This window comes from Marinobacter sp. G5_S1_61_S3 (genome assembly GCF_054968585.1).
This window is the reverse complement of sequence record NZ_JBQKUK010000014.1, coordinates 1-115,343: the sequence shown is the minus strand read 5'-3', so window position 1 is coordinate 115,343 and position 115,343 is coordinate 1. Positions and strand designations below refer to the sequence as shown.

106 protein-coding genes, 1 tRNA gene and 1 other RNA gene are annotated in these 115,343 nt (G+C 57.9%); 39 read left to right on the top strand and 69 right to left on the bottom strand.

The features are described 5' to 3' along the window. Nucleotides 1-194: 194 nt before the first annotated feature. A complete protein-coding gene (ylqF, locus tag ACTRWH_RS15045; RefSeq protein WP_041333456.1) occupies nt 195-1,082 on the top strand; it encodes a ribosome biogenesis GTPase YlqF in 888 nt (295 codons plus the stop codon). Here ylqF and ACTRWH_RS15040 read toward each other — a convergent pair. Both ACTRWH_RS15040 and ACTRWH_RS15035 read right to left on the bottom strand, forming a co-directional pair. Then, nucleotides 1,055-1,876 (bottom strand): helix-turn-helix transcriptional regulator, encoded by an 822-nt coding sequence (locus ACTRWH_RS15040; protein WP_227664938.1) that lies wholly within the window; start codon nt 1,874-1,876, stop codon nt 1,055-1,057. The two genes, ylqF and ACTRWH_RS15040, sit on opposite strands and share 28 nt — an antisense overlap. Nucleotides 1,877-1,916: 40 nt before the next feature. Beyond that, nucleotides 1,917-2,441 (bottom strand): Mpo1 family 2-hydroxy fatty acid dioxygenase, encoded by a 525-nt coding sequence (locus ACTRWH_RS15035; protein WP_091644382.1) that lies wholly within the window; start codon nt 2,439-2,441, stop codon nt 1,917-1,919. A 218-nt stretch (nt 2,442-2,659) separates the two neighbouring features. Between ACTRWH_RS15035 and fabB the strand changes: the two genes are divergently transcribed. Continuing rightward, on the top strand, nt 2,660-3,868 hold the full coding sequence (gene fabB, locus ACTRWH_RS15030; RefSeq protein WP_428399207.1) for a beta-ketoacyl-ACP synthase I: 1,209 nt from the start codon (nt 2,660-2,662) through the stop codon (nt 3,866-3,868). Between the two features lie 13 nt (nt 3,869-3,881). On the opposite strand, the gene ACTRWH_RS15025 is transcribed toward fabB, so the two are convergent. Next, on the bottom strand, nt 3,882-4,760 hold the full coding sequence (locus ACTRWH_RS15025; protein ID WP_085681533.1) for a sugar nucleotide-binding protein: 879 nt from the start codon (nt 4,758-4,760) through the stop codon (nt 3,882-3,884). 249 nt (nt 4,761-5,009) lie between these two features. Between ACTRWH_RS15025 and ACTRWH_RS15020 the strand changes: the two genes are divergently transcribed. Continuing rightward, nucleotides 5,010-5,369: a hypothetical protein gene (locus ACTRWH_RS15020; protein WP_075194949.1), complete on the top strand. Its 360-nt coding sequence runs from the start codon at nt 5,010-5,012 to the stop codon at nt 5,367-5,369. 4 nt (nt 5,370-5,373) lie between these two features. Here the strand turns inward: ACTRWH_RS15020 and alr are convergent, their stop codons facing one another. The 8 genes from alr to rnr all read right to left on the bottom strand — a co-directional run bounded on the left by alr (nt 5,374) and on the right by rnr (nt 13,679). Further along, nucleotides 5,374-6,474 carry an alanine racemase gene (alr, locus tag ACTRWH_RS15015; RefSeq protein WP_462826548.1) on the bottom strand — a complete coding sequence of 367 codons (1,101 nt, stop codon included), beginning with the start codon at nt 6,472-6,474 and terminating at the stop codon, nt 5,374-5,376. Further along, nucleotides 6,474-7,871, bottom strand: a complete 1,398-nt coding sequence (dnaB, locus tag ACTRWH_RS15010) for a replicative DNA helicase (RefSeq protein ID WP_036203907.1) — start codon at nt 7,869-7,871, stop codon at nt 6,474-6,476. Before dnaB ends, alr begins: the two co-directional genes overlap by 1 nt. A gap of 183 nt (nt 7,872-8,054) precedes the next feature. Next, nucleotides 8,055-8,501 carry a 50S ribosomal protein L9 gene (gene rplI / locus ACTRWH_RS15005; protein ID WP_036203904.1) on the bottom strand — a complete coding sequence of 149 codons (447 nt, stop codon included), beginning with the start codon at nt 8,499-8,501 and terminating at the stop codon, nt 8,055-8,057. Between the two features lie 20 nt (nt 8,502-8,521). Next, nucleotides 8,522-9,388, bottom strand: a complete 867-nt coding sequence (locus ACTRWH_RS15000) for a YybS family protein (protein WP_126810544.1) — start codon at nt 9,386-9,388, stop codon at nt 8,522-8,524. A gap of 27 nt (nt 9,389-9,415) precedes the next feature. Continuing rightward, nucleotides 9,416-9,646 (bottom strand): 30S ribosomal protein S18, encoded by a 231-nt coding sequence (gene rpsR, locus ACTRWH_RS14995; RefSeq protein ID WP_007154918.1) that lies wholly within the window; start codon nt 9,644-9,646, stop codon nt 9,416-9,418. Nucleotides 9,647-9,675: 29 nt separating this feature from the next. Continuing rightward, nucleotides 9,676-10,092: a 30S ribosomal protein S6 gene (gene rpsF, locus ACTRWH_RS14990; protein ID WP_036203898.1), complete on the bottom strand. Its 417-nt coding sequence runs from the start codon at nt 10,090-10,092 to the stop codon at nt 9,676-9,678. Between the two features lie 233 nt (nt 10,093-10,325). Beyond that, nucleotides 10,326-11,063 (bottom strand): 23S rRNA (guanosine(2251)-2'-O)-methyltransferase RlmB, encoded by a 738-nt coding sequence (gene rlmB, locus ACTRWH_RS14985; RefSeq protein WP_036203896.1) that lies wholly within the window; start codon nt 11,061-11,063, stop codon nt 10,326-10,328. A 3-nt stretch (nt 11,064-11,066) separates the two neighbouring features. Continuing rightward, nucleotides 11,067-13,679 carry a ribonuclease R gene (rnr, locus tag ACTRWH_RS14980; protein WP_462826547.1) on the bottom strand — a complete coding sequence of 871 codons (2,613 nt, stop codon included), beginning with the start codon at nt 13,677-13,679 and terminating at the stop codon, nt 11,067-11,069. Between the two features lie 273 nt (nt 13,680-13,952). Here rnr and ACTRWH_RS14975 point away from each other — a divergent pair. Further along, a tRNA-Leu gene (locus ACTRWH_RS14975) sits at nt 13,953-14,039 on the top strand. Nucleotides 14,040-14,159: 120 nt separating this feature from the next. On the opposite strand, the gene ACTRWH_RS14970 is transcribed toward ACTRWH_RS14975, so the two are convergent. The 4 genes from ACTRWH_RS14970 to mpl form a co-directional block, all read right to left on the bottom strand. Continuing rightward, complete coding sequence (locus ACTRWH_RS14970) at nt 14,160-16,013, bottom strand: hypothetical protein (protein ID WP_228210433.1); 1,854 nt, start codon at nt 16,011-16,013, stop codon at nt 14,160-14,162. 159 nt (nt 16,014-16,172) lie between these two features. After that, a complete protein-coding gene (locus tag ACTRWH_RS14965) occupies nt 16,173-17,318 on the bottom strand; it encodes an acyl-CoA dehydrogenase family protein (protein WP_036203889.1) in 1,146 nt (381 codons plus the stop codon). A 118-nt stretch (nt 17,319-17,436) separates the two neighbouring features. Then, nucleotides 17,437-18,084, bottom strand: a complete 648-nt coding sequence (locus tag ACTRWH_RS14960; RefSeq protein WP_228210432.1) for a flavin prenyltransferase UbiX — start codon at nt 18,082-18,084, stop codon at nt 17,437-17,439. Between the two features lie 42 nt (nt 18,085-18,126). Beyond that, complete coding sequence (mpl, locus tag ACTRWH_RS14955) at nt 18,127-19,521, bottom strand: UDP-N-acetylmuramate:L-alanyl-gamma-D-glutamyl-meso-diaminopimelate ligase (protein WP_228210430.1); 1,395 nt, start codon at nt 19,519-19,521, stop codon at nt 18,127-18,129. A gap of 154 nt (nt 19,522-19,675) precedes the next feature. On the opposite strand from mpl, the gene ACTRWH_RS14950 reads away from it, so the two are divergent. Then, nucleotides 19,676-20,938, top strand: coding sequence for a 6-phosphofructokinase (locus ACTRWH_RS14950; RefSeq protein WP_036203882.1), 1,263 nt, complete (start codon nt 19,676-19,678; stop codon nt 20,936-20,938). Between the two features lie 64 nt (nt 20,939-21,002). Here the strand turns inward: ACTRWH_RS14950 and ACTRWH_RS14945 are convergent, their stop codons facing one another. Both ACTRWH_RS14945 and ACTRWH_RS14940 read right to left on the bottom strand, forming a co-directional pair. Then, on the bottom strand, nt 21,003-21,254 hold the full coding sequence (locus ACTRWH_RS14945) for a GrxA family glutaredoxin (protein WP_036203869.1): 252 nt from the start codon (nt 21,252-21,254) through the stop codon (nt 21,003-21,005). 185 nt (nt 21,255-21,439) lie between these two features. Continuing rightward, on the bottom strand, nt 21,440-23,566 hold the full coding sequence (locus tag ACTRWH_RS14940) for a methyl-accepting chemotaxis protein (protein ID WP_036203866.1): 2,127 nt from the start codon (nt 23,564-23,566) through the stop codon (nt 21,440-21,442). Nucleotides 23,567-23,671: 105 nt separating this feature from the next. On the opposite strand from ACTRWH_RS14940, the gene ACTRWH_RS14935 reads away from it, so the two are divergent. Beyond that, nucleotides 23,672-24,112 carry a YqaA family protein gene (locus ACTRWH_RS14935; RefSeq protein WP_036203863.1) on the top strand — a complete coding sequence of 147 codons (441 nt, stop codon included), beginning with the start codon at nt 23,672-23,674 and terminating at the stop codon, nt 24,110-24,112. Here the strand turns inward: ACTRWH_RS14935 and ACTRWH_RS14930 are convergent. Then, the gene (locus ACTRWH_RS14930; RefSeq protein ID WP_075194944.1) at nt 24,055-25,497 is read right to left on the bottom strand and encodes an ABC1 kinase family protein; all 1,443 of its coding nucleotides are present in this window, start codon (nt 25,495-25,497) and stop codon (nt 24,055-24,057) included. The two genes, ACTRWH_RS14935 and ACTRWH_RS14930, sit on opposite strands and share 58 nt — an antisense overlap. A gap of 259 nt (nt 25,498-25,756) precedes the next feature. Here ACTRWH_RS14930 and ACTRWH_RS14925 point away from each other — a divergent pair, with 259 nt between their 5' ends. Next, nucleotides 25,757-26,845, top strand: coding sequence for a GGDEF domain-containing protein (locus tag ACTRWH_RS14925; protein ID WP_228210429.1), 1,089 nt, complete (start codon nt 25,757-25,759; stop codon nt 26,843-26,845). Nucleotides 26,846-26,881: 36 nt separating this feature from the next. Here the strand turns inward: ACTRWH_RS14925 and lipB are convergent, their stop codons facing one another. From lipB to ACTRWH_RS14870, 11 genes are all read right to left on the bottom strand, one after another. After that, nucleotides 26,882-27,520 carry a lipoyl(octanoyl) transferase LipB gene (lipB, locus tag ACTRWH_RS14920; RefSeq protein WP_036203857.1) on the bottom strand — a complete coding sequence of 213 codons (639 nt, stop codon included), beginning with the start codon at nt 27,518-27,520 and terminating at the stop codon, nt 26,882-26,884. Between the two features lie 4 nt (nt 27,521-27,524). Continuing rightward, nucleotides 27,525-27,794, bottom strand: coding sequence for an HP0495 family protein (locus tag ACTRWH_RS14915; RefSeq protein ID WP_036203854.1), 270 nt, complete (start codon nt 27,792-27,794; stop codon nt 27,525-27,527). A 32-nt stretch (nt 27,795-27,826) separates the two neighbouring features. Next, nucleotides 27,827-28,993, bottom strand: coding sequence for a D-alanyl-D-alanine carboxypeptidase family protein (locus ACTRWH_RS14910; RefSeq protein ID WP_075194943.1), 1,167 nt, complete (start codon nt 28,991-28,993; stop codon nt 27,827-27,829). Between the two features lie 31 nt (nt 28,994-29,024). Continuing rightward, nucleotides 29,025-29,894, bottom strand: a complete 870-nt coding sequence (locus tag ACTRWH_RS14905; protein ID WP_036203849.1) for a septal ring lytic transglycosylase RlpA family protein — start codon at nt 29,892-29,894, stop codon at nt 29,025-29,027. Further along, complete coding sequence (mltB, locus tag ACTRWH_RS14900) at nt 29,894-30,919, bottom strand: lytic murein transglycosylase B (protein ID WP_169052536.1); 1,026 nt, start codon at nt 30,917-30,919, stop codon at nt 29,894-29,896. Before mltB ends, ACTRWH_RS14905 begins: the two co-directional genes overlap by 1 nt. 138 nt (nt 30,920-31,057) lie before the next feature. Continuing rightward, nucleotides 31,058-32,200, bottom strand: a complete 1,143-nt coding sequence (gene rodA / locus ACTRWH_RS14895; RefSeq protein WP_136633907.1) for a rod shape-determining protein RodA — start codon at nt 32,198-32,200, stop codon at nt 31,058-31,060. Then, on the bottom strand, nt 32,200-34,092 hold the full coding sequence (gene mrdA, locus ACTRWH_RS14890; protein WP_075194939.1) for a penicillin-binding protein 2: 1,893 nt from the start codon (nt 34,090-34,092) through the stop codon (nt 32,200-32,202). Before mrdA ends, rodA begins: the two co-directional genes overlap by 1 nt. 14 nt (nt 34,093-34,106) lie before the next feature. Then, the gene (gene rlmH / locus ACTRWH_RS14885; protein ID WP_075194938.1) at nt 34,107-34,577 is read right to left on the bottom strand and encodes a 23S rRNA (pseudouridine(1915)-N(3))-methyltransferase RlmH; all 471 of its coding nucleotides are present in this window, start codon (nt 34,575-34,577) and stop codon (nt 34,107-34,109) included. Between the two features lie 2 nt (nt 34,578-34,579). Beyond that, a complete protein-coding gene (rsfS, locus tag ACTRWH_RS14880) occupies nt 34,580-34,930 on the bottom strand; it encodes a ribosome silencing factor (RefSeq protein WP_036203834.1) in 351 nt (116 codons plus the stop codon). Between the two features lie 88 nt (nt 34,931-35,018). Continuing rightward, complete coding sequence (gene nadD, locus ACTRWH_RS14875; RefSeq protein ID WP_036203830.1) at nt 35,019-35,651, bottom strand: nicotinate-nucleotide adenylyltransferase; 633 nt, start codon at nt 35,649-35,651, stop codon at nt 35,019-35,021. A 6-nt stretch (nt 35,652-35,657) separates the two neighbouring features. Next, nucleotides 35,658-36,914: a glutamate-5-semialdehyde dehydrogenase gene (locus tag ACTRWH_RS14870; protein WP_036203825.1), complete on the bottom strand. Its 1,257-nt coding sequence runs from the start codon at nt 36,912-36,914 to the stop codon at nt 35,658-35,660. Nucleotides 36,915-37,093: 179 nt separating this feature from the next. Between ACTRWH_RS14870 and ACTRWH_RS14865 the strand changes: the two genes are divergently transcribed. Genes ACTRWH_RS14865 through ACTRWH_RS14855 form a run of 3 tightly spaced genes read left to right on the top strand, consistent with a single transcriptional unit; the run spans nt 37,094 to nt 40,550 of the window. Beyond that, nucleotides 37,094-38,104: a GGDEF domain-containing protein gene (locus tag ACTRWH_RS14865; RefSeq protein ID WP_036203822.1), complete on the top strand. Its 1,011-nt coding sequence runs from the start codon at nt 37,094-37,096 to the stop codon at nt 38,102-38,104. Continuing rightward, nucleotides 38,101-39,099, top strand: coding sequence for a GGDEF domain-containing protein (locus ACTRWH_RS14860; RefSeq protein ID WP_075194936.1), 999 nt, complete (start codon nt 38,101-38,103; stop codon nt 39,097-39,099). The genes ACTRWH_RS14865 and ACTRWH_RS14860 overlap by 4 nt, the downstream gene beginning before the upstream one ends. Further along, complete coding sequence (locus tag ACTRWH_RS14855; RefSeq protein WP_036203815.1) at nt 39,096-40,550, top strand: bifunctional DedA family/phosphatase PAP2 family protein; 1,455 nt, start codon at nt 39,096-39,098, stop codon at nt 40,548-40,550. Before ACTRWH_RS14860 ends, ACTRWH_RS14855 begins: the two co-directional genes overlap by 4 nt. Before the next feature lie 10 nt (nt 40,551-40,560). Here the strand turns inward: ACTRWH_RS14855 and ACTRWH_RS14850 are convergent, their stop codons facing one another. Further along, the gene (locus ACTRWH_RS14850) at nt 40,561-41,139 is read right to left on the bottom strand and encodes an LON peptidase substrate-binding domain-containing protein (protein WP_075194935.1); all 579 of its coding nucleotides are present in this window, start codon (nt 41,137-41,139) and stop codon (nt 40,561-40,563) included. A 56-nt stretch (nt 41,140-41,195) separates the two neighbouring features. Continuing rightward, nucleotides 41,196-42,452 carry an HDOD domain-containing protein gene (locus ACTRWH_RS14845; protein WP_462826545.1) on the bottom strand — a complete coding sequence of 419 codons (1,257 nt, stop codon included), beginning with the start codon at nt 42,450-42,452 and terminating at the stop codon, nt 41,196-41,198. Between the two features lie 145 nt (nt 42,453-42,597). Between ACTRWH_RS14845 and ilvD the strand changes: the two genes are divergently transcribed. Next, nucleotides 42,598-44,433, top strand: coding sequence for a dihydroxy-acid dehydratase (gene ilvD, locus ACTRWH_RS14840; RefSeq protein ID WP_126810551.1), 1,836 nt, complete (start codon nt 42,598-42,600; stop codon nt 44,431-44,433). Between the two features lie 68 nt (nt 44,434-44,501). Here the strand turns inward: ilvD and ACTRWH_RS14835 are convergent, their stop codons facing one another. Next, a complete protein-coding gene (locus ACTRWH_RS14835) occupies nt 44,502-44,927 on the bottom strand; it encodes a peptidoglycan-binding domain-containing protein (protein ID WP_036203807.1) in 426 nt (141 codons plus the stop codon). A gap of 81 nt (nt 44,928-45,008) precedes the next feature. Beyond that, nucleotides 45,009-46,124 (bottom strand): AI-2E family transporter, encoded by a 1,116-nt coding sequence (locus ACTRWH_RS14830; RefSeq protein WP_036203804.1) that lies wholly within the window; start codon nt 46,122-46,124, stop codon nt 45,009-45,011. 150 nt (nt 46,125-46,274) lie between these two features. Here ACTRWH_RS14830 and ACTRWH_RS14825 point away from each other — a divergent pair, with 150 nt between their 5' ends. The 3 genes from ACTRWH_RS14825 to ACTRWH_RS14815 all read left to right on the top strand — a co-directional run bounded on the left by ACTRWH_RS14825 (nt 46,275) and on the right by ACTRWH_RS14815 (nt 48,027). Further along, nucleotides 46,275-46,619, top strand: a complete 345-nt coding sequence (locus ACTRWH_RS14825) for a hypothetical protein (protein WP_036203801.1) — start codon at nt 46,275-46,277, stop codon at nt 46,617-46,619. Nucleotides 46,620-46,756: 137 nt separating this feature from the next. Then, nucleotides 46,757-47,005 carry a hypothetical protein gene (locus ACTRWH_RS14820; RefSeq protein WP_075194933.1) on the top strand — a complete coding sequence of 83 codons (249 nt, stop codon included), beginning with the start codon at nt 46,757-46,759 and terminating at the stop codon, nt 47,003-47,005. A gap of 122 nt (nt 47,006-47,127) precedes the next feature. Beyond that, nucleotides 47,128-48,027, top strand: a complete 900-nt coding sequence (locus ACTRWH_RS14815; protein WP_075194932.1) for a haloalkane dehalogenase — start codon at nt 47,128-47,130, stop codon at nt 48,025-48,027. A gap of 9 nt (nt 48,028-48,036) precedes the next feature. Here ACTRWH_RS14815 and ACTRWH_RS14810 read toward each other — a convergent pair whose 3' ends face one another. Further along, nucleotides 48,037-48,630, bottom strand: a complete 594-nt coding sequence (locus tag ACTRWH_RS14810; protein ID WP_075194931.1) for a phenylacetic acid degradation protein PaaY — start codon at nt 48,628-48,630, stop codon at nt 48,037-48,039. A 361-nt stretch (nt 48,631-48,991) separates the two neighbouring features. Between ACTRWH_RS14810 and paaF the strand changes: the two genes are divergently transcribed. The 12 genes from paaF to paaZ all read left to right on the top strand — a co-directional run bounded on the left by paaF (nt 48,992) and on the right by paaZ (nt 61,340). Continuing rightward, nucleotides 48,992-49,765 carry a 2,3-dehydroadipyl-CoA hydratase PaaF gene (paaF, locus tag ACTRWH_RS14805; protein WP_462826544.1) on the top strand — a complete coding sequence of 258 codons (774 nt, stop codon included), beginning with the start codon at nt 48,992-48,994 and terminating at the stop codon, nt 49,763-49,765. A gap of 44 nt (nt 49,766-49,809) precedes the next feature. Next, nucleotides 49,810-50,601, top strand: a complete 792-nt coding sequence (paaG, locus tag ACTRWH_RS14800; protein ID WP_462826543.1) for a 2-(1,2-epoxy-1,2-dihydrophenyl)acetyl-CoA isomerase PaaG — start codon at nt 49,810-49,812, stop codon at nt 50,599-50,601. A gap of 3 nt (nt 50,602-50,604) precedes the next feature. Further along, nucleotides 50,605-52,125, top strand: coding sequence for a 3-hydroxyacyl-CoA dehydrogenase PaaH (gene paaH / locus ACTRWH_RS14795; protein ID WP_075194928.1), 1,521 nt, complete (start codon nt 50,605-50,607; stop codon nt 52,123-52,125). Continuing rightward, complete coding sequence (gene paaI, locus ACTRWH_RS14790) at nt 52,122-52,568, top strand: hydroxyphenylacetyl-CoA thioesterase PaaI (protein ID WP_462826542.1); 447 nt, start codon at nt 52,122-52,124, stop codon at nt 52,566-52,568. Before paaH ends, paaI begins: the two co-directional genes overlap by 4 nt. Continuing rightward, a complete protein-coding gene (gene pcaF, locus ACTRWH_RS14785; RefSeq protein WP_075194926.1) occupies nt 52,565-53,812 on the top strand; it encodes a 3-oxoadipyl-CoA thiolase in 1,248 nt (415 codons plus the stop codon). Before paaI ends, pcaF begins: the two co-directional genes overlap by 4 nt. Before the next feature lie 61 nt (nt 53,813-53,873). Then, nucleotides 53,874-55,184 carry a phenylacetate--CoA ligase PaaK gene (paaK, locus tag ACTRWH_RS14780; protein ID WP_075194925.1) on the top strand — a complete coding sequence of 437 codons (1,311 nt, stop codon included), beginning with the start codon at nt 53,874-53,876 and terminating at the stop codon, nt 55,182-55,184. A 305-nt stretch (nt 55,185-55,489) separates the two neighbouring features. Then, a complete protein-coding gene (gene paaA / locus ACTRWH_RS14775) occupies nt 55,490-56,482 on the top strand; it encodes a 1,2-phenylacetyl-CoA epoxidase subunit PaaA (RefSeq protein WP_007155011.1) in 993 nt (330 codons plus the stop codon). Nucleotides 56,483-56,498: 16 nt separating this feature from the next. After that, on the top strand, nt 56,499-56,780 hold the full coding sequence (paaB, locus tag ACTRWH_RS14770) for a 1,2-phenylacetyl-CoA epoxidase subunit PaaB (protein WP_085681551.1): 282 nt from the start codon (nt 56,499-56,501) through the stop codon (nt 56,778-56,780). A 12-nt stretch (nt 56,781-56,792) separates the two neighbouring features. Beyond that, a complete protein-coding gene (gene paaC / locus ACTRWH_RS14765; RefSeq protein WP_075194923.1) occupies nt 56,793-57,557 on the top strand; it encodes a 1,2-phenylacetyl-CoA epoxidase subunit PaaC in 765 nt (254 codons plus the stop codon). Further along, entirely contained in the window at nt 57,541-58,110 is a 570-nt protein-coding gene (paaD, locus tag ACTRWH_RS14760) for a 1,2-phenylacetyl-CoA epoxidase subunit PaaD (protein ID WP_075194922.1), read from the top strand. Before paaC ends, paaD begins: the two co-directional genes overlap by 17 nt. A gap of 13 nt (nt 58,111-58,123) precedes the next feature. After that, nucleotides 58,124-59,203 (top strand): 1,2-phenylacetyl-CoA epoxidase subunit PaaE, encoded by a 1,080-nt coding sequence (gene paaE / locus ACTRWH_RS14755; RefSeq protein ID WP_075194921.1) that lies wholly within the window; start codon nt 58,124-58,126, stop codon nt 59,201-59,203. A 91-nt stretch (nt 59,204-59,294) separates the two neighbouring features. Next, complete coding sequence (gene paaZ, locus ACTRWH_RS14750) at nt 59,295-61,340, top strand: phenylacetic acid degradation bifunctional protein PaaZ (RefSeq protein WP_462826541.1); 2,046 nt, start codon at nt 59,295-59,297, stop codon at nt 61,338-61,340. A 63-nt stretch (nt 61,341-61,403) separates the two neighbouring features. On the opposite strand, the gene ACTRWH_RS14745 is transcribed toward paaZ, so the two are convergent. Further along, nucleotides 61,404-61,883, bottom strand: a complete 480-nt coding sequence (locus ACTRWH_RS14745) for an Lrp/AsnC family transcriptional regulator (RefSeq protein WP_075194919.1) — start codon at nt 61,881-61,883, stop codon at nt 61,404-61,406. A gap of 157 nt (nt 61,884-62,040) precedes the next feature. Between ACTRWH_RS14745 and ACTRWH_RS14740 the strand changes: the two genes are divergently transcribed. The 3 genes from ACTRWH_RS14740 to ACTRWH_RS14730 all read left to right on the top strand — a co-directional run bounded on the left by ACTRWH_RS14740 (nt 62,041) and on the right by ACTRWH_RS14730 (nt 68,183). Then, on the top strand, nt 62,041-65,559 hold the full coding sequence (locus ACTRWH_RS14740) for an indolepyruvate ferredoxin oxidoreductase family protein (RefSeq protein WP_462826540.1): 3,519 nt from the start codon (nt 62,041-62,043) through the stop codon (nt 65,557-65,559). Beyond that, the gene (locus ACTRWH_RS14735) at nt 65,552-66,736 is read left to right on the top strand and encodes an aromatic amino acid transaminase (protein ID WP_462826539.1); all 1,185 of its coding nucleotides are present in this window, start codon (nt 65,552-65,554) and stop codon (nt 66,734-66,736) included. Before ACTRWH_RS14740 ends, ACTRWH_RS14735 begins: the two co-directional genes overlap by 8 nt. A 64-nt stretch (nt 66,737-66,800) precedes the next feature. Further along, complete coding sequence (locus ACTRWH_RS14730) at nt 66,801-68,183, top strand: sodium-dependent transporter (RefSeq protein ID WP_462826538.1); 1,383 nt, start codon at nt 66,801-66,803, stop codon at nt 68,181-68,183. A gap of 92 nt (nt 68,184-68,275) precedes the next feature. On the opposite strand, the gene ACTRWH_RS14725 is transcribed toward ACTRWH_RS14730, so the two are convergent. The 5 genes from ACTRWH_RS14725 to ACTRWH_RS14705 form a co-directional block, all read right to left on the bottom strand. Further along, the gene (locus ACTRWH_RS14725) at nt 68,276-68,980 is read right to left on the bottom strand and encodes an ATP-binding cassette domain-containing protein (RefSeq protein ID WP_462826555.1); all 705 of its coding nucleotides are present in this window, start codon (nt 68,978-68,980) and stop codon (nt 68,276-68,278) included. 80 nt (nt 68,981-69,060) lie between these two features. Beyond that, a complete protein-coding gene (locus tag ACTRWH_RS14720; protein WP_075194915.1) occupies nt 69,061-69,819 on the bottom strand; it encodes an ABC transporter ATP-binding protein in 759 nt (252 codons plus the stop codon). Then, a complete protein-coding gene (locus ACTRWH_RS14715; RefSeq protein ID WP_462826537.1) occupies nt 69,816-70,823 on the bottom strand; it encodes an ABC transporter permease subunit in 1,008 nt (335 codons plus the stop codon). The genes ACTRWH_RS14720 and ACTRWH_RS14715 overlap by 4 nt, the downstream gene beginning before the upstream one ends. Then, entirely contained in the window at nt 70,823-71,698 is an 876-nt protein-coding gene (locus ACTRWH_RS14710) for a branched-chain amino acid ABC transporter permease (protein ID WP_007155025.1), read from the bottom strand. Before ACTRWH_RS14710 ends, ACTRWH_RS14715 begins: the two co-directional genes overlap by 1 nt. A gap of 79 nt (nt 71,699-71,777) precedes the next feature. Then, nucleotides 71,778-72,932, bottom strand: a complete 1,155-nt coding sequence (locus tag ACTRWH_RS14705; RefSeq protein WP_462826536.1) for an ABC transporter substrate-binding protein — start codon at nt 72,930-72,932, stop codon at nt 71,778-71,780. 277 nt (nt 72,933-73,209) lie between these two features. On the opposite strand from ACTRWH_RS14705, the gene paaX reads away from it, so the two are divergent. Next, nucleotides 73,210-74,178, top strand: coding sequence for a phenylacetic acid degradation operon negative regulatory protein PaaX (gene paaX, locus ACTRWH_RS14700; RefSeq protein WP_075194912.1), 969 nt, complete (start codon nt 73,210-73,212; stop codon nt 74,176-74,178). 168 nt (nt 74,179-74,346) lie between these two features. Here paaX and ACTRWH_RS14695 read toward each other — a convergent pair whose 3' ends face one another. After that, nucleotides 74,347-75,135 (bottom strand): acyl-CoA thioesterase domain-containing protein, encoded by a 789-nt coding sequence (locus ACTRWH_RS14695; protein ID WP_462826535.1) that lies wholly within the window; start codon nt 75,133-75,135, stop codon nt 74,347-74,349. Between the two features lie 198 nt (nt 75,136-75,333). On the opposite strand from ACTRWH_RS14695, the gene ACTRWH_RS14690 reads away from it, so the two are divergent. Next, nucleotides 75,334-76,848, top strand: coding sequence for a DEAD/DEAH box helicase (locus tag ACTRWH_RS14690; protein WP_036205678.1), 1,515 nt, complete (start codon nt 75,334-75,336; stop codon nt 76,846-76,848). 17 nt (nt 76,849-76,865) lie between these two features. On the opposite strand, the gene ACTRWH_RS14685 is transcribed toward ACTRWH_RS14690, so the two are convergent. The 4 genes from ACTRWH_RS14685 to ACTRWH_RS14670 form a co-directional block, all read right to left on the bottom strand. After that, on the bottom strand, nt 76,866-77,381 hold the full coding sequence (locus ACTRWH_RS14685; protein ID WP_036203793.1) for a dihydrofolate reductase: 516 nt from the start codon (nt 77,379-77,381) through the stop codon (nt 76,866-76,868). A 441-nt stretch (nt 77,382-77,822) separates the two neighbouring features. Next, on the bottom strand, nt 77,823-78,662 hold the full coding sequence (locus ACTRWH_RS14680; RefSeq protein WP_286810058.1) for a thymidylate synthase: 840 nt from the start codon (nt 78,660-78,662) through the stop codon (nt 77,823-77,825). Beyond that, the gene (gene lgt, locus ACTRWH_RS14675; RefSeq protein ID WP_036203787.1) at nt 78,659-79,447 is read right to left on the bottom strand and encodes a prolipoprotein diacylglyceryl transferase; all 789 of its coding nucleotides are present in this window, start codon (nt 79,445-79,447) and stop codon (nt 78,659-78,661) included. Before lgt ends, ACTRWH_RS14680 begins: the two co-directional genes overlap by 4 nt. Nucleotides 79,448-79,462: 15 nt before the next feature. Continuing rightward, the gene (locus ACTRWH_RS14670) at nt 79,463-80,257 is read right to left on the bottom strand and encodes a sulfite exporter TauE/SafE family protein (RefSeq protein WP_286810056.1); all 795 of its coding nucleotides are present in this window, start codon (nt 80,255-80,257) and stop codon (nt 79,463-79,465) included. 86 nt (nt 80,258-80,343) lie between these two features. Here ACTRWH_RS14670 and ACTRWH_RS14665 point away from each other — a divergent pair, with 86 nt between their 5' ends. The 4 genes from ACTRWH_RS14665 (at nt 80,344) to dxs (ending at nt 84,403) form a co-directional block, all read left to right on the top strand. After that, nucleotides 80,344-81,129, top strand: a complete 786-nt coding sequence (locus ACTRWH_RS14665) for an NRDE family protein (protein ID WP_075194908.1) — start codon at nt 80,344-80,346, stop codon at nt 81,127-81,129. Nucleotides 81,130-81,177: 48 nt separating this feature from the next. After that, nucleotides 81,178-81,432 carry an exodeoxyribonuclease VII small subunit gene (locus ACTRWH_RS14660; protein WP_036203780.1) on the top strand — a complete coding sequence of 85 codons (255 nt, stop codon included), beginning with the start codon at nt 81,178-81,180 and terminating at the stop codon, nt 81,430-81,432. Next, nucleotides 81,432-82,331, top strand: coding sequence for a polyprenyl synthetase family protein (locus ACTRWH_RS14655; protein ID WP_036203776.1), 900 nt, complete (start codon nt 81,432-81,434; stop codon nt 82,329-82,331). The genes ACTRWH_RS14660 and ACTRWH_RS14655 overlap by 1 nt, the downstream gene beginning before the upstream one ends. Before the next feature lie 137 nt (nt 82,332-82,468). Continuing rightward, nucleotides 82,469-84,403 (top strand): 1-deoxy-D-xylulose-5-phosphate synthase, encoded by a 1,935-nt coding sequence (gene dxs / locus ACTRWH_RS14650; protein ID WP_462826534.1) that lies wholly within the window; start codon nt 82,469-82,471, stop codon nt 84,401-84,403. An 18-nt stretch (nt 84,404-84,421) separates the two neighbouring features. Here the strand turns inward: dxs and ribA are convergent, their stop codons facing one another. From ribA to ACTRWH_RS14620, 6 genes are all read right to left on the bottom strand, one after another. Then, nucleotides 84,422-85,036 carry a GTP cyclohydrolase II gene (gene ribA, locus ACTRWH_RS14645; RefSeq protein WP_007154564.1) on the bottom strand — a complete coding sequence of 205 codons (615 nt, stop codon included), beginning with the start codon at nt 85,034-85,036 and terminating at the stop codon, nt 84,422-84,424. A gap of 83 nt (nt 85,037-85,119) precedes the next feature. Then, nucleotides 85,120-85,608 (bottom strand): cyclic pyranopterin monophosphate synthase MoaC, encoded by a 489-nt coding sequence (gene moaC / locus ACTRWH_RS14640; protein ID WP_007154565.1) that lies wholly within the window; start codon nt 85,606-85,608, stop codon nt 85,120-85,122. Nucleotides 85,609-85,684: 76 nt separating this feature from the next. Then, a complete protein-coding gene (locus ACTRWH_RS14635) occupies nt 85,685-86,650 on the bottom strand; it encodes a Nudix family hydrolase (RefSeq protein ID WP_462826533.1) in 966 nt (321 codons plus the stop codon). Between the two features lie 2 nt (nt 86,651-86,652). After that, complete coding sequence (argJ, locus tag ACTRWH_RS14630; protein ID WP_126810557.1) at nt 86,653-87,870, bottom strand: bifunctional glutamate N-acetyltransferase/amino-acid acetyltransferase ArgJ; 1,218 nt, start codon at nt 87,868-87,870, stop codon at nt 86,653-86,655. A 127-nt stretch (nt 87,871-87,997) separates the two neighbouring features. Continuing rightward, the gene (secA, locus tag ACTRWH_RS14625) at nt 87,998-90,748 is read right to left on the bottom strand and encodes a preprotein translocase subunit SecA (protein WP_041333407.1); all 2,751 of its coding nucleotides are present in this window, start codon (nt 90,746-90,748) and stop codon (nt 87,998-88,000) included. A gap of 175 nt (nt 90,749-90,923) precedes the next feature. After that, on the bottom strand, nt 90,924-91,877 hold the full coding sequence (locus ACTRWH_RS14620) for a M23 family metallopeptidase (RefSeq protein WP_075194901.1): 954 nt from the start codon (nt 91,875-91,877) through the stop codon (nt 90,924-90,926). Nucleotides 91,878-92,170: 293 nt separating this feature from the next. Here ACTRWH_RS14620 and ACTRWH_RS14615 point away from each other — a divergent pair, with 293 nt between their 5' ends. Further along, nucleotides 92,171-92,617, top strand: coding sequence for a DUF721 domain-containing protein (locus tag ACTRWH_RS14615; protein WP_036203758.1), 447 nt, complete (start codon nt 92,171-92,173; stop codon nt 92,615-92,617). A gap of 11 nt (nt 92,618-92,628) precedes the next feature. Here ACTRWH_RS14615 and lpxC read toward each other — a convergent pair whose 3' ends face one another. The 18 genes from lpxC to rsmI form a co-directional block, all read right to left on the bottom strand. After that, nucleotides 92,629-93,543, bottom strand: coding sequence for a UDP-3-O-acyl-N-acetylglucosamine deacetylase (gene lpxC / locus ACTRWH_RS14610; RefSeq protein ID WP_007154571.1), 915 nt, complete (start codon nt 93,541-93,543; stop codon nt 92,629-92,631). A gap of 196 nt (nt 93,544-93,739) precedes the next feature. After that, nucleotides 93,740-94,897 (bottom strand): cell division protein FtsZ, encoded by a 1,158-nt coding sequence (gene ftsZ / locus ACTRWH_RS14605; RefSeq protein ID WP_007154572.1) that lies wholly within the window; start codon nt 94,895-94,897, stop codon nt 93,740-93,742. Between the two features lie 101 nt (nt 94,898-94,998). Continuing rightward, nucleotides 94,999-96,234 carry a cell division protein FtsA gene (gene ftsA / locus ACTRWH_RS14600; protein ID WP_007154574.1) on the bottom strand — a complete coding sequence of 412 codons (1,236 nt, stop codon included), beginning with the start codon at nt 96,232-96,234 and terminating at the stop codon, nt 94,999-95,001. A 36-nt stretch (nt 96,235-96,270) separates the two neighbouring features. After that, complete coding sequence (locus ACTRWH_RS14595) at nt 96,271-97,110, bottom strand: cell division protein FtsQ/DivIB (protein WP_036203755.1); 840 nt, start codon at nt 97,108-97,110, stop codon at nt 96,271-96,273. Next, nucleotides 97,103-98,080, bottom strand: a complete 978-nt coding sequence (locus tag ACTRWH_RS14590) for a D-alanine--D-alanine ligase (RefSeq protein WP_075194899.1) — start codon at nt 98,078-98,080, stop codon at nt 97,103-97,105. Before ACTRWH_RS14590 ends, ACTRWH_RS14595 begins: the two co-directional genes overlap by 8 nt. Continuing rightward, nucleotides 98,073-99,518 carry a UDP-N-acetylmuramate--L-alanine ligase gene (gene murC / locus ACTRWH_RS14585; RefSeq protein WP_075194898.1) on the bottom strand — a complete coding sequence of 482 codons (1,446 nt, stop codon included), beginning with the start codon at nt 99,516-99,518 and terminating at the stop codon, nt 98,073-98,075. The genes ACTRWH_RS14590 and murC overlap by 8 nt, the downstream gene beginning before the upstream one ends. Then, nucleotides 99,511-100,596 carry an undecaprenyldiphospho-muramoylpentapeptide beta-N-acetylglucosaminyltransferase gene (gene murG / locus ACTRWH_RS14580; RefSeq protein ID WP_075194897.1) on the bottom strand — a complete coding sequence of 362 codons (1,086 nt, stop codon included), beginning with the start codon at nt 100,594-100,596 and terminating at the stop codon, nt 99,511-99,513. The genes murC and murG overlap by 8 nt, the downstream gene beginning before the upstream one ends. Continuing rightward, the gene (gene ftsW / locus ACTRWH_RS14575; RefSeq protein ID WP_036203744.1) at nt 100,589-101,791 is read right to left on the bottom strand and encodes a putative lipid II flippase FtsW; all 1,203 of its coding nucleotides are present in this window, start codon (nt 101,789-101,791) and stop codon (nt 100,589-100,591) included. Before ftsW ends, murG begins: the two co-directional genes overlap by 8 nt. Further along, a complete protein-coding gene (gene murD / locus ACTRWH_RS14570; RefSeq protein WP_075194896.1) occupies nt 101,791-103,131 on the bottom strand; it encodes a UDP-N-acetylmuramoyl-L-alanine--D-glutamate ligase in 1,341 nt (446 codons plus the stop codon). Before murD ends, ftsW begins: the two co-directional genes overlap by 1 nt. Nucleotides 103,132-103,145: 14 nt before the next feature. Then, entirely contained in the window at nt 103,146-104,231 is a 1,086-nt protein-coding gene (gene mraY / locus ACTRWH_RS14565; protein WP_007154581.1) for a phospho-N-acetylmuramoyl-pentapeptide-transferase, read from the bottom strand. After that, entirely contained in the window at nt 104,216-105,607 is a 1,392-nt protein-coding gene (locus ACTRWH_RS14560) for a UDP-N-acetylmuramoyl-tripeptide--D-alanyl-D-alanine ligase (protein WP_075194895.1), read from the bottom strand. The genes mraY and ACTRWH_RS14560 overlap by 16 nt, the downstream gene beginning before the upstream one ends. Next, the gene (locus ACTRWH_RS14555; protein ID WP_075194894.1) at nt 105,604-107,088 is read right to left on the bottom strand and encodes a UDP-N-acetylmuramoyl-L-alanyl-D-glutamate--2,6-diaminopimelate ligase; all 1,485 of its coding nucleotides are present in this window, start codon (nt 107,086-107,088) and stop codon (nt 105,604-105,606) included. The genes ACTRWH_RS14560 and ACTRWH_RS14555 overlap by 4 nt, the downstream gene beginning before the upstream one ends. Before the next feature lie 4 nt (nt 107,089-107,092). Continuing rightward, complete coding sequence (locus ACTRWH_RS14550) at nt 107,093-108,832, bottom strand: peptidoglycan D,D-transpeptidase FtsI family protein (RefSeq protein ID WP_075194893.1); 1,740 nt, start codon at nt 108,830-108,832, stop codon at nt 107,093-107,095. A 30-nt stretch (nt 108,833-108,862) separates the two neighbouring features. Then, on the bottom strand, nt 108,863-109,270 hold the full coding sequence (gene ftsL / locus ACTRWH_RS14545) for a cell division protein FtsL (RefSeq protein ID WP_007154585.1): 408 nt from the start codon (nt 109,268-109,270) through the stop codon (nt 108,863-108,865). A 2-nt stretch (nt 109,271-109,272) separates the two neighbouring features. Next, nucleotides 109,273-110,253, bottom strand: coding sequence for a 16S rRNA (cytosine(1402)-N(4))-methyltransferase RsmH (rsmH, locus tag ACTRWH_RS14540; RefSeq protein ID WP_462826532.1), 981 nt, complete (start codon nt 110,251-110,253; stop codon nt 109,273-109,275). After that, a complete protein-coding gene (mraZ, locus tag ACTRWH_RS14535) occupies nt 110,250-110,702 on the bottom strand; it encodes a division/cell wall cluster transcriptional repressor MraZ (RefSeq protein WP_007154587.1) in 453 nt (150 codons plus the stop codon). The genes rsmH and mraZ overlap by 4 nt, the downstream gene beginning before the upstream one ends. Before the next feature lie 306 nt (nt 110,703-111,008). Continuing rightward, an RNA gene (gene rnpB / locus ACTRWH_RS14530) (RNase P RNA component class A) lies at nt 111,009-111,370 on the bottom strand. Between the two features lie 65 nt (nt 111,371-111,435). Next, nucleotides 111,436-112,326 carry a 16S rRNA (cytidine(1402)-2'-O)-methyltransferase gene (gene rsmI, locus ACTRWH_RS14525; protein ID WP_462826554.1) on the bottom strand — a complete coding sequence of 297 codons (891 nt, stop codon included), beginning with the start codon at nt 112,324-112,326 and terminating at the stop codon, nt 111,436-111,438. 99 nt (nt 112,327-112,425) lie between these two features. Here rsmI and ACTRWH_RS14520 point away from each other — a divergent pair, with 99 nt between their 5' ends. The 3 genes from ACTRWH_RS14520 to ACTRWH_RS14510 form a co-directional block, all read left to right on the top strand. Further along, entirely contained in the window at nt 112,426-114,357 is a 1,932-nt protein-coding gene (locus ACTRWH_RS14520) for a penicillin-binding protein activator (protein ID WP_286810545.1), read from the top strand. A gap of 20 nt (nt 114,358-114,377) precedes the next feature. Then, complete coding sequence (locus ACTRWH_RS14515) at nt 114,378-114,752, top strand: YraN family protein (protein WP_273623195.1); 375 nt, start codon at nt 114,378-114,380, stop codon at nt 114,750-114,752. Nucleotides 114,753-114,754: 2 nt separating this feature from the next. Then, nucleotides 114,755-115,343, top strand: a 589-nt coding sequence (locus ACTRWH_RS14510; RefSeq protein WP_036203719.1) for an SIS domain-containing protein, incomplete at its 3' end; no start/stop codon positions are given.

Here is a 115,343-nt window from a genome sequence, read left to right as displayed (position 1 = left end):
AGTCGCTTTGGGTTTTCGAGCCCTACACCCTAAATCAAAACAACCGGGTATTTCACCCCGAACCCCCTTCTTTTTGTACATACTTCACACCCTCACATGCCTCAGCTCCCACCATGGGCGGGTTGAGAGAAATGTGAAAATTTAGTCATTCCCGTCCATAATGGCGCCGTTCAGCCACTTCAGGAGTATCAACCATGGCCATTAACTGGTTTCCAGGGCACATGCACAAGGCCCGCAAGGAAATCAAAAAGGTAATGCCCCAGATGGATCTCATTATCGAGGTCGTGGACGCGCGCCTGCCGTTCAGCAGCGAAAATCCGCTGGTCCCTGCCCTGCGCGGCGATACGCCCGTCATCAAGGTGCTTAACAAGCGAGACCTGGCTGACCCGGCCATTACCGAACAATGGCTCGGCTGGCTGGAAAAGGAACGTGGCGTTCGGGCCATCACCATGACCCACAACCAGCGCGCGGAAGCCCTCGACATCCTGCGACTGGCCGGTGAAATGACGCCGGATCATGATCGCCAGAAACGGGCGCTGCGGGTGATGATCCTGGGCATCCCCAATGTCGGGAAGTCCACGCTGATCAATACCATGGCGGGCCGGCCGGCGGCCAAGACTGGAAATGAGCCCGCAGTGACCCGGGCGCAGCAGGCCATCAAACTGCCAGACAACGTTCTGCTCTATGACACACCGGGGTTTCTCTGGCCCAAGCTGTCTCCGGAAGCCTGCGGATACCGCCTGGCTATTAGTGGCGCCATTCGCAGTGCGGTGATTGAGTTTGAGGACGTGGCGTTATTCGAGGCGGATTACCTGCTGGACGCGTATCCCGAACTGGCAATGGCGCGCTACGGGTTTGAAGAAAGGCCCCGGGACGGCCTGGCACTGATGGACGGCATCGCGGAAAAACGACGGTTCCTGGGGAGAGGTGGGGTTCCGGACCTGCACAAGGTGTCGGAAATACTGCTTAACGAATTCCGCTCCGGGAAGCTCGGGCGAATTTCGCTGGAGACGCCCGCCATGGTCGAGCAGGAAGCCCGGGAAGAGGCTGAACGTCAACGCGAGAAATCCGACAAAGCCTGATCATCGAGACCACAACGGCATACGTTGAACCATCCCGCCGCCACATAGGCGGACGGCAGTGCGTCGAACATATCACGTGCCGTGCGAACCAGATGGGGCTGGTCGTAGAACCCGGCCTCTGTCGCCAACCGGGAGACGGATATACCCGGTTTCCAGAACGCCAATGCCCGGTTGATCTTCAGGTGCAGGAGAAAGCGGCGCAGCGGCACGCCCGTTTCCTGGCGAAACAGATGCGTCAGCCGTGACGAGGACAGCCCGACACTTTGAGCCAGAGAGTTCAGTTCCAGGCGTTCCGGCAGTTCTGCCCTCAGCTTCCCGCAAATGCCCGCTATACGGTCGTCCAGCGCAACGGGCGCGTGCCCGCTCTGAGAGATCACGCTTGCCAGCGCGCAAGCCATGGCCTCGCAGTCTGTCTCCCCGGGATCAGGCAGACCCACACCGGTCAACGAAAGATCCGTGGAGGCCATGCCTGCCGTAACGGGTTTCAGGGACCGCCAGTAAACGCTGTCGGGGTCGAGCTGGACGCTCCAGATTCTGGCCTCCCCAGGCTCCAGTGCCTGGGGAACGTCAGGGGCTACGATGGCGGCGCGGGTTTCCCGCCATTCACCGTCCACAGCCAGCCGAAAGGGACTGTCGAGCCCGACCAGCAAGGAAGCGCTTATGTGGCGGTGTGAGCGGTTGGGCATCAACTGTCCGAGTACCTGCCAGTGATCCTGCCACAAAAACAAGGTGCCCTTGTGGCCCTGACCGCTCGTTGGCGTTTTGAAGGGCGGTGCCTGCATGGTGTCACTCAACTCTGCATTTCCCTGCAAGCATACCTCAAGCAGCCTTGGTTCAGTGACTCTGAGGCTGGCGCCCACCGTCATGGCCACCCTGGGCATAAGGTACCGGTATGCCCAGCTTCGCCGCAAACTCGATGCTAACGAAGATCGGCCCGATCAGCAGGAACACAAGGTCTTCCACGAACGACGGCTTCTTGCCTTCAATTTTATGGCCGACCACCTGGACCGCCCAGGCAACGATCCAGACCACAAGACTGGTCCAGAACAGGGACAGACCACTGGCCAGCACACTCTGTATGGCCCACAAAGACAGTACAAACCAGCCCGCCATCAATACGAACACCCAAAGCGACAAACGCAGATAGACGATACCCGACAAGCCCGCGAGAATCGTGGCGCCGTTGACCCAATAGGCCCCAGAGCCAGAAAGGCCAAGCCAACTGCCTACCGGTATCAGCCAGAACAATCCCAGTGTTGATATCAGGATTGCCGGAACGCAGGCAATATGGACCCACTGGTTGACGGTGTTCTGATGGCTGTCGCCGTAGTCATGCAGAAATTGAGACAGTGAACGCACGGTGAATCTCCCTCGGGTTATTGTTGATAAACGCCATCTTACCAACGTCCATGATCGCCGCCTTGTACGTAACGGCTATGCCAGCTCGCCTGGCCTCTTCTTGCACCTTACCAAGGTCAAATATCGCCGCAGCGCCAAAGCGCCTAGACTGATGGTTATAGTCAGAGACAGAGGGGACCGGCCCGGTTCGCGGTGCAGGCCCTGCTAAGGAGGAAAGTATGAGACGGGTTGTAGTTACCGGAATGGGCATTGTTTCCTGCCTCGGCAACTCCACGGATGCGGTGCTGGAAAGCCTCAAGGCCGGCAAATCGGGCATCCGGTTCAATGAAACCTATCGTGACATGGGCTTCCGCAGCCAGGTGGCAGGTTCTGTTGATGTGGATACGTCGGTCATCGACCGTAAAACCCGACGCTTCATGGGCCAGTCGGCGATGTACAGCTACCTCGCCATGGAGCAGGCCATTGCGTCCTCACGATTGACAGACGATCTGGTCTCCAATGACCGTACCGGCCTGATTGCCGGCTCCGGCGGCGCGTCCAGCGCCAGCCAGGTCGAGGCCGTCGACATCATGCGTGAAAAAGGTGTCAAACGCATCGGGCCCTACATGGTGCCACGGATCATGACCAGTACCGTCTCGGCCTGCCTGGCCACTGCCTTCAAAATTCGCGGCGTGAATTACTCCATGTCGTCCGCCTGCGCCACCAGCGCCCACTGTATTGGCCACGCCGCGGAGCAGATCCAGTCTGGCAAGCAGGACATTGTATTCGCTGGCGGTGGCGAGGAAGAGGACTGGAGCCTGACCATGCTGTTCGACGCCATGGGCGCCTTGTCCACCAAGTATAACGATGCCCCGGAAACCGCATCCAGACCCTTCGACGCCGGTCGTGATGGATTCGTTATCGCAGGGGGTGGCGGCATGGTGGTAATGGAAGAGCTTGAGCATGCCCTCAAGCGCGGTGCCCCCATTATTGCCGAGCTGACCGGTTATGGCGCCACGTCCGACGGACACGACATGGTCGCCCCCTCTGGCGAAGGCGCCATGCGTTGCATGCAACAGGCGCTGTCCACGGTTGAGACACCGGTGGATTACATCAATGCACACGGCACCAGCACGCCGGTGGGCGATGTGGCGGAGATGAAGGCGGTACGGAACGTCTTCGGTGATAAAGTGCCGCAGATTTCGTCCACAAAGTCGCTATCCGGCCACTCTTTGGGCGCATCGGGTGTTCATGAAGCGATCTATTCCCTGATCATGCTGCAGAACGGATTTATTGCGGGCACTAAAAACCTGACAAACCTGGATGACACCATTGCCGGAATGCCGGTTGTGGGGCCTGATTCCAAAGCGGCGCCACTGAATACAGTGATGTCCAACAGCTTCGGGTTCGGCGGCACCAATGCCTCGCTGGTATTCGGAAAAGTCTGACTTCCTGACGAGCCTAGCTTGTGGGCTCGTCCGTGAGTTCCTTGCCGCCGTTCAGGGACAGTAGCTCCAGCTCCTCGGCCAACCCCGAACGCCACGGGAGCTGCTTGACGCCAAAGGTGTTGCGGATCTTGGTGCAGATCATGGTGGCGTTCGCGGGCTCCAGGGTTGCCCATGCGGGCGTTTCATCCACCACCCGGATACCATCGGGAATGCCGCTCAAACCGGTGATTGCAAGCCCCAACTCATAGAGCGAGATATCTTCCGCACCGGCGTACTGATAGGTGCCCCACACCTCCGCACCACAGTCTATCTGCTGGACAATCGCGGTAATCACCCTGGCAAGATCACTGACGGTCACGGGTTGGCCACGGCATTTACCGGGTAACTTGATGGTGTCGGACCCTGCGGCAACGGACTGCACCTTGCGGACAAAGCGCCCCAGGCTCCAGCCCGTCCTCAGAATGATATGCCGCGGCAACAACGTTCTCAGCGCCTGTTCGCATTCCCACTGCCAGTTACCCAGCTCGTTACAGGGCTGACCGGGATTGGAGGCAATATAGGCACTCTGCTTTCGGCCGTCGAACACGTAGGAAGACGACAACTGCAACAACGCGATATTGTGCTCACAGGCGTGCTCAGCCAGTGCCACAGGCAACGAAAACGACGCCTTGTGGGCCAACTCGGGGTTCTTTTCCGCACTTTCAGGGTCCGCAAGCCAAAGCGCGTTCACGATCAAGTCAGTGTCGTCGGGAACCCAGCCTTCCAGCGCCGAAAGATCCGCGGTTTCAAGCTCGCTGATCAGCAACGGGCTGACATGGAGCGAGGTATTCCTTAAACGCTCCAGCAATACCCGCCCCAATGGGCCATAATCATGAACAACAAGAACGTGCACGAGCGCTCATCGCCTCCGGTTTCTATCTTCGCAACGGGTAACAATACCGTTGCCACTTTATCGGTATGCTGCTGTAAGTCTTTACCACACTGTAATCGTTCCCATAGCTTGTTGGAACGCGTGCACGGGATATCACTGATATGACGGGCACCCGATACCGTTCGAGCCAATGGCACGCGGTGTACACCCCATAGAATACGTGTCGGAGTACTGAGCAGACCTGACGAGCATACAACAACAGGATCCTACATGCTGAAACAACAAAGCCATATCGTTGCCCCCATCCCGGATGAGCTCCGCACCCGCGCACTTTATACCGTCAATGAGCTCCGGGAGCGGGGAAAGGCGGACAAGATAGCCATCGACAAACTGTTCGAACTGATTGTCGAGATGACCGACAACGGTCTGGATTTCTTTTTCCTGGAACCCCTGCGCCGGCTGAATGCCAGCAGCATGCTGATGGGTATGGCCAGAATGGGCATCGGCAGCATGCTCAAAGGCAGCAAGATGGTCGTCCACAAAGTCCTGAAGAAACTGGACGACCGCAGCCTGGCCGCGATTCTCGACTTCATCGAGGAAATCATCCACGAGCCGGAACCCGCTTCCTGATCACCTACCCTGCTGCGGTGTTGCCCGAATCCTCGTACAGCCTGGGCACCCGGGCTGTAATACCCGTTAGCAGCTCGTAGCCAATGGTACCGGCGTGTTGCGCCACTTCATCCACACTGACATGCCGCCCCCAGAGCTCCACAGAGTCGCCAGGACAGGCGTCAGGGGCGCCCGTCAGGTCCACGGCCAGCATGTCCATGGACACCCTGCCAATCAGGCGTATGCGGTTACCGCCGACCCACGCCGGAGTGCCCGTGCCGGCATGGCGAGGATAGCCATCACCATAGCCAATGGCCACAATCCCCATTCGTGTTTCCCGGGTCGCGGTCCAGCTGTAGCCATAGCCCACGGACTCTCCCGGCTTTAGCGTTCGCACGGCGGTTAAAGGGGCTTCCAGTGTCATTACCGCTTCCAGTCCCAGCTCCGGGCCAGTCTTGCCCAAGGTCGGGGAGGCGCCATAAAGCATGATGCCGGGACGGGTCCAGTCGAACGACGGCTGGGCAGGAAGAAAATGGGCGGCGGAATTGGACGCGCTTTTCTCAAGTTTTGGCCAGTCCACCACGGCTTCACTGAATATCCGCGTCTGCTGGTCCGTGTCATCGCTGGAGATATCATCCGCACAGGCAAAGTGCGTTACGAAACCCGCCACCTTCTCCGCCGCGGCAATGGTACCCAGTCGTGCCATAACATCGGCCAGTGCGCTCGGCGCGAAACCAAGCCGATTCATGCCGGTATTCACTTTTACCCAGACCGTCGGCGTCCCACCAGCCTGCTCCAGCCAGTCCAACTGATAATGACTGTGGACCACCACTTCAAAACCTTCGCGAACACACATCCCGACGTCCTCGGCACTGTGCATGCCCTGCAACAACACCACAGGATGGTCAACACCTGCCTCACGGATCGCCAGGGCTTCTTCCAGACAGGCAACGGCAAATTTGGGTGCATCGCTCGCCAGGGCCCGTGCGACTTCACGGATGCCATGGCCATAGCCATCGGCCTTGATAACGGCCATCGCCCGGGCCGGGCTGGCCAGCCGGCAGGCGAGGCGATAGTTGTGGCGGAGTGCACGGATATCAATACGGGCAAGGGTCTTCCGTGGCATTAATAATCCCCGCCGTAATCGCCGTGGGCCAGATCCTCGAACTTGGTGTACTTGCCGATGAAGGCCAGTCGCACAGTGCCAATGGGGCCGTTACGTTGCTTACCGATGATGATTTCGGCAATGCCCTTGTCGGAGGTGTCTTCGTTGTAGACCTCATCCCGATAGACAAACATGATGACGTCCGCGTCCTGCTCGATCGCACCGGATTCCCGCAGGTCCGAGTTGACCGGGCGCTTGTTCGGCCGCTGCTCCAGACTCCGGTTCAGCTGCGAAAGCGCCACGACCGGGCAGCTGAGCTCCTTGGCGATCCCTTTCAGGGACCGGGAGATCTCGGAAATCTCGGCGGTCCGGCCCTCGGTGTTGCCGGGCACCCGCATCAACTGGAGGTAATCGACCATGATCAGGCCAAGCTTGCCTTCGTTCTCCCGGGCAATACGACGAGCCCGGGAACGCATTTCGGTTGGGCTCAGACCAGGCGTGTCGTCGATATAAAGCGGCTTGTCTTTCAGCAGACTCACCGCGGATGTCAGCCTGGGCCAGTCGTCCTCTTCAAGCTTACCGCTACGAATCCGGCTCTGATCAATACGCCCTAGTGACGACAACATACGCATGACCAGCGCATCCGCCGGCATTTCCATACTGAACACCAGAATCGGCGCGCCGGTGCTTATCAAGGCGTTCTCGACGATATTCATGGCAAAGGTGGTTTTACCCATGGACGGTCGCCCCGCCACGATCAACAGATCCGAGGGCTGCATCCCCGACGTCCACTCGTCCAGGTCCTTGAAGCCCGTGGTCAGACCCGTTGTAGTCTCGCCGGACTCGAACAGCTCCTCAATGCGACTGAGGGCCTTGGTGAGAATCGGGTTGATGGCCTGGGGGCCGGAGCCTTCCTTGACCCGCGATTCGGCGATCTGGAAGACGTTACGCTCGGCTTCATCCAGGATCTCGTTGCTGTTCCGGCCCTGGGGGTTAAACGCCGAATCGGATATCTCGCCGGATACCTGCACCAGTTGTCGCAGAATAGAGCGCTCCCGCACAATCTCGGCATAGGCGCGGATATTGGCGGCACCGGGTGTCTTCTCGGCCAGCTCTGCCAGGTAGGAAAGCCCACCCGCGTCTTCGATATCACCAGCACGCTCCAGGAATTCGGTCAGCGTGACAACATCAAGCGGTTCGCTCTCGCCCGCCAGTCGCTCGGCAGCACCAAAAATGAGGCGGTGATCCTGGCGGTAAAAGTCGCCAGCGGAAATGATCTCCGAGATTTCATCAAATCGGCGGTTGTCCAGCATCAGGCCACCAAGCACCGCCTGTTCGGCCTCCACGGAATGAGGTGGAACCTTGATTCGGCTGGTCTCAGGGTCGCTGTTTACCGGTTTGAAATTCGGGTTGGCCATGGAAACGTCTTCGTCTGGGCATCACATCCGTGACAGTTTACGGGGATTGTCGATGCGATGGGAGAGCTACGGAAAACACAAATCATACACCAGAAAGCAACAGGCCCGGAATCCACCTGAGTGGATTCCGGGCCTGTATGGCTGCACCGGGTAGTAACCCGATGTTCAGACTAAACCGTCAATTTACTCGGCCACAACAGCCAGGTTAATGTGAACGGTTACGTCAGAGTGCAGCTGAAGCTCGATTTCGTACTCGCCAACCACGCGGAGCGGGCCTTCGGGCAGACGAACTTCACTTTTCTCAACGTCGGTACCGGTGGCGGTAATCGCATCTGCGATGTCACGCACACCGATGGAGCCGAACAGCTTGCCTTCTTCACCAGCCTTGGAGGTAATGGTGACTGAGGCGCCTTCCAGCGCTTCGCCACGAGCCTGGGCCGCAGCCAGCTTCTCAGCTGCCGCTTTCTCCAGCTCTGCACGGCGCTCTTCGAACGCTTTCAGGTTGTCAGCGGTTGCCGCAACAGCTTTGCCATAAGGCAGAAGAAAATTACGACCGTAACCGGCCTTTACCTTGACCTTGTCACCCAGTGAACCAAGGTTTGCTACTTTTTCGAGCAGAATAACATCCATCTCGTTAACCTCTTCGTGCTTTATTCAGCCGGGCCGGAGGACTTCATTCGCCTCCGGATGTCCAGCCAGCTATCCACAAAAGCCAGAACTACCAACAGAATCATCAGGCTTGGACCAAGCAGTACCAGTGCCAGGTAGAACAGCACCAACCACTGACCACTCAGGTTTTTACGACCGACAACACCATGAACCAGGGCCAGGCCCGCAACAAACAGCGGCAAACCTCCAACCCAGCCCAGCAGCATGGAATTCAACCCGAGAACGGGCCCTGCCACCATGGTAATCACACAGATAACCGCGATTGCCGGTGACAGCCGGAGCGAGTGAAACTCGGTCCGGAATCCGCCGGGGTTGTACAACCCGGCCTGCCAGGATCTTGCCAGCATGGTCATGCACACCCCGATTACCAGGTAGGTGCCCGCCATGCTCGCATTCATGGTTTGCCGAATGACTGTTTCCAGCTCACTGCCAAGACTACTGGCAATTTCGGCGTTGTACTCTTCGTAAAATCTCACCCCGGCCTGCACCAGATCGTTCAACAGATCCGGGTACACCAGGGGCAACATCAAGCCTGTCACAATCCCCAGGAAACTGCCTGCGAGCAGCGCTTTCTCCCACGACAGGGTTATTCTCAGGATGGACGCCATCAACATTGCCTGAAGCAACACCACCAGGGCCGTCGGGTCCTGCCCGAACCAGCTCCAGCCGAGTGCCGGAAGCAATGCCCAGAGGCCGATACTGAGCCCCTGGCTGATACCCAGTCTGAGAATGACCAGGCCAATAACCGCCGCACCTATCCAGAACAACAAGGGTATTGCAGTGGTAACTGCTGCCACCCCGCCTGCCTGCAGAGGACCGCGCATTACAAACTGTGCCAGTGCACGCATGGTCCCGGGTCCTGTTTATTCTGTTACTTAGTTGTCGTGGCTGTCCGAATACGGCAGCAGTGCCAGGTAGCGGGCACGCTTGATAGCGGTAGCCAGCTGACGCTGATAGCGTGCCTTGGTGCCGGTAATACGGCTGGGCACGATCTTGCCGGTTTCAGTGATGTAACCTTTCAGGGTGTCCAGATCCTTGTAATCGATCTCTTTAACACCTTCTGCCGTGAAGCGGCAGAATTTACGACGTCTGAAAAAACGAGCCATAACTTAACTCCTCAACTCCGGTGATGGTTTTACTCTTCTTCGTCCTGGGTTTCAGCCTGCTGACGTGGCTCGTCAGATTCGGCTGAACGACGCGGACGATCATCGCCGCCACGACGGTCTTCACGGGACTCGGAAGCTTTCATCGGGGACAGTTCGATGTCGGCACCATCGCGGCGCAGGATCATGTCGCGGATGATGGCATCGTTGAAACGGAAGTTGTGAGTCAGCTCGTCCATCGCTGCCTGTGAACATTCAATGTTCATCAGAACGTAGTGAGCCTTGTGAATCTTGTTGATCGGGTAAGCCAGGTGACGACGGCCCCAATCTTCCAGGCGATGTACCTTGCCGCCATCTTCATTGATGACGCCGGTATAGCGCTCGATCATCGCGGGCACCTGCTCGCTCTGATCCGGGTGTACCATAAATACGATTTCGTAGTGACGCATGAGTTCTCCCTACGGTTTAAACAGCCTCCAGCACAGGCACCGGTTTCAACAAACAGGGCAAATGCAGAAAGCAAGGAGGTGGCAGGCAAAGCTGCCGGCTTCTTTTTGCTTTTATCAACAAGACATTACGTATAAAGCCTGCTCAAAAAGCCGATATTGATCACCAGGATTTCAGGCAATACAACACCGCCCCCTTGAAAAGGGGGTCACGTATTCTAGGCGTGTGGCTGATACTATGCAAGCCGTTGACGCAAGGCTTCGTAAAGGCAGACACCGGTAGCCACCGACACATTGAGACTGTCCACGTGACCAAGCATGGGGATATTGATCAACAGATCACAGTGTTCCCGGGTCAGGCGCCGCATACCTTTGCCCTCGGCACCCATTACCAGAGCGACCGGGCCGGTAAAATCTGCTTGATACAGGGTATTGTCCGCCTCGCCGGCGGTGCCAATGAGCCAGACGCCATCATCCCTGATCGTACGCATAAACCGCGCAAGATTGGTGACACGTACCAGAGGTACGGTTTCAGCCGCGCCACAGGCCACTTTCCTGACGGTCGGCGACAACGACGCAGACTTATCCTTGGGCACGACCACAGCCTGGACACCCACGGCATCAGCGGTTCGCAGACAGGCGCCCAGGTTATGGGGATCGGTAACCCCATCCAGGATCAACAGAAACGGCGGCTTGTCAGACCCTGACAGCATGGCCAGGAGATCGTCCTCACTCCATTCACGGCTTTCGGAAACCGCGGCCACAACACCCTGATGCACGCCGGCTACGCGCTGATCCAGTTCCTTGCGATGAACCACCTGCCAACGGACTCCAAGCTCATTCAGAGTTTCCGTTACCGTTTTGACACGGCGATCTTCGCGGCCAGTCTGGATCCACACCTGCTGCAAACGTTCCGGCTCACGTTTGAGGACGGCCTCAACCGCATGCCAGCCAAAAATGTACTCTTCAGACACGGCCTATTTTCCTGACTTGCGGGGCTTTCGTTTCTTGTCAGCGCCGGCGGTTTTAGCCGGTGCCTTCTTGCTCTTGCCCTTACCCAGTGCAAGCTTGGCCGCTTCCGCCACCAGCTTGTCACGGGCCGACATTTCGCCATCATCATCGAACGTTGGCGTGACCGCGTCGGACGCCCCCGATTTGCCAGAGGGCCTTGAACCAGTCGCTTTCCTGCGGCGAGGTTTGGCGGCCGCATCACCAGCCGTGTCCCGGTCAGCCCTTGGAGCACGGCCAGCAGTGGATTTGCCACCCTTACCTCGCCCCTTACCTTTGCCCTTGCCCTTATCCCGCGGCTCTCGCTTGGTGACCTCCAGTGCATCCCGGTCGGCTTGGCGATGCTGTGGCTCGCTTACCAGTTCCAGGTCCACCTTGCGGTCTTCCATGCCCACACGCATCACCTTCACGCGGACCTCATCGCCCAACCGGAAGCTCATAGCGGTACGCTCGCCGATCAGGCGATGTTTGGCAGCATCGTGATGGAAGTAGTCACCACTGAGGGTAGACACATGCACCAGGCCCTCAATGTAAACCCCGGAAAGTTCCACAAAGAAACCGAAAGGCACAACGGCTGCAATCACGCCGTCGTACTCCTCGCCCACGTGATCCTTGAGGTATTCGCATTTGAGCCAGGCCATGACGTCCCGCGTTGCGTCGTCGGCGCGGCGCTCCGTCATCGAGCAGTGCTCACCCAGTTGATGCATTCTGGGAAGGTCATAAGGGTAATCCGCCAGTTCCGGGTCACGCTTGGGCGGCACCGATACGTCTTTGCTACCGTCCTCGCCGTGAATCACGGACTTGATACCGCGATGCACGATCAGATCCGGATAACGGCGAATCGGCGAGGTGAAGTGGGCATAACTGGCAAACCCCAGACCGAAATGGCCACCCTCATCCGGGCTGTAGACGGCTTGGCTGAGAGAGCGCAGCATCACCGTCTGAATGACATTCGCGTCGGAACGGTCTGCAATACTGGACAACAGCGCCTGATAATCAGCGGAGGTTGGCTTGTCTCCACCCCCCAGTTGCAGCCCCAGCTCGCCCAGGAAAAGCCGCACCGCATTGAGACGCTCCTCGGATGGGCCATCGTGCACCCGGTACAGTGATGGCACCTTGTGCTTCTTGAGGAATCGCGCCGTCGCCACGTTGGCGGCGAGCATACATTCCTCGACGATCTTGTGGGCGTCGTTGCGCTTGACCGGAACGATTTCCTCGATTTTGCGACTGGCGTCGAATATGACCCGGGTTTCCGTGGTTTCAAAATCGATGGCACCACGCTCAGTCCGGGCTTTGCGCAGCAATTTGTAGAGGTTGTAGAGGTTGTGCAGGTGCGGCAGCACATGCGCGTACTGCTCCGACAGCCTGTAACCCGGCTCGGAATCCGGCCGCTCAAGCATGTCACTGACCTTGTTGTAGGTCAGTCGCGCGTGACTGTGCATCACCGCCTGATAGAAGGTATAGCCACTGACGCTGCCGTTGGCACTGATGGTCATGTCCGCCACCATGCACAGCCGATCCACACCCGGGTTCAGTGAACACAGGCCGTTGGACAGCTTTTCCGGCAGCATCGGCACCACGTGATCCGGAAAGTAGACGGAGTTGCCACGGTTAATCGCTTCTTCATCCAGCGGTGAGCCGGGACGCACGTAATGGGACACATCTGCGATCGCTACCAGCAGACGGTAGCCACCACGCGGGCGCGGCTCACAATAGATCGCGTCGTCAAAGTCCCGGGCGGTTTCGTCGTCGATGGTCACCAGGCGCAGGTTGCGGATATCCACCCGATTCTGCTTGTCCTTTTCGGTCACCTCATCGGCAATGCCGGCAATCTGCTCACCGACGGCCGGCGGCCAACTGTGAGGGATATCGTAGGAACGGATGGCCACATCGATTTCCATACCCGGTGCCATGTGCTCGCCAAGTACTTCCACCACCTTGCCCGTTGGCTGGGTACGCACCGTAGGCTGGCGCAGGATGTCGACCACGACGTATTGGCCGTGCCGTGCATCATTAATGTGCTCTGCCGGAATCAATACTTCGTGGTTGATGCGAGCGTTCTCCGGAACCACAAAGGAGATGCCGCTTTCCTGAAACAGACGACCAACGGTTTGATGGGTACGATACTCCAGCACCTCTACAATCACCCCTTCGCGACGACCACGATCGTCCACCCGGTCCACCCGGGCGGCAACGCGGTCACCGTGGAAAACCTGGCGCATCTGGCGGGCTGTAAGGAACAGATCCGACCCTCCATCATCCGGGATCAGAAAACCGAACCCGTCTTTGTGCCCCGTGACACGGCCTGTAACAAGATCCGCTTCTTCAATGGGCAGGTAGGCTCCCCGGCGATTACAGATCAGTTGTCCGTCCCGGCACATGGCAATCAGCCGGCGCCGAAGGGCTTCGATGCCCTCCTCGGACTGCTGCCCCAACTCGCTACACAGAGTCTCGTGAGTGGCCGGCGCTCCCCGCTCCTTCAGATGGTCGAGAATGAACTCCCGACTCTGAATCGGGTTGTCGTATTTGCTGGCTTCACGCTGCGCGTGTGGGTCTTTGTCGGTCTTCTTTCTGGAAACCATTCGTATCCTTAGTCTGACTTCCCTGCTGGAAATCAATCGTTATATTGCGTTTGCAAAAGAGTATAACGCCGCCAGCACCCGCCTGCCTAACCGACCGCCTAAAATAGACGTAAAAACCGGCCCCGGCGGGACAAAAAATATTTGACAGGCTTTTTCCGAATGATTAAAGTACGCGCCATCGGTTGACGGCAATGCCCGCAGCTGCGGCAGAAAGCCCGGAAATTCAACGAAGTAAAACGTTTGAATGCCCACCGGGAAGACTGCAAATCACCTGCCGAGGTGGTGAAATTGGTAGACACGCTAGCTTCAGGTGCTAGTGGGGGCAACCCCGTGGAGGTTCAAGTCCTCTCCTCGGCACCACTTCCTCCCTCAGGAAGTGTTAAGAATCCAACACCTTTATAAGCACATGTCGCAACAGATCTGCGCTCGAAAACGCATGACTCTCCGCACGTTCGCGAAGAGCCTGACCGCAGCCCTGGCTTACTCCACCAGCCCCGACAAATACTCCGAGAGCCGTTGATAGGTGTAATTCACCCGGGCATAGGCCGCAGAAGGCGCTCTTTCGAACTCGCGCCCACAGGCCCGGCTGCCGCCATGACGATTCAGGTAGGCGATGTTGATCAGGTTGGGCTGGTCTGCCACGAACTCGCTGGAATTATCGAACGGGTAGTAGAACGCCCAGTCAAACCCTTCTGTATTGCTGACCCCAGGCGTGGAACTCATTTCTTCATCCAGGAAGCCAAACCTTAGCGGCCTGAAACGGTCATTGCGAGTATCGAACTCCAGCGCCGGCGAGGTGAACTCGTCCGGTAGCGTGATACTGCCGGTGACCGTGAAAGGCTGCTGAGCAGACACCACCTGCGCCGCATCAACGTCCTCCGGATCAATATCCCCTTCGCAGGATTGGACGCTACTCGTGAGCGCCACAATCTCCTCGTTCACGCCATCGACGGAACGCGTGAAACCGAAAAAGGCATCGTTGGCGAACTGATAGTCGGGGCGCAAAATTTCCGTCTTGCTATCGGAAGTTGCTGTCAGGGACTCGACCCGGGCATCCGACATGGTCCACTCGTAACGGATCGCCGGCGGGCCACCCAATGCCGAGGACGACGCCAGTCCAGGATGGCAGGTGGTGGTGGTTTCGAACGTCGCGGTACGGTCCTGCCAGTTGAATGTCAGCCGCTCATCGGCCCCTTCAACCTCATGGTAGCTGGCACTCTCCTGGGACAATGATATCGAAGGCATCCACTGCACATCGGTATCGGCGATTCTGCCACGGGCATTGATCAAGCGGGCCATCTCTCTCATTGACGGCATCATGCACCCGTTTGCCGTCACGGCCGTTAACCGGCCATCTTCCGAGTAGTCGAACTCCAGTTCAGCGGACACGCTGAGGTTAGACATTGTGGCCGGCAACTCGCTCCCCTCCCCCCGGGCGAGAACTGTCTGGCGCTCAAGGATAACCGGATCGTCCAGCTCAACCGGCACTTCCGGCAATTCCAGTTCATCAATGTTAATGTTCTCGTAATTGCCTTGGGAGGCAGCGGCATCAACCACCTGAACCACCTCGAGGGCATTGCGGGCAAAGGATATACCCAGAAGATAAACCGCCTCTTCACTCAGGTAGCGTTCACGTCCGTCACCATTGCGCAGGAGATTGGCGTACTCCGGCGGGAACTGGCTGGCCATGAAGCGTGCGAAGGCGCGGGCGTATGCGTGAGCACGGTGATCACCGGACCGGATATAGTTACTGACCAGGTTCACGTTGCCGAGAGCATCAGACAGATCGGTACTGATGACCGAAAGATCCTGCAACCCAATCAGGCGGCGCTGCCGCACCAGGTGGCTCAATGGCGTGACATTGCGCACGCCAGGTGGCGCACTAAGCAGGTAGGCGTCTTCCAGCACCACTTCCCCGATGCGGGTCTGCTCCATGGTCTGGCCAGGCAGCACCACGGCAAACAGCGGAAAGTCCCTGGGATCGATATCCGGGGATATGGACGGGTCCTGCACCAGTTCCGCAGTATCCAGCGAGAAGACGCCACCTTCTCCCGTTAACGCGGTAGGCTCTCCGTCCCGCAGGGTTATTTCCGTGCCGGCGCTGTTTTCAAAGGTCATCGGGCCCGGCGTGTATTGGCTGTCACCGTCCATGTCCAGCCACACCCTGGCATTGCGCAGGTAGCCGTCAATCACCCGGCCTGTATAGGGCTCGGGCTCGCTGTAATCCTCGGCGTCAAAGTCACGGCCATCGACCGGTGACTTGTCGGATTCCTCGCCGCAACCGGCAAGGGCCAGCGTGAACAGGGCAACTGTAAAGGAGAGCAGACGTTTCATCGCGGCAACCATTGTCCTTGTTAGAGGTTGTGCCGCTACTGTAGGGGATGTTGCCGGGGGGAACCTTGATAGGTTTGGCAATTTGTAAACTTAGGTAACGAAAACGCGCCGCGGGAGCTGTCCCTGCGGCGCGCTAACGGGCACAAGCGCCTACTAGAACTAGAACGAGCGCGCAACAATCTCTTTCATGATCTCATTGGTGCCGGCGTAGATACGCTGTACCCGCGAGTCCGCCCAGGCGCGGGCGATGGGATACTCCCACATGTAGCCGTAGCCGCCGTGAAGCTGCACACACTCGTCCATGACTTTGCACTGCAGGTCGGTGGTATGCTGTTTCAGCATGGCTGCCGTTGGAATATCCAGCTTCTTTTCCAGGTGCAGTTCCAGACAACGGTCACAGAAGACGCGGGCAGCGGTGATTTCCGCCTTCATCTCCGCCATTTTGAAGCGGGTATTCTGGAACGCTATCACCGGTTTGCCGAACGCCTTGCGCTCCTTCACGTAATCCAGCGTCCACTCCCACGCGGCTTCCGCAGCAGCGACGGCGGTCAGGCCCACCTGCAGGCGCTCCGCCGGCAACTCCGCCATCAGTTGGAAGAAGCCCTGGCCTTCCATTGATCCCAAAAGCTTATCCGCAGGCACCTGAACGTCCTGGAAGAACAGCTCGGAGGTGTCCTGCGCTTTCATCCCCACCTTATTCAGGTTCTGCCCTTTCTCGAACCCTTCCCAGGCGGTTTCCACCAACAACAGGCTGGTGCCCTTGGCGCCTTCTTTCGGATCGGTTTTGGCCACCACGATCACCAGGTCCGCCAGCTGGCCGTTGGTAATAAAGGTCTTGGAGCCATTGAGTACGTAATGGTCGCCAGAAGCGTTTTTCACCGCCGTGGTTTTCACCCCCTGCAAGTCGGAACCTGCGCCCGGCTCGGTCATGGCGATGGCACCGATCATTTCGCCGGTTGCCAGTTTCGGCAGGTAATACTGTTTCTGTTCTTCGGAGCCGTAATTGAGGATATAGGGGGCAACGATGTCGGAATGCAATGTCCAGCCGATGCCGGACAGGCCCGCCCTGGACACCTCCTCCATGATGACAGCGCTGTAGCGGAAGTCCGCGCCTACGCCGCCGTATTCTTCCGGCATGGTCGGGCAGAGGAAACCAAGTTCGCCGGCCTTCTTCCAGAGCTCCCGGCTGACCTGGCCATCTTTCTCCCACTGTTCATGGTAGGGCGCCGCTTCCTGTTGCAGAAACTTGCGGACGGAATCCCGGAAGCCGTCAAGGTCGGCGTCAAAGACTGTGCGTGGAATCATGGTGTACCTCGGTGAATGACTGTGTTGTGGTTGTCGTTCACCAAGTCTCGGGGGCGCGGCGTTTTCGCTCAATGATGAAAAGCATCAATCGGGCTGACCAAAACCATCGCCCATCGGTTCAGTCGGGCTGTTTCGCCTTCGCCCTCTCCTCGCCCCAGCGCGGCATCAGATCCTGGGGCAGGCCCAGGTGATCCAGAAGTCGGGCAACGATGAAATCCACTAACTCACTCACGGAATTCGGCCGGTGATAAAACCCCGGACTGGCCGGCATGATGACCGCCCCCATGCGGGTCAGGCGCAGCATGTTTTCCAGGTGCACTTCCGAAAAGGGCGCTTCCCGGGGCACCAGGATCAATTGCCGCCGCTCTTTAAGGGCGACATCTCCGGCGCGCTCGATCAGGTTGTTACTGGCGCCGGTGGCCAGGGCAGACAGGGTGCCGGTACTGCAGGGACAAATCACCAACGGAGCTTTTTCACCCGAACCAGAAGCCGGCGGGGCGAACCAGTCTTCCCGGCCGAACACCAACACTTGCCCCGGACGGGCGCTGGCATAGCTGGCAAGCGCCTCCTGCATGGCGGCGGTGTTGCCCGGTAATTTCAGATCGGTTTCCGTGGCAATCACTACCTGTGCCGCCTTGCTGACCATCACATGCACCCGGCAGTTCGCCGCCACCAGGCACTGCAACAGACGCAGGCCATACTGGGCGCCAGAGGCACCGGTAAAGGCCAGATTGATCACCCGCTGTTTTTCAGACGCTGCCGTCATAACTGAAGTTTCCTGATTGGATAGCGGAGGCAGGATGCCCCGTCAGCCGGATTCGCGTTCCAGTTCGGCAATCAGCTTCTGGTGAATACCGCCAAAACCGCCGTTACTCATGATGACAATATGGCAGGGACCGGATACCTGATCCAGAACCTGGCCGATCAGTTCCTCAACGCTGGCCCCGACACGATGGCGATCCGGTGTTGCCGTCTCGGGACTACGGCCCTCAACTAATGCTGGCAACCAGTCCATGCCATTGAGGTTGGCCCAGAATACCTGATTCGCCGCTGCAGCACTGGGCAGCAGGCTCTCCTGGTGAAAACCTTGCTGCATGGTGTTGGAGCGTGGCTCGATCAGCGCAAGGATGGTCTCATCGCCCACCTTGTGGCGTAGGCCCTCCAGCGTGGTAGCGATGGCCGTCGGATGATGGGCAAAGTCGTCGTAGACACAGACACCACCAACATCCGCAAGCAGCTCCATCCTGCGTTTGACGCCCGAAAAGCGGCACAGCGCCGCCACGGCATGGTCCGGGGTAACACCCACATGGCGGGCTGCTGCGATGGCCGCGAGGGCGTTGCGCACGTTGTGCAGGCCGGTTTGAGACCAACTGACTGAAGCCACCGGCTGTTCGTGGTGCACCACCATGAATCGACTGCCATCCTCAGCCAACAGCTCCGCCCGCCAGTCGGCCATATAGGGCACTTCGCTGCCCACAGAGGTAGCCTGCACGCTGCTCCAGCAGCCAAGTTCCAACGCCCGATCAAGATGAGCATCCAGGGCCGGGCGCACAATCAACCCACGGGACGGCACCGTTCTGACCAGATGATGGAACTGACGCTCGATGGCTTCAACGTTGTCAAAAATATCCGCGTGATCAAACTCGAGATTGTTGAGGATTAGGGTATGGGGACGATAGTGGACAAACTTGGAGCGCTTATCGAAGAAGGCGCTGTCGTATTCATCGGCCTCAATAACGAAAAAGTCGCTACTCCCCAACCGTGCCGAAACCGGGAAATCATTGGGGACCCCACCTATCAGATAGCCCGGTTCCAACCCGGCCTGCTCCAGGATCCACAACAACATGGCGGTTGTGGTGGTTTTGCCGTGGGTCCCGGCAACCGCCAGCACCCAGCGGTGACGCAGAACCTCTCGCGCCAGCCATTCCGGGCCGGACATGTAATCAATATTCTGGTTAAGAACCGCTTCCACCTCCGGGTTGCCCCGGGACATGGCGTTACCAACCAGAACCAGGTCCGGCTGAGGCTTGAGGTTGTCAGGATCGTAACCTTCCATTAACCCGATTCCCTGGGCCTCCAACTGGGTACTCATGGGCGGGTAAACCCCCTGATCGGAGCCCGTCACGGTGTGCCCGAGCTCCCTCGCCAGTACGGCCAGACTGCCCATGAAGGTGCCACAGATTCCCAGGATATGGATGTGCATTCGGTTATCGACCTCTTAAATGAAACCTGCAAAGCGTCCCGTATAGAATGCGGGTCGTCAAGCGTTCCTTATGACGTTTGATGTCATGAAAAAAAAAAGCGATTGGCGTATCATCTGCCGCACTTGATGAAACTGCAGGAGGCACCAGCCGGAAATGGCCACCAGAAACGCATTCTATGCCCAATCAGGCGGTGTGACCGCCGTCATTAACGCCAGTGCCTGCGGGGTTATCCAGACCGCCCGCAAGCACCCCGATCAGATCGGTAAGTTGTACGCCGGGCGTAACGGAATCATCGGCGCGCTCAAAGAGGAACTGATTGATACCAGCCTCGAAAGCGATGAGGATATCCAGGCGCTGATCCACACTCCGGGCGGTGCGTTCGGGTCATGCCGCCATAAACTGAAGAACTTTTCCGAGAATAAACGCGAGTACGAGCGCCTGATCGAGGTGTTCCGCGCTCACGACATTGGCTATTTCTTCTACAACGGTGGCGGCGATTCCCAGGATACCGCGTACAAGGTGTCCCAACTTGCTGAAAAAATGGGCTACCCGATTACCTGCATCGGCGTACCCAAAACCGTGGATAACGACCTGCCCTTCACCGACTGCTGCCCCGGTTTCGGCTCAGTGGCCAAGTACATTGCCACCTCTACCCTGGAAGCCAGCCTGGACATTCGCTCCATGTGCGACACCTCCACCAAGGTGTTCATCCTGGAAGTGATGGGGCGCCACGCTGGCTGGATCGCGGCGTCTGGTGGCCTTGCCGGGAAAGGCGAAGGCGAGCCGCCTCACGTTATCCTGTTCCCGGAAGTGCCCTTCGAGCGTGAGCGCTTCCTTGAACGTGTGGATTTCTGCGTCAAGGAGTACGGCTACTGCGTGGTCGTCGCCTCGGAAGGCGCCCAGTATGAAGACGGCCGCTTCCTGGCCGACGCTGGCGCCAAGGATGCCTTCGGTCATACCCAGCTCGGCGGCGTCGCGCCAGCGCTGGCCAATATGGTGCGCCAGGCCCTGGGCCACAAGTACCATTGGGCCGTAGCCGATTACCTGCAGCGCAGCGCCCGCCACATTGCGTCCGCTACGGACGTGGAGCAGGCCTACTCCGTAGGCAAGGTGGCCGTGGAAATGGCGCTGGCAGGTAAACAGGCGCTGATGCCAACGATTGTGCGCGAACAGTCACGCCCCTATCGCTGGCACATTGGTGAGGCGCCGTTGAGCGAGGTCGCCAACCAGGAGAAGAAAATGCCGATCCATTACATCACGGATGACGGCTACGGCATCACGCAAGATTGCCGCGACTACCTGGAGCCACTGATTCACGGCGAGAGCTTCCCGCCGTTCGATGATGGTCTTCCGAGGGTCGCAAAGCTTAAGAATCAGCTGGTCGAGAAAAAACTGAAAGCCGACTTCCAGTTCTAAGCCGCTGACCTACAAAAAAGGCGCCACCGAATCATCGGCTGGCGCCTTTTTTTTGCAGAACCGTTTATCCACCGGCAGCTTCAAACCGCTGCACGTACTGCGAGAAATGGTCGAACCCGCCAACGTGTTCTTCGCCCACAAAGATCTGGGGCACCGTATGTACGGGCTTACCAATGGTTTTTTCCAGATCCGCCTTGCTGATGCCTTCCTCGATCATGTCCACGTAGCGGTAGGGAATATCCCTGATCTCGCAAAGTTGCCGGGCGCGCATACAAAAACCGCAGGATGCACGACCGTAGATGGTGACATGATCCATAAACTCACTCCTGTTCGAAACAATGGGCGACCCTGCGTATCGTGTTGCAGTCGTCGACAAGCTGTACCGTATGGTGGCACGCCCAATGAAAAAATAAAATTAATGAACTGAATGGCGCCGATAGCCTGGACTGATGTATCCAGCGCTACCGGTGTTTCTCGGTGCAGCCTTACCTAACCGTGTGTTCAGGTTTTCAGGCGGCTCAACTCCGTCTCCAGCACTTTCACTTGCTCATCCAGTGTCTGCCCGCTGCCACTGACCCGTTGCGCCAATGCCCGAAGATCGTTGGCGGCGTCACCGATACGGGTGAGGTTGCGGTTGATCTCTTCACTGACAGAACTTTGCTCTTCCGCTGCCGTGGCCACATGGGTGACGTGTTCCACAATGGTTGCTATGCGCTCAACTACTGAGGCCAGAGAATGGTCCGCTTCACGGGTTCCCTCCACCGCTCTGGTGGCGCGATCAACGCCACCCTTGATCACGGTAACGGCTCCGCCCACGTCGCTTTGAAGGCCATCAATCATCTGACTGATCTCATCGGTGGACTCACGGGTACGGGACGCCAGTGTTCTGACCTCGTCTGCCACAACCGCAAAGCCACGCCCCTGCTCCCCCGCTCGCGCCGCTTCAATGGCGGCGTTCAGCGCCAGCAGGTTGGTCTGTTCCGCGATTCCCCGGATCACTTCGATAATACGGTTAATGTCCTCACTGCGAGTGGCAACCTGCCCTATCGCAGTGCTGGCCTCATCCATATCGCCCGCCAATGCACCCACGCCGTCCAGGGCAGACGTCAGCGTATCCTGGGTAAAACGGATGCCATCCTGGGCCATCTGCGCGTTTTCAGCTGCCTCACCCGCGAAACCTGCCACTTCACTGGCAGCGGCGGACATTTCGTTCATGGCGGTAACCACGCTTTCGATGTCCTGATGCTGGCTTTCGGTTTGCTCATCCGTTTCCTTGGCGATCACATCCACGTCTGCCGCCTGCTGGCTGACCTTGGCGTTGACATCTTTCAGGTCGTTGATCATTTCACGTAACCGGCCCAGGAACTGGTTGAACCCGCCGGCCAGCTCGATCAGCTCCGAGTGGGTATCAATGTTCAACTCACTGGTCAGATCCCCTTCAGCACTGGCCAGGTTCTTCATCCGGTCACGGATTTCGTTCAAGGGTTTGGTTACCGAGCGAACCAGCACCACCAGAATCAGGATCGCCACTACCGACACCAGTACACCCACCATGGTCTGACGCCCGGCGGTGGTATCCACCTCGCTGGACAGCAGGCCGGTGATTTCGGCGACATCCGCCAGCGCGGTCTGACGTGGTAATTCGATCAACAGTGACCACTGGGCATCCGGCAGGTCAATCTCGATGGGGTAAGACACGGCCAGCGTGTCGCCATCGTCGTAGGTACCGCCGTCATTGTGCAGGGAAGCGTATGTTTCAGCCTGCTCAGGCAATGCTTCTGACAACGGCCGGCCTAGATGTTCACTGTAGTGGCTGGATGCAGCAATCAGCCCCTTACTGCTCAGCAGGGTCACCCTTGATGCGCCGTCATAGAGGTTATCGCTGACATTCTGGATCGCTTTCTGGAGCGTTGACAGGTTGAGGTCAACGCCGGCCACGCCCGCAAACTCGCTCCCGTTCATAATGGGCACGACCAGGCTGGTCATCAGTTCGGTATAGCCCTCTTCAATTTCGTATTCGTAAGGCTCCATGATGCAAGGGGACAGGGTATCCTTGGAACACAAGTACCATTCCGCCTCGCGAATACCGAACTCATTCCGGTTATCCAGATACTTGGTAGCCGGATCCTCAGTGCGACTGAAGACCACATCGCCGTCGGGAGAGCGGTAATAATAGATTTCCAGGGTGCCTTCATCGCTGCTGTGCTCTTCAACGCCACCGGTGAAGTAGCGGTCCTGGCCGTCGTAGGCATCCGGTTCGAACTGGGCATAGATCGAGCTCAGCCCATCCTGCTCTTCCAGTACCGCACCCACCGTTTCCTGAAGGGCAACGCGGCTGATGCGGCCGGAGCTGTCCGTCTGTATATTCCGGCTGATGACGTTGCGGACGACTTCCGGTGTCCGATACGCTGTGGCAAACATGCCGCTGACAACCTCACCGTATTTCCCGGCGGTTGCGCTCAACCGGTCGACGGCAAGGCTGCGCACCGTGTCACGGGTTTCGGAGGTGATTCGCTGCTCCATCTGTCCCAGGGAAAGCTGGGCGGTCACCACAATACTGATTCCCATAACCAGCAGCAGCGTAATAACCAGGGCATAGAGTTTGAAACGCAGTGACAGTTTTTTCATTGGTACAGCAACCTGTCTCAGATAGGGATTCATTATCAGCTTAGTGCCCTGAAGGCACGGCTGCCATTAGAGCCTGATCGGCATTCATCTCACCAGGAGCGTCCATTGGCCTATCTCACTTTGTTCATGACCGCACTGGCCGCAGCAACAATACTGCCGGCCTATTCGGAAATTCTCCTTGGCGGCATGGTGACTCAAGGCTATTCGCTCTGGTGGATATGGTTCTGGGCAACGGCGGGCAACACCGCAGGTTCGGTTATTAATGGGGTTATCGGCCGGCAGGTGGATCGCTTTAAGCACAAACGCTGGTTTCCGATCTCCGAATCCCAGCTCGAAAAGGCCCGCACCCGCTTCAACCGTTACGGGCAATGGTCACTGCTTCTGGGCTGGCTGCCACTGGGAGGCGACGCACTGACCCTGGTTGGCGGGATCATGCGCGTGCCATGGCTCAACTTTGTGATCCTGGTGGCCATTGGCAAGGGATTGCGCTACGGCTTGGTCATCTGGTTGGTGCTGGAAGCATCGGGGGTGCCGGGATCACCGTAGAGGTATTCCCGGAGCAGATCCTCACCGTTGAATTCCGCATTCAGCACCGCGATGAACGTATAGACACCAATCAACTTTCGGTTCAGGAATACAAATTCTTTCGGCGGCACCTTGAAATAGCGGCTGATGGCTGATCGCGCGGCCTGGCGCGCCACCCGCGACGGCAAGTCACTCTGCTTCCAGCGGTACTGGCCGCGGTCGTTCACTGCCTCATCGGGCCAGTTGCTGCGATCCCTGGAGAGAGGTTCCAATACCGACATGCAAACCTTGCCGAACGTGTCCAGAACGTCCTCGGGCCAATCCTGGCTCATGAAACGTAACCGGATACCGCCATCAACCACCCCCGGCAGGTCGCCTTCGTAGGAGGAGCGGATCATCTGGATGACCGGATCCAGGAAGCTCGCGGAGTAGGCCTGTACCGCCCCGAAATCCAGTAGCACTATCTGGTCAGTTTCGCTGTTCGCGCCTTCCTCGCCAGCGATGCGGATCCGATAATTGCCGAAATTGGGATCGGTCTGGATTTCACCCCAGATGAACAGCTCACGGAAGAACAATTCCAGTGCGGCGCGGCCCAACTCGCTGCGACGATCAAGAGCAAGCTCCCTTACCGCCACTGAACTCACTGAGTGGCCCGGCTCGTAGGTGGAGGCGATGACATGGGCCGTGCAGTACTCGTCCAGAACACGGGGCACCACAAAACGAGGATCGTCCAGCAGCATCTGGCGGAACTTTTCGGTGGTACGGGCTTCAAGGCGGTAATCCACCTCCCGGTGCATCATGTCCCGCACTTCTTCCAGCCAGTCGTTGAACTCGGGGCCGAAGGAGACCAGGCGGGCTATCTTGAGCAGATGTGCAACTGCGTTAAGGTCACTGTCGACTGCTTCGTCAACGCCGGGGTACTGGACCTTGAGCACCAGTTCCAACCCGTCGCTACGCCGGCGCGCTCGATGAACCTGCCCCAGCGAAGCCGCACCAATCGGGTCGGGATCCACGTCCAGTTCCGCCAAACGGTCAGCACCCAGTTCAGCCTTAAGCACACGCTCGATCGACGGCCATTCCAGCCAGGTGGTCTGGTCTTCCAGGGTGTGCAGTGCTTCGGTTACTTCCTCAGGCAGGAAGTGCTCGCCATAGAGAGCCATCACCTGCCCGATCTTGACGACACTGCCCTTGAGCTTGCCCAACTCGTCCACCAGGAATTCCGCCTGGCTGGATAGCATAGCCCGGTGCCGGGCCTCCCGCTTGTCCTTGCTGCTGAACCAGTTGGTGGCCATATGGGAGGCCATCCGGGTGCCTGCGAAAAGCCCCGCCCTGGTGAGGGTAAGCCGACGCTCAAAGCTGCCGGTCTTGATACGTGCAACAGATGTGCTTTTGGGTCTGGATGCCATCAAAAACCTGCTCGGTTCTGTAAGTGTTGGCGCTATCAGCCTTTATAACCATTATACGGATACCCGGGCCCGCAAACCTAACCGGCGTGCCGTCGATTCCTTGCCCTTGGGGCCAATGCAAACCGCCTCTTCTGTGTTTACTTCTGTGGTTGGCGAAAGGTTTTACGTTTTTACACAGACCCCACGTCCAAAGCGGTTTAGTATAAAAATGTGGTCGATGACCTGGCCACTGATGCCCAAAAACAACAAGACAGCAACAATGACTCAGATCACCAGCAGACCCTCCGACACCAAACTGTCACAGTTCCGGGTGAAGGGTGAAATTCCGGTTCCGATGTTGATCGGCTGGCTTACTCTGGCAGCGGTCCCCATCCTGCTGTTTTTCGCATGGCGATCCCTGGATCGCGGAATTCCCGGCTCCGCCACAGCCCTGATCGTCTTTGCCGTGCTGCTCAGTGTCAATGGTATTGTTTATCTGCTCAGTCGCAACAGTACTCTGCAACGCCGCGGCTTTATTACCGCGATCACGATCCTCTTCACCTATCTGGCAGTCAATGCGGTGGAGGACGGCTCTGCCATTATCTGGCTGTTTGCCTATCCACCCATCATCTTCTACATCAGCGAAGCGAAAGTGGGCGTGCTTGCCTGTTCCGGCGGACTTGCGGGGGTTGCCTTGCTATTCAGCCCACTCGGGGACCTGGTATTCGATTCGCCGTACAGCACCAGCTTCCGACTCACCATGCTTGCGGTACTGGGGTTTGAGATGTCCACCTGCTACGTCCTGGACCAGAGCCGGCGGCGCAGCAAACTGGGGCTGCTGAAACTGGCTGCGGAGTTTGAATATGCGGCTAAACACGATGCGTTAACGGGGCTCGCCAATCGACGTGAAGCCCACGAGCAACTGGAAGCTGAGTATCAGCGTTACTTACGCAATTCGCGCGGTTTCTCGGTGTTGTTGATGGACATTGATCTGTTCAAGTCTGTCAACGACAACCATGGTCATCAGGTGGGGGATGAAACCATTGTGATGGTAGCCAGGACCTTGCGGGAACACAGCCGGAAGGTCGATACGCTGGCGCGCTGGGGAGGAGAAGAATACCTGGTATTGCTGCCTGAGACCGACACCGTTGAGGCCGTCCAGACGGCCAATCGCATACGCCAGACCATTGCATCAACGCCTATAGAGACCCAGGGCGGGAGCATCAACACCACTATCAGTGTCGGAGTCGCCACTATCCACGGCGCAGAGTCTGTGGACCGACTGCTACAGCGCGCCGACGAAGCACTTTATCGAGCCAAGACCCTGGGGCGTAACAAGGTGTGTGATTTCGAGGGTATACACGGCTAGCAAGGCAACCGCCTCAATCGGTACTTGGGCTTCGCATTACCAGCCCGTTACCCGTCGAACAGCGCCACCCGCCAGGCCATTAACCAACTCATCCGACAGAGCAGGAGCAAGACCGGCAACGGTTGCCCCGGGGACGAAGTCGCTGACCTGACACATCGCCATGCCAGCATAGCCACAGGGGTTGATCCGGCGAAACGGCTCCATGTCCATGGCCACGTTCAGGGCCAGGCCGTGGAACGAACATCCTCGCCTTACACGCAGCCCCAGCGACGCAATCTTCGCTTGTTCCACATAGACACCCGGCGCATCCGGACGCGGCGCTGCCGCCACACCCATCCCCGCAAGGGTCCGGACAATGGCCTGCTCAATGACATCAACCAGGGAGCGAATTCCCAGGCGGTGGCGAGTCAGGTCTATCATCAGGTAAACCACAAGCTGGCCAGGGCCGTGATACGTCACCTGGCCACCGCGATCCACCAGTATCACCGGGATATCACCGGGGGCCAGTATGTGCTCGGCTTTGCCGGCCTGCCCCTGGGTGTAGACCCTTGGGTGTTCCAGCAGCCAGAGTTCATCGGGCGTGGAGGCGTCTCGCGAGGCCGTGAACGATTTCATCGCCTCCCAGGTTTCCAGGTAGGGCTGTTCACCCAGGTCACGAACGATCAGCTCGGCCATCAGGTTACAGCACCATATGAACCCGGCCGCTGGCCTTGAGTTCCTCGAACAGAGCTTTCAACTGCGGCTCGCCCGTGGCAACGATCTTGAGGTTTACCGAGGCAAACCGACCGCCGCGACTGTCTTTCACCGTAACGTCATCGTTCGAAATGCCAGGTGCATGCTGCTCCACGACGCCCACCACAAACTCCACAAAGTCTGGCGCGGCGTCCCCGATAACCTTGATCACGTAGTCACAGGGAAACTCGATTTTGGGTGCCTTTGGTTCGCTCATCCCGGTTTATCTCCTACAGGCCACTCGCGCCCTTACTCAAAGAGCTGAACAAAGAATAGTTTGATGGCGTCCCAGATCCGCTTGAAGAAACCACCTTCCGGGATATCGCTGAGTGCCAGCACCGGCTGATCCACGACCACATCATCGCCGAGCTTGACGGTCACCCGGCCCAATTCGTCGCCCATGGAAATGGGCGCCTTGATCACTGAGTCGAGTTCAACGGTGGATTCCAGGGAATCCCTTGAGCCTCGGGGAATGGTGACGTAAACATCTTCTGTCAGTCCTACGGACAGGCTATCGCTTGCCCCGCCCCATACGCGCGCTTCCAACAGTTCCTGGCCAGTGCGGAACAGGCGCTCGCTCTGGTAATAGCGGAAGCCGTAGTTCAGCATTTTCTGGACTTCCTGGGCGCGGGACGAGGTGCTGTCTGTTCCCATCACCACAGCAATCAGGCGGGTGTCGTTGCGCTTGGCTGACGCCACCAGGCAGTAACCGGCTTCCTCGGTATGGCCGGTCTTCAGCCCATCAACACTGTCGTCACGCCACAAAAGGCTGTTCCGGTTTGGCTGACGGATATTGTTGTAAGTGAAGTGTTTCTGGGCATACAGCGGGTAGTTTTCCGGATAGTCGTTGATAATCGCCTTTGCCAAAAGGGCCAGATCGTAGGCAGTGGAGAAATGATCCGGGGCAGGCAAGCCGGTAGCATTGGCAAAACTGGACTCGTTCATCCCCAGTATCTGCGCCTGCTGGTTCATGATGTCGACGAACGCCCCTTCACTGCCGGCAATATACTCGGCCAGCGCCACTGAGGCATCGTTCCCAGACTGAATGATGACGCCCTTTAGCAGGTTCTCGACCGACACTTCCGTCCCTTCTTTAACGAAGGTCCGTGAACCCTCGGTTCGCCAGGCGTTCACGCTGATGGGCACCATGTCGGACAGGGAAATCCGCCCCTCGTCCAGCTCCCGTTCCACGATATAGGCCGTCATCATTTTGGTCAGGCTGGCCGGGGGCAGACGCTCATGGCTGTTCTCTTCCATGATAATCCGTCCGGAAAGCGGGTCCATCAGGATATAGGAACTCGCCGCGATCTGCGGTGATGACGGAATCAGAACAGCCTGGGCCGCAACCGGCATAGCCGGAAGCAGAATCAGGAGCAGAACAGCAGAGAAGGCTCGGAACGCTTTATTTAGTGCCATGGGTCCATTCAGTTTCAAGTAAGTGACTGGTTCAATGAGTGTCGGTCAGAAGTATTGACTGACCAAATCCGTGATTTTCAAGCAGGCTCTGGGCTCTCAGGGCTTCATCCTCGTCCCTGAACGGCCCGACCTGAACGCGGTGAAAGCGGCCGGAAGCCGTTTCCACTTCCCTCACCCGCATTGGGTTTGCGACTGCACGCCGCGCCCTATCCAGAAGGGCCTCGGCCGGGTTACGCTGGCTGAACGACCCCAGTTGCACAAACAGGGCCTCGCTGCCCGGCCCGGGATCCTTCAGGCGTTCGGCATCCACCGGAGCTCCAGATTCCGGGAACGGCTTGCCGGCAAGCGTCATCGAGCCGTCACGATTCACCGTGATGGCAGCCACCTCAACCCTCGCCGTACCCCTGCCCTGATAACCCAGCTTTTTGGCCGCGGCATAGGAGAGGTCAATCAGGCGATCCCCGTGGAAGGGGCCACGGTCGTTGACCCTAACCACCACCGAGCGACCGTTATCGAGGTTGGTCACCCGGGCGTATCCCGGGATTCTCAGACTTTTGTGCGCCGCCGACATCTCGTACATGTCAAAAACCTCTCCATTCGAGGTTTTGTGTCCATGGAACTTCTCACCATACCAGCTCGCGGTGCCGCGCTGAACATAACCATCGTTATTGCCCAGAACGTGATACTCCTTGCCCCAGACCTGATAAGGGGATTTGTTTCCAGCGCGGCGCGGCTCCTCAAATCGAGGCGTGGCATCGGCAAGCCCCGATGCATCAAAGTTGCCTGAAGGCGCACGGTCCTGGCTCAGGGTGTAGCGGGAGGAATGGTCAGGTTCGGGCGATGATGCGCACCCGACCAGCACCAGCACCCCGAAAACCAGCAGTAAAACATGGCGTTTCATCACGAGTTGTTACTATCCCCATTGTTTTCATTTGCCAGCGGCCGCATCCGCTCTTCGAGCGCACCTGCCAACTGGTGCACCGCCATGGCGTATAGATGACTGTGATTGTAGCGGGTTATCACGTAAAAGTTATGGTAGGTCAGCCATAGTTCAGAGCCCTCGCCCCCGACGAGACGGATCACTCTGGCTTTGGCGTCGCCGGGCACATCCATTTTCGGGACGATACCCGCCTGCCGATAGTCATTGACCGTCAACGTCGGCCGCAGTTCCCTGGTCAGCAATGGTGAGCTCTTTGGCAGACTGTCACTCACCCGTTCTGCCACAGGCTCACCCGTTTGCCAACGATGGGCGTGGAAATAATTGGCGACACTGCCGATGGCATCCACGGGATTGGTCAGGATGTCTGCAACGTCATCACCGTCAAAATCAAGCGCGTAATGCCGGTAGCTGCTGGAGATAAACTGACCGTACCCCATCGCCCCCGCATAGGAACCCGTCAACGCCATAGGGTCGAAGCCCTGTTCACGGGTCATCAGCAAATACTGGGCAAGCTCGCTGCGAAAAAAACGACTCCGGGGCGGATAGTCGAATGCCAGAGTGGCAAGGGCATCGAGCACCCGATACTTTCCTTTGTAGGTGCCATACCAGGTTTCGACGCCGATAATCGCCGCAACGATTGACGCCGGTACACCGTACTCACGTTCGGCGCGCTCAAAGGCTTCCTGATGTTTCCTGAGGAAACTGACGCCCTGCTCTATGCGTTCATCACGCATAAAGATCCGACGGTATTCGTGCCACTCAAGGGTTTTCTCAGCCGGTCGGCTGATGGCTTCCAATATCGAATCACGGCGCTGCGCGTTGGCCAGTATTGCAGACACACGTTCGGCCTCAAATCCGTAGCGTTCCGACATCTCACGAACAAATTCACGGCTTTCAGGTGTTTCATTGTAGGGACCGGCCTGTAAAGGGGAGGCAAAGCACACCATCACCCATCCGACACCTAACCAATACCTGACAGCTTTCATGAATCCCCTTGACTGGCTTCGACTCGAGAACCTTATCAATACAACGTCACCACAGCTGCGGCCCGTTATCGCGGCCAAGATTACCATGGCTGCGGACCCGGCAACCATTACTCCCTGTCCATGGTCGGTGCCCGGTCATCACGCACTGATCATCCGTCTATGGGTATGAACCGACATCAACACCCCAAACGCCGCCATCAGCGTTACCCCTGACGTTCCACCATAGCTGACCAACGGTAGCGGCACGCCCACCACCGGCAGAAGGCCACTGACCATACCCACATTGACGAAGACGTAGATAAAAAACGTCATCGTCAGCGCGCCCGCCAACAGCCGGCTGAAGGAATCCTGTGCCGTCGACGCAATGTACAGGCACCGCAGAACAATCAGGAGGTAGAGCACCAGAAGAACCAGCATGCCCACAAAGCCAAATTCCTCCGCCAGCACCGCAACGATGAAGTCGGTATGGCTCTCAGGAAGAAACTCAAGATGGGACTGTGTGCCCTGGAGCCACCCCTTGCCATCCATGCCCCCCGAGCCAATAGCGGTCTTGGACTGGATAATGTTCCAGCCGGCGCCAAGCGGATCGCTCTGAGGATCCAGCAAAGTCAGTACGCGCTGCTTCTGATACTCGCGCATAACGAAGAACCACATCAGTGGCGCCGCCACTGACACCATGGCAAGAAAGGCGCCAATCAGGCGCCAGCCCATACCGGCAAAAAACACCACGAATATCCCTGCGGCGCCGACCAGTAACGAGGTTCCCAGGTCCGGCTGCAGGATGATCATTGCCATGGGCGCCAACACAATGAGCAACGCCACCGCAACATGGCGGAGTCTGGGAGGCAGGTAATGGCGCGAAAGGTACCAGGCGGCCATCATCGGCACCACCAGCTTCATCAGCTCCGAAGGCTGGAAACGGGGCAGCCCGGGAATGGCCAGCCAACGCTGCGCGCCCTTGGCACCAACGCCAACCAGCAATACCGCTGCCAGTCCTATCAGGCCGGCAGCAAACAACCAGGGCGACCAACGCCGGAACACAGCCGGGTCAAGCTGGGCGAACACGAACATCACCACAAGGGCCACGCCCATCCGGATGCCCTGTGCTTTCACAACCTCCAGGTTGCGGTCGGCCCCGCTGTACAAAACAAATAACCCGCCTGCAATAAGGGTCAGCAACAGGAACAGTAGAATCGGGTCAATATGCAACGCCGACCAGATCCCCCTCGGGCTAGACAGGGGGTGACGCGCAGATTGGTTAAACAGGCTTCCCGCTGACATCAGTTACCCCTCTCCCCGGATGAACCCACAACGAGTTCATCGCCTTCTGCGGGGAAATCCAACAACCAGGCGTCAAACATCGCCCGAGCGACAGGCGCAGCCGTTCCACTACCACCTCCACCGTTTTCTACAATGACAGCAACGGCAATCTGGGGATTCTCTACCGGTGCAAAGCCAACAAACAAAGCATGATCCCGTAATCGCTCACGGATCTCCTCTTCGTCGTACTCTTCATCTTCCGCCAGGCTAAATACCTGGGAGGTACCAGTTTTTCCGGCCATTCGATACGTCGCGCCGCGGGCCGCCCCTCGGGCCGTCCCGCGGCTACCATGCATGACTTCAGCCATGGTCTCTACAACAAACTCCCAGTCGTCCGGGTTCTCAAGCTCAATCGATTGATGGGTGCCGGTGGGCAACACTTCCTCAACCGAATGGTCACCCTTTACATCTCTCAATAGCCTTGGCTCGGCCCAGTTCCCACGGTTCGCGATCACCGACGTGGCCGTTGCCAATTGCAGTGGCGTCGCCAGCATAAACCCCTGACCGATACCGAGGTTTACCGAGTCTCCCGGATACCAGGGCTCATTATGTATAGCGCGTTTCCAATCGCTGGACGGCAGCAAACCGCTCAGGGCCCCGGCAACGTCCAGGGTAGCATCCTCACCAAAGCCGAAATCGGACAAGTAGCGGTGCATGGTATCCACCCCCATATCGACTGCGACTTCGTAGAAGTAAATATCACAGGATTGAGCCACTGCTGACTTCAGGTCGACCCACCCATGACCACCCCGTTTCCAGTCCCGCCAGCGGCGCCCGCCGGGTTTCAACTGGTAATAACCCGGGTCCCATATCGTCCTGTCACGGGTGGTGGCATTGCTGTCGAGTGCTGCGATTGCCAGCATAGGTTTAAGCGTCGACGCCGGAGAGTACTGCCCACGCAAAGCCCGGTTGAACAGGGGCTTATCGGGACTCTGACTGAGTGATCGATAGGCCTCCACGCCGATGCCGGTCACAAATAGATTGGCGTCAAAGCCCGGAACGCTCGCCAGCGCCAGAATGCCTCCAGTGGAGGGCTCAATAGCAATAATGGCACCACGTCGGCCATCCAGCAGCTCATGGGCCAGCCGCTGGAGCCGCAGATCTAAATGTAGCTGTATATCCTCACCTGCTACCGGGTTTTCTCGCTCAAGCACACGCAGAGTTCGGCCCCGAGCATTGGTTTCTACATGCTGGTAGCCGACTTGCCCGTGCAGGAGCTCTTCGTAGAAACGCTCCACTCCGGATTTGCCAATATAGTTGGTGCCTGCGTAGTTCACCGGGTCAATTCGCTGAAGTTCCTGACGGTTGATACGCCCGACGTACCCCAAGGCATGGGCCGTCAGCTCACTATGGGGGTAGTACCGAACCAGTTCCGCGGATACCTCAACCCCCGGCAATTCGTGGCGGTGAACCGCCAGGCGCGCGATTTCCTGTTCATCCAGATCGTAACGCAGGGGCAATTCCTGGAACGGACGGCGAGGCTCAAGCAGCCGACGCTGGAAGCGCTCCATATCCTCCTCGGAAATGCTCAGCATGCCCTGGAGTTTTGCGAGGGTTTGTTCCATGTCGCCGACACGCTCCGGTACCAGCGTCACACTGAAAACCGGGCGGTTCTCGGCCAGCAAGACATCGTTGCGGTCATAGACCAACCCGCGGGGAGGCGCCACGGACTGTACCTGAACACGGTTTTTGTCGGAAAGCGTGGTGTAGATGTCGTGTTCTACAACCTGCAGTTGATACATCCGGGCAATCAACACGCCCAGCAATACAAAGACCAGTAACAGCATGACGAATGCACGACGCTGGAACAGGCGCCGTTCGGCTGCGATGTCTTTGAACTCTCCCCAGGGCATATTGGCTTGGCTTCCTAGGCCCGGTGATAAGGATGGTTGCGAGTGACGGACCAGGCGCGGTAGAGCTGCTCGGCTAGAAGGATCCGCACCAATGGATGCGGCAGGGTCAAGGCAGACAGCGACCACAGCTGATCAGCCCTGTCCCGGCAGATGTCGGCGAGACCATCCGGCCCGCCGACAAGAAAGCTGACGTCGCGACCATCCAACTGCCAGTTCTCAAGCTGACCGGCCAATTTTTCAGTGGACCAGTTGCGGCCGCCAACTTCCAGGGCAATCACCCGGTCACGAGGGCCCAATGCCGACAGGATTGCGTCCCCCTCACGCTGCATCAGCCTGGGAATATCCGGATTCTTGCCACGATGGGCCAGGGGAATTTCCACCAGATCAAGGGACAACTCCGGCGGCATCCGGCGGGCATACTCATTATACCCCTGGCTGACCCACTCGGGCATTTTCTGCCCTACACAGACCAGGCGTAACCGCATGATTATTCGCTACCCGCAACACCCAGATCGGGAGCATCACGCCAGAGGCGTTCGAGGTCATAGAACTCTCGGGTTGCCGGCATCATGACGTGAACCACCACGTCGCCGAGATCAACCAGAATCCAGTCACTCGCATTGGCGCCTTCCACATTGCTGGCACGAACCCCCTGCTCCTTCGCTTCGGACAACACCGAATCCGCCAGGGATTTCACATGCCGATTGGAGGTGCCACACGCAAGGACCATGTAGTCCGTTACGCTGGTTCTCCCCCTGACATCAATGATGCTTACGTCCTGCGCTTTGACGTCCTCAAGCGCACCCACGACCAGTTCTTTCAGTTGCTCTGCCTGCATAATCACCCTGTTGGACGGGCAGCGGCGAAGGCAGCCACCCGAAAAGTCATATTCAGACGGGATTGTAGCACTAAAAGTTCCCGTCCGGTCATGCGCCGTATAGTCTCTGGCGTTGAATTTCCCGCCACACCGGGTCGGGCAGCAGGTAACGGGGAGAATGGCCGGAAAGAATCCGATCGCGAATACCGGTCGCAGAGATATCAAGCAACGGTGGGTCGAGTTGCAAAATATGGCCACAAGGCGCGCGAAACAAGGCCTCTACCCGCTCGACTGACCGCTGGCTCAATAATTTCGCCGGCACACCGTCCGGTGCCAGACCTGGCCCCGGACGTTGCACGACGACAATGTGAGCCAGTTCGGGAATCCGCTCCCACTCCTGCCAGCGGTCGAAACCGGCGAAGGAATCCGTACCCAAAACCATGGCGAGCGGTTTGTCGGGGCCGATCTCCGCCCTCAGTTGCGTCAACGTCTCCGCGGTGTAAGACGCGCCTTCCCGCCCCAACTCGCGATCATCCAGAGTCAGCCCGGGCTCGCCGGCAATGGCCAGCTCCAGCAAAGCCAGACGCTGCGCACTCGTGGCACCCGGCACGTCACGGTGAGGAGGCACGTGGCAAGGCATCAAAGCCACTTCCGACACCCCCAACCGCTCCCTTAGTTCGACCGCGAGCCGCAGGTGGCCATGATGTATCGGGTCGAAGGTGCCGCCATAGATCACATGCATGCGCAATCAGGTCCGGATGTGGCCGTCGCCAAACACCACGTATTTCTGTGATGTCAGACCTTCAAGGCCAACCGGCCCACGGGCGTGAATCTTGTCTGTGGAGATGCCGATTTCCGCACCGAGACCATACTCAAAACCATCCGCAAAACGGGTCGACGCATTGACCATGACGGAGCTGGAATCCACTTCCGTCAGGAATCGACGGGCCCGGGTATAGTTTTCCGTGACGATGCTGTCTGTGTGCTGAGAGCTATAACGATTGATATGCTCAATGGCGCCATCAAGCCCGTCGATCACTTTTACCGCAAGCACCGGGGCCAGGTATTCCGTACCCCAGTCGTCCTCGGTGGCACGAACAACATCGGGGAGAATATCCATTGTCTGCGGGCAGCCCCTGAGCTCCACGCCTTTGTCCCGGAAGGCGTCCGCCAGCAAGGGCAGAATATCGGCCGCAATTTCCTGGTCCACCAGCAGTGTTTCCATGGTATTGCAGGTGCCGTACCGCTGGGTCTTGGAGTTCACCGCGATGTTTAGGGCTTTTTCGGGATCAGCATGACTGTCGATGTACACGTGACAGATACCATCAAGATGCTTGATTACAGGTACGCGCGCATCACGACTGATCCGCTCAATCAGTCCCTTACCACCTCTGGGGACTATCACATCCACAAACCGGGGCATGGTAATCAGTTCGCCGACAGCCGCCCTGTCGGTGGTTTTCACGACCTGTACGGCACTTTCTGGCAGTCCTGATTCCTTCAACCCCTTGGCCAGGCAGGCTGCGATGGCCTGATTGGAATGAATGGCCTCGGAGCCCCCGCGCAAAATGGTGGCGTTGCCGGACTTCAGGCACAGACTGGCAGCCTCTACAGTCACGTTGGGCCGGGATTCGTAGATAATACCGATAACACCCAACGGCACACGCATGCGACCAACCTGTATTCCGGAGGGTCGATACGTCATATCGGTAATTTCACCAATCGGATCCGGCAACGAGGCCACCTGGCGCAGCCCTTCAATCATTGCATCGATGCGCGCCGGGGTCAGCTCCAGCCGATCCAGCATCGCTGCTTCAAGACCATTGGCACGGCCACCCTCCAGATCCCTGGCATTGGCTGTGGCAAGCTCATCGCGCGCAGCGTCCAGAGCCTCGGCTGTTGCCAGCAACGCCTGGTTGCGAACAGCCGTTGTGGAGCGGGCCACAGCCCTCGCGGCCTGCCGTGCCTGCTGTCCTACCTCCGCCATATAAGCTGCAATATCCATCCGATTACCTTTCAATGTTAATACCGATTGTGCGAATCAGGGCCTAACTTTACCTTTCCCGTTTCAAGTACGCATCCCAAGCGATTATTATACCGGCCTGAGACACTTTATTCCGCGGGTCATTGAACAAAACCTGCTGTATGCTTTAAACCACGGACGCCCGGGAGAGGACGGATACCATGGCCCAGATGGCCGAAAAATTCCTGTTAAGCCGCCTGTCGAGAACTGGATTCCTGATCCTGATCGCCATTGCCGCATTTTCAGTGATCCAACGGGAGACACTGACAGCAATCACCGCTATTGTCGCCGCAGCACTGGTCTTCAGCGGCAACACCTTCCACCCCGGACGCTCTCGACAACCCTGGCCGGCGATTCACCGACTCCTGTTTGTGGCGCTGTTGTCGCTTTTGGCCACCAGCCTATGGACAGGGCCCTGGAGCCTGACCCACTGGCTCTACGTCGCACCACTGGTCGGCTTTGCACTGCTGCCCGTCACCTGGGCAGCGGCGATTACCGCACTCTGCGCCGTTCTTGCGATGTCTGCCACCCATTGGTCTGCCGGCCTGCCCGAACGCCACCAGATGCTTAGCGCACTGCTGCTGACCGTTATGCTCTCAGGCCTGCTGGTTTTCCTGCGTGAGTACAAGTCGCGACAACTTGCGCCCCTGCGCCGGACCGACGAACTGACCCAGGCCGCAAGCCGCGAATACCTGACGGCTGATCTGCACAAGGAGATCCAGCGCAGTGAACGGGAAGGCACCGATATGTCGGTGATCATGATCGGCCTGGACACCCACCTGAGCGACAGCGACCCGGATGCCGACATACGCTCCATACTGCCACGGATCGGCCGTTATCTGCACTCCCAGCTACGGGATTTCGACACCTACTATCGGGTAGCAGATCTGCAATTCCTGGTCATCCTGCCAGGCATCCCCACGGCAGAAGCGGCATCACAGGCCGAGACGATCCGAAAGGGATTACGCACCCTGCTTGCCTCACACCAACTGCATCTGACGGTCAGTGCGGGAATCGCCGGCCTGAATATCGGCGATGACGCAGACAGTTTGCAGCAATCCGCTGCCAATGCGTTGCGGCGCGCCCAGCAACAAGGGGGCGACCGCGCCCAGTCCTACAGTACCTGGACACACACATCGCCCCCACCCAGAACGGAGGGGCCGGCGTTATGACTGAAACCCGCTTGAGAAGTTTTACCCATCTGGCCGGTTATGCGTTTGCCAGTCTTTTCATTGCAAGCCTGGCGTTCCAGAACCTTCGCTACGGATTCTATGACCTGTTCTTCCTGGCTGCCGGAATGGCGTTGCTGACGGTCGCAGGCGCTGGCTATACCTTCATATGTCGCCGCCGCCAGTTGTCGGCGCCGGGGCATCTCCTTATTCTTACAGCGCTGAACAGTGGGTTGGTGGCGGCCATGTTTGCCCTTGACCCTCCCGGCATCAGTCATTGGGTTATGCCCCTGGTTGTACTGAATCTGCTGATCCTTCCGCTACGACAGGGGCTGATCCTTTCCCTGTTATTGCTGGTCGCACTGGCACTCTTTCTACTCCTGTCATCGCCCCTGATGTACGCCATAACCATCAGTGCCGGGGTGTTTGCTCTGGTCGCGGTGGCCGCGCTGTATATCTGGCACTACGACCACATGGCACAATCGGCAGAGGATCTGGCCATTACCGACCCGGTGACCGGCGCCCACAATGCACGCTTCCTGGACGAAACCCTGCAAAAGGAAATTTCCCGGGCCATTGTCATGTCACACTCCCTGTCGGTGATTTCCCTGGCCATTGATTACGCCGAGGAAGCCGAAGATCTGCACGGCCAGGCCGGCATGCAGCGACTGCTCAGGGACCTCACCCAGCACCTGTTTGACGTTATCCGCGCTGGCGACACCCTTTACACGCTTGAAGACGGCGAGTTTTTCCTGATCCTGCCCTTCACACCGGAAGAAGGCGTACGCGTCATCGCCGAACGAATTCGGCGGACCATCGCGGAACAGAACTGGCCTCTGGCCGGAAAAGTGACTGTCAGCCTTGGCTGCACCACTCGCGCCAGTACCGACATCCGCACGGCGGACCTGCGAAAACGGGTTAGGCATGCATTGGAGGAAGCCCGTAAACGTGGTGCCGATTCGGTCTGGTACAGCCAGGGAGATGTTCGCCCATCATGATGCCGGAGTGGCTACAGTCACTGACCGACTGGCTGGCAACCAACCCGGGCTGGCTGTCAGCGGCGCTGTTCCTCACAGCATTCCTCGAGTCCCTAGCCTTTGCGGGCATCCTGATCCCCGGGGTTGCCATCCTGTTCGCCGTGGCGGTGCTGGCTGGCCAGGTGGCCATACCGGTGGCCGAAGTCCTGCTGTGGGCCGGCGCCGGAGCCGTTGCTGGCGACGGCATCAGCTTCGCCCTCGGCAGACTGTTTCAGGGACGCCTGGACAGGCTTTGGCCACTGAATCGTTTCCCGGGATTTATCGGCAAAGGCGAGGCTTTCTTCCATCGTCACGGCGGTAAAAGCGTCGTTATCGGACGCTTTGTGGGCCCGATTCGACCAATCATTCCGCTCATCGCCGGCGCATTTCTGATGCCGTGGCGACGGTTCCTGGCCTTCAACCTGTCATCGGCAGTGGCCTGGGCACCAGTCTATGTATTGCCGGGGTATCTGGTTGGTAGCGCCCTGGCCAGCGAATTCGAACCACCCGCTCACTTTTACCCTGTGATCGCAATCAGTGCCGCAATACTGCTGGTGATTTACCTGTTGCTTTTCCGCTTCCAGTTAGGTCTTGGGCATGGCAGCCAGCTCTACCTGTGGTTGTCGCGCCTCACGGCCCGCTACGATTCGACCCACCGCTTCTGGCGCCTGTATACCAGCCAGCGACCCGCGCAGGCCGGCGAGTTCCCGCTACCCTCATTGTCGTTGGCACTGGGAGCCGGGGCTCTGTTTATGATTTGGGGCCAACTGGCCATCGCCACCCAACTGCTGGCGCCGTTTGATGAGCTGACCCTTCAGTGGTTTTCTCAGTTGCGGACCCCGCTTCTGGACCCGGTAATGATCCTGCTGACGCTTCTCGGGGACCCACCGGTACTGCTGGCAGCAGCGGCGTTGAGCGCTCTGGCCCTTTACTTTCGTGGTTACTACGCCGCCGCCATCCATGTGGCGGGAGCAGCACTGCTCACGACTGTGTTGGTCTGGGGCTTCAAATACCTGACCGCCATACCTCGGCCGGACGTTGTCTTCGGACCTCCGGATTCGGGCGCTTTCCCCAGCGGCCACGCCACCGGCGTCACCGTTCTTTCTACCCTGGCAGCAAGCTTTATCGCCAGGGAAAGCCGGAATATCAGACGCTGGCGCTACTACCTGCTTTTCAGTATTCCCATTATCCTTGGGGCGCTAAGCAGACTTTATCTGGGCGTTCACTGGTTTACCGATGTGGTGGCGGGGGTGTTTCTCGGGCTCTCGATCTGCGGGTTCGTAAGGGCCAGCTATAGCCGCTACGACAACGTCCCACTGGCAAGGGATGGAACACTATTGATTGCGGGGTGGGGATGGCTCGCCTTCGTGGCCTGGTATGTAACGACACAATGGTCAAACGCGGTTGTGCTCTACAGTGTCACCGCTCCGTAGCAACCATTATTCAGCTTTCTTCCAGTGCTTCCAGCAACCCCAGCAGACGCTCCAGGCGCTCCAGGGGCGCCTGGAGCTCCACCAGCCGCTGCTTTTCCTGCTTGTCCAGCGGCAGTAATTCGGTCAACCGCCACCCCACATCCCTGGCGTCGTCGTAGTCTACGTCCATATCCAGTTCCCGGACGACAGGATGGCGAAACAACGCTTTCAACACCGAGGGGAGTTCCGCGAAACGCTCAGGAACAGGCGTTTGCTCCTCCGCCAGCAGGCATTCCACATCCCCGACATTCAGTCCGTCCGGCTGCTGCCAGGAACGTACCACCGTTACCTTATCCTTGCCTTCAACGGTAATACCCAGCAAACCGTTATCCATCTGCTGGAAATCAATAATGCGAACATAGGTGCCGATATCGTAGAAAGCCACCGACTTGCCCGTTTCCAGACCTTCCCGAAGCAGCACGACTACAAATCCCCGATCCTCCTTGAGGCAACGGGTGAGCATATCGATGTATCTGGGCTCGAACAGCTGCAGGGGAATCCGTCCACCGGGCAGCACTACAGAGTTCAGCGGGAAAAGAGGTACATTCATTGTTGGTATTGTCACCAGTAAACTAGCTCCGGAGGAATGACGCCCCTGTCATATCCTCAATGAATTGAAAGCAGGCGATGGACTTCGTCCACCCTTGCACGGGCTTCCGTCAGTAGCTGCAGGCTTCGGGACGCGTTCAGCTCAAGCTCACCAAGACGGCGATAGGCAGGCACCTCGTCAAACGGTGGCAGAGACCCGTTCTGACTGGACCCAATCATCGCATGCAACTGGGCGACAATCACGATGTCCACCAGCTGGGGTGAGGATTCCCGGCACTCATACCCCCAGTCCTCCGCATGCCTTGTCGCCTCCAGAAAGCCATTAGGGAACGACCAGCTTTCCAGGATTGCGGTTCCCACATCGGCCCTGAGCTCGCCAATGGCATGCTCAAGATTGGCCTGATCGGCAAACAGATTGACGTGATGCTCCGCCTGCACCAGCACCGGCACGACTCCGATATCGTGCAACAGCCCTGCGAGCAACGCCTCTTCCGGGTTGATGGAGGTAGCACTATCCGCAAGCACCCAACACAGGGCGGCCATCTCACGGGAATGGCGCCAGAGTTTGTCCATTTCCTTTTGCAGCGATGCCTGTTTGGTTTTGAACACCTCGCGCATCGAAAACACCGTAACCAATTGGCGCGTGGTACGCATGCCCAACCGGATAACCGCCTCGCGAACGTTGCGAACATCACTGAATCCACGGTACAGGGGACTGTTGCAGGCTCGAACCAGTTTCGCAGCCATCGACGGGTCCGCCGAGATTGCACTGGCAACCTGATCCGCCGAGGAATCTTCCCGGTCTACGGTCCTGCGCACTTTCCAGGCCACATCCGGCACGCTTGGCAGGGTCAGTTGATTGGAGCGCAGCTCGGCATAAAACTCCATCAGCAGATGGTGTTCTTCGCTACCCTCGTCGCCAGCCCCGTCACCGGAATCCATTTCCACCTGGGGCACGGGTGCGGCCCGCAATAGCTGGTTGAGGATGTCCTGCTGAATAACCAGGAACTCGCTCGCCTTGATGGCGGTCACGTTGTACATCCGGGGTTGCAGCCGGGCAATGGGGTTAATGGCCTTGTCGGTATCGGCCTCGATGGTGGACTTGCGACCGTCAATCGACTCCAACTCTACACTGCCGTGGATCAGGAATATGTCCAGGCCATCCCGCACGCCGCGCTCTACCACTCGCTGGCCCGGGCCGTGGGTTCTTCTTTCCGCCCGACTTGCGAGCAAAACCAACTGGTCATCCGTCAACCGGTTCAAGGGTTGAAACTGCTTGAGACGACGCAGAGGCAGGCTTTCCTGGCCAGCCATAGGACTACTCCTCGATCAGTTATTCGTTCGTTCTGTTACACATTGTAAGCGCGGAATCCCAAAACAACCATGCGATCAAGGGGTAATCTGGTATCCTCTTGCGTTCCATTTTCCGACCCAGTTAAAGAAGAGAGACCAGACAACCATGCCCCAGTATCGTTCGCGGACATCTACCGCAGGCCGCAATATGGCTGGCGCACGTGCTCTTTGGCGCGCCACCGGCATGAAGAATGAAGACTTTGGCAAACCCATCATCGCCGTTGCCAATTCCTTTACTCAGTTCGTTCCCGGCCATGTACACCTCAAGGATCTGGGGCAGTTGGTCTGCCGGGAAATCGAGCAAGCCGGCGGCGTTGCCAAGGAATTCAACACCATTGCCGTGGACGACGGCATTGCGATGGGGCATGACGGGATGCTGTACTCCCTACCTTCCCGCGAGATCATCGCTGACTCCGTGGAATACATGGTCAACGCCCACTGCGCTGATGCCCTGGTCTGCATCTCCAACTGCGACAAGATCACCCCGGGCATGCTGATGGCCGCCATGCGCCTGAACATTCCCGCCATTTTCGTCTCCGGTGGCCCCATGGAAGCCGGCAAGACCAAACTCTCGGAGCACAAACTCGACCTGGTGGATGCCATGGTCATCGCTGCCGACCCGAATGCGGATGACGAAACCGTCGCAGAGTACGAACGCAGCGCCTGCCCCACCTGCGGCTCTTGTTCCGGCATGTTTACAGCCAACTCCATGAACTGCCTCACCGAAGCCATTGGCCTGGCTTTGCCCGGGAACGGCTCAATGCTCGCTACCCACTCGGACCGCGAAGCCCTGTTCCTGAAAGCCGGAAGACAGATTGTGGAGAATGCCCGCCGCTATTACGAGGATGACGACGCCAGTGTGTTGCCTCTGAGCATTGCCTCCATGGAAGCGTTCGAGAACGCCATGGTGATGGACATCGCCATGGGCGGCTCCACCAACACCATCCTGCATTTGCTGGCTGCGGCCCAGGAGGGCGGCGTGCCGTTCACCCTCAACGAAATTGACCAGTTGTCCCGCCGGGTACCCCAACTTTGCAAGGTGGCGCCGAATTCCCCCAAGTATCATATGGAGGACGTTCATCGCGCTGGCGGCATCATGGGCATCCTTGGCGAACTGGAACGGGGCGGACTGATCAACACCGACCTGCCAACCGTACACAGCAGAACCATGCGCGAGGCCCTGAAAACCTGGGACATCATGCAGGAGCCCACCCCTGAAGTGGTCGAATTCTACAAGGCCGGTCCTGCCGGCATTCCCACTCAGACCGCCTTCAGCCAAAGCACCCGCTGGCCCTCCCTTGATGGCGACCGCGAGGCAGGCTGTATTCGTTCCGTTGAAAATGCCTACTCATCTGAAGGCGGCCTGGCGGTTCTCTTCGGCAATATTGCCCTGGACGGCTGCGTGGTCAAGACAGCCGGCGTGGACGAAAGCATCTACGTCTTCGAAGGCAAGGCACGAGTATTCGAAAGCCAGGATACCGCGGTCGAAGGCATCCTCAACGACGAGGTCCAGCCTGGAGAGGTGGTCATTATCCGCTACGAAGGCCCTCAGGGCGGCCCCGGTATGCAGGAAATGCTCTATCCCACCAGTTACCTGAAGTCCAAGGGGCTGGGTAAAGAGTGCGCCCTGCTGACTGACGGCCGATTCTCCGGCGGCACCTCAGGCCTTTCCATTGGCCATGCCTCCCCTGAAGCGGCTGCAGGTGGCGCCATTGGGTTGATCGAGAACGGTGACCTGATCCGTATCGACATTCCCAACCGGTCCATCAACGTGGAGATAGACCAGAACGAACTCGATCGTCGACGTGAGGAGCGGGATGAGAAAGGCTGGAAGCCCGAATTGTCGCGGCCGCGCAAAGTCTCGGCAGCGCTGAAGGCTTATGCGTTGCTGGCAACCAGCGCCGACAAGGGCGCAGTCAGAAACCTGGAAAAATTAGGCTAAACGCACGCGGGCCCGGGGTAGCGACTACCCCGGGCCCGAATTCAGGCAGGAAAAACGGTTATCAGGGCCTAGAAGAAGGACCAGCCACCGTCGTCATCTTCCTCTATATCATCTTCTTGCGCCTGCTCTGCCGACTCGTCAGCTTCCGGCTCCGCGGCCGCACTGGAAGTGCCTGCATCCTGTGACGCTCCGGCGTTGCCGGACGACCCAGCAGCCGCGACCTGAACGTGAACCATACCCAGCGCTTTCTTGGTGGCGTCATCAAGCACACCAGAGGCGTTCAACCCTTGATCCTTTTGAAACGCGGTCAACGCCGAGCGAGTGGTGTCATCCATTTGCGGACTGACATTGTTGATGTCATAACCCGCCGCATAAAGGGCATTCTTAAGCGCCACGGTATCGTTTGCTGACGCAACGGGCGCCGCCGCCAGGGCCATTGCCCCCGCGAGGATAGCAGCCAATATACGGGTGTGAGTGAATATCTGCCTAGCCATGATCTACTCCAGTTACCTGTCGCTTTTTATTGTGTTGCCAGTCCCTACAGGATGGACATTACGACGAAAGACTAACATATTTTAAGCACTGCCGGACCGATCCGATTGTTGTGATTCTGTAGCGGGGGCAGACACATTTACTGACGGGGCTTCATTCGATTCCCCAAACTCGCGTATGAAAATACCCCAGAACGCCATGAACAGAGCCGCGACCAATGGGCCCATCACAAATCCATTAATGCCGAACATCACTATCCCACCCAAGGTGGAGAGCAAAACGATGTAGTCTGGCAGTTTGGTATCCCGGCCAACGAAAACAGGCCGGAGCAGATTGTCCGCGAGCCCGATCACGACCACCCCGAACGCCGTTAGCACAATTGCCGACACCATCTCCCCTGTCGCGGCCAGGTAGAGAGCCGCAGGAACCCAGACCAACGCCGCGCCAACGGCGGGAAGCAGGGACACAATCGCCATCACCACCCCCCAGAGCAGCGCACCCTGAATACCCAGAAGCCAGAAAATACCGCCCCCAAGCGCGCCCTGGATAACCGCGATCAACAAGTTGCCCTTGACCGTGGCCCGCGTGACCTCTGCGAACTTGGCAAACAACAGACGCTCACGCTCGTCTCCCAGCGGCAGCGCACGAATCAACAGATCCACCAGTTTGCTGCCATCACGGAGAAGGAAAAACGCCAGGTAGATCATCAGCGCCAGCCCCAGAAAGAACTGAAAGGTATTCTGCCCAAAACCGAGCGCCTGTTTCGCCAGAAACTGACTGCCCCCCACGAAGCCGCTGACCACGCGATCCCTCACCTCTGCGAAGTCCAAACCAAACTGGGCGAAAAACGACTCAATGGCCGGAAACGACTGGATAACCCTGTCGATGTAGTCGCCGGGGCGTAGTTGCCCTTCCTGGATTCGCTGATAGAGGGACAACCCCTCTGCCACCAGCGACGTCACCAACGCCAGCACCGGTATGACCACGATCACCATGCAGATCAGTAGCGTTAGCAGGGCAATGGTATTGGGACGGTCGCCCAACCGCCGGGCCAGGTACTCTCGAACCGGATGAAAGATCAGCGCAATGGCCACGGCCCAGAAAATAGGGCCAAAAAAAGGCTTCATCAGCAGAATGAACGCCAGGGAAACCCCAACCAGCATGGCCAGAAAGGTCCGTGTCTCGAGTTTTCCGTACATAGTGAAATTCCCTGAACCTGGGTGTCGTCGTCTCACAGTAGGTGGGCTGCGGATCTGAATGGGCCTAGACTACCACGCCATCGTGGCCAGTCTAGCGACTTTCAGGTTATAGTGGACGGTTATTGGTCATTCGTTAAACAGGTCGCGACGTTGGATAACGAAGAGTTTGATGTTGAAACGGCGCTGGATGCGGTCGCTGCTCTCAATCGTGTGCTGGCAGCCAGAACGCACCGCCGCAAAGTGATGGGCCAGGAAGTACTGATACCGGGCCAGTTGGGCGAAGCCCTGCAGTTGCCGCAGATCCTGCGGCGTTTGCAGAGTAAACAGGCACGCCAACGGGAGCAGGGACTGGAAGACTTTCAGGAGCTGTGGCCAACGCTGTCGCCTGCCACACGGGAAAAGGTCCTCGACAGAATCGGCTGGTACGACCCGAAATCCCTGGACTGGGAGGACAAACGCTCGAACCGTCGCCCGGTTGCCGACCCGGATCATTGAAACCGTCCTGATAATGAAGTCGTCCTGACAAATGAGCCCTTTCGGGCATTCTTTCGTAGTTCTTGTCCTATTTCTCGTTGAACTGACTTTGAATTGTCACAGTTCGCCCTTACGTTGGAGCTAATGGAGGTTTATTTATGCAACAAACAGAACATTACAACGCCATCGCTTCAGAGAGCAGTGCCGTACCCACTTTACTGTGCGGGCATTGTCGCTCCACCCTGTCCCGTAGCCGAATTTTCCGCAACGAAGAAATGCGGCCCCATAACGACCACTGTCAGACACTTGCCTTATGCTCGGCAGACGACTGTGGTGCTCTGAATTGCTGCGACGCAGCGTTGGCGCGGCTTGACGACCCAGACGAACTCTTCAGCAAAGCATCCTGATTCAAACAGTCAACGCACTGTTACGTAAACCAAACACACAAAATTCCCATCTGATTTATCCTGATTCCTGAAGGCTGCGGTAACACCAGCCACGCAACCACTCAGTCAGGACAGTCGATGGCATGCGTATTCTGAGAACCGATGAAGCCCGCTTCGCAGGTCTTCCGGATTACCCTTTTTCCCCTCATTATCTGGACGTAGAGCCAGGCCTGAGAATGCACTATGTAGACGAAGGCCCGAGGGACGCATCGCCCGTGCTGATGCTGCACGGCGAGCCATCGTGGTCGTACCTTTATCGTCACATGATCCCACTGGTGGCAGAAGCGGGGCATCGGGTACTGGCTCCCGACCTGATCGGGTTCGGTAAATCCGATAAGCCAGCCGATGTAAGCGACTACAGTTACGAACGCCACATGGCGTGGCTGTCCGAGTGGCTTAAGGCCCAGGGCCTGAAGAACATCACTCTGGTCTGCCAGAACTGGGGTTCACTCCTGGGCCTGCGACTGGCGGCCGAACACCCTCAACTCTTCCGCCGGATCATTGTTGGCAACGGCATGCTGCCGACCGGGGATACCCCGGCGCCCGCCGTATTCACGCTGTGGAAAACCTTTGCCACCCACAGCCCGTGGTTTCCTGTCGGACGGATTGTTCAGCTCGGAACGGAAAGGGCCTTGAGCAAGGCCGAAATCGCAGCCTATGAAGCACCTTTCCCATCTGCAGAATTCAAGGCAGGTGCCCGCGCATTCCCGAAACTGGTCCCCGTTTCCGCCGAAGACCCCTCAAGCGATGCCAACAAGGCGGCCTGGCGCATTCTGGAAACCTGGAAAAAACCCTTCATTACCTGCTTTAGCAACGGCGACCCCATTACCCGGGGTGGAGACCGATACATGCAACGCCGCATCCCCGGGGCCCATGGCCAACCGCACATCACCTTACGCGGAGGGCATTTCCTGCAAGAAGACTCTCCTGACGATTTTGCACGCATTATTATTGATGCGTGCAAGTCTGAAATGGCGGCTTAAGTAACGACATCAAGATTGATGCTTGGGTTGGAAATCGCCAGCATCAACCCTGGGTCGATCACTGTCCGCGTCTGCCAATGGCCGACACTCCTGGAGGCTTGCATGACATCGCATCGTAAGCCGTCTGTATTCCTCCGTGCCCTTGGCTTTCCACGCCACCTCACCGTCACTTAACGTCCGAATGACCCTTGCTGGCGCCCCAACAACCAAAGAGGCCGGCTCACACTGAAAACCCGCCTTAACCAAAGCACAGGCGCCAACAATGGAGCGGGGAGCAATCACTGCTTCATCCATGACCACGGCATTCATCCCCACCATTGCGTCCTCCCCAACAGTACAACCGTGGAGTATCGCGCCGTGTCCCACATGGCCACTTTTCTCAATCACGGTATCCATGCCAGGGAATGCATGCATGACGCAATTGTCCTGGATATTCGAACCCTCCTTGAGCACAACCCGGCCAAAATCACCTCGCAGCGAAGCGGCCGGCCCCACATAGCAATCGGGCCCGACCCACACATCTCCGATCAAGATCGCGGTTGGATGTACGTAAGCAGATGGATGAACGACAGGTTGAACGCCTTCAATACTGTAACTCGGCATGCATCTCTCCTTTCTCCGACTCTCAAAGTTGGCCAAAATTCTGATTCACTTTCTTAAATTCATAAACCATTTTCCGACATTATACCGAAGAAATATAGACAAAAATTCGGCAAAACACCCTCCTAACCTCACAAAACAAAGCATTAAAGAATCACTTTTATCTTTATTATCAACACTTTATTTAACAACAGACCTCATCGCTTAATATGATACAAGATTGCCATTTACAAAATCTTGACCGGTATCAATTAATAGATATACTGATTTAGAAACTGGTCACCGCACCAGCGGAGCGTCACGTTATCGGGATACTGGCCTGCTCGTTTCGTCCAGACAAAAACAAAGCCACATCGGATTATTTATGCCACACAACCTGCTCGTTGACGGGCCCGAACAAGGCGTCCAGATCTTTACTCTCAACCGCCCTGATGTTCGAAATGCCCTGAATACAGAACTGCTCAACAACCTATGCAAAGCCCTGGATAACGCTGAAGCCGACCCTGAGGTCCACGCTGTAGTCATCACCGGGAACCAAAAAGCATTTGCAGCCGGTGCTGACATCAATGAAATGGCCGCCCGTGACCTGGTGGGCATACTTGAGGACCCTCGAGTCGCTCACTGGGAGCGAATAGCTCGCTTCACCAAACCTATTATTGCCGCTGTTAACGGCTTTGCACTCGGCGGTGGCTGTGAATTGGCAATGCACGCCGACATTCTGATTGCCGGCGAGAACGCTCGCTTCGGTCAGCCGGAGATTAACCTGGGAATCATGCCCGGCTCCGGTGGCACCCAGCGACTGACGCGGAAGGTTGGCGAAGCCCTTGCCATGCACATGACGCTCACCGGTGAGCAAATAGACGCCACGCGGGCTCTTCAGGCAGGCCTTATCAGCGAGATTTGCCAACCTGAACTGACCGTTGAAAGGGCCATCGAGATTGGCAAAACCATTGCCCGGAAGGCGCCCATTGCCATTCGCCTGACCAAGGAATCGGTACGCAAAGCCAACGACATAAGCCTTAGTGACGGCCTTCGGTTTGAACGACACGCCTTCGCCTTACTCGCTGGCACAGAAGACCGACAGGAAGGCCTCGATGCGTTTCGAGAGAAACGCGCGCCCCGTTTCAAGGGCAAATAATCGGTATTGATAACCACCCATCACTCCACCTATAGGACACCGCCATGACTCAGCCGAGCATTCTTCTGGAAATCGATCAGGGTGTGGCCCAGCTTACCCTTAACCGTCCAGACAACCTGAACAGCTTCAATGTTGATATGCACGAGCGGATGCGAGATGCCATCAGCCAGGTCCGCAAAGACAGCTCTGTGCGTGTCCTGGTTATTACCGGCGCCGGCCGGGGCTTCTGCGCCGGCCAGGACCTTTCTGACCGTAGTGTTGCGCCAGACCAGGACGCCCCTGACCTGGGCGAATCCCTGGAAAAGTACTACAACCCCATGATGCGAAGCCTGAGAGACCTGCCGATGCCGGTCCTCTGTGCCGTGAACGGTGTTGCCGCCGGCGCTGGCGCCAACATTGCGCTGGCCTGCGACATCACCCTGGCCGCGCGTTCAGCGAGCTTTGTCCAAGCCTTCTGCAAACTGGGACTGGTGCCCGATTCCGGTGGTACCTGGACCCTGCCTCGGGTTGCCGGGATGGCTCGCGCCAAAGGCATGGCTTTGCTTGGCGACAAAATCAGTGCTGAGCAGGCAGAAAACTGGGGCATGATCTGGCGCTGCGTTGATAACGAAACGCTGATGGAAGAGACCATGAAACTGGCGCGGCACTTTGCCACTCAGCCCACCAAAGGCCTTGCCCTCATCAAACGGGCCTTGCACGCCAGCTCCAGCAACACCTTTGAAGAGCAGCTCAATCTCGAGCGGGACCTCCAGCGCATGGCGGGCGGTTCCGAGGATTACCGTGAAGGTGTTGCCGCTTTTATGGAAAAACGCACGCCGGCCTTCAAGGGGAAGTAATCCATGCAGGCACTTGATACCCAGACCACGATTGCCGTCATCGGCGCCGGCGCCATGGGTTCCGGCATCGCCCAGGTGGCCGCCCAGGCAGGTCACAAGGTCTATCTTCACGACCAACGCGATGGCGCCGCCAGCGCAGGCCGGGATGGCGTCGCAAAACAACTTCAGCGTCGGGTGGACAAAGGCAAGATGGAACAACAAGCCGTCGATGCCATTGTCGGTCGCATTCATCCCGTCAGTGCCCTTTCGGAAGTCGCCGACAGCAGAATGGTCATTGAGGCTATTATTGAAGATCTCGAGATCAAGCACTCGCTGCTGGCAGACCTCGAAGAACTGTGCGGCAAGGACACCATTCTCGCCACCAACACCTCGTCGATCTCAGTGACGGCACTTGGCGCCAAACTGCGCCATCCCGAGCGACTGGTCGGTATGCACTTCTTTAACCCGGCCCCTTTGATGGCGCTGGTGGAAGTCGTCAAAGGCCTGGCTACGGATCATTCAGTAGCGGAGATTGTCCACGCTACCGCGACCAACTGGGGCAAGAAACCCGTATTCGCCACCTCGACACCCGGATTCATTGTTAACCGCGTAGCACGACCGTTTTATGCCGAAAGCCTTCGATTGCTCCAGGAAGGCGCTGCCGACCCGGCAACTCTGGACGCCATTATCCGGGAGGCAGGAAACTTCCGGATGGGCCCGTTTGAGTTAACCGACCTCATCGGCCATGACGTCAACTACGCGGTAACCAATTCGGTCTTCAACGCCTACTACCAGGACGCCCGTTTTCTCCCGTCCCTGATCCAGAAGGAACTGGTGGAGGCCGGCCGCCTGGGCCGCAAGAGCGGGCATGGCTTCTACAGCTATACCGAAGGAAGCAAACGCCCGGAACCAGACACCGAACCTGCCCGACAGAGTGACGACACAACACTGATCGTTGAAGGCGATCTGGGGCCGGCTTCCACACTGATTAACCGCTTCCGCGACGCTGGCCTCGACATCGTCGAGCGTGATGGCCCGGGGCAGCTTCGATTCGGAGATGCCGTGTTGGCACTCACCGACGGCCGGATGGCAACCGAGCGCGCCCAGGTCGAAGGCACACCCGATCTTGCGTTATTTGACCTGGCATTCGACTTCGAAAAGGCAGCAAGGCTAGCCATTTGTTTCGCTGATCAGGCCTCAGAACAGTCACGCCACGATGCCGTGGCCCTGCTTCAGAAAACGAATATCGCCGTAAGCGCGGTGAAAGACCGCCCTGGCATGGTGATCATGCGCACGGTGGCCACGCTGGCAAACGAGGCAGCCGATGCTGAGCTGCATGGCGTTGCAACGAAAGAGGACATTGACCTGGCCATGAAAGCAGGTCTGAACTACCCGGAAGGTCCGCTGAGCTGGAGCGATCGACTGGGCAATGGCCGGGTGCTCCAGGTTCTTACCAACATTCAGAACAGCTATGGCGAGGACCGCTACCGGCCAGCACTGCTACTCCGGAAAAACCATCACGCCGGAAAGGGATTCTACAAATGAGCGAAAACACCCCACAAGAACTGGCCGAAAATTGCGCCAAAGCCATGTTTGCCCGTGACCGGGCGAGCCAGAAACTTGGCATGAAAATCGAGTCTATCGCTCCGGGCCGGGCGGTACTGAGCATGGCCGTCACCGAAGACATGATTCAGGGGCATGGCTCCTGCCATGGGGGCTACCTGTTTACCCTCGCCGACTCGGCCTTCGCCTTTAGCTGCAATACCTACGACAAAGCAACCGTCGCCTCCGGATGCAGCATCGACTATATGTATGGCGCCAAGGCTGGCGACGTACTGACCGCCACCGCTGAGGAGCAATCTCGTGGTGGGCGAACCGGCGTCTACGACATTACTTTAACCAATCAGGATGGCCGCACCGTTGCCCTCTTCCGCGGAAAGTCCTACCAGGTCCGCGGCACTGTCATTAATTCGGAGCCACAGTCATGACCACTAGCAATCTCTTACAAGACGCCTACATTGTTGACGCCATACGCACCCCTATCGGCCGTTACGGTGGCGCCCTGGCCTCCGTTCGGGCCGACGACCTCGGGGCCATCCCGATGAAAGCCATGATGGAACGGAACCCGAGCGTGGACTGGTCGAAGATTGATGACGTTCTTTATGGCTGCGCTAACCAGGCTGGGGAAGACAACCGCGACGTTGCCCGGATGTCACTGCTGTTAGCCGGCATTCCCATCGACGTTCCCGGCAGCACAATTAATCGCCTCTGCGGGTCAGGCATGGACGCAATCGGAAGCGCAGCACGGGCAATCCGCACTGGCGAAGCCAGTCTGATGCTGGCAGGCGGCGTCGAATCCATGTCCCGCGCACCGTTTGTTATGGGCAAATCTGAAAGCCCGTTCAGTCGGAAAGCAGAGATTTTCGATACCACGATTGGCTGGCGCTTCGTCAATCCAGTACTGAAAAAACAGTACGGTATCGACTCCATGCCTGAAACCGCCGAGAACGTCGCAGAGCAGTTTGGTATTTCCCGGGAAGATCAGGATGCGTTCGCCGCGCGAAGCCAACAGCGGACAGCTGAAGCCCAGTCCGCCGGCCGACTCGCAAGCGAGATCACGCCGGTCAGCGTTCCACGCCGCAAGCAGGACCCGCTGGTGGTTGACACCGATGAACACCCCCGGGAAACCAGCGTAGAGAAGCTGGCATCACTGCCGACCCCCTTCCGTGAAAACGGCTCCGTGACAGCAGGCAACGCCTCTGGCGTCAACGATGGTGCGTGCGCACTCTTACTCGCCAATGCCGATGCCATAAAGCAGTACACCCTGAAACCACGGGCCCGCGTCGTTGCCATGGCAACAGTGGGGGTTGAGCCACGCATTATGGGCTTCGGCCCCGCTCCGGCTACCCGAAAGGTACTGAAGACGGCCGGACTGGAGCTGGCGGACATGGACGTCATCGAATTGAACGAGGCCTTTGCCGCTCAGGCACTTGCCGTCACTCGCGATCTCGGTTTGCCCGACGACGCTGAACACGTTAACCCGAATGGCGGGGCCATCGCCCTGGGACACCCCCTTGGAATGAGTGGCGCGCGCCTGGTCACGACCGCCGTGAACGAACTCGAACGCCGCCACAAGCAGGGGCTGAAGGCCCGTTATGCCCTTTGCACCATGTGCATCGGCGTTGGGCAGGGCATCGCTTTGATCATTGAGAGGGTGGAGAACGTTGCCTGAACGATCAGGTGCAGCGCCCGCTAAGTACAAACGTTAAGCACAATAAGCGCAGGACGAACCTATGAACCTACCATCACAAAAACTCGGCAACCTAGACCGAATGGAGACCGCCAGCATTGACGAGCTTCGCCACGAACAACTCCAGCGCCTGCGCTGGAGCGTGGCTCATGCCTACACCAATGTCCCCTTCTATCGCAAAGCATTTGATGAGATCGGCCTCAAACCAATGGACATCAAATCGTTGGACGATCTGGCGAAAATTCCGTTCACCAACAAGTCAGATCTTCGGGACAATTACCCATTTGGCATGTTCGCCACCCCAATGGATGAAGTCGTTCGCGTTCATGCCTCGAGCGGCACAACGGGTAAGCCCACAGTGGTCGGCTACACCCAGAGCGATATCGACACCTGGGCCGATATTGTTGCCCGCTGCATTCGAGCCGGTGGTGGCTCCCGCGGCGACAAAGTACACGTTGCCTACGGTTACGGCCTGTTCACGGGTGGTCTGGGAGCCCATTACGGTGCCGAACGCCTGGGCTGTACCGTCATCCCCATGTCTGGAGGGCAGACGGAGAAACAGGTTCAGCTGATCACCGATTTCCAGCCTGACATCATCATGGTGACGCCGTCCTACATACTCAACATCGCCGACGAAATGGAGCGGCAAGGCATTGACCCTCACAAGCTACGTTTGCGCCTGGGCATTTTCGGCGCAGAGCCCTGGACAAACGCCATGCGTACCGAAATTGAGGAACGCCTGGGCATTCAGGCGCTGGATATTTACGGTTTGTCCGAAGTGATGGGTCCGGGTGTGGGGATGGAGTGCCTGGAAACCAAAGATGGCCCCACCATCTGGGAGGACCACTTCTATCCCGAAATCATCGACCCGGCGACCGGAGACGTTCTGCCTGACGGTGAGTATGGCGAACTTGTGTTTACGTCCTTGACCAAGGTGGCGCTACCAATCATGCGTTACCGCACCCGTGATCTGACCCGCCTGCTGCCAGGGACTGCACGCCCAATGCGCCGTATCGACAAGATCACCGGCCGCAGCGATGACATGCTGATCATCCGTGGCGTAAACGTGTTCCCGAGCCAGATCGAAGAGCAGGTTCTGAAGTGCAGCGCACTAGCACCACACTATGAAATCGAGGTCTACAAAGAGGGCAACCTGGATTGCGTCGACGTACGTACGGAATTGAAACCAGGCACTTCTGACAGTTCAGAAATTCGCGCAGCGGCAGCCAAAGAGCTGGCCCATCACATCAAGTCGTACATCGGTATCAGCACCCGCATCCACGTGGTTGAGGCAAACAGCATTGCGCGCTCCGAAGGCAAGGCCAAACGGGTTTTCGACCGTCGCAATCCGTAAGTTCCTTTGGCACCAGAGCGTGATCGGGTCGTGGCCCGATCACGCTCTTCACGGCTAACTGATTTCTTATATTTTCTATTCTTATTATTTCTGGTGATTTTAAAAATCACCTTAGTTTTAAATTTTTACATTTATAACAGTCTATTAGATTAAATGACGCTTATCCAAAAACAAAACATGACACACAAAGATGATTCTTGATTTTTATTCAGTGTCATATACTATAAGGGTAACGCTCTGAAACGACCGACGGGCCTCATACGCCCGGAAGCAGCAGAACGACAAGCCCGATTCGGAGGTAAGATATGTACGCCCAGCTCGTTGAAACTGGCAGCAAACGCCTTAAAACGAAAGAAGAGATGTCGCCCCAGGAGCGCGAATTTCAGGAAAAGGTCGACGCTGAAATCAAGATCGAAGCCAAGAACTGGATGCCTGAAGGCTATCGCAAAACCCTGGTTCGCCAGATCTCCCAGCACGCCCACTCTGAAGTCGTTGGCATGCTCCCGGAAGGCAACTGGGTTACCCGCGCGCCCACCCTTAAACGCAAGCTCCAACTGATGGCCAAGATCCAGGACGAGGCAGGGCATGGGCTGTACCTATACAGCGCTATGGAAACCCTCGGTGCTGATCGAGATGAAGAGATCGAAAAGCTGCACCAGGGGAAGGCCAAATACTCCAGCATCTTTAACTACCCAACCCTGAACTGGGCTGACATGGGTGCCGTTGGCTGGCTGGTTGATGGCGCTGCCATCGTCAATCAGGTGGTGCTTCAGCGCACATCCTACGGCCCCTACTCGCGCGCCATGGTCCGCATCTGTAAAGAAGAGAGCTTCCACCAGCGCCAGGGCTATCAGATTCTGTTGGACCTGATGCGTGAAGGTACAGACGAACAGAAGGCCATGGTGCAGGACGCGATTAACCGCCTGTGGTGGCCGTCTCTGATGATGTTCGGCCCGCACGACGATGAGTCCCCGAACTCACAGCAATCCCTGGCCTGGAAGATCAAGCGCAAGGGCAACGACGAACTCCGCCAGATGTTCATTGACCAGACCGTTCCCCAGCTCGAGTTCCTCGGGTGCACCGCGCCGGATCCGGACCTGAAGTGGAACGAAGAGACCGGCCATTACGATTTTGGCGAGATCAACTGGCAGGAATTCTACGACGTTCTCAAGGGCAACGGCCCTTGCAACCGCGAGCGCATCAACACACGCAAAAAAGCAATTGACGAGGGCAGATGGGTTCGTGAAGCGGCCGTCGCCTATGCCAAAAAACAAAAACAGCGCACACAAGCCGCTTGATACCGGAGGAATACACATGTCTGAATGGCGCCTTTATGAAGTTTTTGTACGGTCGAAGCACGGCCTGAACCACAAGCACGTGGGCAGCGTTCATGCCTCTGACGACGAGATGGCTATGGAAAACGCCCGCGAGCTCTACACACGCCGCAGCGAAGGCGTGAGCATCTGGGTTGTACCCTCGGACACCATCACAGCCTCCGCATCCGACGAGAAAGAAGTACTTTTCGACCCGGCGGAAGACAAGATTTACCGGCACGCTTCTTTTTACGAGCTGCCCGATGAAGTCGGACACATGTAAGGAGCTGTTCCAATGACACAAGCAGAAGCATTACAGGAATACCTGTTGCGCCTGGCAGATTCCGACATGATCCTGGGCCAGCGATTGTGTGAGCTGTGTGGCAAGGCCCCGGCGCTGGAAGAAGAACTGGCGCTGATGAACGTTGCCCTTGACCTCGTTGGTCAGGCCCGCAACTGGTACGAATACGCCGCAGAGTTGATTGACGATGGTAACGATGCCGACAAACTGGCGTTCCGCCGCGATGCCCATAATTACCGTAATCTGCTGCTGACCGAGCAGCCTAATGAAGATTATGCAGTCACCATGGGTCGTCAGTTCTTCTTTGACGCATGGCATTACTTGACGCTCAAGAGCTTGGTCGAATCCAGCGATGAACGCGTTGCCGGTGTTGCTGCGAAGGCATTGAAAGAAGCCACCTATCACCTGCGCCGGTCTTCGGAGTGGATCAAACGTCTGGGAGATGGTACCGAGGAAAGCCATCGCCGTATGCAGGACGCCGTGGATATCCTCTGGCGTTTCACGGGCGAACTGATTACCCCGGACGATACAGATCACGTCATGGCCAAGGCGGGCATTGGCCCAGAGCCAGACCAGCTCGCCAAAAACTGGCGCGAAATGGTCAACGAAGTGCTTACCCAAGCGACCCTGACACCGGGTGCCGATGACGCCTGGATGTACATGGGCGGCAAGCACGGCGAGCACACCGAGCACCTTGGCTTTATTCTGGCAGAAATGCAGTTCCTGCAAAGGGCCTATCCCGATGCCACAACCTGGTAACTCAGGCAACCGGTCAGCCGTCGACATTCTGATTGCCAGCGATCGGGTACCGGCAAATGCCCGCCCCGATCTGCTGACCGAGAATGACATATGGGCACTTCTCGAAGAGGTCAAGGATCCTGAGGTGCCGGCGGTAAGCGTCGTGGAGCTCGGGATTGTCCGTGCCGTGAGGTGGGATGGCAAAGAACTGTCCATTGATGTCACGCCAACCTACTCCGGCTGCCCGGCTACCGAGTTGATTGAAGAGCTGATCATCGAAGCCATGCGTGCCGCAGGCTTCCGGGCCCCGAAAATCAACCAGGTGCTGACCCCGGCCTGGACCACCGACTGGATCACAGCCGAAGGCAAAGAAAAGCTCCGGGCGTTCGGAATCGCTCCACCCGAAGGCAGCTCCAGCAAACTGAGTCTGCTGGGAGAGCCGGACATTATTGCCTGCCCTCACTGTGGCAGCACGGATACGGAACAGCTCAGTGAGTTTGGATCAACCGCCTGCAAAGCCCTTTATCGCTGCACGGAATGCCTTGAGCCCTTCGACTATTTCAAATGCATCTAGAGCCGATACGATCATGAATAAATTTTACTCGCTGACCCTCAAAGAGGTCAGACCTGAAACAAGAAACGCCGTATCACTTGCTTTTGATCTGCCTAAGGATCTGGCAGACACGTTCAACTACAAACAGGGCCAGCACCTGATTGTCAGAACGCAGCTGGATGGAGAGGAAGTGCGACGCTCCTATTCAATCTGCCGCAGTGTTAACGACCAGGAACTTCGCATTGCGGTCAAACAGGTTCCGGGCGGCCGTTTCTCCACGTTTGCCAATGAGCAGCTGAAACCCGGAGAAACACTGGAAGTCATGCCTCCCCAGGGCCATTTCTCCATTGATCTGGATCCCGAGCGGGAAGGCAACTACCTGGCGGTAGCTGCTGGCAGCGGCATTACCCCGATACTGTCGATCGTCAAAACGACTCTGGAAACCGAGCCCAAAAGCGAGGTCACCCTGTTCTACGGCAACAAGGCCACGAGTAGCACCATGTTCAGGGATGAGCTCCAGGATCTCAAAAATGAGTTCATGGCACGGCTGAATCTGGTTTACATCTTCACTCGAGAAGAGCAGGACATTGACCTGTACAACGGGCGAATTGACCACGACAAGTGCGACGCGCTGTTTGATCACTGGATAAACGCCAAGGAGCTCACCGCAGCCTTCATCTGCGGCCCTCAGCTAATGACCGAAGACGTTCGGGATTCGCTGCTCCGCCACGGTATGGACAAAAGCAGGATTCACTTCGAGCTGTTCACGCCGGCCGGTGGCACGCCCCAACCCCGCAAGGACAGAGCTCCATCCCAGGTAGATCCGAAGTCGGTGAGCGAAGTCACCGTTATTGCCGATGGCCGTACTCTGACGTTCCCACTGGTTCGTGACACCAAAAGTATCCTGGACGCCGGTAACGAAGAAGGTGCGGACCTGCCTTACTCCTGCAAAGCCGGCGTTTGCTCCACTTGCCGCGCAAAGGTTTTAGAAGGCGAAGTGGAAATGGACCAGAACTTTGCTCTGGAAGACTACGAAGTGGAAGCCGGCTATGTGCTCTCCTGCCAGTGCTACCCGATCAGCGACAAGGTAATTCTGGATTACGACGAGATGTAATTTCCAGAAGCACCACAAGCAAAACACGAGCAAGGCAAGTTCCGCTCAAACGGGGCTTGCCTTGGCAGTTCAGAAACGAATGGAGTTCCCCATGTCAGTCCTGAAAAGTTTCATTGCCGGCCAGTGGGTCGGTGACGCCGCCGCCAAGGCCCTGCCTAGCGCTATCAACGGTCAGATCGTGGCACACACTCACGACGACACCCTCGATTTCAAGAAAACCGTGGAATACGGTCGCACCGTTGGCGGCAAGAACCTGATGGCCATGGACTTCCAGGAGCGCGCTCTGGCACTCAAGGCCATGGCTCAATACCTTCAGGAACACAAAAAAGAACTCTACGCACTCTCAATGCACACCGGTTCAACCAAGGGTGACAACGGCATCGATATTGATGGCGGCTTCGGCACGCTGTTTTCCTACGCCAGCATGGGGCGCCGTGAGCTTCCTTCCGGCAACGTGGTACACGAAGGCCCGGTAACACCACTCGGCAAGAACAACCACTTTGCCGGCACCCACATCCTGGTCCCCCGGGGCGGCGTGGCTGTTCACATTGATGCCTACAACTTCCCGGTGTGGGGCATGCTGGAAAAATTCGCGCCCACCTTCCTGGCGGGCATGCCCTCCATCGTAAAGCCGGCGACGTCCACCTGCTACGTAACCGAACTGGCGGTTCGCCTGATGCAGGAATCCGGTGCCCTGCCTGAGGGAAGCCTGCAACTGATCATCGGCAGCACCGGCGACTTGTTCGAGCACCTCGAAGAACAGGACGTGGTCACCTTCACCGGATCCGCCGCCACTGCACGCAAGCTTCGAAACCACCCGAACATCATTAACCGCTCGATTCCGTTTAACGCGGAAGCCGATTCACTGAACAGCGCGATCCTCGCGCCGGACGTGACCCCCGAGCACGAAGAATTCGACATTTTTGTCAAAGAAGTCGGCCGCGAGATGACCGCCAAAGCCGGTCAGAAATGTACCGCGATCCGTCGAGTTCTGGTGCCCAGAGATCAGGTCGACGCTGTCTGCGACAAGCTGAAAGAGCGGCTGTCAAAAGTCACCGTTGGCGATCCTTCCGTGGAAGGCGTGCGGATGGGGGCGCTCGCCTCCATTGACCAGATGGAAGATGTAAAAGCCAATATCCAGGAGCTCCTCAAAACCAGTGAATTGGTGGTCGGCGGCGAGGGCAACTTCAAGCCCACCGGCGATGGTACAGAAAACGGCGCCTTCATTGAGCCTCACCTGCTGCTGTGCCGAAACCCGGAAAACGGATGCGGAGCCCATGATATTGAAGCGTTCGGCCCGGTCGCTACCGTGGTTCCTTACGACTCCATTGAGGATGCTGTCGACCTGTGTTCGAAAGGCCGCGGATCCCTGGTCACCACTTTGACCACCCGCGATCCCGCTATTGCCGGCAAAGTCGCACCACTGCTTGCCGCCTTCCACGGCCGGCTACACCTGCTGGATGCAGAAGCGGCGAAAGAATCTACGGGCCATGGTTCTCCCCTGCCCATGCTCAAGCATGGCGGTCCTGGCCGCGCCGGCGGAGGTGAAGAACTGGGTGGCATTCGCGCGGTACACCACTATCTGCAGCGCACGGCAATCCAGGGCTCTCCCAGTATGCTGGCAGCGGTAACCCGCGAGTATGTGCGAGGGGCTGATGTTATCGAAACTGAGGTTCATCCGTTCCGCCGCCACTTTGAGGATCTCCAGATCAACGAGTCCTTGCTGACTCACCGCCGTACCGTTACCGAAGCGGACATCGTCAACTTCGGCTGCCTCTCCGGCGACCATTTCTATATGCACTTCGATGAGCTTGCAGCGCGGGAGTCCCAGTTCGGCAAGCGCATTGCCCACGGCTACTTCGTACTGTCCGCTGCGGCTGGCCTGTTCGTGTCTCCGGGAGAGGGCCCGGTTCTGGCGAATTACGGCCTGGACACCCTGCGTTTTATCGAACCCGTAGCCCCTGGCGATACGATCAGGGCACGGCTAACCTGCAAGCGCAAGATTGATCAGGGTCGGACATCGCCAGACGGACACCCTCAGGGTGTGGTGGTCTGGGATGTGCAGGTTCACAACCAGAACGACGAATTGGTTGCGAGCTACGATATTCTGACACTGGTTGCAAAAAAGCCCGAGTAACCTCGGGCTCCCGGGCTTTCTCCCAACCCTTCAGGCGCCTGACCGGGTTCCACCTCAGTAACCTCACACCAGACCATCCACGGGGATGGTCTCGGTGTTCTTGATCTCCCGCAATGCGAAGTTTGAATGTACCTGGGCAATGCCCTGCAAGGTAAAGATCTTGCTGTTCAGGAATCGATCGTAACTGGCCATGTCTCGCACCACGACCCGCAGGACAAAGTCGGCACTCCCCGTTACGGCAAAGCACTGAAGCACCTCCGGGTAGCTGCTAACCTGCTGCTCGATCTCTGCCGTGCTGTCGAGGTTGTGCCTCTGCAATGAGAGATTTACCAGCACGCAAAGCCCCTGTCCGACGCGCTCAGGATCCAGCCTGGCACTGTATCCCAGGATCACGCCACTTTCCTCCAGAGTCCGAACCCGCCGCCAGCACGCGGCCGGCGACAACCCCACCTGTTCCGCCAACAACTGATTACTGATACGACCGTCCTGCTGGAGCACCGACAGGATTCTCTGGTCCAACCTATCGAGATCAACCTGTTTCATTTAGTAACACCTTATTTTTGTGAAACATCCTTTCTAACCATTGTTATAAACAAAATATTCTTTCGCAAACTATCCAGACTACTACCTAATTCGCAAGCACCTTTTGCGAACTTCCCTCTAGAATTTTGGTCATAATATCGACAATAAGGAGGACTCCATGTCCGCCGATTCCCCACAGCTTGACCAGTACAAACTCGAAGACCGCTACTTGCGGGAGGCAGGTCGGGTTTTCCTGACTGGAACGCAGGCTTTAGTCCGAATACCCCTGATGCAGGCAGCTCTGGATCGTAAACAGGGATTGAATACGGCGGGGTTGGTCAGTGGTTACCGCGGCTCCCCCCTCGGCGCTTACGATCAGGCGCTCTGGCAGGCCCAACCCCTGCTCGATGACAACCGCATCGACTTCGTCCCGGCTATTAACGAAGACCTGGCCGCCACCATCATGCTCGGCACCCAGCAGGTGGAAACTGACGATGACCGACAGGTAGATGGCGTGTTCGGCCTTTGGTACGGCAAGGGGCCTGGCGTGGATCGCGCAGGCGATGCACTGAAGCACGGTACCACCTACGGCTCGTCTCCCCATGGCGGTGTTCTGGTAGTCGCAGGTGATGACCATGGCTGCGTGTCATCCTCCATGCCCCACCAATCAGACGTGGCGTTCATGAGTTTTTTCATGCCCACCATCAACCCGGCCAACATCGCCGAGTATCTGGAATTTGGCCTATGGGGCTACGCTTTGTCCCGTTACAGTGGCTGCTGGGTGGGGTTCAAGGCGATCTCCGAGACGGTTGAAAGCGCGGCCTCCGTAGACCTGCCCCCCGAACCGGAGTTTGTAACCCCCGACGACTTCACGGCGCCCGAAAGCGGCCTTCACTATCGTTGGCCGGACCTGCCTGGCCCGCAACTGGAAACCCGGATCGAACACAAACTGGCGGCCGTGCAGGCTTTTGCACGAGCAAACCCGATTGACCGCTGCCTATACAACAATCAACAAGCCCGTTTCGGCATTGTGACCACCGGCAAGGGCCACCTGGACCTGCTAGAGGCTCTCGATCTCCTCGGGATTGATGAAGACAAAGCCAGGGGCCTGGGGCTGGATATCTATAAAATCGGCATGGTCTGGCCTCTGGAGCGCCGCGGCATTCTCAACTTCGTTCATGACAAGGAAGAAGTCCTGGTCATCGAAGAGAAGCGGGGCATCATCGAAAGCCAGATCAAAGAGTACATGTCCGAGCCGGATCGCCCTGGCGAGGTACTGATTACCGGCAAGCAGGATGAACTGGGGCGCCCGCTGATTCCCTACGTCGGTGAGCTGAGCCCGAAACTGGTTGCCGGCTTCCTGGCCGCCAGGCTTGGCCGGTTCTTCTCAGTCGACTTCAGCGAACGCATGGCTGAGATCAGCGCCATGTCCAACGCCCAGGACCCGGGTGGGGTAAAGCGGATGCCTTATTTCTGCTCCGGCTGCCCTCACAATACGTCCACGCACGTCCCCGAGGGCAGCAAGGCGCTGGCCGGCATTGGTTGCCACTTCATGGCGTCGTGGATGGGCCGGAACACAGAGTCGCTGATCCAAATGGGCGGCGAGGGGGTCAACTGGATCGGCAAGAGCCGTTACATCGGCAATCCCCATGTGTTTCAGAACCTTGGCGAGGGCACCTATTTCCATTCGGGCTCCATGGCTATCCGCCAGGCAGTAGCAGCCGGAATCAACATTACCTACAAGATCCTGTTCAATGACGCTGTCGCCATGACTGGCGGCCAACCGGTGGATGGCCAGATCACCGTTCCCATGATTGCCCAGCAGGTGGCATCCGAAGGCGTTCGCCGGGTCGTGGTGCTCAGCGATGAACCCGAAAAGTACGAAGGGCATGAGAACCAGTTTCCGAACGACGTCACTTTCCACGACCGCTCCGAACTGGATGAGGTCCAACGGGAACTGAGGGATATTCCAGGCTGTACCGTGCTGATCTACGATCAGACCTGTGCCGCCGAAAAGCGCCGGCGTCGCAAGCGCAATCAGTTCCCGGACCCGGCAAAGCGGGCGTTCATCAACCACCACGTTTGTGAAGGTTGTGGCGATTGCTCGGTACAGTCCAACTGCCTGTCGGTTGTGCCACGTAAAACCGAACTGGGCCGAAAGCGCAAGATTGACCAGTCCTCCTGCAACAAGGACTTCTCATGCGTCAATGGCTTTTGCCCCAGCTTTGTCACCATTGAAGGTGGGCAACTGCGCAAGTCCCGAGGCATGGACACCGGCCTGGTGCTAACCACCAAGCTGGCAGCAACCCCAAAGCCAAACCTGCCGGAAATGACCGGCTCTTACGACCTTCTCGTTGGCGGTGTTGGTGGTACGGGCGTCGTCACCGTGGGCCAACTGATCACCATGGCTGCACACCTGGAATCCCGGGGCGCCTCGGTACTGGACTTCATGGGTTTTGCCCAGAAGGGAGGCGCGGTACTGAGCTACGTGCGCCTGGCGCCATCCCCCGACAAGCTGCATCAGGTTCGGATCAGCAATGGTCAGGCCGATGCGGTTATTGCCTGCGATCTGGTGGTGGCCTCCTCCCAGAAGGCCCTCAGTGTACTGAGGCCAAACCACACCCGGATTGTTGCCAACGAAGCGGAACTGCCCACCGCCGATTATGTGCTCTTCCGCGATGCCGACATGAAGGCCGACAAACGGCTGGGGCTGCTCCGGGATGCCGTTGGCGAGGACCATTTTGATCAGCTTGATGCCAATGGCATCGCCGACAAGCTGTTCGGGGACACCGTATTTTCCAACGTCATGGTGCTTGGTTTTGCCTGGCAGAAAGGGTTGCTGCCCTTGTCTGAAGCCGCCTTGATGAAAGCCATCGAGCTCAACGGTGTTGCCATTGATCGCAACAAGGAAGCCTTCGGCTGGGGCCGCGTGGCGGCGGTTGATCTGAGCGCGTTAACAGACCTGTTGGACACCGGCAGCGCGAAGGTTGCGGCCGTCAAGTCAGAGCCGACCCTTGATGAGCTGATCGAGACCCGTCACGGCCACCTGGTCGACTACCAGAACCGGCGCTGGGCCGATCAGTACCGGGCCAGCGTTACCGACGTCCACAAGGCCGAGGAAGCCTTGGGGCAGACGAACCTGCTCCTGACCCGGGCCGTGGCGCAACAGCTTTATCGCGTCATGGCCTACAAGGACGAGTATGAAGTGGCTCGACTGTATGCAGAAACAGATTTCATGAAAGAGGTCAGGGAAACCTTCGAAGGTGATTTCAAGGTTCACTTCCACCTCGCCCCGCCACTGCTCAACAAGGAAACCGATGCACAGGGCCGCCCGAAAAAACGCCGGTTTGGCCCCTGGATGTTCCGGGCCTTCCGGCTACTGGCGAAATTCCGCGGCCTGCGTGGAACCGTGGTGGATCCGTTCAGCTATTCGGCAGACCGGAAGCTGGATCGTTCAATGCTGAAGGACTATCAGACCCTCGTCGCCCGCATTGGCCGGGAGCTCAACGCCAGTAACTACGAAACCTTCCTGCAACTGGCGGAACTGCCAGCCGACGTTCGGGGCTACGGGCCTGTACGGGAGCAGGCGGCAGAAGCCATCCGTGAAAAACAGACCCAACTTATCAAGGCGCTCGACACTGGCCGCCCTACCCTCATCCGTACCCAGCAGGCCGACCCGGAGGCGAATCATGTTTGAAGCCCTGAATCCCCTGCCACAGGACCCGATCCTGCAACTGATGCAGCAATTCCGGGAGGACACCCGACCGGAAAAGGTGGACCTGGGTATTGGTGTTTACAAGGATGACGCCGGCAACACTCCCATCATGGCTGCCGTGAACGAAGCGGAACGGCGACTGCTGGAAGGAGAGACCACCAAGAGCTATGTCGGGCCCGCAGGGTCTGCCGGCTTCAACAACGCCATGGCAGCGCTGATCCTGGGGGACAACAGCCCTCTGATCAGGGATGGCCGGATATCCGTTGTCCAGACCCCGGGCGGCTGTGGTGCCCTTCGCATGGCGGCGGAATTTCTGCGCCTGTGTGAAACGTATACCACCGTATGGGTGAGCACTCCAACCTGGGCCAATCACCTTCCCCTGCTAGGGGGAGCGGGCCTGACCATCCGCGAATATTCGTACCTCAATCCGAAAACGCTGGAGGTAGACTTCACCAGCATGCAGGAAACCCTTGAAACCGCCGAGGCGGGAGATGTGGTGCTACTTCATGGCTGCTGCCATAACCCGTCAGGCGCGGATCTGAGCCTGGAGCAATGGAAAGAAGTCACCAGCCTGATTCAGCGCAAGGGTCTGCTGCCACTCGTGGACATGGCCTATCAGGGCCTTGGTGAAGGCCTCGAGGCTGATGCGGCAGGTGTGAGGCATTTGGCAGCTGCCGTGCCGGAAATGATGATTGCTGCGTCCTGCTCCAAGAACTTTGGTCTATATCGCGAACGCACGGGAGCCCTGGCACTGATCTCTGGTACGGCATCCGTCAACTCGGCGGCAACGAGTCAGTTGCTTGGCATCATCCGCTCTCATTACTCCATGCCACCGGCCCATGGCGCAGCCATCGTGGAAACCATTCTGGGGGATGACGGCTTGCGAGCCCAATGGCAGGACGAACTGGATGGCATGTGCAAGCGCATACTGCACCTGCGCCATGCCTTTGCTGACACATTAGCCCCGGTGGGAGACTTCCGTTTCATTGCCCGTCAGAGAGGTATGTTTTCGTTCCTCGGGATCAGCCTGGAACAGGTCGCCCGGTTACGAACGGAGCATGGTATCTATCTGCTCGACAGCAGCCGCGTCAACGTAGCAGGGCTGAACGATCGAGTCCTGCCAAGGGTGGCAGACGCAATTAACGACGTCCTCCAATAAGCCATCCGTCCCTCAATCAGACCAGCAACGTTCATCCGACAAAAACAACTACCCGGAGACCACAATGAGTCAGAGTACCCAATCACACCAGCAGGCCAACAACCTCTGGTCTTCAAGGATGGCCTTCATCCTGGCAGCCGCCGGTTCAGCCGTTGGCCTCGGAAACATCTGGAAGTTTCCCTACATTACCGGAGAGAACGGCGGCGGCGCGTTCGTTCTTATCTACCTGGCCTGCATTTTCCTCATTGGAATACCGGTATTAATCGCTGAAACCATGATCGGCCGCCGGGGTGGCCAAAGCCCCGTAGCCACCATGCGCACCCTTACCCAAACCGAGGGAGCGTCCCGGGGCTGGAGAGTGATCGGCTGGAACGGCGTTATTGCCTCATTCCTGGTGCTGTCGTTCTATGCCGTCATTGGTGGATGGGCGCTGGTTTACATTGGTAAGGCCGCTTCCGGACTGTTTACCGGTGCAGATGCCGAGACCATAGGTGGTCAGTTCGGCGGACTACTCGCAAATCCCTGGGAGCTGTTGTTGTGGCACTCGGTATTCATGGCCATTGTCGTGGTTATCGTTGGCCGCGGTATTCGCTCAGGGCTCGAGAAGGCCGTAAACATGCTGATGCCGCTGCTGTTCCTGCTGTTGGTTGTCATGGTGATCTATGCCATGAACAGTGGCAGCTTCGGCCGGGCAGTAAGTTTCATGTTCTCTCCCGATTTCAGCAAGCTGAGCACGGCCGGCGTTCTTACCGCTCTGGGGCATGCTGCTTTTACTCTCAGTATCGGGATCGGCGTGCTTATGGCCTATGGCTCGTACCTGCCAAAGGACGTCAATATTGCCAGAACGGCGATGACCATTGCCGTTCTGGATACCAGTGTGGCGTTGCTTGCAGGACTTGCCATCTTTCCCCTGGTGTTTGCCAACGGTCTGGAACCCGGAACCGGCCCCGGCCTGATCTTCGTGACCCTGCCATTGGCGTTCGGCCAGATGAGCGGCGGTGCTCTCTTTGGCACCCTCTTCTTCGCCCTTCTGCTGGTGGCCGCCATTACGTCTGCTATCTCCATGCTGGAGCCGGTGGTGGAATGGCTGGAAGAACACAAAGGAGTCAGCCGGGCAAAGAGTGCACTTGGTGGCGGGCTGGCGATCTGGTTTATCGGAATCGGTACAGTGCTGTCGTTCAACGTATGGGAAGATCTACATCCGCTGGGCTTCATCGCGTTCTTTGAGGGCAAAACGGTGTTTGACCTGCTCGACTTCCTGGTCTCCAATCTGATGATGCCCCTGGGCGGACTAACAATTGCTCTGTTCGCAGGTTGGGCCATGAAGCGGCAAGGGCTGGCAGCGGATATCGGCCTGCAAGGTGGAGCCTACAGGGCCTTTATGCTGGTGCTCCGGTATCTGACGCCCGCTGGCATCACGGTGGTGTTCCTTTACAATCTCATCTGACGGCCCCAAAAAGATTCACTGAGGGTGAACCGCCAAAGCCTCGCCTCCGTGCGGGGCTTTTTCGTGGCCGCTTTCACAGCGGCCGGAAAATATTACATTCCCAGGTACGCCTCACGCACTTTCTCGTTGCTGAGCAGTTCCTGGCCGGTTCCCTCGATCACCACCTTTCCGGTCTCCAATACATAGCCACGGTCGGCCAGTGCCAATGCCTGAGACGCATTCTGTTCGACCAGGAAAATGGTAATGCCCTCGTCTTTGAGCTCTTTAACGATGTTGAAAATCTCTTCGATGATCAACGGTGCAAGACCCATGCTGGGCTCGTCCAGAAGCAGCAGTCTTGGCTTGGCCATCAGTGCCCGCCCCATGGCAAGCATCTGTTGTTGGCCACCGGAAAGCTCACCGGCCAGGTTATGGCGTTTCTGGCGAAGGATAGGGAACTTGGTGTACATGCGCTCCAGGTCATCCGTTACCTCGGGGGTCTTTCCACGGGTATAGGCTCCCAGAAGAAGGTTGTCATGGACACTGAGGTCCTTGAAAACCTGGCGGCCCTCAGGCACCTGCACGATGCCAGCAGCCACCCGCTGGTCCGATGCGATCTTCGCGAGGTCCTTGCCTTCAAAGGAAACAGCGCCCCGGTCAGTAGGCTGCAGCCCGGAGATAGTCATCAGGAGGGTTGATTTGCCGGCACCATTAGCACCGACAAGCGATACGATCTCACCACTATTGATGTGGATATCCACATCATGCAGCACCTCGATCTGGCCATAAGATGTTACCAGCCCTCGGATAGACAGCATCTCCTGACTGGACTGTTCACTGCTTGGCTGGGCAGGCGCCATTTCAGTGTGTTGCTCGCTCATGTGAAATGTCTCCTTGCTCAGCCACCCAGGTAGGCGGCGATAACGTCCGGGTTCTGACGGACTTCTTCGGGGTTACCTTCGGCCAGAACACGACCATAGTTCAGCACCAGCAACCGGTCGGATATCCCCATCACCAGTTTCATATCGTGCTCAACCAACATCACGGTTATGCCCTGGTCTGCAATTTTCCGGATCAACGCCTCCAGTGCCGAGGTTTCCGTGGCGTTCAGGCCCGCCGCCGGCTCATCCAGCAGAATGACTTTTGGCTCGGCGGCCAGTGCCCGTGCAATTTCGAGCCGCTTGAGCGCGCCATAGGACATGGCGGAGGCTTCCGTATCCAGGTAATCACCACAACCAACGTATTCCATAAGATCGGCGGCGCGTTTACGGGCAGCCGTTTCATTGTTACGCAGAGACGGCAACCGGAACAACGTGGTAAACAGGCTGTTCCTGAGCTGGAGATGCCGACCCAGCATCACGTTCTCGATGGCGGTCATATTCATGCAAATCTGCATCTGCTGAAAGGTCCGGCACATGCCCCGCTCCGCAAGCTGGTTCGGCTCGAGCTTCGCGGTACTTTCACCGTTAAGCAGGATCTCACCTTTTGTGGGGGTGTAGAGGCCGGTGATCAGGTTGAACAGCGTGGTCTTGCCGGCGCCGTTCGGACCAATGACAGAATAGACCTGCCCGGCTTCTACGGCGAAACTGACCCCTTCAACCGCATGAACACCACCAAAGGCCTTATCCAACCCTTTTACTTCAACCAGTGCTGTCATGCCTCACCTCCCGCTTTCTTACGCATTCTTTTGGAAACCACAGCGGTCAGGGTCGGGAGTAGGCCCTTGGGCATAAAAATCATGGTCAGCATCAGGATCAGGCCGAACATGACGGTTTCGAGCTCCTGGAAGTCCGCCAGAACCTGGGGCAACAGTTTCAAAACCACGGCGCCCAGAATCACGCCGAATGTGGAGCCCATGCCGCCAAGGACCACCATGGTGATAAAGAGAATAGAGAATTCGAAGCTGGCTACGGCCGGAGTGATAAAGCCCTGAAAGTGGGCGTAAAGCCCTCCCATCACACTTGCATAGATGGCGGAAATCACAAACACAAGGCTTTTGTACTTTGCTGTATCAACACCCACCACGCTGGCCGCCACTTCCGAGCCGTGCACGGAGCGCAAGGCTCTTCCGATAGGCGATTCAATGAGATTCAGAGCAAACCAGACTGCCACCAGAAGAACCACGCTGGCCAGGATATACCACGCCTGAACACCAGAAATCTCTATACCAAACAATGAATATCGACCAAACGTACTTAGCTCCCAGCCGAACAGATCCAGGGCGGGAACCGGCATTCCGTCCGGGCCGCCGGTAATGGCACGTTCGTTGTTCAGAATGATGGCAATAATGAAGCCCACTGCGAGGGTTGCCATAGACAGGTAATGCCCTTTCAGGCGCAGGATCGGGCGCCCGACCAACCAGGCAATAGTGCCGACTGCGATGGCCCCTACCACCAGCGCAGGCAAAGAAGACCAGCCGTAAGTCCCGGTCGCAATACCGGTAAAGTAAGCTCCCAGGCCAAAAAACCCGGCATGACCGAGACTGATCTGGCCGGCAAAGCCCACCAGCAGATTCAGACCGACAACCGTAGCGGCGATAATGGCCATCTGGATGACCAGTTCATAGTGAAACGGGTTGCCCAGAAAAGCCGGAAGAATAATCAGAATTAGTGCGAGGATCACCAGACCCCGCAGGCGCGACTGCATAAACCGGTTCAACATCAGACGCGCTCCACTACTTTGGCACCGAACAATCCTCGGGGCATAAAGAAAAGCACCAGCAGAATCATGGAAAACGCTACGGCGTCCTTGTAATCGGACGAGATGTAACCGGCCGCCATGGCTTCAACAATACCAAGAGCAAGGCCACCGACAACTGCACCGACACCGCTGCCGAGACCGCCTATAGCCGCAGCAACAAAGCCTTTCAGGCCGAGAATGATGCCGATGTCATAGGACGTGAAGGTGATCGGGGCAACCACAATGCCAGCCACCGAGCCCAGCAACGCAGACACCATAAACGCCAGCATGAGCACCATCTGGGTACGAATCCCCACCAGGCGCGCCGCCTCCTTGTTCATGGACGTCGCAAGAATCGCTTTACCAATCAGAGTCTTGGTAAAGAACAACACCAGAGCCACCACCATGACCGCGCCAATACCAAGAACCCACAGGCTTTGGCTGTTCAGCACTGCGCCAAAGACCTGGATAGGCTGGTCCGTACTGAAATTCTGCATCACGTGGTACTCCTTGCCCCAGACAACCTGAGCAATGCCCCGGATGAAAATGGATGCACCGATGGTGATGATAATCAGCGTTACTACGTCGGCCTGTTTGGCCGGTGCGATGGCGAAGCGCTGAAGGGCAATACCCAGCACACCTGCCAGAATGACCGCCAGCACAACTGCAATCACCATGGGCACTCCCATGGCTGTCAGGGAAACGGTCGCCATACCGCCAATCATCAAAAACTCGCCCTGGGCAAAATTGATGACGTGGCTGGCGTTATAAATCAGGGTAAAACCGAGGGCTATCAGAGCGTAAGTCGCACCGATAGTAATCCCGGTGAACAGGTACTGTAAGAATTCTGCGAGCATAGCGGTGGTTCCGGTCGAACATCAGCTGGCGACCCGTCCAAAAGGACAGCCGCCAGCCGCGAGACAGGTGAAAAGGAGTTCAGTCAATCAGTTTCCATTCGCCGTTCTGGACTTCCAGAATGCGGAAGGAGTCGGCATTAAGGCCATTGTGGTCGTCCGGCGACATGTTGAACTCACCGGTCACCCCGACATAACCCTGAATATTTTCCAGAGCACTGCGTACCGCTTCAGGATCGGTAGAGCCTGCCTTTTCAATGGCACGAACGGCCAGCATCAGCCCGTCATAGGCGTAGGCGCCAAAGGTTGAAACCTTGGAGTCCCAGTGAGCTTCATATTCAGCCTTGTAATTCTGAACCACTTCTTTCTGAGGATCCTCTTGCGGCAATGAGTCCGGAACCAACAAGGGGGATGCCGGCAGACGAAGACCTTCGGCTGACGAACCCGCCAAATCAAGGAAGCTGTCAGACGCGACACCGTGAGATTGATAGAACGGAAGCTTCATTCCCAACTGAACATAGTTGCGGGTGACGATAGCGGGCCCCTGACCAAAACCAAAGTTGAGGACGGCTTCCACTCCTTTCGTGTTACGGATATTGGTCAGCTGTGCGGTCATATCCGTATCAGATCCGCTATAGGTAACATCAGCGACCACATCCATACCCATCTGCTCTGCCACCTCCAGAGTCTGGGTGCGACCGGAACTGCCAAAGCCACCTGTGCCGGAAATCAGACCAATCTTGGTAATTCCACGGTCTTTCATGTTCGCCAGGATACGTTCCGCCGCCATGCGGTCAGACTGAGGGGTTTTGAATACCCACTTCTTCACCGGGGTCGTAATAACGACAGCACCTGCCAGAGAGATAAACGGAACTTGTGCCTGTTCAATCAGCGGAACCGCAGCCATTGTGGCGCCGGTGGTGCTGCCGCCCACAATGATATCCACTCGATCCGAACGGATCAGACGGCTGGCGAAGTTACGGGCAGAGGAAGCATTCCCAACGTCGTCATAGTGGATCAGCTCCAGTTGACGCCCGAGGACACCGCCTTCTTCGTTGATTTTCTCGACATACATCTCGAGGGTTTTCAGCTCGGGATCGCCAAGGAAGGATGCCGGACCTGTTACTGACAGGAACGACCCGATTTTGATTGGTTCAGCTGCCTGCGCACTCATCATGAGGCATGCTGCAGCAACCACTGCGCATTGACCTGCGCGGCGCATCATCGTTTTAAGCATTGTTCTTGTTCTCCCGAATTGTGCTGGGCTTGAATGTATTTTTGTTTCTTCGCCCTCAATATAATTCGATACCGATGACGAATATTTAACGAACTTATTGTATCATAATGCCAGTGTCAACCGATTTCACGGAGTCCGACCATGGCCCCGGAGGCAAAGTTGGGGCACATAAAATGCGCTAGTAGAGCAACCGAAGAGACAAACCTTTACCTGACACGAAAGACCCGCATAATACGTCCAACGTGTTTCATTGATTCTTATTTGCGAACTTAAGTCCATGACTGCAAAAAGCCAGCTCGAACTACTTGTCCAGAATTTTCAGAAGAAGCGGCCACTGCGCGCCGGTTCTCTTATCAGCACAATCTATGGCGATGCCATCGTTCCTCGTGGAGGCAACGTCTGGCTTGGCAGTCTGATGAAGCTGGTGGAACCCATGGGCATCAGCCAACGCCTGGTTCGAACCTCTGTTTATCGCCTGGTTCAAGAATCCTGGCTACAAACTGAGAAAGTCGGGCGATGCAGTTATTACAGCCTCACCGGCCCCGGGCTACGCCGCTTTGAGCAGGCTTTTCAGCATGTCTACAATCTGGAAACGGAGGAGTGGAGCGGTAGCTGGTGCCTCGTGTATCTGAACCAGCTATCTCCCGAGCTTCGCCAGAAGGTTCGGGATGAACTGAAGTGGCTCAGCTTCGGTAGCATGGCACCCGGCCTGATGGAACACCCCAGGTTCACCCGCAGCGAGCTGATACCGATGCTCCAGGAATGGGGCGCCCTGGAGGACACCATCGTCATGCAGACGGTGCCAATGGAGCAAAAGAGCCCGAGGGCACTGCGACTTCAAGTTCGCGAAAGCTGGAACCTGGATGAACTCGGCGGCCGGTATCGACGCTTCCTGAGCCAGTTTCGCCCGCTTTGGCGCGAACTGCAGTCCGATGACACCCTCAGCCCTGAGGAATGCCTGACCGTCCGTATCCTGCTCATACACGAGTATCGAAAAATTCTGCTCCGGGACCCCATCCTGCCCGATGAGTTGCTACCGGGTGACTGGGAAGGGCGCAGCGCCAAGCAACTTTGCCGAAACCTGTATCGTCAAATCTATGTGCGGGCTGAACAGTGGCTGGATGAAACCCTGGAAAACGCTTCCGGCCCTCTGCCGGGGCCCGGGGAGAAGTTTTATCGGCGTTTCGGTGGCCTGAGAGATGTCGCCAGCAAGACTGATTTCACAACGGAGCGAGAAACGTCATAGGTGTACCACCGGCAGCCAAGTCACTCGTCATCCTGTTCAGGCGCTGGGCCTTCACAAACTCGGAGGCATCCCGAAGTACTCTGTCCTTCGGATCAGCACCGATGGCTAAATCAAGGTAGCGAGTGAGTCAAGTATGGCAGCTCCCTCATCAACAATAGAGTGTCCCTTCTACCCAAATACCGTTACCGTTTGCCGGCTCAGCGCCACAAGCTCTCCACTAGCCGTCCAGATACCAGCCTGGGTATGACCGTATCCCGCGTCAGCCTTATCAATCTCCGCCTTGTATAATAGCCAGTCTCCTGGCTCCAATACTGGTCTGGGGTGCACAATGTCAAGGGCCCAGCTTAAGGAGCTCGTTTTCACCCGCTGCTTCACATACGGCAAAACAGCAGGCGGCCATGCATCAACAAGCGCGACAATGTGGGCATCTGAAAAGGTTTCAGGCGTTTGCCGGAACTGCATCCAGCCACCAAGCTCCCGACCACCTTTACCACTGAACGGAAGATTGCCAAACGCCCAGCGCATCTCAATGTGCTGAATGAACTCTGGTGTAACACCTTCAATGAAATCCAGGCCGTGGCACTGCTCCACCGGCTTCGCCGCAGGCGCTGGTGCGGCATCGACCGAAACGTCAGACTCCCGGTCGCTTCCAAAACTCGCCAGCGCCACCAACTTCGGCTCTCCGCCCTGGACAATGCGGCCCAAAACCTGACTGACGGCCTTGCCTTCCCGCAGAATTTCGGCCTCGATTGTCGCCGGCTCATCCGGCGTTACTGGCCCCACAAAAGACACCTGCATTGAACGCATGGGGCGGTCGGGTGCGACCACACTGGCCATTCGGTCAAATACCAGGGCTGCAACCACCCCACCAAAAGAGGCACGCCCTTGGCCCCAGCTTGAAGGGACAACCAGATCTTTACCGTTGGCCCCACTCTTCATCAATTCATCAAAATTCATGCACCCGCCTCGTTAGCATCCTATTCGAAACAACCCGGAGATTGCCGAAGTTCCCCCCTCAACGCAACCGTCATCGCCGGCAACTACCTACAGCACTAACAGCATTAGCCGTGTTAAAGACACAACAAACCAGTTATAATCCCCGCCATAACACGCATTGCATTGCAATGCCCTACCCTCCGAATTCTGAGTAAATTAATGTCTGAATTGTCTTTTGCCGACCTCGGCCTGGATCCCGCTGTCCTCGAAGCAGTTGCCGCCGTTGGCTATGAAAAGCCCTCTCCCATACAGGCCCAGACGATCCCTGCGCTGTTGGCTGGCAAACACTTACTGGGTGTTGCCCAAACGGGTACCGGTAAAACCGCCGCCTTTGCGTTGCCGTTGCTGAGCCGGATAGACGCGTCTGTTATGGAACCACAGATCCTGGTTCTGGCACCCACGCGGGAACTGGCCATCCAGGTGGCCGAAGCGTTTACCACCTATGCCAGCAAGTTCCGCAACTTCCACGTTCTGCCTATCTATGGCGGCCAGGACTTTTTCCCTCAGATCAAGGGCCTGCGCCGCGGTGCCCAGGTGATCGTGGGCACCCCTGGCCGAATGCTGGATCACCTCCGCAAGGGCACACTGAAGCTGGACAGCCTCAAGGCGCTGGTACTGGACGAAGCCGACGAAATGCTGCGCATGGGCTTCATCGACGACGTGGAAGCGATCCTGGCAAAGACCCCGGACAACTGCCAACGCGCACTGTTCTCCGCGACCATGCCGCCGCAGATCAAGAAGGTCGCCCAGACCTATCTGCGCGACGCCACGGAAGTGAAAATCGAGAGCGAGACCCGCACGGTTGAACGCATTTCGCAGTTTGTGCTGCCAGTGTATGCCGAACGCAAACTGGATGCCCTGACCCGTATTCTGGAAGTGGAACCGCTCGACGCCGCCATTATTTTTGTGCGGACGAAAGCGGAAACCACGTTGCTGGCTGAAAAACTATCCGCACGCGGCCATGCCGTAGCACCGCTGAACGGTGACCTGAACCAGCGCCAGCGCGAGCAGACAGTGGAAGACCTCAAGCGCGGCAAGAAAGACATCATCGTGGCAACCGATGTTGCGGCCCGCGGCCTTGATGTCCCCCGCATTACTCACGTAATCAACTACGACGTGCCTTACGACACCGAAGCCTACATTCACCGGGTTGGCCGCACCGGCCGTGCCGGTCGTGAAGGCAAGGCGATTCTGCTGGTCACGCCTCGTGAGCGTAGTTGGCTGCGCACGCTTGAGCGCGCCACCAATTCGCCGATGGAATCCTATGAACTGCCCTCGCCCAACGCTCTGAAGAAGATGCGCGAAGAGCAGTTTGAATCACAACTTCTGGGCTTTGCTGAAGATGGCAAGCTGGGCAAGGCGATGGCGTTGCTCGATGAAATTGCCGAACGCAACGACATGGACATTGCGATGGTTGCTGGTGCGCTGGCTTGCTATCTGGAGGCATCCCAGCCGGGCTCACTGCCCCTGGAACAGCCGGAAGCACTGCCGGTGGTTTCTGCCACCGCTCCGCCACGTCGTGACCGTAAAGGTGGCCGTCCGGGCGGTAAGCCAGGCGGGTTCAAGCCAGGATTCAAGAAGGGCCCCAAGGGCCGCGGTGGCCCAGGCCCGAAGGGCAAGCCTCCCGGCAAGGGTGGCAAGCCTTCTGGTAAACGCCCACCCCGTCAGGGCTGATCTGCTGACTTAGGCGCTCAAGGCTGACTTGGGCGCTGGTAGACGACGAAGCTGTAGTCATAAGGGTTATTATCGGACGCGGAGAAATCCTCCCGTCCGAGCTCTTCCCACTCATCCCAGTTTACTTCCGGAAAGAAGGCGTCTCCCTCCACCTCGGCGTGCACCTGGGTGACGTAGATCCGATCCACCATCGGCAGCGCTTCCGCGTAGATCTGCCCACCGCCGATGATCATGACTTCATCTCCGCCTTCAATCTCGGCCTGTGCTTCGGCTTTGACCAATGCGTCTTCCAACGATTCTGCCGCAACCGTTCCGGCGGGTGCCTCCCATTCCGGATTCCGTGAAATAACCACGTTCATTCGCCCGGGCAAGGGTCTACCAATGGAATCCCAGGTTTTCCGGCCCATGATGATGGGTTTTCCCATGGTGGCCTGTTTGAAGTACCTGAGATCGCCCGGCAAGTACCACGGCAGCTTGTTGTTACGGCCGATGACCCGGTTGCGGGACATGGCTACTATTAGAGCTTTTCTCATTGTTTGTTTATCCTCTTGATTGGGAGCTCCGGATCCCGGGCCCTCGGGACTTGGGGGCTGCAATAGGGCGAGATAATCTGTCCAAAAAACGCCTCAAGGCATCCATGCGCGGCTTGGGCTCCGCCATCCATGGCTCCGCACATTTTTGGACAGATTATCCCGCCCTATTGCGATTCGGCCATACAGATGGTCGATCCACAATTACTTCAATGCAGAGCAGTAGCAAATCTCGAATCATCGCGAACACTCAACCTGACCAACCCTTTCAGATAATCGAACTCTGCTATTCGGTCGCAGGGCAGCGTGTGGGGACTTTCGAAAATGTGCGGAGCCATGGAAGGCGGAGCCCAAGCCGCACACGGACGTCTCGAGGCGTTTTTCGAAAGTCCCCACACGCTGTTCTGCAGGCACCAAAATAAAAGGGCCAGGCCCAGCTAGAGATCAAATAGCAATGGGTGCCTTAATCCCAGGATGCGGCTCATACCCGTCAAACTCGAAATCCTCCAGCTCGTACTCGAAGATCGATGAAGGCTTCCGCTTGATCACCAGTTGGGGCAACGCCCGTGGCTCCCGCTTCAACTGCTCGAACACGATGTCGTCGGTCAGGTGGTTCTGGTACAGGTGACAATCACCAAAAGTATGGACGAACTCCCCCACACCCAGATCGCACTGCTGGGCAATCATGTGAGTCAGTAACGCATAGGACGCGATATTGAACGGAACGCCCAGGAACAGGTCGGCACTGCGCTGATAGAGCTGACAGGAGAGCTTGCCGTCGGCGACGTAGAACTGGAACAGGCAGTGGCACGGAGCCAAGGCCATGCGACCCTGGCGGACGTTGTCCTGGGGGCCAATGGATTCATCCGGGAGCTCAGCCGGGTTCCACGCCGAGACAATCAACCGGCGTGAATTGGGCTTGTTGCGAATCTGGTCAATCACTTCGCTGATCTGGTCGACGGTGCTGCCATCCGGGCAGTGCCAGCTTCGCCACTGTTTGCCGTAAATAGGACCCAGGTCTCCGTTCTCCAGGGCCCATTCATTCCAGATAGAAACGTTGCGCTCTTTCAGCCAGTTGTTGTCGGTGGACCCCTGCAGGAACCACAACAGCTCCTGGATAATGCTGCGCAGGTGGACTTTCTTGGTGGTCACCAGCGGGAAGCCGTCCTGCAGGTCAAAGCGAATCTGGCGGCCGAAGACCGAGCGGGTGCCGACGCCCGTGCGGTCACCGCGGTCCATGCCGTTGTCCACCACGTCTTTCATCAGGTCGAGATAGGCTTTCATTCAGCGTTTCTCCGGTAAGCAATAACGATCAGAACGGCGCCCGCCAGGATCATCGGGAACGACAACACCTGCCCCATGGTCAGCCAGTCGAAGGCCAGGTAACCCAGCTGGGGGTCGGGCTGGCGAACAAACTCCACCAGGAAGCGGAAGATGCCGTAACACGCCAGGAACAGGCCTGAGACCGCCATGCGAGGTCTCGGTTTGGACGAAAACCACCACAGTACGATGAACAGCAGGACGCCCTCCAGGGCGAACTGGTAAAGCTGGGACGGGTGCCGGGCCAGACTGTCCGGCGCGGTACGGAAGACCATACCCCAGGCAACATCCGTGGGTTTGCCCCAGAGTTCGCCGTTGATGAAGTTGCCGATGCGACCAGCACCCAGGCCAACCGGCACCAGTGGTGCGACGAAATCCGCAATCTGCCAGAAGGTGCGATCCACCTTGCGACCGAACCACCACATGGCGAAGATCACACCAAGCAGGCCACCGTGGAAGGACATTCCCCCTTCCCACACGCGCAGCAACATCAACGGGTCAGCCGCGAAGGCACTGAAATTGTAGAAGATCACATAGCCAAAGCGGCCGCCCAATATCACGCCAAGGGCAATGTAGAACAGCATATCCCCCATCTGCACTTCGGTAATGGGCGACCAGGGCTTGCGGGCGCGAAGGCGGCCCAGCCACCAGCCCACAAGAAATCCGACCAGGTAGGTCAAGCCATACCAGTGTATTTTCAAAGGCCCGATGGCAATGGCCACCGGATCGATTTGCGGATGCTGGAGCATCAATAACCCCTCAGGTCAGAACAGAAAACGGATACCTACGACAATCAGGAAGATGGCGAAGATTTTTTTCAACAGGACTGCGTCCAGGCGATGAGCCAGGTTGGCTCCAACCCGGGCGAACAACACACTGGTCAGAACGATACCCACAAACGCAGGCAGATAGATAAACCCGACACTGAGCTCCGGCAGATCTGGGTTCTGCCATCCGGTGCCAATGTTTGCCAGCGCACCGGCCACAGCGATGGGCAATCCACAGGCAGCGGAGGTGCCTACCGCTTGCTGCATCCGCACGTTGCACCAGCTCAGGAACGGAACAGTCAGCGTCCCCCCGCCAATACCAAAAATAGCGGATGCCCAGCCAATACCGGCCCCGGCACTGCCCAGCCCGACGGAACCGGGCACATCGCGGCCAGGTTTGGGGTTGGCACCGAAAAGCATTTTCAAAGCCACCAAAATGACAAACACACCAATGACCAGCTCCAGGACCTCACCACTGAGCATGGATGCGGTCCAGGCACCCAACACCGCACCGAGCACAATGCCCGCCGTCATGGGGCGGAATATCTCCCAGCGGACGGCGCCGTGGAGGTGGTGGGACCGTATTGAACTGATGGAAGTGAAGACAATAGTGGCCAAAGAGGTGCCCACGGCAAGGTGCGCCGCAATGTCGCTACTCACACCCTGTAGGTCAAAACTGAAAATAAGCACCGGAACAATAACCAGCCCGCCACCAATGCCAAACAGGCCGGCCATGGTGCCCGCCAGGGCGCCCAGCACAAGGTACAGGCCAACAACAGCAAAAAGGGTCATACTCAGCCACACGCAGACAGCAAATCAGGCTGGTATGATACACACCGAATCCCTTTTGTTCACTCGCGACTGATGAGCCCGCCACCATGTGCCTGATTGTTTTTAGCGTAAAACAGCATCCTGCCTTTCCATTGGTCGTGGCAGCAAATCGTGATGAGTTCTTTCGCCGGCCCACGGCGGCCATGGACTGGTGGCACAGCGAAACCGCCGGGCGCGATGTTCTGGCGGGACGTGATTTGCAGTCAGGGGGCACCTGGCTCGCAGTCGATGAGGATGGAGCTGTTGCCGCCGTGACCAATGTGCGGGAAGGCTCGCAGGTGACCGGCGCCCACTCCCGTGGCGAACTGCCACTGATGGCGCTGGCAGACAACAGTGATACGCTCGCAGCCCGGCTGCAGACACGAAAAAGCGATTACTCGGGATTCAATCTGGTCAGGCTGAGTGGCCACTCGGGATGGTACTACAGCAACCGTGACGCTCACCCCGGGCGCCATGTTCATCGCGGCACCTACGGCTTGAGCAACCACCTTCTGCAGACCCCATGGCCAAAACTGCTGAGATTGAGAAACTCGGTGACCGATTTGCTTGAAGGCGCGTCGGCGGACCGCACTGATGACCTCCATCACGATCTTATCGAACGCCTGCAGGACACCACGCCGGCGCCCGACCATGAACTACCGGATACCGGTATTGGCAAGGACACCGAGCGCTTTCTGTCTTCGCCGTTCATTATCGGCAGTGACTACGGTACCCGCGCCACGACAGTGGTCACGGTCAGCGCCGTCGGTGAAGTCCGGGTAACGGAACAGTGCTGGGGACCGGAGGGAAAAAAGGAAGGCACAAGGCATTTCTGCTGGCAGCGGTCTGCCTGAAGCTTTGGTATAATCCGCCAAATTCCGCGAAGCAACCGGAGGCCCTTTATGGCCGGTGAGAAAAGCGCGGCGTCCATCGCCGACTTCGAAAAATCCCTGGATGAGCTGGAAAAACTGGTCCATGACCTGGAGCAGGGCGAACTCTCCCTGGAGCAGTCTCTTACTGCATTCGAGCGCGGCGTAAAGCTGACTCGCGAGTGCCAGCAAGCGCTCAAGACGGCGGAACAGCGGGTAGAACAACTGGTGGAAAACAGCGATGGCACACTGGAAACACGCCCTTTTAGCCCGGACGAACCTGCCTGATGCCAACTCCGAACACTCGCCTGGCGGCGTTCCTGGAGCAATGCCGCAATCAGATTGACGCTGAACTTGAGCGCCAGCTTTGTGCATCTGGCCACGGCTCTGAACGCCTGCAACAGGCCATGCGATACGGTGTTCTGGGCGGTGGCAAGCGCATCCGGCCGGCGCTTTGCCTGGCGGCAGCCACGGCGCTTGGCCAGCCTCAGGAAAGTGCGATCGTTCCCGCCTGTTCGCTGGAACTGATCCATGCCTACTCGCTGATTCACGATGACCTGCCCGCCATGGACAACGATGACCTGCGCCGGGGCCGCCCCACCGCACACATCGCCTTTGACGAAGCCACCGCCATATTGGCAGGCGATGCGCTGCAGACCCTTGCGTTCGGCTGGCTGGCCGAAGCACCGGGACTGGATGATCAGGTGCGCCTTGCAATGATACGTGAATTGGCGACCGCCAGCGGCCACCAGGGCATGGCAGGTGGGCAGGCGATAGACCTTGAGTCCGTAGGCAAGCAGCTGACCGTTGAGCAGCTGGAAAATATGCACCGTCACAAAACCGGCGCACTCATTGCGGCCAGCGTCCGGATGGGTGCCCTCACCGCAACCGAGGTGAACGAGGACCAGTTGGCGGCCCTCACGGTTTATTCGCAAACCCTCGGTCTCGCTTTCCAGGTGCAGGATGACTTGCTGGACATCGAGGGCGATACGACTGTGATCGGCAAACCCCAGGGCTCGGATCTGGCCCGATCCAAGCCAACCTATCCCTCGCTGATGGGCGCTGACGGCGCCCGAAACTACCTGTCACAGCTGCTTGAGTCCGCACTGGCCAGCATCGAGATGTTTGGCGAGGAAGGCGACCTGCTCCGGGACATGGCCGGTTACGTAGTGGCACGCACCCATTGATCATCAACGGCTCAGGCATGCACACTGACTTATGAAGGACTGGAGGGGCCCGGCTGGCCCAATCAGTATGAAACCGGGTGCCTTCATCCCCTATAATAGAACCCACATTTTGAATCACCCGGAAAAGACCCGAGCAGATGCAGGATACATATACTTTTAAGGAAATCCCGTCCCAACGGCCCAACACGCCGCTGCTGGACAGGATTGACACTCCCGGGCAACTGCGCGAACTGGCAGCAGAGCAACTGACCCAGCTCGCCAGGGAGCTACGTGCCTTCCTGCTATGGTCGGTGGGACAAACAGGCGGCCACTTCGGCGCCGGCCTGGGTGTCCTGGAACTGACCGTTGCCCTGCATTACGTCTTCAATACCCCGGAAGACCGCCTGGTCTGGGACGTCGGCCACCAGGCCTATCCCCACAAAATCCTGACCGGGCGCCGGGAACGCATGAACAGCATCCGTCGAAAGGATGGCCTGGCCGGCTTCCCGAAACGTGCGGAGAGCGAATACGATACCTTCGGCGTTGGTCACTCCAGCACTTCCATCAGTGCTGCCCTGGGTATGGCCATCGCCTCTCGCATGCAGGGCACTGGTCGCAAGAGCATTGCCGTCATCGGGGATGGTGCCATGACGGCCGGCATGGCGTTCGAAGCCCTGAACCACGCCGGGCATCTGGACGCCAACATGCTGGTGATCCTCAACGACAATGACATGTCTATTTCCCGCAATGTGGGTGGGTTGTCGAACTATTTTGCCAAGCTGTTGGCGAGCCGGACCTACAATCAGGTCCGCGACAGCGGAAAACGGGTGCTTCAGGGCACGCCACAGTTGATGGCGCTGGCCCGCAAGACCGAGGAACACTTCAAGGGCATGATTTCCCCGGGCACGCTGTTTGAGGAGCTGGGGTTCAACTACATAGGCCCAATCGACGGCCACGACCTGCCTCTGCTGCTGGAGACTCTGGAGAACATCCGCGAACTGGACGGACCGCAATTCCTCCACGTGGTCACCACCAAGGGCAAGGGTTTCGCCCCGGCCGAAGCCGATCCAATCGGCTACCATGCCATCAACAAGATCGAACCGGTGCCGCCCAGCAAGCCAGAACCGGTTGCTCCGAAGCCGTCGAAGCTGAAATACGCCAACGTGTTTGGCCAATGGCTCTGCGACGCCGCAGAAGCCGACGACCGCATTGTGGGTATCACCCCCGCCATGTGTGAAGGCTCCGATCTTCTGGCGTTCTCCCAACGCTTCCCGGACCGGTATTTCGACGTCGCCATTGCCGAACAGCATTCCGTCACCCTGGCGGCGGGCCTTGCCTGTGATGGCGCCAAACCAGTGGTGGCGATCTATTCGACGTTCCTGCAGCGCGCCTACGATCAGCTGATCCATGACGTGGCCATACAGAACCTGGACGTCCTGTTCGCGATTGACCGCGCCGGGCTGGTCGGCGAAGACGGCCCCACTCACGCAGGCGCGTTTGACATCAGCTATTTGCGCTGTGTCCCGAACATGATCGTGATGACTCCCTCTGACGAAAACGAAACCCGGCAACTGCTGCACACAGGTATGCTTTTTGAGGGGCCGGCGGCAGTGCGCTACCCGCGGGGCACAGGCCCGGGTGCAGAGATGGTCCGCGAACTGGCTCCGCTACCGATCGGCAAGGGCTGGCTTGTGAAAGAAGGCTCGGGCATTGCCATACTCAACTTCGGCACACTGCTCACGCCCGCACTGGAGGCTGCCAAGTCTCTGGGCGCCACTGTCGCCGACATGCGCTTTGTAAAACCGTTGGATGAAGAGCTCATACTGGCATTGGCGGAAAAGCATGACCTGCTGGTTACGATTGAAGAGAACGCCATTGCCGGCGGAGCGGGCAGCGCGGTGACGGAATTCCTGAACAGCCGGGATGTCAGCCAGCCGGTGCTTCAGATCGGCCTGCCAGACACCTTCATAGATCACGGTAAGCACGGCGAGTTGCTGTCTTCCTGTGGACTGGATGCCGAAGGTATCAGGCACACTATTGAAACCCGCCTGGAGCGAATGAAGTACAACCAGTCGCTAAAGGCGGTTCAATAAACACGCGAAGAGATCACATCAGACGGCGGGATCGTCGTCTTGGTGGGTCTCGAACCAGTGTCCGAGCTTGCTCTGCTTGGTATTGAGGTAATGCTCATTGTGGGGGTTGCGCCCCACGTGCAGAGGGACGCGCTCCGCTATTTCTATACCCAGATCGGTCAAAGCATCTACCTTACGGGGGTTATTGGTCATCAGCCTCAGGCTACGAATGCCCAGGTGCGCCAACATATCCCGGCACATGCTGTAGTCCCGCAAGTCAGCCGCAAAGCCGAGTTGTTCGTTGGCTTCCACCGTATCCGCACCCTGATCCTGCAGGTTGTAGGCACGAATCTTGTTCAGCAGCCCAATACCCCGGCCTTCCTGGCGCAGGTACATAAGAATGCCCCGACCTTCGCGGGCAATACTGCGCAAGGCTTCTTCCAACTGATAACCACAGTCACAGCGCATGCTGTACAGGGCATCACCGGTCAGGCACTCGGAGTGGGTCCGCGCCAGCATCGGCTCCGGACTGTTGAGGTCACCCAGCGTAAGCGCCACGTGCTCCTTTCCGGTGTCCGGCTCTTCAAAGCCGTGCATGTCGAAAACGCCGAAAGGGGTTGGCAGCCGGCAAGTCTGGATGTAACGAACAGCCACAGTGTTTCCTCGTGGTTCAGTCAATCGAGCGGCGCATTCTATCACGAGGCCAGCGCCCTGGCGTAGTCTCTGTATGATGGATCCTACGAACCGGAGTCAGAAGCAGACCAGTGGCCACTACGCCCACCCTTCTTCTCCAACAGGCGGACATTGTCCACGACCATCCCGCGATCAACGGCCTTGCACATATCGTAGAGGGTCAGTGCCGCTACGCTGGCGGCCGTCAGGGCCTCCATCTCAACACCGGTCTGGCCGGAGAGCTTGCAGCGAGTGGCGATGTGAATCGAAGCGCCGTCCTTGCCCGGCGTCAGCTCTACCTTTACCGAGGTCAGGTTCAGCGCGTGGCAAAGCGGAATCAGCTCGTGGGTTTTCTTGGCCGCCATGATACCGGCAACCCGCGCCACCGCCAGCACATCTCCCTTGGGATGCTGCCCTTCCACAATCATTGCCAGGGTGTCCGGCGCCATCCGAATCAGCGCCTCGGCCCTGGCCTCACGCTCGGTAACAGCCTTGGACGTAACGTCTACCATGCGCGCGGCGCCAGTATCGTCAAGATGCGTCAGTTTGCTCACGGTGTCTCCCAAAATCGTTGATAAAAGCGGCCTTCACGGATCTATCATACCAGAGCGTACAAAACTGGCAGCGGGATCAGTATCCGTTCCCTGACCACCAGAAACCAATACCCGCAATCCCCTGAGCGCCAGCCTGCCGTGCTGCGAGGATATCATCAGGGACAAGCCCGCCAAGGGCATAAACAGGAATCGCGGCGCCTGCGACCAGCTCCTGGAAACGCTCCCACCCAATTCCCGGCGCGCCAGGATGGGAAGAGGTAGGCTTTACCGGTCCCAGGGTAATGAAGTCTGCCTGGAGCTGTTCTGCATGGGCAATTTCCTCTTCATCGTGACAGGAGATTGCCAGCAGGTAGCCCTCGGGTATCGGCCGGGAGGAAAACTGCCGGGCCTCCCGCCACGGCAGGTGCAAACCGGTGGCCTGGGGCAGGCACTCAAGCAGCGGCGGGGCACCGTGAAGCATCAACAGCGAGTCGCTGGCGCGACACGCCTCCAGTGACCAGCCCGCCAACCGCTCGTAGACCTCATCGCTTAGTCCCGGCGCCCTGAACAGGCACATCTGTGGGCGCGTTTCGAGCAAGCGCTGGCGAAGTTGTTCAGGGAATGCCGAGGGATCGCCAGCAGAGCCGGTAATGGCATAGCGACGAGGCAGCTTCAGGGCGCGGATAATCGGACGGTTTGCGGCGGGGAAATCAACATCCGCCAGGTCCTGGACATCGAGCCATTGTATCGCCTGCCCTTCACGGCCCTCGGGGTCGCCTTCAGCGGAAAAGGTTTCCCAGACATCAAGAAACACCCGCTTGTCCCCATAATCGTGGCGAACTCCAATCACCGGCTCAAGCAGGTTCGGATTTATCCGCAACCCGGTCTCTTCCCGAATCTCCCTGACCAGGGCCTGTTGGACCGTTTCACCGGCCTCAACCTTGCCACCCGGAAACTCAAGCAAACCACCCTGATGAACATGGTCCGGCCGACGGGCGATCAATACCTTCCCATCACGAAAGACAACACCCACCGCAACGTGTATTTCCCGAACTGGCGTCATAATCAGGTGCGATACTCAGCATTGATGGTGACGTAGTCATGGGAAAAATCGCAGGTCCACACCCGTTCACTGACATTCCCCCGCCCGAGATCAATGTGGATGGTAATTTCCTCACCGTCCATCACGGCCTGCCCGCGGGACTCGCTGTAATCCGCAGCACGGCCGCCATTGCGAACCAGGCACACATCTCCCAGCCAGATCTCGAGGGCGTTCAGGTCCAGACCGGCGACACCAGCACGCCCCACGGCAGCCAGTATCCGCCCCCAGTTGGGATCGGATGCAAACAGTGCGGTTTTGACCAGTGGTGAGTGAGCGACCGTATAGGCAACGTCCAGCGCCTCCTGTACCGATGTCGCGCGGCTCACATCAATGGTGACAAACTTGGTGGCACCTTCGCCGTCGCGAACAATCGCGTGCGCCAGTTCGAGGAACACCTCGCGCAGCGCTTCCCTGAGCTTTGGCAGGGACGGGCTATCGGCCGCGATTTCAGGGCCGCCGGACTGACCGCTGGCAATGAGCATGCAGGCATCGTTGGTGGACGTGTCACCGTCGATGGTAATCCGATTGAACGACGCCTCTCCTAATTCTGACGCAAGGCTCGCCAACACATCGGGTGCGATATTCGCATCGGTGGCAATAAAGCCCAGCATGGTAGCCATGTTGGGGCGGATCATGCCCGCCCCCTTACTGATACCGGATATGGATACCGCTTGGCCATCCAGATCAATCTGGCGCGAGGCACCCTTGGGACGAGTGTCGGTGGTCATGATCCCAGACGCTGCTTCAGCCCAGTGGGACTCCGAGACATCCGCCAGTGCTTGCGGCAACGCGCTGACAATTTTACCAACCGGCAGTGGCTCCCCGATAACCCCTGTCGAAAACGGCAGCACGCTACCAGCGGGGACACCGGCGTGATCCGCCAAAGCCTGACAACAGGCCTGGGCATCCTTCATGCCTTGTTCGCCGGTGCCGGCATTGGCATTGCCGGTGTTGATCAGCAGGTAGCGCGGTGCATCGCTTGCCAGATGGCTTCGCGTGACGTGAACAGGGGCCGCGCAAAACTGATTACGGGTGAAAATACCGGCCACTCGGCTACCCGGCGCCAACTCTATAACCACCAGATCCTTCTTGCCGGGTTTCTTGATACCGGCACTGCCGATACCCAGCCTGACACCGGCCACCGGGAAAAACGTCGGCAAGGTTCCTGGACCAACTGCCATTTTCACTCTCCTTTCGTCATGATCGGCTTCTACCCGGCGATCCGGCCGGAACACCGGTTACCAAACGAAAAACCCGCAACCTGTCGATCAGGGTGCGGGCCTTAGTTCGCTCACTCAGCGGCGGAAATCAGTTGACCTTTCCACAACACTGCTTGTACTTCTTGCCAGACCCGCATGGACAAGGCTCGTTTCGCCCTACCTTTCGGTCCTGTCGCACAAAGGTCTCCGGCGTTCCCTGAGGCTGTTGGGTAGCAGCTCCATCTGCGCTGTCATCCTGCCTGTGCTGTGCGGTGGCGCTGGTTTCATCGTGGCGCAGTCGCGCCTGGGCAAGCTCCCGCTCCAGCTCTTCCTTGCGGCGGCGTTCCACCTCTTCCATTTCTTCACGGCTCTGAACACGGACATGAGACAACACCCGGACCACATCACGCTTCATGGTTTCCAGCATGCTTTCAAACAGGTTAAAGGCCTCGCGCTTGTACTCCTGCTTGGGGTTCTTCTGGGCATAACCACGCAGGTGGATACCACGGCGCAGGTGATCCATGTTTGATAGATGCTCTTTCCAGAGCGTGTCGAGCACTTGCAGGAACACCTGCTTCTCGAACTTGCGCATGGGCTCGGAGCCCGCCAGTTCCTCTTTGGCGTCGTAGGCCGCGACAATCTCTTCCAGAATACGCTGACGCAGATTCTCTTCGTAGAGCTTGCTGTCCTCGTCCAGCCATTTCTGAACAGGCAGGTTGATGGCCATCTCCGATTGCAGCTGGCTCTCCAGGCCGGCAACATCCCATTGCTCCGGCATGCTCTGCGGCGGGATGAACTCACTGACCAGAGAGTCCACCACATCCTCGCGAATGGTTTTAATCATCTCGGAAACGTCTTCCGAGGACATGACCTCGTTACGCTGATCATAGATCACCGTACGCTGGTCGTTGGCAACATCATCGTATTCCAGCAGGGTTTTCCGCATATCGAAGTTGCGGCCTTCCACCTTGCGCTGGGATTTTTCAATGGCGTTGGTGACCATTCGATGCTCGATGGCCTCGCCTTTTTTCATCCCCATGGCCTGCATCAGGCTCTTCACCCGATCCGGCGCGAATATCCGCATCAGGTTATCTTCCAGCGACAGGAAGAACCGTGATGAACCAGGATCGCCCTGACGACCGGCACGGCCTCGAAGCTGATTGTCGATACGGCGGGATTCGTGACGCTCGGTACCAATGATGTGCAGACCACCAGCCTCAAGCACCTGGTTGTGGCGCTCGGTCCATTCGGCCTTGGTGCGGGCAATTTCCTCTTCGGTGGGGCTTTCCATACCCGCCACTTCAAATTCCCAGTTACCACCCAGCACAATATCCGTACCACGGCCGGCCATGTTGGTGGCAATGGTGACTGCACCCGGGCGACCGGCCTGGGCAATGATCTGGGCCTCACTCTCATGCTGTTTGGCGTTCAGGATCTTGTGGTCAATCCGCGCCTTCTTGAGCAGCATGGACAGAAGCTCAGAGGCCTCAATTGAGGCCGTGCCCACCAGGATTGGTCGTCCCTCAGCCGTCACGTCCTTGATCTCATCAATGATGGCGTGGAACTTCTCTTCCTGAGTCAGGTAAATCAGATCGTTGTAATCGATTCGCTGGATGGGCTTGTTGGGCGGAATAACAACCACGTCCAGACCGTAGATCTGGCGAAATTCAAACGCCTCGGTGTCCGCGGTACCGGTCATGCCGGCGAGCTTGTCGTAAAGACGGAAATAATTCTGGAAAGTGGTGGATGCCAGGGTCTGGCTCTCTGCCTGAATGCGAACACCTTCCTTGGCTTCAATCGACTGGTGCAGACCTTCACTCCAGCGACGGCCCGGCATGGTACGACCTGTGTGCTCGTCAACGATCACCACCTGATCGCCCTGGACAATGTAATCCACGTCCTTCTGGAACAGATGATGAGCTCGGAGGGCCGAGTGGACGTGATGCAACAGGCTAAGGTTGGCTGCGGAGTACAGGCTCTCACCTTCCTTCAGCAAGCCCCTTTCCAACAACAGCTCTTCCACTTTTTCATGGCCGGTTTCGGTCAATTCCACCTGACGGGATTTCTCATCGATGGTGAAATCGCCACTGGGCTCACCCTCTTCACTGACTTCACCCATCTCAAGGCTTGGCACAAGCTCGTTGATCGCCAGGTAAAGTTTTGAACTGTCCTCCGCCGCGCCCGAGATGATCAGCGGGGTACGGGCTTCGTCAATCAGGATCGAGTCCACTTCGTCCACGATGGCAAAGTGGAGGCCGCGCTGCACCTTGTCTTCCGTGCTGAAGGCCATGTTGTCGCGAAGATAGTCAAAGCCGAACTCGTTGTTCGTGCCGTAGGTAATATCCGCCTGATAGGCAGCCCGCTTCTCTTCAGGCGGCTGGCCGGCTACGACAACACCTACCTGTAGCCCCAGGAAGCGATACAGCTTCCCCATCCATTCGGCATCGCGGCGAGCCAGGTAGTCGTTCACAGTGACCAGATGCACGCCCTTGCCAGTCAGAGCATTCAGATACACGGCCAGCGTCGCTACCAGCGTTTTACCTTCGCCGGTTTTCATCTCGGAAATACGGCCTTCGTGAAGCGTGATACCGCCGATCATCTGCACGTCGTAGTGGCGCATCCCCATGACTCGACGACTTGCCTCACGGGTGGTGGCAAACGCTTCGGGAAGCAATGCGTCAAGGCTTTCACCTTCGTCATAGCGACGGCGAAACTCCGCAGTCTTGCCTTGCAACTCGGTGTCGGACAAATTGCCATACTGCTCTTCAAGCTCATTAATACGCGATACGGTTTTGCGCATTCGCTTGATTTCTCTGGCGTTCTTACTGCCGAACATCTTGGTTGCAAGCTTTGTGAACATAGACCACTGCTTCTTTGATTAAACGGAGGAAGCCGGCATTCTAACCTTATTTCGCAGCAGTACAAAAGTCAGGCCTCACAGAAGCCTGTCACAACGCTGAAAAGATTGAAAAAAGAGTGCCGGACGGGGACAACGGGAAGAGATCAGGCGCCCTCACAGGCGCCTCTACAAGCGGCTAGCGGCTAGCTCGTTTGATGTAGGTTTCCGGATTCTCGGATTTGCCGTTGCGGATTACTTCAAAATGCACGTGAGGCCCGGTGGAACGGCCTGTACTGCCCATCAGAGCCAGCACCTGCCCCTTCTGGACAACGTCGCCCACTTTGACCTTGATGGTCTTGGCATGGGCGTAGCGGGTTACCAGGCCATCGCCGTGGTCCACCTCAACGAGGTTGCCGTAGCCATAGCGCTCGTCGGCATAAGTGACCACGCCACCCGCCACGGAGATAATGTCGCTACCTTCCTTGCCAGCCAGGTCCACACCGGCGTGCCAGGTACGCTTACCGGTGAACGGATCGGAACGATAGCCGTATTTCGAGGACAGCCAACCCCAGGTAATAGGACGACCCTCCACGAAGAGCTCTTTCTCGAGCTTCTGGCGGGAAGTAACCATATCCAGCATGCGCAATTGTTGCTCCCGATCTTCAATGCGGCGGGCAAGCTGATCAATCATGCTGGTCAGTTCTGGCGCGGTGAAAGAGTCGCCATCAAGACTTTCCTCGGGGCCACCGACGGCAGCTGGCTGATCAAAGTCGAATTCGTCGCTGGCCACCAGGCCCGATTCCAGAAAGCGCTGCCCGAGGGCATCAAGCCTGAGCAGACGCCCCTGCATTTCACCCAGCCGCAGCGTTAAGGCATCAACCTGCTGCTGGACGTTCCGCTCGATCCGTGCAAGCTCTACCTTCTGTTCGCCCAGCCGGGATTGCCACTGAGCGACCAACTCTGATTCTGCAGGCTCCGCCGGTTCAATCTGGCTCACCGCCACCTTATAGCCGGACCAGCCCGCCAGTACCAACAGTGCAGTCACGAATAACACCGCGCCTGCCAGGACAGGGGCGTTTACCGAAACCGTGCGGGATTTCCCATGGCGTTTGCCAACGAGGATAATGTTCATATCGTCTTCTGGTTTCATGTGGACGCAACCTGATCCTGTAGTGTTGCATCCAGAGTGTTCTGACTGGGCCTGCCGGGGCATCCTTTGCCAGATTGCGGATTTCCTATCCGACTACTCAATCCTGGGCAGCATAAATCGCGTCTGAAAACGCACGTGCTATCCATTGCAACGACTACGTTTAATAAAATAGCAGCCGCCCGTGGACATACACACACCAGACAATGTAAAACGAGTGTAATACAGGCTCTGCCTATTAACCGTGCCGAAGTGTAACCAATCGTTACCGTTGTCGTCGAGAATTACTGATTGCCATGAAAAAGAAAACCGACCTCGAATTGACTCCGGACAGCTTCTCCAGGGCTTCAACCCTGCGTGAACTGATGGCAAAAGCCCAGCATCATACTCAGGCGGAACAACTCGTTCTCGCTGCGCTTCCGGAAAGTCTTGCCAAAGGCACACGGTTTGTCAGTTGCCGTGACGGGGAGCTGGTCCTGTCGGCTACGGCAGCCACCACCGCCAGCCAGATTCGTTTCCGCCAGCATGAAATCATGGAAGAACTTCGCAAACAGGAGCTGTTCCGTTTCGTCTGGAAACTCAAGGTCAAGGTCGCTCCGCCGCGATTCAGCGAGCGTCCGAAAGCAAAAATGACACCCCTCAGTAACGAAAATGCCCGGCTCCTCAAAGAGGAAGCCGGGCACACGAAGGACAAACAATTACGCGAGGTTCTCGAAAAACTCGCAAGCCACGTCCGGGATTAAGGCGTCCTGCCTCAGCCCGCCGCCAGCACAGGTTTCATGTAGGAAATCGGGGCAGCGGCCTCGTCGTCGAAGGTCACCACTTCCCACGCATCCTCTTCTGCCCTGAGCTTGCGCAGCAGCTTGTTGTTCAGGTCGTGGCCGGATTTAATACCACGGAACTCGCCAATCAGGCTGTTGCCCAACTGGTAGAGGTCACCGATGGCATCCAGCAGCTTGTGCTTGACGAATTCGTCGTCGTAACGCAGACCGTCTTCGTTGAGGATTTTGTAATCGTCAACGACGATGGCATTGTCAACGCTTCCGCCCAACGCCAGGTTCATCGCACGCAACTTTTCAATATCACGCATGAAACCAAACGTCCGTGCGCGGCTGACTTCCTTCACAAACGACGTGCTGGAAAAGTCAACGGTTGCGGTCTGGGCGCGCCCCTTGAAGACAGGGTGGTCAAAGTCGATACCGAAGCTGACCTTGAAGCCTTCGAAAGGCAGCAGAGTCGCCTTCTTGTCACCTTCTTCAACCGTTACTTCGCGCTTGATGCGGATGAAACGCTTGGCGGCGTCCTGCTCGGCAATACCGGCGGACTGCAGAAGAAACACAAACGGACCGGCAGAGCCGTCCATAATGGGCACTTCCGCGGCGCTGAGCTCGACGAAACAGTTATCAATCCCGAGACCAGCCATGGCTGACAACAAATGCTCCACTGTTGCAACCCGGACACCGTCTTTCAGCAGTGTCGTGGAAAGCATGGTCTCACCAACGTTTTCCGCGCAGGCACGGATTTCAACCACAGGGTCAAGATCGGTACGGCGAAAAACGATCCCCGAGTCCACCGGAGCGGGCTTCAGGGTCAGATACACTTTCTCCCCCGAGTGCAAGCCAACGCCGGTGGCGCGGATGGTGTTCTTAAGTGTCCGTTGTCTGATCATCGGTACATATTTCCGTCACATAAAAGCGATATAGTCTGGGCAAAATTCTGCCCGGAGAATACCAGAAAGTAAGACTGAATACCATTTAACCAATCGTTAACCTTTGATTGGCCTCCCGGCACAAGTCCGGACTGATAGTCAGCACACGTAATTCGGTCGCAAAGGTTCCATTACCGAATACATTTGCAACAGATTATCAGTCAGCCTGACGGCGAAGGAATGCGGGAATATCGAGATAGTCGACTCCCTGCTCCTCGCTGTCCTTGCTCTGATCAATCGCCACATTGCCGTGAGCCACGGCGCGACGACGCAGAACGGCCGGACGGTCAAGCTGGTTGTAATCCGTTGTGCCATCCAGGCTACGGGTGTTGTCCACCACCTTGGTCGGCTTCTCGCGGTCACCGCCCAGGCCGGTCGCAACCACCGTCACCTTGAGTTCGTCAGTCATTTCCGGATCAATCACGGTACCCACGACCACCGTGGCGGAATCCGAAGCGAATTCACGAACAATGTCGCCAACCTCAGAGAATTCTCCCAGGTTGAGATCCATACCTGCGGTGATGTTGACCAGGATACCCTTGGCACCCTGCAGGTTGATGTCTTCCAGAAGCGGGCTTCGAACAGCGGCTTCTGCAGCTTCGCGGGCGCGGTTCTCGCCAGTGGCACGCGCCGTACCCATCATGGCGTTGCCCATCTCCGACATAACGGTTTTTACGTCGGCGAAGTCCACGTTGATCATACCGTTGCGGGTAATCAGGTCAGCAATACCCTGAACCGCCCCCAACAGCACATCGTTTGCTGAACCAAACGCGTCCAGCAGGCTGGTTTTCTTACCCATCACCGCCAACAACTTTTCGTTGGGGATGGTGATCAGCGAGTCAACGGTTTCCTCCAGCTCCTTGAGGCCGGCTTCCGCCACACTCATGCGCTTGCCACCTTCAAACATGAACGGCTTGGTGACAACCGCAACGGTCAGGATACCCATTTCCCGGGCCACTTCAGCCACAACCGGAGCGGCACCGGTTCCGGTTCCGCCGCCCATGCCGGCGGTAATGAACACCATGTCGGCGCCTTTCAGCGACTCGGCGATGCGATCACGGTCTTCCAGAGCGGATTGACGCCCTACTTCCGGGTTGGCACCGGCACCCAGCCCTTTGGTGATATTGCCACCAAGCTGAATAATCTGACGTGCATCCAAGTCCGTCAGGGCCTGAGCGTCGGTGTTGGCGCAAATAAACTCCACGCCTTCGATATCACTGTTGAGCATGTGGCGAACGGCATTGCCGCCACCACCGCCAACGCCTACTACTTTAATGACAGCGTTTTGCTGGACATTATCGACGAGTTCAAACATTTCCCCTACTCCTTCGTGCTGTTTATCAGCCTTTTCCAGACTGATTTTTCGAGATTATGATTTTCGAGATACCTTCGTGTATGTCTTCTCCCGGCTCGCCGTCAGAAGTGACCGGTAAACCAGGCTTTCATGCGCTCAAACAGCGTGGGTGCATCTTCACCCTTAAGCGCCGGCGCCCGCCCCAGATCCATCTGGCGGAAGCCATGGATCAACAACCCAACGCCCGTGGCGTAGATGGGGTTGTTGACTACCTCCGTCATACCGGAGACCGCCTGCGGACAGGCCAGTCTTACCGGCATGTGGAAGATTTCTTCGGCCAGTTCCACCACGCCTTCCATGGTGGAGGAACCGCCGGTAATCACGATGCCGGCCGGGATCAGGTCTTCGAATCCCGAACGGCGAAGTTCAGACTGCACCAGGGTGAACAGCTCTTCGTAGCGCGGCTCCACCACCTCGGCGAGCGCCTGACGGGACAAATCCCGTGGCGCCCGGTCACCCACACTGGGCACCTTGATGGTTTCATCCGCGCCGGCCAGCTGAGTCAAGGCGCAGGCGTATTTGATCTTGATTTCCTCGGCATTCTGCGTGGGTGTCCGCAGGGCCATGGCGATGTCGTTGGTGACCTGATCACCAGCGATAGGAATGACCGCCGTGTGCCGAATGGCACCACCGGTGAACACCGCGATATCGGTGGTACCACCGCCAATATCCACCACGCAGACACCCAGTTCCTTTTCATCCTCGGTGAGGATGGCGTGACTGGAGGCCAACTGCTCCAGGATGATGTCATCCACTTCCAGGCCGCAGCGTTTCACGCATTTTTCGATGTTCTGGGCGGCGTTCACCGCACAGGTGACGAGGTGAACCTTGGCCTCCAGGCGAACGCCGGACATTCCCATGGGCTCCTTGATGCCCTCCTGGCTGTCGATCACAAACTCCTGCGGCAGTATGTGAAGGATCTTCTGGTCCGCCGGAATCGCCACCGCCTGGGCGGCGTCAATCACCCGGTCAATGTCAGCCTGGGTCACCTCCCGGTCACGGATCGCTACAATGCCGTGGGAGTTGAGGCTCTTGATATGGCTGCCGGCAATACCCGCGTAGACCGAGTGAATCCGGCAACCCGCCATCAGTTCGGCTTCTTCCACCGCACGCTGTATCGCCTGGACCGTGGTTTCGATATTGACCACCACGCCACGTTTGAGCCCGCGGGAGGGATGGGAACCGATACCCACCACCTCAATGGTCCCGTCCATTTTGCGCTTGCCGACGATCGCAACCACTTTCGAGGTTCCGATATCGAGGCCGACAATCATGTTTTCCGTTTCAACCGATGACATGTGTTTCACCAAACCGTAGGTCTGAATTTAGCGTTGCTATGATTTTGTCCGCGAGGCCGTTTCTGACGGCTTCCACTGAACCGCCACCCCATTGCTGTAGCGGGCATCCACCCGTCTGACTTCGTCTGAACGCGACGCCAGCCGTTCCTGATAAACCGTGACAAAGCGTTCAAAACGCGCCTCAACCTGATCCCTGCCCAGAACCACTTCGATGCCGTTGGCAAGGGTCAGCGTCCAGGCACCGCGCTGTTCAAGACTCAACCCGGCAAACCCGAGATTATGACCGGTGAGCGTATCCGACATGGTCCTTGCCATATCAATCACTTCCTTCACACGCTCATCCGGGCCAGCCAGCCGAGGCAGTCGCCCGGCCACTTCGGGGTTAGGCGGCGCAAACAGTTCTCCGTTGCGGCTCACCAGCCGGTTGCTGTTCCAGTACGCCAGTGGCTTTTTCTCACGAACGTCGATCTGCAGCCGGTCCGGCCATACGCGCTTGACCGCTGCAGACTCCACCCATGGGCGCTGCTCCAGGCTCTCCTTGATGTCAGAGAGATCGGTGGCAAAGAAACTCCGCCCTATCCACTTGCCCGCACTGCGCTCCAGCGCTGTACGGTTTTCACCCACCAGTTCGCCCTTCACGTCGATGGCCATGACCTGACGATCCATGGCGCTCAGCACCTCGCTGGTTCCCCAGGGAACCAATGCCGCCAGCAGGACAATACCCGCTCCCATGAGCGCCTGCCCCCAGGGCACGGCGGACAATACAGCTCTCAGCAAACCAAACCGGTCCCGCTCAGGCCCAAGAGAGGTAGCTCCCCTGCGCTTCGGTGGGTCGGACGGTACCGCCCGGCTCCGGATCAGCAGCTTTTCAAGCATCGCCTGCCTCCAAGGTGTCCATGAGGATCCTCACCACCAGTTCCTCGAAACTGATACCGGCCGCCCTAGCCGACATGGGCACCAGACTGTGGTCAGTCATTCCAGGGACTGTGTTCACTTCCAGAATCCAGAACTCACCCTGGCGGTCCTGCATTATGTCTACCCGGCCCCAGGTTCGGCAGCCGAGCACCCTGAACGCATCCAATGCCAGATGCTGGAGCTTCAGCTCGCTGTCCGGGTCCAGCCCGCAGGGGATCTGGTAGCGGGTGTCGTCGGCCAGGTACTTGGCGTCGTAGTCATAGAAAACGTGGTCTGTACTCAAGCCAATGGCCGGCAGCGCCTGATCCTGCAGAAGGCTGACGGTAAATTCGGGGCCTTCAATCCATTCTTCGACGAGAACCAGAGGGTCCAGCGCGGCCGCCTGCGTATATGCTTCAACCAGCTCCTGTTCACTGTTCACCTTGCGAATGCCAATGCTGGAGCCTTCCCGCGAGGGTTTTACGCTCAGCGGCAACGACAGCGACTGTACTAGGCTGCCGGCTTCCTCCACGGACCCCATGGCACGGAATTTCGGAGTTGGCAGTCCGCAGCCTTCAAACACGTATTTGCTGCGCAGCTTGTCCATGGCCAGCGCAGAGGCCAGAACGTCACTTCCCGTAAAGGGAATACCAGCCTGGGACAGGATGGCCTGAATCGTGCCGTCTTCCCCGCCGCGCCCGTGCAGGGCAATGAAAACCCGATCAAACTCGGGCTCTTCGACGGTTTTCAGCAAACAACCGCGTACATCCACGGCATAGGCGTCAACTCCGGCGGATACCAGTGCCGACAGTACTGCCTGTCCGCTTTTCAGTGACACTTCACGCTCGGCGGAATCACCGCCCATAAAGACAGCCACCCGTCCCAGTGCCTTCAGCGTCTCCGGATCGGCCTGATAACCTTGTGAATCTACAGTCCTGGCCATCTCACTCATCCGCAATCACTCCTGCAGCTGCCAGTCGCGCAGCCACTCCGCCTATATCACCCGCGCCCTGTGTAATCAGCAGATCGCCGTCCTGTAACGTGTTGGCAAGCAGGGCTTCGATCTCTCCGTTTTCTTCCACAAAAAGCGGCTCCACGCTGCCTCGCTGCCGCAGGCTGCGACACAATGCACGACCATCCGCACCCGGTATCGCCGGCTCACCCGCTGAATACACGTCCATCAGTAACAGCCCGTCCACTTCCGAGAGTACCCTGACGAAATCCTCATAGAGATCCCGGGTACGGGTGTAGCGGTGAGGCTGATAAAGCATGACCAGCCTGCGATCCGGCCAGGCATCACGGGCCGCCCGGATAACGGCCTCCACTTCCGTGGGATGGTGCCCATAGTCATCAATCAAGGTGACAGTGCCTTTGCGGGTGTTGTAATCACCGTAGACCTGGAACCGGCGTCCAACCCCGGCAAAACCTGCAAGGCCCCGACAGATGGCGGCATCATCCACGCCCTCATCAGTGGCCACGGCAATAGCCGCCAGGGCATTCAGTACGTTGTGGCGACCGGGCATTTTCAGTTCAACGTCCAAATCACTACGGCCACCCGGGCGGCGAACGACAAACCGAGTCCGAAGGCCATCGGATTCAATGTTTTCCGCCCGGTAGTCGGCATCCGGATTATCGATGCCATAGGTAATGATGGCGCGGGAAATCCTGGGGATGATTTCCTGCACAAAGCCGTCATCCACACACATCACCGCAACGCCGTAAAACGGCAGGTTGTGGAGGAAATCCACGAATGTCTGTTTCAGGCGCCCAACGTCTCCGCCATAGGTGTCCATATGGTCGGCTTCAATGTTGGTCACCACCGAGATCACCGGCGTCAAGTGAAGGAATGAGGCATCGCTTTCATCGGCCTCAGCCACCAGATAGCGGGAGCCGCCAAGCTGCGCGTTGGTTCCGGCGCTATTGAGCTTGCCACCAATCACAAAGGTGGGATCCAGGCCAGCCTCTCCCAGAACCGATGCAATCAGACTGGTGGTGGTGGTTTTGCCGTGAGTGCCAGCCACGGCAATGCCATGGCGATAGCGCATGATCTCCGCCAGCATTTCTGCACGGGGCACGATCGGCACCCGTCGGCTGCGAGCCGCCGATACTTCCGGGTTATCACCCGTTACCGCAGACGACACCACAACCACGTCTGCACTGGCACTGTTCTCCTCACGATGCCCGATGAACACCTCAACGCCCATGCCGGACAGCCGGTCTGTCACGGCACTCTCACGAATGTCAGAGCCGGACACATCGTAGCCCTGGTTCTTCAGGACCTCGGCAATACCGCTCATGCCAGCACCGCCAATCCCCACAAAATGAATATTGCGGATACGGCGCATCTCGGGCACCTGATAGACCAGCGGGGGATTTGTGGATTCAGCCATTTGCGGCCTCCAAACAGTAATTCACGACTCTCTCCGTTGCATCGGGGCGAGCCAGCGTCTTTGCGGCCTTCGCCATGTCCAGAATCCGGCGGCGGTCCTTGCCGAGATCGGTCAGGGTTTCCGCCAGCAGATCGGCCGACAGCTTTGGCTGCGGGATCAGGATGGCGCCTTTCGCATTAACCATTTGCTGTGCGTTCCGGGTCTGGTGGTCGTCCACGGCATGGGGGAACGGCACCAGCACGGCGCCCACACCGGCAACACACAACTCAGAAACGGTGAGCGCACCAGACCGGCAGAGCACAATGTCGGCCCAGCCGTAGGCCTCTGCCATGTCTTTGATAAACGGCTCCACCGATGCATCCACGCCGTGGTCACGGTAGGCATCACCGGCTTCCTCGATATTTTTCTCGCCACACTGATGGCGCACCGTTGGCCGTTCAGCTTCCGGCAGCTGAGCCAGTGCCTCCGGCAACGTGCGATTGAACACCTGGGCACCAAGGCTGCCGCCCACCACCAGTAACCGCAGCGCACCCGCCCGGCCGGACATCCGCTGATCGGGTTCGGCGAGCTCGGCCAGGTCCTGCCTGACCGGGTTGCCGGTACAGCGGGTTACCACAGTCGTGCCGAAGCTCCCGGGAAAGGCCTCCAACACGGTATGAGCGAAGCGCACCAGAATGCGGTTGGTCATTCCGGCAATGGCATTCTGCTCGTGAATTACCAGCGGCACCCGATTCAGCCAGGCGGAGAGACCGCCAGGACCGGTCACAAAGCCACCCATGCCGATGACGCAATGTGGGCGGATGGTGCGAACGATCGTAAAGGCCTGGCCAAGAGCGCGCATCAGCCGGAACGGCGCCATCAACAAAGCCAGGCGACCCTTGCCCCTCAGCCCAGAGACCTGGATCAGCGACAGTGGTATGTCGGTTTCGCCGATCAGTCGCTCTTCCATACCACCACGAGAACCCAACCAGAAAACCTCATGCCCCTTGTCCTGCAGCTGTCTCGCCGTTGCCAGGGCAGGGAAAACATGGCCACCGGTGCCACCGGCCATCATCAGAAAGCGCCGTTTATCAGTCATAAACCGCACCTCCCCTGGCCGCTGGTTTACGGGTCTTTTCGCTGGCCAGTTTTTCGCGGTCCAGCCTCTCCATCTCCACCCGTGCCAGCACACCAATGCAGACAGCGGTAATCATCAGGCTGGAACCGCCATAGCTCACAAGCGGCAAGGTCAGGCCTTTGGTAGGCAGCAGGCCCGTACTGACCGCCATATTGATACCGGCCTGCAAGCCAATCAGCAAAGTAATGCCATAGGAGAAGCACGCGGCGAATGGCATGCCCGCTTTCTCGGCCCTTCTCGCAATCACAAATCCGGTCACCACCAATACGGTGAACAGGCCCAGGACCATCAGCGACCCCAACAACCCGAATTCTTCCGCAATGATCGCGAAGATAAAGTCGGTGTGGGCCTCCGGCAGATAGAACAGTTTCTGTACCGAATTCCCCAACCCGGTACCCGCCCAGTCGCCACGACCGAACGCAATCAGCGACTGGGTTAGCTGGTAGCCGGTATCAAACTGGTCTTTCCAGGGGTCGAGGTAACTCACAACCCGCTTCAACCGGTAGGGCTGGGTGAATACCAGCACGGAGCCCATCACCACCAACACGCCAATCAGCGGCATAAACCGGCTAAGCCGGACGCCACTCAGGAAAATCATGCCGGCTGATGCAGCAACCAGTACCACCGTGGCACCGAAGTCCGGCTCGATAACCAGCAGCACCGAGGCAATACCCAGCACGCCCAACGGCTTGAGGAACCCAGGCCAGGTGTTTAGCAACTCATCCCGACGACGCACGACGTAGCCGGCCAGATAGGCAATCAGGCAAAGCTTGGCAATTTCCGACACCTGAACATTGAACAGCCCGAACGAGATCCAGCGGGTGGAGCCATTCACCGTACGCCCGAGGGGCGTCAGCACCAGAAGCAGTGACAGCAAACCGACCCCGAGCAACAGCCACCCGCTGCGCTCCCACCAGGAGATCGGCACGTTGACGGCAATCAGCGCAAGTACGCAGCCGATGCCGGCAAAAATGAGCTGACGGATCACATAGTGGTAACTGTTACCCATGGTTTCCGCCGCCATGTCCATGGAGGCGGAAGAAATCATCACAATGCCCATGACCAGCAACGCAGCGGAACTGATGATCAGTAGGGGCAGCGGGCGCAGATCACGGAACAAACCGTGATGACTGGTGAGGGACAGGTCAGCGTGCATCACAGCCCCTCCACCTGTTGACGGAAACGATCGCCACGATCCCCGTAGTCGCGGAACATGTCGAAACTGGCGCAGGCAGGTGACAACAGCACCCGGTCACCCGGTTGGGCCAGCTTTTTTGCCGTATGGACAGCGCCTGCGATGTCAGCGGCGTTGACCGTCTCCACCCGATTACCCAAGGCGGTGGCGATGGTCTCAGCATCAGCGCCGATCAGTACAACCGCGCGACAATGAGTTGCCACGGGTTCAGCGAGCAATGAGAAATCAGCGCCCTTGCCTTCACCACCGGCAATCAGCACGATCTTTCCACCCGCTGGCACCAGGCTTTCAATGGCGGCGGCCGTCGCTCCCACATTGGTGCCCTTGGAGTCATTGATGTAGTCGACATCACTCACCCGCCGAACGAATTCGCACCGATGCGGAAGCCCCTTGAAACGCTTGGCAGTGTCCAGCATCACGTCCATCGGTAATCCGGCAGCTTGTCCAAGTGCCAGTGCCGCCATCACATTGCTGATATTGTGCTGGCCCATCAGGCCCAATTCCTCGGCCAACAGCAGATTGTCAAAGCCGAAGGTAATCCAGGTACCTTCATCGTCATCGCGGGTACTGAACGTATCCGGGTTAACACGGTGAAAACCGAAACACAGGAACCGGAGGTTGTCCCTGGCCATGGGCGTGCTGAGGGCATCGTCCAGATTGACCACGGCGTTCTGGCAGCCGTTGAAAATTCGTTGTTTGGCCTGGAAATAGGCCATCTTGTCAGGGTAGCGATCCATGTGATCATCGCTGACGTTCAGCACCGTGGCCGCCAGGGCATTCAGTTCCCGGGTGGTTTCGAGCTGGAAGCTCGATAACTCCAGGACATAGAGGTCGGCACCGCGACCAAGCAGCTCCAGCGCCGGAGTGCCGATATTGCCGCCGACTTCCACGCGGCGGCCAGCGGCCCTCGCCATCTCTCCGACCAGCGTGGTCACCGTGGTTTTACCATTGGACCCCGTAATGGCGATGATCGGCGCGTCCGCTACTTCCGAGAACAGGTCAATGTCACCGCGAATGACAGCCCCTTTATCGGCTGCCACCCGAATGGCCGGTTCGGCAACACTGATCCCGGGACTGACCACCAGTTCGTTAAAGCCGGCAAACAGGTCGGCATCGAACTCCCCCAGGTACACGGGCAGGTCCGGCCATTCAGCCCTGAGCTCATCCAGGCCGGGCGGCGACAGGCGGCTATCAGCCACGGCAACATCGCGGCCTTTTTCGCACAGATAGCGCACGCAGGAGAGCCCGGTTTTACCGAGCCCCACAACCAGCGTTCGACGATCTGAAACGATGACACCCATGGTGCTTTGCTTCCCTATCTCAGTTTCAGGCTGGCCAGGCCAACCAGTACCAACACGACGGTGACAACCCAGAAGCGCACGATAACGCGCGGCTCCGGCCAGCCCTTCAGTTCAAAATGATGATGCAGCGGCGCCATGCGGAATATCCGCCGGCCGGTAAGCCGGAAGGACGCCACCTGCAGAATCACGGAGACGGTTTCCATAACGAACACGCCGCCCATGATGAACAATACGATTTCCTGCCGTACGATCACGGCCACGACACCCAGCGCCGCGCCAAGCGCCAACGCTCCCACATCCCCCATGAACACCTGGGCCGGATAGGTGTTGAACCACAGAAATCCCAGGCCGGCACCCACGAGCGCGCCACAAAATACAATCAACTCACCGGTGCCCGGCAAATGAGGAATCAGCAAATAATCGGCGAACTGAGCATGGCCAGACACGTATGCGAAGATGCCCAGCGCCGCCGCCACCATCACCGTCGGCATAATGGCCAGCCCGTCCAGGCCATCGGTCAGGTTCACCGCGTTGCTGCTACCCACAATCACGAAATAGCTCAACAGGATGAACAGCACCGGCCCCAGGGTCAGCGATACGTTCTTGAAAAATGGCACGTAGAGCGACGTTTCCTGGGGCAGTGCGGAACTCATGAACAACACGACCGCCGCCGTCGCCCCGATCACTGACTGCCAGAAATATTTCCAGCGAGCAGGCAGTCCTCTCGGATTGCGCTCCACCACTTTGCGGTAGTCGTCCACCCAGCCAATCGCACCGAACAAAAGCGTGACCAGAATCGCCACCCAGACATACCGATTGCTCAGGTCCGCCCACAGCAATGAGCTGACCCCGACGGCTACCAGAATCAGCGCACCACCCATGGTCGGCGTGCCGGCTTTACTCAGATGCGTTTGTGGGCCGTCGTCACGAACCGCCTGCCCGATCTGGTACTGGCTGAGTTTGCGAATCATCACCGGGCCGATCAGCAGGGAAATCAAAAGGGCCGTCAACACCCCAAAGATCCCCCTGACGGTCAGGTACTGGAAAACCGTCAGCGCGGAAAAGTACTGTGAAAGAGCCTCTGTCAGCCAGAGCAGCATGCGTTACCCACCTTTTCTTGTATTCCCTCCACCACGCGATCCATGGCGGAACTGCGAGAACCCTTGACCAGTACCGTCTGTGACTCGGCAGGCCCCTCAAACAGACGACGCACGGCGTCGTCATGGCTCGCACACACCTCAGCGGCGTCTCCGAAACCCTCAACATATCCTTCACAGCCAGGACCCACAGCGATCAGCCTTTCGATGCCCCTCGCCCTGGCGAACTCACCAACCTCCCTGTGCAGAACTAAGCTGTCCTGCCCTAACTCAGCCATCGCCCCCAACACAGCCACACGGCCGGCCGGTCGCGCAGCCAACACATCCAAAGCGGCTTTCATGGAGGCAGGGTTGGCGTTGTAGCTGTCGTCGATGACGGTCAGTTTCGGTGTCAGCGCCATCATTTGCAGGCGCCCCTTTACCGGCTTCAAAGCCGCCAGCCCCGTCTTTATCGCCTCATCGCCTGCACCCAACTCGCGTGCAGCGGCAATCGCCAACAATGCATTGGTGATATTGTGCTCGCCCTGCAGGGAAAGGCGGATGTCACAGGACCAGCCGTCCGGCCCCTGTGCACGAAACTGCCGGACATCGCCATCGCTGCGGATATCTTCGGGGACGTAATCAGCCCCTTCACTTGCCCGGCCACTGACACCTGCGACCCGACGCTGGCCCGCCCGCTGACGCCATAGATCGAAGGCCGGGTCATCATTGTTCAGGACCACAAGACCGGATGCTGGCGCGCCATCAATGATTTCACCCTTTGCGCGCACCACGTTGTCATAACCGCCAAACCCTTCCAGATGCGCCTGCCCGGCGTTGGTGAGGATGACCACCTCCGGCCGAACAATATTGACGGTGTGGGCTATTTCCCCCAGGCCGCTGGCTCCGAGTTCTATCGCGCCCAACTGGTGTTCCGGTGACAACCTGAACAGCGTCAGGGGAACGCCAATGTGGTTATTGAGGTTGCCCTCGGTGGCGAGGGTATTACCCACCTGCGAAAGAATCGCGGCCACCATTTCGCGTACCGTGGTCTTACCACTGCTACCGGTGATCGCCACAAAGCGTGCGGTGCTGGCATTGCGATTGGCCAGGGCCAGTTGTGCCAATGCGTCTACCGTGTCCGAAACCCGGATCTGCGGAAGCCCCAGGCTCGGGTCTGCCTTGTCTACAACAGCAGCCACGGCTCCAGCCTTCTCGGCCACAGCCAGATAATCGTGCCCGTCGAAGTTCTCACCCCGAAGCGCCACGAACACGTCTCCGCTGGCGATTCGACGCGTGTCGGTCGAGACACCGTCAAACTTCAAGCCTTCCAGATTGCCCACTGCCACAGTACCGCCAAGCCAGTTGACGGCATCGGCCAGCGCGAATGACTGCATCATGCGACACCTCCATTCAGCGACAGCGCATGTCGCACCTGCTCAGCGTCGCTGAACGGAAATCTCTGGCCTGCCACTTCCTGCCATGCTTCGTGGCCCTTTCCGGCAATCAGTACAATGTCTCCTGCCACAGCAGAATGAATGGCCTGGCGAATCGCCTCAGCACGATCATGGATAACCGCGACCTGGTCAGGATTCTCAAACCCAGCGACGATGTCGGAAGTAATGGCTTCCGGGTCTTCACTGCGCGGATTGTCGTCCGTCACGATCACGACATCGGCCCCTTTTTCCGCTTCCCGGGCCATCTCTGGCCGCTTACCGGTGTCGCGGTCGCCGCCACAGCCGAATACACAGAAAAGCCGCCCGGCAACATGCGGGCGCAAGGCGGCAAGGGCACTGTTCAGGGCGTCCGGGGTATGGGCGTAATCCACGACAACACGCACATCGTTACCGCCCGCGAAGGGCTCCAGCCGTCCCGGTGGGGGCGACAACCGCTCAACCGCTTGCTGAACCCGCTCTACCGGCACACCCAGGCTGAGCACGGCTGCCATGGCCGCCAGAATATTGCTGACGTTAAAGCTTCCCAGTACCCGGGCGGACACATTAAACCGGCCCCAAAGCCCGTCTACGCTGGCGCTAAAACCGTCAATGGACGGTACGAATTCCGTCAGCCAGAGCTCGGTCTGGGCTTCGTGCAAGCTGTAACGGACACGGTCACATTTGCCATCAAGCTTCTCATAGAGCTGCCTTCCAAACGGATCATCGAAGTTGATGACCGCGAAATGCAGCTCTTCGCGATGAAAAAGACGGGCCTTCGCCGCTCCGTATGCATCCATGGAACCGTGGTAGTCCAGGTGGTCCCGGGTAAGATTGGTAAACACCGCGCCGGTCATGGTCAGGTTGTCGACCCGCCCCTGTTCGAGTGCGTGTGAAGAGACTTCCATCGCCGCCGCGCGTCCACCCTGGGCGATGATTTTCGACAGTACGCGGTTTACCTGCACGACCTCCGGCGTGGTGTGTGTACCTTCCTGCAGCGCACCGGGCATACCATAGCCGAGGGTGCCGATAACGCCGCATGGTGTGCCGGTTTCCTGTAGCAATGTCGCTATGTAATGGCTTACCGACGTTTTGCCATTCGTTCCGGTCACGCCGATCAGGCGCAATCGTTGGGAGGGATGCTCGAAAAATCGATCCGCGAGCTTCCCGAGGTGAGCGCGCAACATCGTCACCGGAACAATAAGAACACCTTCATGCTCGTAGCATTCACCCGGCTGCGCTGACTCCAACAGGATTACGGTGGCACCCGCACCGATCGCCTGTTCGATGTAGTGGTCGGCGGGCGTTCGGGCACCGGCCAGGGCAACGAACGCGTCGCCCGACCTGACGTCACGGCTGTCGGTCTTCAGGCCGTGGATTGTGACATCAAACACCGACGGTACCGGTGCGATTCCCTGCAACAATGTGCTGAGTGATGTAATACACATAACCCTAACCCCGCTCCCCGGATGCCAGACGCGGCGCCTTTGCGTCGCCCAGCTCCAGTTCCGGCTTTACGTTCAGCAGCCGCAATGCATCTCCCATCACCCGGGCGAATACGGGTGCAGCCACTTCGCCACCGTAGTATTCGCCGGACTGGGGTGCATCGACAGCCACGACGGTGACAATCCGCGGATTGTCGATGGGAGCCATACCGGCAAATATCGCCTTGTACTGGCTATCCTCATACCCATTCTTACCCACCAGGTGTACCGTGCCGGTTTTACCACCGGCGGAATAGAATCCCGGTTGAGCGCGCTTTCCGGTACCGTTCTCGACCACCTCTCGCAACATTTCCCTTATCTGGAATGAGACTTCTTCGGAAAGAACTCGTTCCCCAACGGGTTTTTCATCGGCCTTCAACAGACTCAACGGGTAGCGAATTCCGCCATTGGCCAAAACCATGTATGCCTGCGCCAGCTGAAGCGCATTGACGCTCATGCCATACCCATAAGACAGGGTTGCCTCTTCGACGGGGCGCCACTTTGGTGGTGCCGGCAACACGCCAACAGCCTCACCGGGGAACCCAATACCGGTAGGCTGGCCCAGCCCCAGACGGGCATAAAGATCGCGGATAGTGTCACCACCCAACTCGGTGGCGATCTTGCTGATGCCGACGTTGCTGGATTTCGCAATCACGTCAGTCAGGTTGATGACCCCATAGTTCCGGTGATCACGAATCGTGAAACGGCCAAAGCGCCGGTACCCCGGCGCTGTGTCTATGGTGCTGGAAGCCTTGAACTTCCCCGATTCCAGTGCTGCAGCCATGGAAACAGGCTTCATCGTGGACCCCGGCTCAAACAGATCGGTAATGGCCTTGTTGCGTAAACGGTCGGGGCTCAGCTGGCTGCGGTCGTTGGGGTTGTAGGAGCCCTGATTCACCATGGCCAATACCTCGCCGGTGTCCACGTCCAGCATCACCAGAGTGCCTCCCCTGGCGTCGTGCGCGCCGACAACGGCTTTCAGCTCCCGATAAGCCAGATACTGGAGCCGCAAATCAATGCTGAGTTCGAGGTTGCGACCAGGCTTCGCGTCGCGGATCAACGTCAGATCCTTGATCACACGGCCACGGTTGTCCTTGAGAACCCGCTTGCGACCACTTTCACCACTCAGCCACTGGTTGTAGGCCAGCTCGATACCTTCCTGACCGCTTTCATCGATATTCGTAAACCCGACCACATGAGCCGTCACCTCTCCAGCGGGATAGTAACGACGGTACTCCTGGCGGCTGTACACACCCGGAATACCCATTGCCAGCACCTGCCGAGCAATTTCTGGCTGAAGCTTACGGCGCAGGTAAATAAACTCGCGGCCCGAATACTTACGCAGCCGCTCGCGCAGCCTGGCCTCCTGAAGGCCCAACAGGCGCGCGACATTGGTCAGTCGCGGCTCATCCGCGTCGATCTCGGACGGATTCGCCCAGATGGTCTGGACTGGAGTGCTCACCGCCAGTGATTCGCCGTGCCGGTCCGTCACTACACCACGATGGGCATCGATGCTCTCCACCCGAATGGTGCGCACATCGCCCTGCTTACGCAGGAACTCGTTGTCCACTACATGAAGATCCACCAACCGCCAGGCAAGGGCACCGACAACCAACAGAAAAACGCCCAACACGGTGCCGTACCGCCAGGCCCCAAGCCCGGCAGCCAGTCGCTGGCCCCATGTTGCTGTTTTTCCCTGGTCCGACACTGTCTTCACCTTACGGTTTGTTGTTTTCGCTTAACGCGACCCGACGAGCGGCGCCATCAACGGCACCAGAACGATATCCTGTTTGCCTGGCACGACCATTCCGAAACGCTCGGAGGCCAGCTGCTCTACCCGTCCGTGGGCACTCAAAGCACTCTGCTCCAGCAACAACTGACTCCACTCACGCTGGTAGTTGTCACGCTGTTCCTGCAGCTGAGATAAGGAGTTGAACAATTCACGGTTCTCATGGGCACTGACAACAACGCCCAGCGAGGACACGATCAACAGCATCACCAAACCCACGGTGATCAACACGCGCTTCTGCTGAAGTGCGGTAAAGACCTGGTTCGACAACCTGACCGCAGTGGCAACGCCGTCCCTGACACGCTTTCTGTTCAGTCGCGCTGTTTTTGTTGGCTGCTCAATCGCTACCGCGCCCATGATTACGCGCTCCCTAACTTGTGTTGTTCCGGTATCCGTTCAAGTACACGCATAACCGCGCTCCTCGCCCGCACGTTGTCGCTCACTTCTTCTGTATCCGCCTTGTTCGCCTTGCCGATCAACCGAAACGCCGATGCTTCCTGCTCCGCCGTCACCGGCACGCCTTTTGGCAATCTCGGCCCGCGCGCCAAGTCCCGCATAAAGCGTTTGACCAGCCGGTCCTCCAACGAATGGAAGCTGATAACCACCAGCCTTCCACCGGGCATCAGCTTTTCAACAGCGGCATTGAGCCCAAGCTCCAGATCTTCCAGCTCCCGGTTGATAAAGATCCGGATTGCCTGGAACGTCCGGGTGGCCGGATGCTTGTGCTTTTCTTTTTTCGGCACCGCCTCACTGACCAACGACGCCAGTTGACGCGTGGTTTCCAGCGGCGCTTCCTTACGCCGCTCCACAACAAGACGAGCGATACGGCGGGAGAACTTCTCCTCGCCGTATCGCCAGATCACGTTCGCGATGTCTTTTTCGTCCGCCTCGGCCAACCATTGCGCCGCACTTGGCGCCTGCCCGGGGTCCATTCTCATATCCAGTGGCCCATCGCGCATAAAGCTGAACCCCCTGGCGGCATCGTCCAGCTGCGGGGATGAAACACCAAGATCCAGCAAAACACCATTAACCTTCATCCACCCCTGGGCTTCAGCGGCAGCGCCCAGTTCCGCAAACGAGCCGTGAAATGGCTGAAACCGTGCATCGCTCGCTGACAGGTCACGGGCCACCTGAATTGCGTCCGGATCCTTGTCGATACCCAACACCTTTCCGCCCTGCCCGAGCCGCCCCAGAATCAGCCGGCTGTGACCTCCGCGACCAAAGGTGCCATCGATATAAACGCCATCCGGATCGCTGACCAGCAAGTCCACCGCCGAGTCCAGGAGCACGGAACGGTGCCGGTACTGACCGGCAGGCTCCTGCCCGCGGCCGGCTGTCATAGCGACAACGCCTCCATTTCCGGCGGCATCTCGTCTTCATCCGATGACTCGTCAAGCCAAGCGAACCAACGCTCTTCGCTCCAAAGTTCCAACTTCTTGCCCTGACCAATCAGCATCAATTTCTTCTCCAGGCGCGCATAACTGCGCAACGTGGGTGGCACCAGAATGCGCCCCGCCGAGTCCAGCTCCAAAGGCGTGGCATGGCCCAGCAGCAGTCGCTGCAGCCTGCGGGCAGCTTTATTCATATTGGGAAGCGCTTCAATTTGTGGCCTTAATGCCTCCCACTGCGGTTCCGGATACATCAGCAAACAGCGCTCTTCATCGGCATTGGCCGTCAATACAATGCGACCACTGCAGGCATGCGCAAGCTCTTCGCGCACCCTGGCGGGGATCGCCAAGCGACCCTTCGCATCCATATTGATGGCATGACTGCCAAGAAAATTGCTCATTAGCACCAATTCCGGGGTTCAGAAACCACAAATAACCACTAGAAACCACTTTTTCCCACTTGTGCACACTATAGAAACACGCAATACACAATGCAAGCGCCGCGAACAGCGCCACACCAGGAAAAGTTCCTTTCACGACAAGAGGTTACAGAACAAGATTGGTCAAAAGCTGGAGATTACGGAAAAGAAAAACCTAAAAATCAATCACCTGCAGTCAGTTCTGAAGATGGCAAGTGAACTCTAAGATTTTTTGGCTATAAAAGCTTGCTGGTGAGAATGACAAATGTCACATCAAGCGGAGAAATAAAAATGAGCTCGCCGGTAAGCCGGGTTCTGTCTGGGACAGTCATTCATCTAGGGCCTGCGTCACCGCAGGCCTCAAGCGACCTACCCGAATCCAGCGCGGGCCGCGCCATAGGATTCCTATTTGGTCTTGCTCCAGGTGGGGTTTACCATCGCCGTGAACTGTTGCCAGTCACGCGGTGCGCTCTTACCGCACCGTTTCACCCTTACCGGTGCCCGCGAACATGTCACGGCCACTTAGGCGGTATACTTTCTGTTGCACTTTCCGTCGGCTCACGCCGCCCAGGCGTTACCTGGCACCTTGCCCTGTGGAGCCCGGACTTTCCTCCCCCGGTAAAACCGGCGGCGACTGTCTGGCGAGCTCGGGCGAGACCATACTCCAGCCTGCAGCGGCAGGCAAGAAAAACCGCGAACCAGTGACTTCCTGAGATCAGGCCTTCAGAGACAACGCTCGCTGATACAGCTCGTTCTTGGAGATTCCGGTTAACTCCGATGCCAGCTTCGCCGCCTTTTTCACCGGCAGCTCTGTCAGCAGCAACGCCAACACCCGGTCCGCCTCTGCCGCCCCCACCGACAACTCCTCTGCGCTAGCGCCACGCACCATCACCACGAATTCGCCACGACTGCCATGGGGGTCCGCCTCCAGAGTTTGCCTGACATGGGCCGCCGCCCCTGCATAGAAAGTCTCGAACGTTTTGGTCAGCTCCCGGGCCAGCACGAGCTCTCGCTCTGCTCCCATCACCTCCGCAATATCCCCCACCGTATCGACAATACGGTGGGGCGACTCGTAGAACACCAATGTGGCGGATTCCCTCGCCAGGCGGTCCAGGGCAGCCCTGCGCGCTCCGGACTTGGAGGGCAGAAAACCCTCGAACAAAAACCGATCCGTCGGCAGCCCTGCCGCGCTCAACGCCGAAATGAGCGCACAGGCACCAGGCACCGGAGTAACCCGATAACCCCGAGCCCGAGCCTCCCTTACCAGCACAAAGCCCGGATCAGAGATCAACGGCGTCCCCGCATCGGAAATCAGAGCCACATCCTGGCAGGCCGCAAGCTTGTCCAGAACCTGGCCAGCCCTGTCCCGCTCATTGTGTTCGTGCAAGGCCATCATTGGCTTGCTGATACCCAGGTGCTGCAATAGCCGGCCACTGTGCCGTGTATCCTCGGCGGCAATCACGTCCACCCGCGACAAAACTGCCGCGGCCCTGGGAGACAGATCGTCCAGGTTGCCAATTGGTGTGGCAACGATATACAGGGTGCCAGCCTGTTCCGGCGGCTCGCTTTCTGAGTTCACACATCCCTCTCTTTGCCCCCTGCGCATGACACCAACGTCATGTGAATTCACGCGGGAGCTGTTAAACTTGCGGCCTGATAAATCAAACCATTAATGGGAAGCCCGGCGGGCACCAGGGCTCCCGGCATGATGCCGCCGATTACCCGGCGCCACAAGCGTAATAACCCGGAGTATTGTGAGCCAGCCATGACCAAATACCGCCAGAACCTGAAAACCATCACCATTCTCCTGGCCACGACGGTGCTGTTTGCGGGTTGCGCAAGCGTGAACCTGGAATCGTACATTGCCAAAACCGCCGGAGAAGCTCTTGAAGTCGCTGCCAGCGAAACCAACCGACAAAGCGCACAGGCTTACCTGTTGAGAGCAGCGGACAGGTTCCAGGGTCAAAACGAACACCGGGCCGCCAGGAAGCTGCTTCAAAGCAAGCAATTCTCGCCGACCACTGAGGCCACAGAAAACCAACGGCTTCTGCTAGCCATGGCCAGCGCCACTGCGCTTGAGGATGGCGATTGGGCGAAGAGCATTGTATCTGGCATAGAGCCAGATCATTTCCTTAATTATGAAAGAAACCTGATTAACCGCGCCGCAAGACTGCAAGAGCAAACCTATCGGCTTGCCGGAGACAACCTTGCGGCGGCCATTACCCTGATCTTGCTGTCCGGAGCGGACACAGACGCCAATACGCAATCTATCCATGACGATATCTGGAAGAACCTGAAACAGACCTCAGACACCCAGCTCGCCGACAGAAAAGGCCGAGCGATTGGCTATGAAGCCCAGGGCTGGCTTGAACTGGCAGGCATTCTCCGGCAGCCGGGCATCAATCTGGACGAACAGGGAAGAATGATCCGCAACTGGCAGAACAACTGGCCCGACCACCCCGCCGCCGGGGCCTTACCGGCTGAACTGCAACTGATTGCAAGCCTTGCAGAGAGCCAGCCCGAAAGAATCACCCTGGCATTGCCGCTCAGCGGCCCACTGTCGAGTGCGGGCGCTGCCATCCGCGATGGTTTTTTCGCCGCCTACTACGAGGACGACTCAGCGGAGCGCGGAAAAATCAGCATTCGAGTCGTCGACACCTCGGATCAGAACTTTCGTTCGCTTTATGACGAACTGACCAAAGAGGAACAGGACCTGATTGTCGGCCCCCTGGAAAAAGAGTCCCTGGCAGCACTCGGCGACATGTCGACTCTGCCCGTGCCGGTTCTTGGCCTGAACTATCTGCCACGGGAGGTTACAGCTCCTGACGGACTCTACCAGTTCGGGCTGTCAGCAGAAGACGAAGCCAGACAAATTGCCAACCGTCTTGATGCAGAGGGTATCGATCAGATTCTTGTGCTGATCCCAACGGGGAATTGGGGGGACCGACTGGAAACTGCCCTGCTGGACCAGCTGGCAGAGAATGGAGGCATCGCCCTGGATATTGAGCGCTATTTCCGCGAGGACAATCTCCGTGCCGTCACTGCCGACCTGCTTGGCATCACAGTATCCCGCGATCGGGCCATAGACGTTGAACGCACTGCCGGCATTGACGTTGAATTCGAGCCCCGGCGGCGCCAGGATGCCGACGGCATCGTTATGGTGGCGGAGCCAACCGTCGCACGGCAGTTCAAACCATTATTCGCCTTCTATTTTGGCGGCGATCTGCCCGTTTACTCACCCTCCATGGTCTACGAAGGTAATCCGGACCCATCGAGGGACCGGGACCTGAACGGCGTCACCTTTACCGACACGCCTTGGGTTCTTGAAAAGAAAAACCGCTTTCGCGACATCGTCAAGGAAGCCATGCCTGATGTCCGGGGTCAGCTTGGCCGCCTGTTCGCCATGGGGGCCGATGCCTGGAATCTGAGCAAACGACTGCCATTACTGAGGCAGGTCGATGGCGCCACGATAGACGGCCAGACCGGGGTATTGACCATGACGCCGCAAGGCAGCATTCACCGGGAACAGCTCTGGGCCCGATTCAGCGAAGGAACTCCAGAACAATTGCCATCACTGGAACCTGAAGAAACAGAATCGGACGCCCCCGCTATGGAAGGCGCCTCCAATCCAAATTAACAACCAGGACACCTTATGCCATGGATGGCAGCACAAGAACTCGAAAAGCCACCGGGGACCATGCCGAGGGCGTTGCCGCGCGCTACCTTCAGACGCGAGGCGTCACTATTCTGGCACGCAATGTGTTCAGTCGCGGGGGCGAAATTGACCTCATCGGCCGGGACAGTGATGCGCTGGTTTTCTTCGAGGTGCGATACCGCGGAAGCGGTAGCCTGACCGGCGCAGCCGAATCCATCACTCCCACGAAGCAAAAGCGCCTTATCCGCGCCGCTTCGTTTTACCTCCACAGGCATGGGCTGTGGAATGCGAACGCAAGAATTGACGTAATCGCAATCGCACCGGGCGATCGCAAAAAATACCGGATACAATGGATAAAAAACGCCATTCAGGTCTGACTATGACGGATACCGAACAACAGATAAACCAGTGGTTTGCCAACCACATGGAACACACGGCCCACGCCGCCAGCCTGACGGCACCGGCCATTGAGAGCGCCGCAGACGCACTGGTTAACACGCTACTGAATGATGGCAAGATCATTACCTGCGCCAACGGCAATGCCAACGTACTCACACAGTACTTCTGCACTGCGCTGCTCAACCGCTTTGAGCACGACCGACCGGCACTGCCCGCCATCAATCTGGGAGCGGATGCGACAACCTATTCCGCGATCTGTCGCGACAATCGCTTCAATGACACCTTCTCAAGACAGGTTCGCGCTATTGGCAAAGCCAACGATCTGCTCCTGGTTATTGTGGACGACGGCCACAAGGCCAACCTGATCCAGGCCATACAGGCCGCGCACGACAGAGAAATGAATGTGGTAGTACTGAGCGCCAAGGAGAAAACCGACATCACCTCCCTGCTTCACCCGGAGGACCACGAAATCGCCCTGGATAACCTTTCCCCGACGGCTGCAACGCCTATCCTGCTAGTGATTATCAACGCCTTGTGCGGACTGATCGACGAAAAACTGTTCGGCGGAT

Bases quoted from the DNA above. Each gene is read 5' to 3' on its own strand.
- ylqF (WP_041333456.1), top strand. From the start codon at position 195: ATGGCCATTAACTGGTTTCCAGGGCACATGCACAAGGCCCGCAAGGAA.
- fabB (WP_428399207.1), top strand. From the start codon at position 2,660: ATGAGACGGGTTGTAGTTACCGGAATGGGCATTGTTTCCTGCCTCGGC.
- ACTRWH_RS15020 (WP_075194949.1), top strand. From the start codon at position 5,010: ATGCTGAAACAACAAAGCCATATCGTTGCCCCCATCCCGGATGAGCTC.
- alr (WP_462826548.1), bottom strand. From the start codon at position 6,474: ATGCCACGGAAGACCCTTGCCCGTATTGATATCCGTGCACTCCGCCAC.
- dnaB (WP_036203907.1), bottom strand. From the start codon at position 7,871: ATGGCCAACCCGAATTTCAAACCGGTAAACAGCGACCCTGAGACCAGC.
- rplI (WP_036203904.1), bottom strand. From the start codon at position 8,501: ATGGATGTTATTCTGCTCGAAAAAGTAGCAAACCTTGGTTCACTGGGT.
- ACTRWH_RS15000 (WP_126810544.1), bottom strand. From the start codon at position 9,388: ATGCGTGCACTGGCACAGTTTGTAATGCGCGGTCCTCTGCAGGCAGGC.
- rpsR (WP_007154918.1), bottom strand. From the start codon at position 9,646: ATGGCTCGTTTTTTCAGACGTCGTAAATTCTGCCGCTTCACGGCAGAA.
- rpsF (WP_036203898.1), bottom strand. From the start codon at position 10,092: ATGCGTCACTACGAAATCGTATTTATGGTACACCCGGATCAGAGCGAG.
- rnr (WP_462826547.1), bottom strand. From the start codon at position 13,679: ATGGTTTCCAGAAAGAAGACCGACAAAGACCCACACGCGCAGCGTGAA.
- ACTRWH_RS14970 (WP_228210433.1), bottom strand. From the start codon at position 16,013: ATGAAACGTCTGCTCTCCTTTACAGTTGCCCTGTTCACGCTGGCCCTT.
- ACTRWH_RS14965 (WP_036203889.1), bottom strand. From the start codon at position 17,318: ATGATTCCACGCACAGTCTTTGACGCCGACCTTGACGGCTTCCGGGAT.
- ACTRWH_RS14960 (WP_228210432.1), bottom strand. From the start codon at position 18,084: ATGACGGCAGCGTCTGAAAAACAGCGGGTGATCAATCTGGCCTTTACC.
- mpl (WP_228210430.1), bottom strand. From the start codon at position 19,521: ATGCACATCCATATCCTGGGAATCTGTGGCACCTTCATGGGCAGTCTG.
- ACTRWH_RS14950 (WP_036203882.1), top strand. From the start codon at position 19,676: ATGGCCACCAGAAACGCATTCTATGCCCAATCAGGCGGTGTGACCGCC.
- ACTRWH_RS14945 (WP_036203869.1), bottom strand. From the start codon at position 21,254: ATGGATCATGTCACCATCTACGGTCGTGCATCCTGCGGTTTTTGTATG.
- ACTRWH_RS14940 (WP_036203866.1), bottom strand. From the start codon at position 23,566: ATGAAAAAACTGTCACTGCGTTTCAAACTCTATGCCCTGGTTATTACG.
- ACTRWH_RS14930 (WP_075194944.1), bottom strand. From the start codon at position 25,497: ATGGCATCCAGACCCAAAAGCACATCTGTTGCACGTATCAAGACCGGC.
- ACTRWH_RS14925 (WP_228210429.1), top strand. From the start codon at position 25,757: ATGACTCAGATCACCAGCAGACCCTCCGACACCAAACTGTCACAGTTC.
- lipB (WP_036203857.1), bottom strand. From the start codon at position 27,520: ATGGCCGAGCTGATCGTTCGTGACCTGGGTGAACAGCCCTACCTGGAA.
- ACTRWH_RS14915 (WP_036203854.1), bottom strand. From the start codon at position 27,794: ATGAGCGAACCAAAGGCACCCAAAATCGAGTTTCCCTGTGACTACGTG.
- ACTRWH_RS14910 (WP_075194943.1), bottom strand. From the start codon at position 28,993: ATGGCACTAAATAAAGCGTTCCGAGCCTTCTCTGCTGTTCTGCTCCTG.
- ACTRWH_RS14905 (WP_036203849.1), bottom strand. From the start codon at position 29,894: ATGAAACGCCATGTTTTACTGCTGGTTTTCGGGGTGCTGGTGCTGGTC.
- mltB (WP_169052536.1), bottom strand. From the start codon at position 30,919: ATGAAAGCTGTCAGGTATTGGTTAGGTGTCGGATGGGTGATGGTGTGC.
- rodA (WP_136633907.1), bottom strand. From the start codon at position 32,200: ATGTCAGCGGGAAGCCTGTTTAACCAATCTGCGCGTCACCCCCTGTCT.
- mrdA (WP_075194939.1), bottom strand. From the start codon at position 34,092: ATGCCCTGGGGAGAGTTCAAAGACATCGCAGCCGAACGGCGCCTGTTC.
- rlmH (WP_075194938.1), bottom strand. From the start codon at position 34,577: ATGCGGTTACGCCTGGTCTGTGTAGGGCAGAAAATGCCCGAGTGGGTC.
- rsfS (WP_036203834.1), bottom strand. From the start codon at position 34,930: ATGCAGGCAGAGCAACTGAAAGAACTGGTCGTGGGTGCGCTTGAGGAC.
- nadD (WP_036203830.1), bottom strand. From the start codon at position 35,651: ATGCATGTGATCTATGGCGGCACCTTCGACCCGATACATCATGGCCAC.
- ACTRWH_RS14870 (WP_036203825.1), bottom strand. From the start codon at position 36,914: ATGGATATTGCAGCTTATATGGCGGAGGTAGGACAGCAGGCACGGCAG.
- ACTRWH_RS14865 (WP_036203822.1), top strand. From the start codon at position 37,094: ATGGCCCAGATGGCCGAAAAATTCCTGTTAAGCCGCCTGTCGAGAACT.
- ACTRWH_RS14860 (WP_075194936.1), top strand. From the start codon at position 38,101: ATGACTGAAACCCGCTTGAGAAGTTTTACCCATCTGGCCGGTTATGCG.
- ACTRWH_RS14855 (WP_036203815.1), top strand. From the start codon at position 39,096: ATGATGCCGGAGTGGCTACAGTCACTGACCGACTGGCTGGCAACCAAC.
- ACTRWH_RS14850 (WP_075194935.1), bottom strand. From the start codon at position 41,139: ATGAATGTACCTCTTTTCCCGCTGAACTCTGTAGTGCTGCCCGGTGGA.
- ACTRWH_RS14845 (WP_462826545.1), bottom strand. From the start codon at position 42,452: ATGGCTGGCCAGGAAAGCCTGCCTCTGCGTCGTCTCAAGCAGTTTCAA.
- ilvD (WP_126810551.1), top strand. From the start codon at position 42,598: ATGCCCCAGTATCGTTCGCGGACATCTACCGCAGGCCGCAATATGGCT.
- ACTRWH_RS14835 (WP_036203807.1), bottom strand. From the start codon at position 44,927: ATGGCTAGGCAGATATTCACTCACACCCGTATATTGGCTGCTATCCTC.
- ACTRWH_RS14830 (WP_036203804.1), bottom strand. From the start codon at position 46,124: ATGTACGGAAAACTCGAGACACGGACCTTTCTGGCCATGCTGGTTGGG.
- ACTRWH_RS14820 (WP_075194933.1), top strand. From the start codon at position 46,757: ATGCAACAAACAGAACATTACAACGCCATCGCTTCAGAGAGCAGTGCC.
- ACTRWH_RS14815 (WP_075194932.1), top strand. From the start codon at position 47,128: ATGCGTATTCTGAGAACCGATGAAGCCCGCTTCGCAGGTCTTCCGGAT.
- ACTRWH_RS14810 (WP_075194931.1), bottom strand. From the start codon at position 48,630: ATGCCGAGTTACAGTATTGAAGGCGTTCAACCTGTCGTTCATCCATCT.
- paaF (WP_462826544.1), top strand. From the start codon at position 48,992: ATGCCACACAACCTGCTCGTTGACGGGCCCGAACAAGGCGTCCAGATC.
- paaG (WP_462826543.1), top strand. From the start codon at position 49,810: ATGACTCAGCCGAGCATTCTTCTGGAAATCGATCAGGGTGTGGCCCAG.
- paaH (WP_075194928.1), top strand. From the start codon at position 50,605: ATGCAGGCACTTGATACCCAGACCACGATTGCCGTCATCGGCGCCGGC.
- paaI (WP_462826542.1), top strand. From the start codon at position 52,122: ATGAGCGAAAACACCCCACAAGAACTGGCCGAAAATTGCGCCAAAGCC.
- pcaF (WP_075194926.1), top strand. From the start codon at position 52,565: ATGACCACTAGCAATCTCTTACAAGACGCCTACATTGTTGACGCCATA.
- paaK (WP_075194925.1), top strand. From the start codon at position 53,874: ATGAACCTACCATCACAAAAACTCGGCAACCTAGACCGAATGGAGACC.
- paaA (WP_007155011.1), top strand. From the start codon at position 55,490: ATGTACGCCCAGCTCGTTGAAACTGGCAGCAAACGCCTTAAAACGAAA.
- paaB (WP_085681551.1), top strand. From the start codon at position 56,499: ATGTCTGAATGGCGCCTTTATGAAGTTTTTGTACGGTCGAAGCACGGC.
- paaC (WP_075194923.1), top strand. From the start codon at position 56,793: ATGACACAAGCAGAAGCATTACAGGAATACCTGTTGCGCCTGGCAGAT.
- paaD (WP_075194922.1), top strand. From the start codon at position 57,541: ATGCCACAACCTGGTAACTCAGGCAACCGGTCAGCCGTCGACATTCTG.
- paaE (WP_075194921.1), top strand. From the start codon at position 58,124: ATGAATAAATTTTACTCGCTGACCCTCAAAGAGGTCAGACCTGAAACA.
- paaZ (WP_462826541.1), top strand. From the start codon at position 59,295: ATGTCAGTCCTGAAAAGTTTCATTGCCGGCCAGTGGGTCGGTGACGCC.
- ACTRWH_RS14745 (WP_075194919.1), bottom strand. From the start codon at position 61,883: ATGAAACAGGTTGATCTCGATAGGTTGGACCAGAGAATCCTGTCGGTG.
- ACTRWH_RS14740 (WP_462826540.1), top strand. From the start codon at position 62,041: ATGTCCGCCGATTCCCCACAGCTTGACCAGTACAAACTCGAAGACCGC.
- ACTRWH_RS14735 (WP_462826539.1), top strand. From the start codon at position 65,552: ATGTTTGAAGCCCTGAATCCCCTGCCACAGGACCCGATCCTGCAACTG.
- ACTRWH_RS14730 (WP_462826538.1), top strand. From the start codon at position 66,801: ATGAGTCAGAGTACCCAATCACACCAGCAGGCCAACAACCTCTGGTCT.
- ACTRWH_RS14725 (WP_462826555.1), bottom strand. From the start codon at position 68,980: ATGCTGTCTATCCGAGGGCTGGTAACATCTTATGGCCAGATCGAGGTG.
- ACTRWH_RS14720 (WP_075194915.1), bottom strand. From the start codon at position 69,819: ATGACAGCACTGGTTGAAGTAAAAGGGTTGGATAAGGCCTTTGGTGGT.
- ACTRWH_RS14715 (WP_462826537.1), bottom strand. From the start codon at position 70,823: ATGTTGAACCGGTTTATGCAGTCGCGCCTGCGGGGTCTGGTGATCCTC.
- ACTRWH_RS14710 (WP_007155025.1), bottom strand. From the start codon at position 71,698: ATGCTCGCAGAATTCTTACAGTACCTGTTCACCGGGATTACTATCGGT.
- ACTRWH_RS14705 (WP_462826536.1), bottom strand. From the start codon at position 72,932: ATGCTTAAAACGATGATGCGCCGCGCAGGTCAATGCGCAGTGGTTGCT.
- paaX (WP_075194912.1), top strand. From the start codon at position 73,210: ATGACTGCAAAAAGCCAGCTCGAACTACTTGTCCAGAATTTTCAGAAG.
- ACTRWH_RS14695 (WP_462826535.1), bottom strand. From the start codon at position 75,135: ATGAATTTTGATGAATTGATGAAGAGTGGGGCCAACGGTAAAGATCTG.
- ACTRWH_RS14690 (WP_036205678.1), top strand. From the start codon at position 75,334: ATGTCTGAATTGTCTTTTGCCGACCTCGGCCTGGATCCCGCTGTCCTC.
- ACTRWH_RS14685 (WP_036203793.1), bottom strand. From the start codon at position 77,381: ATGAGAAAAGCTCTAATAGTAGCCATGTCCCGCAACCGGGTCATCGGC.
- ACTRWH_RS14680 (WP_286810058.1), bottom strand. From the start codon at position 78,662: ATGAAAGCCTATCTCGACCTGATGAAAGACGTGGTGGACAACGGCATG.
- lgt (WP_036203787.1), bottom strand. From the start codon at position 79,447: ATGCTCCAGCATCCGCAAATCGATCCGGTGGCCATTGCCATCGGGCCT.
- ACTRWH_RS14670 (WP_286810056.1), bottom strand. From the start codon at position 80,257: ATGACCCTTTTTGCTGTTGTTGGCCTGTACCTTGTGCTGGGCGCCCTG.
- ACTRWH_RS14665 (WP_075194908.1), top strand. From the start codon at position 80,344: ATGTGCCTGATTGTTTTTAGCGTAAAACAGCATCCTGCCTTTCCATTG.
- ACTRWH_RS14660 (WP_036203780.1), top strand. From the start codon at position 81,178: ATGGCCGGTGAGAAAAGCGCGGCGTCCATCGCCGACTTCGAAAAATCC.
- ACTRWH_RS14655 (WP_036203776.1), top strand. From the start codon at position 81,432: ATGCCAACTCCGAACACTCGCCTGGCGGCGTTCCTGGAGCAATGCCGC.
- dxs (WP_462826534.1), top strand. From the start codon at position 82,469: ATGCAGGATACATATACTTTTAAGGAAATCCCGTCCCAACGGCCCAAC.
- ACTRWH_RS14635 (WP_462826533.1), bottom strand. From the start codon at position 86,650: ATGACGCCAGTTCGGGAAATACACGTTGCGGTGGGTGTTGTCTTTCGT.
- argJ (WP_126810557.1), bottom strand. From the start codon at position 87,870: ATGGCAGTTGGTCCAGGAACCTTGCCGACGTTTTTCCCGGTGGCCGGT.
- secA (WP_041333407.1), bottom strand. From the start codon at position 90,748: ATGTTCACAAAGCTTGCAACCAAGATGTTCGGCAGTAAGAACGCCAGA.
- ACTRWH_RS14620 (WP_075194901.1), bottom strand. From the start codon at position 91,877: ATGAAACCAGAAGACGATATGAACATTATCCTCGTTGGCAAACGCCAT.
- ACTRWH_RS14615 (WP_036203758.1), top strand. From the start codon at position 92,171: ATGAAAAAGAAAACCGACCTCGAATTGACTCCGGACAGCTTCTCCAGG.
- lpxC (WP_007154571.1), bottom strand. From the start codon at position 93,543: ATGATCAGACAACGGACACTTAAGAACACCATCCGCGCCACCGGCGTT.
- ftsZ (WP_007154572.1), bottom strand. From the start codon at position 94,897: ATGTTTGAACTCGTCGATAATGTCCAGCAAAACGCTGTCATTAAAGTA.
- ftsA (WP_007154574.1), bottom strand. From the start codon at position 96,234: ATGTCATCGGTTGAAACGGAAAACATGATTGTCGGCCTCGATATCGGA.
- ACTRWH_RS14595 (WP_036203755.1), bottom strand. From the start codon at position 97,110: ATGCTTGAAAAGCTGCTGATCCGGAGCCGGGCGGTACCGTCCGACCCA.
- ACTRWH_RS14590 (WP_075194899.1), bottom strand. From the start codon at position 98,080: ATGAGTGAGATGGCCAGGACTGTAGATTCACAAGGTTATCAGGCCGAT.
- murC (WP_075194898.1), bottom strand. From the start codon at position 99,518: ATGGCTGAATCCACAAATCCCCCGCTGGTCTATCAGGTGCCCGAGATG.
- murG (WP_075194897.1), bottom strand. From the start codon at position 100,596: ATGACTGATAAACGGCGCTTTCTGATGATGGCCGGTGGCACCGGTGGC.
- ftsW (WP_036203744.1), bottom strand. From the start codon at position 101,791: ATGCACGCTGACCTGTCCCTCACCAGTCATCACGGTTTGTTCCGTGAT.
- murD (WP_075194896.1), bottom strand. From the start codon at position 103,131: ATGGGTGTCATCGTTTCAGATCGTCGAACGCTGGTTGTGGGGCTCGGT.
- mraY (WP_007154581.1), bottom strand. From the start codon at position 104,231: ATGCTGCTCTGGCTGACAGAGGCTCTTTCACAGTACTTTTCCGCGCTG.
- ACTRWH_RS14560 (WP_075194895.1), bottom strand. From the start codon at position 105,607: ATGATGCAGTCATTCGCGCTGGCCGATGCCGTCAACTGGCTTGGCGGT.
- ACTRWH_RS14555 (WP_075194894.1), bottom strand. From the start codon at position 107,088: ATGTGTATTACATCACTCAGCACATTGTTGCAGGGAATCGCACCGGTA.
- ftsL (WP_007154585.1), bottom strand. From the start codon at position 109,270: ATGGGCGCGGTAGCGATTGAGCAGCCAACAAAAACAGCGCGACTGAAC.
- rsmH (WP_462826532.1), bottom strand. From the start codon at position 110,253: ATGACAGCCGGCCGCGGGCAGGAGCCTGCCGGTCAGTACCGGCACCGT.
- mraZ (WP_007154587.1), bottom strand. From the start codon at position 110,702: ATGAGCAATTTTCTTGGCAGTCATGCCATCAATATGGATGCGAAGGGT.
- rsmI (WP_462826554.1), bottom strand. From the start codon at position 112,326: ATGCGCAGGGGGCAAAGAGAGGGATGTGTGAACTCAGAAAGCGAGCCG.
- ACTRWH_RS14520 (WP_286810545.1), top strand. From the start codon at position 112,426: ATGATGCCGCCGATTACCCGGCGCCACAAGCGTAATAACCCGGAGTAT.
- ACTRWH_RS14515 (WP_273623195.1), top strand. From the start codon at position 114,378: ATGGATGGCAGCACAAGAACTCGAAAAGCCACCGGGGACCATGCCGAG.